Source organism: Mycobacterium alsense, assembly GCF_002086635.1.
GTDB lineage: Bacteria > Actinomycetota > Actinomycetes > Mycobacteriales > Mycobacteriaceae > Mycobacterium > Mycobacterium alsense.
Map to the genome: position 1 here is coordinate 1 of NZ_MVHD01000002.1, position 111,748 is coordinate 111,748.

Sequence of the window (111,748 nt, forward strand, 5' to 3'; positions counted from 1 at the left end):
GCATCCGATGCTGCGCCGCCGCTGCCGGGCACCGTCGAGGCGTTCATGCGCTTGGTCGAGACCGGATGGGACACCGAGGTGGCGCGCCGCCCGTACGGGCAGCACACCACCATGGTGATGCATCTCGACGTCAAGCGGCGGGTCGCGGCGCTGCATCTGGGCCCGCTGCTTTCCGACGCCGAACGCCGATACCTGACCTGTGATGCCACCTGTGAGGCGTGGTTCGAACGTGACGGCGAGCCCATCGGCGCCGGTCGGGTGACCCGGGTGATCAGCCGACGGCTTCGTCGCGCGCTCGAGCACCGCGACCGCACGTGCGCGGTCCCCGGCTGCGGGGCCACCCGGGGTCTCCACGCCCACCACATCCGGCACTGGGAAGACGGCGGTGCCACCGAGCTGGCCAACCTGGTGCTGGTGTGCCCCTATCACCACCGATCACACCACCGCGGCCTGATCACCATCACCGGACCCGCATCCGAGCTCACCGTCACCGACGAAACCGGCCGACCACTAAGCCCCGCATCGCTGGCCCGCCCACCGACGCAAGCCCCACCCACCGTCGCGCCCTGCCCCGGACCTCTCGGCGAACGCGCCGACTGGTGGTGGTACACACCCTTCCAACCCCAACCACCACCCAGCACCAACTAGACCGTTCGTCGAGTGCGCGACGCCCGTCAGCCGTGCAGCGCGCTCGACAGGGCGCGCCCCTGCAGGGCGAACAACGCCTGGGACACCGACCAATCCGGCAGCAGCGAATCGAACCCGTGACAGGTGCGCGGGAACACGTGCAATTCGGCGGAGACCCCGGCGCGCAACAGCGCCAGCGCGTAGTCGATCGCCTCGTCGCGAAACGGATCGACCTCGGCGCAGGTGATCAGCGCCGGTGCCACGCCGCGCAATTCGTCTCGCCGCGCCGGCACAGCCGATCCCGCTCCGGCGTTGTCGGGGCCCAGGTAATGCCGCCACATCTGCTCGGCCGCCTCGCCGTCGAACGCGGGACTGGTGCAGAACTCGGCCTTGGACGCGGTCTCCCGATCGTCCAGCACCGGCTGGTGCAGCAGCTGGAACGCGACCGCCGGCAGCGACCCGTCGGCGGCACCCTGCGCCAGGCACGCCGCCAGGGCGGCGCCGGCGCTGCTGCCCCCGACCGCCAGCCGCGCGGGGTCGACACCCAGCTCGGCGGCGTTGACCGCCACCCAGCGCAGCACGGCGACCGCGTCGTCGAGGGCGGCCGGATAGGGATGCTCAGGCGCCAGTCGGTAGTCGACCGAAACCACGGCGCAGCGGGCGCGCCGCGCGAGGTCCACGCACTGGCGGTGATCGGTGTCCAGGTTGCCCAGCGCGAAGCCGCCGGCGTGGCAGTAGACGACCGCAGGCGCCGGATTCTCCTGCGCCCCGCGGTAGATGCGCACCGCCACGCCGTCCGCGGTGTCGTCGTCGATCCGCACGCCCTGCGCGTCCGTGCGGTCGGCGGCCTCGCGGCGGCGCTGGTTGAACGGCTCGCGCATGAGGTGGATTGCGTCCTGCGAGAAGTCGGTGCGCGTCGTCGCCACCTCGCGCAGGGCGGGATCCAGGCGCTCCCAGCCGTCCAGCTCGGTCATCGGGCCGGTGCCTCGAAGCTGAAGTCGGCGGCCCGGAATCTGCGCGTCATCCCCCAGAAGCTACGCGGGCTGCGCGGCCACTGCGTCACCACGCGCCCGTTGGCGGTGCGGGAGTAGTTGCCGCACCGGGTGACCCACGCCGTGCCGACCATCCACTGGTCGACCTTGGCGACGAAGTCCGCAAATCCGGCGGTCCGCACCGCGACGTGCGTTTTGCCCTTGCGCCGCAGGTACTTCAGCGCGCGCACGACGTAGCGCGCCTGGGCCTCGAGCATGAAGATCACGCTGTTCGACCCGACGGTCCGCCGGGTGCCGCCGACGCCGTCCTCGCGGTCGAAGATGGCGAAGTCGCGAAACCCAGCCCGCGACAGCGGGATTCCCAGGGCCAGGGCGCCCCGTCCGGCACCGATGATGCCGACCGTGGGGGGCGTCATCGGATCTGCAGGCATTGCCCGCCGTCGACGACCAGCTCCGAGCCGGTGATGAAGGACGCCGCGTCGGAGACCAGAAACGCGACGGCGTCGGCGATCTCGGCCGGCTGCCCGATCCGCCCGAAGGCCGACGATGCGGCGAGCCTCAGCTGGGTGGCGTCGTCGAGCATCGGGGTCGCGACGGGTCCCGGGAACACCGCGTTGACCCGGATGCCGAGCGGGGCCAGTTCGGCGGCGGCGGTCTGGGTCAGGCCGCGCAGCGCCCACTTCGCCGAGCCGTAGGCGCCGTGGCTGGGGAAGGGCCGGATCGCCCCGGTGCTGCAGATGTTGACGATCGCGGGGCCGCGTGCCGCGCGCAGCTGCTCGAGCGTCGCCCGGATGCCGAGGAACGCCCCGAAACAGTTGACCCGCCAGGAGCTTTCGAATCCCTCGGCGGTCTCGTCGGCCAGCGACGCCCGGTGCAGCACGCCCGCGTTGTTGACCAGCGCGGTCAGCGCGCCGAATCGCTCCACCGTGGCTCCGACGGCCGCCTCCCATTGCTCCTCGGCGGTGACGTCCAGCGGGATTCCGATGACGGCCTCGTCGCCCAGCTCGTCGACCGCGGCGGTCAGCTCGTCGGCCCGCCGATCACAGGCGGCCACCGAAAGGCCCAGCGCGCGTAAGCGTTTCGCGATCTCCCAGCCTTGCCCCCCGGCGGCTCCGGTCACCAGCGCGACGCGTCCGGTCACGGCGACGCCACCTCCGGGCTGTCGCACAGGCCGCGGCTGGTGACGAACTGGCAGCGCCGCCGCCGGAAACGCCAATGCCCGTCCACCCGGGCCAGCTCGTCGTCGTAAATCGCGGGCCGCAGGTGCAGGTCCCCGGCCCTGACGAATAGCACCTGCGAGCGGGCCGTGGCCGTGTCGTCGCCGACCTCGATCCGCGAGACCCCGGTCAGATGCAGGCCGCGGGGCGCGTCCCGGAACATCTGGCCGATGCCCTCATGACCGGCGAAAGTCCGGCCGTAGACGACGAATTCCCCGTCGGCGGCGAACAACGCGAGGCACGCGTCGACGTCCGCGGTGTCCAGGGCGAGGGCGTAGTCGGCGATGAGCCCGCGGATCGAGGTTTCGTCTTCGGTCATCGCCCGGTCGCCTCCCGCAGGTGCTCGGTCGCCCCGCGGCGCAGCGCCTGGGATTCGGCGGCCAAGGTGATCATCCGGATTCCCAGCTTCGCCATGGCGCGGCCCGTCTTGCCGTCCCCGGCGTGAATGCCGGTGACCAGCCCCGCCTCAGTGGCCGCCCGATGGATGGTCACGACGGCGTCCAGCACCGCAGGATGCTTGGTCGCGCCAACCACGTCCACGCCCATCGACAGGGCCAGGTCGGCGGGCCCGACGTAGAGTCCGGCGAGCCCGTCGACGGCGCAGATCTCGGCCAGACCGGACAGCGCCGCGGCCGTCTCGATCATCGCGAACACGCTCACCCGCGATTCCAGCGCGGCGGGGTCGTGGCCCAGGTCGGCGCGCAGCGGGCCGAAGCTGCGGATGCCCGCCGGCTGGTGGCGGGTGGCGGCCACCGCGGCGGCGGCCTGTTCGGCCGACTCGATCATCGCGATGACGACGGCGTCGGCGCCGGCGTCCAGCACCCGCCCGATCGGCGCCGCGTCGGCGTTGGGCAGGCGTACCACGGTGCCGATGGGCAGGTGCTCGATGCGCCGCAGCGCCCGGGCGATCCCGGCGTCGTCGAGGTAGCCGTGCTGGGCGTCGAAACCCACGTAGTCGTAACCGGCCCTGGCGAATTCCTCGGGTCCGAGCAGCGTCGGCCCGGTGATCCAGCCACCCCAGATCGGGGTGGCCCGGCCCAGCGCCCGCTGCAGGTTGCTCGCCGAATTCTCCGCCATCGTCATTGTCCGATCGCGATCTTGATGCGTTCCGGGTCGGGCCGGGAGGCCAGCTCGAACGCCGCCTGGACGTCGTCAACCCCGAAGGTGTGGGTGAGGTAGGTGCCGAGCAGCTCGGGGTGCTCGGCGGCGAACTTGCCCGCGAGTTCCAGCATCCGCCGCCGCTCCAGCGTCACACCGGATTTCAGCGTCAGGTTGTTGCGCAGCATGTGGCGCATGCTGATCGGGTAGGCGTCGTCATCGGCGACGCCGAAGTAGAAGACGGTCCCGCCGGGCGCGGCGGCCTGAATGGCGTGCCCCAGGGTGGCCACCTGGTGCCCGACGGCCTCGATGACGACGTCGGCGCGGTCGCCGGGGGCCAGCTGGCTGACCCACCGGTCGCTGGTGGCGCGCACGGGGTCGTCGACCCCGAACGCCGTTGCGTGGCTTGCCCGGTCGACGGGGTCGACCCCGGTGACGCGCCGGGCGCCGGCCGCCTTGGCGACGTAGGAGAACAGCAGGCCGATCGAGCCCTGCCCGATGACGGCGACGTGGCGGCCCGACAGGTCCGGCAGTTGCTCGCAGGCGTAGAGGACGCAGGCCAGCGGCTGCAGGCCGATGGCCCGCGCCGGGGTCAGCGCGGGGTCGTAGGGAAGCAGCATGTTGCCATCGCTGACCACGCGTTCCATCAGCCCGTCGAAGCCGGACGCCCAGCCCACCACGCGGTCGCCGGGGCGGTGCTCGGGGTGGCGGCTCGCGATCACCTCCCCGGCGACCTCGTGGATCGGGAACCCGTCCTTCTCGGCGGCGCCGCTGCCGTCGTCCCCGGGCAGCCGGCCCCGGTTACCGCGAAAGGCCGGCAGGTCGCTGCCGCACACGCCCGCCGCCGAAAACCGCAGCAGGACTTGGCCATCGGTCAGCTGTTCGGGTGTGCGGTCGGGGATCGACGTCCGTTCGAACAGGTAGGGCGCGACGATCCGGTAGGACCACACGTCAGACCTCCACCGGGATCTTGTTCCATCCCCACTGGAAGCTGGACGGCAGCCGGGTGGCGGCGTCGCCGTTGATCGCGTAGTCGGGGACGCGGCGCAGCCATTCGCCCAGCAGCACATCGATTTCCAGCCGCGCCAGGTGGTAGCCGATGCAGAAGTGCTGGCCCCGGCCGAAGGCCAGCGAGCGGCGGATGGGACGGTTCCACACGAAATCGTCGGGGTCGGGGTACTCCCGCTCGTCGCGGGCGGCCGACGCCAAAAGGGTGATGATCCGCTGGCCGGGCCGGATCGTCTGGTCGTGAATCGCGAAGGGCTTCCGCGCCGTTCGGGCGAACCACTGCGCCGGCGCGCAGAACCGGATCATCTCCTCGCGCACGATCGGCACGTTGGTGTCGGGATCCGCGCACACGGCGGCCATCTGGTCGGGCCGCCGGCCGAGCTCCCATAGCCCGTGGGCGACGATCTTGGGGACCGTCTCGGTCCCGCCGATGAAGATGCACAGCATCTGGGTGGCGACCTCGACGTCGTCGAGCGCGCTGCCGTCGGGCAGGCGATATCCGAGCAGGCCGTCCACAATGGGGAGGCCCGGCAGCCCGTCTGATTCGGCGCGGCGGCGCCGCACCGAGGGCACCAGGTATTCGAAGTAGTTGGGCCGCGACTCGGCGGTATCCACGCCCACCCCCGGCTCCGCGAGGCTGCCGGCGTTCACGGCCGCCAGCACCCGCGGCGCGAGATCGGTTGGGATACCCAGCAATTCGCACACGACGGAGGCCACCACGATCCCGCCATAGTCCTGGGTGAGGTCGAACGACCCCCGCGGCAGCAGGAGGTCGAGGCGTTCGTTGGCCAGCGCGCGGATCCTGCCCTCGAGCGCGGCGACGGACCTGGGCCGCAGCGGCTGGGAGTGGGCCCGGCGGATCGCGCCGTACAGCTCGGCGCCGAACACGGCGTGAAACGGCAGCGGGTGCAGCGGCGGGTCGTCGACCGGCCCGGCGTTGTGCTTGGCCAACACCGACGCGGCGGGCAGCGTGCCCTCCGAGGCGACGAACGTCCCGTCGTTGACCTCCAGCACCCGCCAGATGTCGTCGAAGCGCGACAGCGCGTAGGTGTCCCACTGCGGCATGTAGTACACGGGGTGCTCGTCGCGCAGGGTTCGGTAGTACGGCAACGGGTTTGCCATGACGTCCGCGTCGAACGGGTCGTACCGGAAGTTCACTGCAGTGGCGAGGGCGGTAGGGCCTGCAGGATGGAGTCTTCCCAGCCGTCGCGCAGGGCGGGCGCCACGCTCATCCAGGTGACGATCTCGGCGGGCGGGCTCTCCTTCCAGGACGGGTAGTGATTGGCGAAGCACTCCCAGCCGCCGTCCAGCGCCCAGTAGTGGATGACTTCGTTGTAGCGGAAGGTGGTGGTGAACGAGCCCAGCCAGCGCTTGCCGGTGCGCTCGGACCAGGGGACGTAGAGCCGCTCCAGCTCGCGGATGTAGTCGTCCTGGCGGCCCGGCTTGGTCTGCATGATCTCCTGGATGACCAGCGGCGCAGTGAAATTGGACTCGCGCAGCTGGGCCAGCGTCTTGTTGCTGGGGCCGGGGTACATGATCCGGCCCTCCCCCGAGGCGCCGGTATCGGCCAAAAACGCCGACCACTTGGCCGCCGCGGCCTCGTGGCTGCCGCCGCGGGCCTGCGCGGCGCCGATCCTGGCGTAGTCGGCGAACCCGTCGACCTCCCAGATGATCGTCACCTGCGGCCAGTGGCCGTTGTAGGGGGTGGTCTCCCAGATCGCGAACAGCCGGGCGCCGAGCTCGTCCATCATCGGCTGGTAGGTGCCGGTGAACGCCTCGGTGAAGCCGTCGGCGCGCCCGGATCCCAGCGAGATCGTCTCGTGCAGGTAGAGCAGTGTGTGGCCGTAATACTTCTTCATGGACTAGTCGAGCGGGATCAGCCCGGAGTCGACCGGCAAACGCGAGACCTTGTCGCACAGCAGCGGCTCGGTGGGATCGACCGTGTCGCAGTCAATTTCGGCCGCCGCCAGCGCGTGGCCCTTGAATCGGCGCGCCGCCGCGCTGAGCACATGCTGGGCCCGTGTCATGGCGCGGTTGACCGCCAGCGGCCAGCCGTCACCCCACAGTGCGACCTCGGTCAGCCGGTCGTCGAGGCACTCGAGCACCTTGTCCCGCACCTGCGCGTCGGCGGCGAACGCCTCGGCGCTCACCGCCAGGCTGTGGGTCGTCGAGCCCGCCGAGGCCGCCTGCGGGTCCAACGCCCGCACCCCGAGGATGCGCAGCGGGCGGGTGTCGCAGCCGTGCGGCAGCAGCATGTTCACTTGCCAACCGGCCATCACCCGGTCATAGAGGAAGCCGCCGGCCGATCGCACGACGTCGGCGGGGCTGGACGCGACGACGTCCAGCCGATATCGCAGACCCTCCCCGTCCGCGCGGGCCGCTCGTGCGGCGGCAACCCGGCTGTTGTGGCTGATGTCGATCGTTGGAGTGGCCATCAATCCGTTCCTCACCGCCGCACGTCGGGCGCGTTGGCGGCACTGCAGGGTTTGACATGGGCGTGTTGTCACCCGACAGCGTGACACTTCGGGCCAAATTTGTAAAGGTGCCTAGCCTGCGGATTGCCCGCCTCGCCGGGCCTTGAGTTCGGCGAGAACCTCGTCGGTGTGCTGCCCCAGCTGCGGCGCCACCCAGCGGGGCGCCCACGGGGTGCCGTGGAAGTCCGCCGGCGTGGCCACCATCGCGACGCCGCCGTCGGCATCGGGGACCACGGGGACGTCGATGATCCCGCCGGCGGCGTGGAACTGCTCGTCGGCCACCACGTCCTCGAGCGCGTTGACCGGCGACCAGAACAACTCGGGTTCGCCCGCGAAGATCTGCGCCCACTCGTCGAGTGGGCGCGTCGCGAAGATCGCGTCCAACTCGGCGATGAGCTGCACCGCGTTGGCCGCGCGGGACCGGGCGTCGCCGAACCGGGGGTCGTCGTCGCCCCAGCCGGGGCGCCCCACCGCCCGGCACAGCGCGGGCCAGTGCCGCTCGGCCTCCAGCCCGACCAACCAGAACCGCCGCCCGTCCCCGGCGGTGTAGTTGTTCATGCACGGGTTGCCCATCGTTTCGCGCTGCCCGATCGCGATCGGCTGGCCGGTCAGCAGGTAGGTGTTGAGGTCGAAGCTGACGGTGTAGGCGCCCTGGCGGTACAGCGAGGTGGTCACCAGCTGGCCGGTGCCGGTGCGGTCGCGGGCCAGCAGCGCCGCGCACACGGCCGCGGCCAGGGTCATGCCCGCCGAGTGGTCGCCCATGCCGCCGCGCTGGAACGGTGGCGTGTCGCCAGGCCGGGTCAGCAGGTGGGCCACGCCCGCGCGCGACCAGAACGCGGCCACGTCGTAGGCGGCGCGGTCGGCGTCGGGGCCGGTCTCGCCGTACCCGGTGATCAGGCCGTAGACCAGACGCGGGTGGCGCACCGACACCGACTCGAAGTCGAGGCCTAGGCGTTGCAACGCGCCGGGGCGCACGTTGGTCAGGAAAACGTCTGCGTCCGAAAGCAATTCGAACGCGGTGGCGCGGCCCTCGTCGGTGGTCAGGTCCAACACGACGCTGCGCTTGGAGCGGTTGTCCATCTCGAACGGCGGGTTGACGCCCAGGTCGCAACCCAGCATCTTCCCGAACAGCCGCCCGGGGTCGCCGGTCGGCGGCTCGATCTTGATGACGTCGGCGCCCCAGTCGGCCAGGATCCCGCCGGCGGCCGGTCCGGCCACCCACACCCCGAGCTCGACGACCTTCAAGCCTTCCACCGGTCCCGCCATGGCTAACTTCCTACCCTGTGGTGCGGCCGAGTCTCCCAACCGGGGCACACGGTTGGCGTCCCCGTCCCGCGGCCGCCGGTCAAGCGGCCTCGACCAAGAGCACGCTCGCCGACGATTCGCCGGCCAATCGGCCGAACCGCGTAATTCCGCGGTGGCGGGGGCGTACCTACGCGTGCCGTCACCGCAACTATCGGCGATTTCGCCGATGTTTCGGCGGCATATGTCGCCGCATGCTGGCTAGCATGAGCGAAAGTAGCTGGAGCGACGTGAACATGAGCGAGCTTCCGACGGGAACCGTCACGTTGTTGCTGGCCGACGTCGAGGGGTCGACCCGGTTGTGGGAAACCCAGCCCGAGGCGATGACGGCCGCGCTGGCTCGCCTTGACCGGATGCTGTCCGACGCGGTCGCCGCTCGCGGCGGGGTGCGGCCCGTCGAGCAGGGGGAAGGCGACAGCTTCGTCATCGCGTTCGCGCGCGCTGCCGACGCGGTTGCCTGCGCGTTGGACTTGCAACGGGCGCCGCTGGCGCCCATCAAGCTACGCATCGGGGTCCACACCGGTGACGTGCAGCTGCGCGACCCAACCAGTACACAGGGCAACTACATCGGCCCGACGATCAACCGCACGGCCCGGCTTCGCGACCTCGCCCACGGCGGGCAGACGGTGCTGTCGGGCGCGACGGAACCGCTCGTCGTCGACCAGCTCCCGCCGGATGTCACGCTGACGGACCTCGGCTTTCACCCGTTGCGCGACATGCCCCGCCCCGAGCGGGTGGTGCAGCTGTGCCACCCGGACCTTCACAATGACTTCCCACCACTGCGCACCGCCAATGTCCTTGCGACCGAACGTCTTCCGATGCAATTGACGAGTTTCATCGGGCGCCGGACGGAAATGAGCGAGATTCGTCGCGCACTTGCCGAGCATCGGCTTGTCACGCTGACGGGCGCGGGTGGAGCGGGCAAGACGCGGCTGGCGGTGCAGATCGCCGCCGACATCGCCGGTGAGTTCGCCGACGGGGTTTGGTACGTCGACCTGGCGCCGATCACCGACCCCGAACTCGTACCCTTCGCCGCGACCCGCGCGCTGGGTATGCCCGACCAGCCCGGCCAATCGACGATGGAGGTGCTGCGGCGCTTCATTCGCGACCGCCAGATGCTGGTGTTGCTCGACAACTGTGAACACCTGCTCGATGCGAGCGCCGCCTTGATCACCGACCTGTTGCGTGTGTGCCCGGCGTTGACGCTGCTGACGACGAGCCGCGAACCGATCGGGGTGGGCGGTGAGGTGAGCTGGCGGGTGCCCTCGCTGTCGCTCACCGACGAAGCGGTTGAGCTGTTCGGCGACCGCGCCCGCCGAACCAAGCCCGAATTCCGAGTCACCCCCGAGATCAACGACACCGTCATCGAGATCTGTCGACGGCTCGACGGCCTGCCACTGGCCATCGAACTTGCCGCCGCCCGCGTCCGCGCTCTGTCTCCGACGGAGATCCTCGACAGCCTGCGCGACACATTCCGGCTGCTGACCGGCGGTGCCCGCACCGCGGTGCGTCGCCAACAAACCTTGCAGGCCTGTGTGGATTGGTCGCACGCGTTGCTGTCCGAACCAGAACAAGTGCTGTTCCGAAGGCTGGCGGTGTTTCTCGGCGGGTTCGATCTCGGCGCCGCCCAGGCCGTGGCCGGCGGGGGCGACCTGGGGCGATTCCAAATGCTCGACCAGCTGACGCTGCTGGTCGACAAGTCGCTGTTGGTCGCCGAGGTCGGCAAGCACGGAACCCGGTATCGCCTACTCGAGACCGTGCGCCAGTACGCGCAGCAAAGGCTCGGCGAATCCCGCGAAGGCGACGAGGTGCGTGCTCGCCACCGCGACCACTACATCGCGATGGCCCACCTCCTCGATGCTCCGGCGGGCTCCGGCCACGACCGCCGCATCGAACAGGTCGAGGCCGACATCGACAACCTGCGGGCGGCCTTCGCCTGGAGCAGGGAAGGCTCGAACCCCGGCCACGCGCTGACGCTCGCGGCGGCGTTGCTACCGCTTTGGGTGACACGGCGCCGCATGCAGGAGGGACTGGACTGGCTCGATGCGGCCCTTGCCGATGCGGACACCGAGGGTGCCGAGGAATCGGTGGCCCGCGTACGGGCGTCGGCCGCCAGGGCCGCCCTGCTGGGATTCACGGGAATGGCGGTCGATCTCGACACCGAGCGGATCCTGGCATCGGCGCGCGAGGTTGGCGATCCGGCGGTCGTGGCGCGGGCCCTGACCGCATGCGGTTGCTTCGCCAACGACAACCGAGAGGGAGGTGACGCGTACTTCGACGAGGCGGCCGACCTCGCCCGTGGCATCGGCGATTTCTGGTGGCTGGGACAAATCCTCTTCTTACAGGCGTCGTTCGCCGTCCTGTTCGGCGAACTGGACGTGGCGGAGGCAGCCGCCGAGGAAGGAAATCGGATCGCCGAAAACATGGCCGCCGGCGCCTTGTCACGCCAATTCCGGTACATCTTCGCCTGGACACGGATCCTGCGCGGTGACCTGACCACAGCGCTCGGTCAGCTGCACAAATTGGACGAGGAGCTGACCGCGGCGCGAGATGGATTGTTCTGGGTGCACGTGCCGGCGTGTGAAGCGATGGTGCTGGCCTACCAAGGACACACGGAGCTGGCCCGCAAAACCGTTGAAGGGGCCCTGCAACGCGCGTCCGACTCCTTTCACGCCCACCTCGCCACCGTGCACTCGGCCTTCGGCTATGTCCACCTGGCCGCGGGCGACGCCGCGGCAGCGTGGCAGGCGCTCGAAGCGGGGCGCGAGATCACCGGAATGTACGTCCAACTGGCCTCCCTGTACATCTGGGCGGCGCTGGCCCCGCTGGCGTGCGGCGATCTCGCCGCGGCCCGCCGCTGGGCGGACGACGTGGTGGCGGCGACCAGGACGTGGTGTCTGGCCGCAGCATTGACCTCCCGTGCGCGCGTAAGGATCGCGGAGGCCGAACTCGATGCGGCCGAGCGCGATTCCTTCGACGCGCTGGACGTGGCCGCCCGCCTCGGCGGCAACCTGATCGTTCCGTTCGCGCTCGACTGCCTCGCCGGCGTGGCGGGCGATTCGGGCGACCATACGCGCGCCGCGCGACTGTTCGGCGCCGCGGACGGGGCCCGTCGGCACATGGGCATGGCGCGCTTCAAGGTCCTGGAGATCGAGGATGCGAAACAGATGGCGGCGCTCCGTGAAGCCATGGGCCAGAACGATTTCGAGGCCGCGTGGGCCGAGGGCGCGGCATTGTCCATCGAGGACGCGATCGCCTACGCGCAACGCGGCCGCGGTCAACGCAAACGCGCAAGCACCGGCTGGGCATCGCTGACGCGCGCGGAGCTCGACGTCGTGAAACTCGTCAACGAGGGCCTGGGCAACAAGGACATTGCCGCACGCCTCTTCATTTCACCGCGCACGGCACAGGCCCACCTCACCCACATCTTTGCCAAGCTGGGACTGCGTTCCCGGCTGCAACTCGCGCAGGAGGCCGCTCGGCACGCATAACAGCCCCCGGCCCGCGCTAGGTTGAAATCGGGCAGGCTCGTAACGCATCGGGAAGGAACGCCATGTCCCTGGTAGCCGGGCGAGGGCCGCTGAGCGCCGATCCCGCCGGGCGGTTTTCCCCGCCGGTGCCCGACGGTGTCGTCTACGTCGAGCCGCACCCGCGGCGCGTGCAGGCCATCCGCGACGGGCGCGTGGTGCTCGACACCGAGCGGGCGCTGCTGGTGCACCGGCGGGGCCGCCCGCTGAGCTACGCGTTCCCCGTCGACGAGGTCGCCGGCCTGCCCACCGAGCCCGAGCCCGAGGCGCCGGGCTTCGTCCACGTCCCGTGGGACGCCGTCGACACCTGGCTGGAGGAGGGCCGCGAACTCGTCCACTACCCGCCCAACCCCTACCACCGCATCGACTGCCGGCCGACGAAGCGGCGCCTGCGCGTCTCGGTCGCCGGCGCGGTGTTGGTGGACACCGACGACACGGTGATCCTGTTCGAGACCGCGCTCGAGCCGCGGCTCTACGTCGACCCGGCGCATGTGCGCACCGACCTGCTGCGCGCGTCGGAGACCTCGAGCTACTGCAACTACAAGGGCTTCGCGACGTACTGGTCCGCCGTCGTCGGCGGGCAAGTAATCGACGACGTCGCGTGGAGCTACGCGGATCCGCCCCCGGAAAGCCTGCCCGTCAAAGGGTTTCTGAGTTTCGACGCCGCCCGCTGCGACGTCGCCGCCGAACTGCCGCGCACCTAGCCGTAGCTCGGTCGTCCCAGCTTGAGCTCGTGCTGGGCGATCATGTTGCGGAACACCTCCAGCGTCCCGCCGTAGATGCCCATCGGCAGCGCCAGCCGGAAGAGCTGCTCCGTCGCGCCCTCGTCGGCCGAACCCGCGGCGTCCGTCGGCAACGCCGACACCGCCCCCACGAGGTCCATCAGCTCCGGGGAGACGTCGCGCATCGTTTGGGCCAGCGCGACGCGACCGAACATGCCCGGGGTGGACAGCGCCGCCTCGATCCGGGCGACGCTGCGCCCCAGTCGATACTTCACCGCCTCGGAGGCGGTGCCGCCGACGATGCCCGCGACCTTGTCCACCGCCTCGCCCATCAGCCGGCCGTGCTCGCTCATCGCCGCGATGTTCTGCAGCCCATGGCTTTCCGCGTCCACCAGGCCGTGCTCGGAGTCCAGCGCCGAGCGCATCACCGTCCAACCACCGTTCACCTCGCCGATGCGGTAGAGGTCGTCGACGCGCACGTCGCTGTAGTACACGATGTTGGTGCGGTCGCCGTCGAGCGTGCGGATGGGCTGGATCTCGATGCCCGGCGTGTCGAGTGGCACCAGGAACATGGTGAGGTTCTTGTGTTTCGGCCCCTGCGGGTCGGTGTTGGTGAGCAGGAAGACGTACCTGGCGTTCTGCGCGTTCGAGGTGAACATCTTGGAGCCGTTGATGATCCAGGTCGGGCCGTCGCGGACCGCCCGGGTCTTGCACGTGGCGACGTCGGAGCCGCCCTCGGGTTCGGTGTAGCCCAGGCAGAGCCGGATCTCGCCGGACAGCACCCCGGGCAACACCCGCGCCGTGAGCTCCGGCGCCCCGAACTGGCGCACCAGCTTCGCCACCACGGAGGTGGTGCCCCAGTGGTACCACGGGGTGTGGGCACGACCGATCTCGAGCTCGAAGATGCGCCGGCGAACGGGGCTGAACCCGCCCTCGGACTCCAGCTTCCAGTCCGAGGCCAGGTACCCGGCCTCGCCCAACGCCAGATGCACTTGCTCGTCGAAGTTTTCGCCGAACTCCCGCTGCCGCTGCAGCACCTCCTCGGTGACGTGCTTGGCCAGGAACGCGCGGAGCTCGTCGAGGAAGACCTGGTCCTCGGCGCCGAGTTCGACCGGTGAGAAGTCCATCTACATCGCTTCGATCACGTCGGCGCGGAACCGGTCGAGGGTTTCCAGCGCGTGCGCTAGGCCGTCACCGGGCAGGTGGACGCTCACCCACGTCACCCCCAGGGCCGCAAGCTTTTCCAACCCCCCGAGGTACGCGTCGGCGTTGAACTCGTCGCCGGCGGGGCTACCGCCCTCGAAGTTGGTGAAGGTGACGTCGATCGTCGAGAAGTCCCGGCCCGCCGCGTCGCACCGACGCCGCAGATCGTCGATGCCCTCGGTGAGGCGCTGCACCGAGTCTATGACGGCCGTGCCCGCGGTCTGGGCCAGCTGCGGCGGGGCGGGAAACGGGCACCAGCCGTCGCCGTACTGCGCCACCCGCTGGCGAGCGGCCGCCGTGTTGCCGCCGATCCAGATCGGCGGGGGACTGGCCGGCCGCGGATGCGCGGTGATCCCGCGGGCGCTGAAATGCCTTCCCTCGAAGGAGATGTCGTCACCCGACCATATCGCGCGGATCACCTGCAGCGCTTCCTCGAACAGGTCGGCGCGCTCGTCGTAGCTCACCCCGAGCGCCGCGAATTCCCGCCTGAGGTAGCCCACCCCGACGGCCAGCGTGAAGCGCCCGCCCGAGAGCAGATCCAGCGTGGCACCGGACTTGGCCACCACGAACGGGTTTCGATAGGGCAGCACGACGATGTTGGGAATCAGGCGCAGGGTGGTGGTGCGGGCCGCGGCGAAACCCAAAGCGACGAAGGGATCCACCGCGTCGTGGCCCCCGGCGTCCAGCCAGCGCTGCGAGGGCGCCGGGTGATCGGTGAAGCCGAACCCGTGGATCCCCGCCGCCTCGGCCGCCGCCGCGACCGTCGCGATGCCCTCCCCCGCAACCAATTCCGGGTTGTACGGATGGGTGTGCATCGGGTGGGTGAAGGCGAAGCGCATGGCGTCAGAACCGGGCGCTGGAATCGATCGCCGTGTCGCTGGTGCGCAACGGCCGGATAAGGGCCTCCTGGGCGAAGGACGCCAGCAGCTCGCCCTCCTGCGCGTGCACGGTGCCGCGCACGTACGACATCCCCGCACCGACCTGGGTGCTCTCGTGGGTGTAGAGCAGCCACGCGTCCCAGCGCACCGGCTCGTGGAACGCGACCGAGATCGTCATCGGCGCGGTCGAGACGGTGAGGTGCGCCTGGGCGGTGCCGATGCCGGGATGCGCCCGCATGGTGGTGGAGATCCCGAGATGGCCGGTGAAGTAGGCGACCAGAGCCTTGGCCAGGTCGTCGCGGGTGGGGATCGTGTCGTAACGCAGCCACGCGTAGAGCTCCGGCGGCCCGACCTCGTCGGGGCTGTTGACGTCGACGACGTCGACCAGGCGCAGCTCCCGCCCGGCCATCGGCATCTCCGACAGGTGCGCGTCGGCCGGCGCGGCGACGTCGGGGCGCGGCAGGTGGTGGCGGATCACGTCCCCGGTCGGGACGTCGGCCAGCACGGTGATGCTCAGGCAGCGCCGCCCGTTCTGGTGCACGGCGACCACCGCCGTGGCGGTGGACCGGCCCTCGGCGACCACGTCGAGGACCAACTCGATCGGCGGGCCGACGGCCACGGCGCGGGAGAACACGGCGTGCGCGGAACGCACCGACTTGTCCGGAAATCGTTTGGCCACCGCGACAATCGCCTGGGCGAGCACCTGGGTGCCCTCCACCACCTGGCGGCCGTCCCCGACGTCGGCGCCGGTTTCGGCGGTGAACCGGTCCTGCCCGTCGGCGTGCACGTCGAACAGGTCCAGCAGGCGCGGCACGGTCCACTCGGTCGGCGTCGATTCCTCGGAAGTCTTGGTCAAATCCGTTCCACCTCTCGCGCTCGCGGCTCAGGGCTCAGCGTGACACTTTGTGCAAGATTTGTAAAGCTTGGCTAACGACATCCCCGCGGCCGGGCGCGCGGGATCGGCGCGATTGACACCGGCACACGTCGTGCATGACACTTTTGCGGTGTTTTGTAAAGCGGAGGGCCTGGTCGAGGGGGTGCGCGGATGATTCCCGAGCCCCTGGCCAAGGGATTCTGCTTCGGTGAGGGACCGCGCTGGTTCGAAGGGCTGCTCTGGTTCTCCGACATGCTGGGCGAAGCCGTGCACACCGCGGACATGCGCGGCTCGCTGACCACGCTGCCGCTGCCCGGGCAGTCGCCGTCGGGCCTGGGGTTTCGTCCCGACGGGTCGCTGCTGATCGCCTCGGCGGAGAACCGCCAGGTGCTGCTCTACGACGGCGAAACGGTGGTCACCGTCGCCGACCTCGCCGATCGGACCGAGGCCAACCTGGGCGACATGGTCGTCGACGACGCCGGGCGCGCCTACATCGGATGCCAGGCGTTCTCCGGCGGCGCGATCATCCGCCTCGACGCCGACGACAGCCCCAGCGCCACCGTCGTCGCCGAGGACCTCGATTTCCCCAACGGCATGGTGATCACCCCCGACCGCAAGACGCTGATCGTCGCCGAATCGACGGGCCGCCGGCTGACCGCGTTCAGCATCGGCGCGGACGGCGGGCTGGGCGGCCGGCGGGTTTTCGCCGACGGCCTGGACGGCCCGCCCGACGGCATCGCGCTGGACGCCGAGGGCGGGGTGTGGGCGGCGATGACGCTGGCCCACGAGTTCGAGCGGATCGTCGAGGGCGGGGCCGTGACCGACCGCATCGACATGGGTGAGCGGGTGCCCATCGCGTGCGCGCTCGGCGGCCCGGCGCGGCGCACGCTGTTCCTGCTGTCGAGCACCGACGCTTATCCCCGGCGGCTGGTGGGCACCCGGCTCTCGCGGCTGGACGCCGTGACCGTCGACATCCCGGGCGCGGGCCTGCCCTGACGAAAGGTGCACGATTGACCGACGCGTACTACGAGCTCATCGACCAGGCCGACGCGCTGGGCGAAAAGTTCCGGGCGACCGACCTGGCGCGCGGCACCTGGTCGGCGGCGATCCAGCACGGCGGGCCGGTGTCGGCGCTGCTGGTGCGGGCGCTGGAGCGCTGCGCCCAACGCGACGACACCCGCCTGGCGCGGGTCGTCATCGACCTGCTGGGCGGGGTGCCCGCGGAGGGCGACCTGTGGGTCAGATCGCAGGTGCAGCGCGGCGGCAAACAGATCGAGCTGGTCGGCGCCGAGCTGCTGGCCCCGGGCCCCGACGGCCAACCCCGGCCGGTGGCGCGCGCCACCGGCTGGCGGTTGCAGCGGCTGGACACGCGGGCGCTTTCCCACTCCGCCGCGCCGCCGCCCCGGCCGCGCGGCGCGGCCTACGACCGCAACCTCACGGCCAGGGACTGGGACCGCAACTACGTGCACAGCCTGGAGTGGCTGTGGCTGACCGAGCCGCTGAGCGAAGGCCCCGGGGAATCCTGGATCAGACCGACCGTGGACCTCGTCAACGGCGAGACCATGACCCCGCTGGAGCGCCTGTTCGCGGTGGCCGACTGCGCCAACGGCATCGGCAGCAAGCTCGACATCAGCAAGTGGACGTTCCTCAACACCGACCTGGCCGTGCACGTGTTCCGGGTTCCCGACGGCGACTGGATCGGCATCCGCGCGGAAACCAGCTACGGGCCCGACGGCGTCGGGACGACGGTCGGCACGCTGTTCGACGAGCGGGGCGCGGTGGGCGCCATCCAGCAGTGCGTGCTGGTGCGCGGGCGCCCGCCCAAGCCCGGGCGGGAAGCGAAAACACCGTGACACGCCCGCCCTACTTCGTAAAGATTCAGATATGAGCCGGCCGGCCCCAGCGGCAGAGTTCGACACCTCGACGCGTCAGCGCATCCTCGACGCCACCGCCGAGGTGCTCGGCCGCAACGGCAAGACCAAGCTCAGCCTGTCGGAGGTGGCCACCCAGGCGGGCGTCTCCCGGCCCACGCTCTACCGCTGGTTCGCGTCGAAAGAGGAGCTGCTGACGGCGTTCTCGCAATACGAGCGACAGACCTTCGAAAGCGGCTTGGTCAAGGCCACCTCGGGGCTGAAGGGCGCCGACAAGCTCGACGCCGTGCTGCGGTTCATCGTCGAGTACCAGGATTCGTACTCGGGCGTGCGCATGGTCGACGTGGAGCCCGAGCACACCATCGCGCAGTTCTCGCGCGTCATCCCGCAGATGCGCGCCGGCCTGCAGCGCCACCTTTCCGGACCCAACGCCGCGGTGAAGGCGGCGACCGTGATCCGGATCGCCATCTCGCACTACATCGTTCGCAGCGACGACGCCGACCAGTTCCTCGAGCAGCTGCGCCACGCCGTCGGCATCAAGGGCAGCACTTAATGCCCGCGAAACTGTAACTGGCGACGCGCTTCTCGAGTAACGGCGTCGGTAGTTACAGTTTCGCGGCGAGGGCGATCAGAACAACACCGCGGCGTTGAGGTAGCCGGTCGGGTCCAGCGCGGCCTTGACCGCCCGCATCGCGGCGATGTCCGCGGGCTCCCGCGACATGTGCAGGTACGGGCGTTTGCGGCTGCCCACGCCGTGCTCGGAGCTGACGTTGCCGCCGCACTCGGCGATGAGGTCCATCATCGGCGCGTAGAGCGCCTGCTCGCGCTCGACGGGGCAGCGCAGCACGTTGAGGTGCAGGTTGCCCTCGCCGACGTGGCCGAACAGCACCGGTATCGCCTCGGCAACCCGCGCGCGCACCAACGCGACCGCGTCGCGGGCGAACCCGCCGATTGCCGCCAAGGGCAGCGACACGTCGAACTTCAGCGGCGGCCCGTACACGCCGAGCACCTCGGCCAGCGATTCTCGAACGCGCCACAACCGTTGCTGCGCAACGGCATCCACGCCCACCGCGGGCTCACCACATAACCGCGCGCCGTCCAGCAGCGAGGCCAGCCGTTCGGTCTGGTCGTGGTCGGCGGCCAGCTCCACCAAGAGCAGCCAATCGCCCTCGACGGGCGCGCCCACGCCGAGATTTTCGGCGGTCAGCGCGGCGGCCCGGCGGTCGATCAACTCCAGCGCCGCGATCCCGTCCACGTCCCGAAACGTGCGGCCGGCCTCGATCAGCGCCTCGAGGTCGGCGAACCCGCAGACCGCGGTCACCCGGTGCGACGGGGTGGGGTGCAGCCGCAGGTCCAGCGCGGTGATGACGCCGAGCGTGCCCTCGGCGCCCACGAACAGCGCCGGCAGGTCGTAGCCGGTGTTGTCGCGGCGCACCAGGCTGCGGCGGCGGAGCAGCGAACCGTCGGGCAGCGCCACCTGCAGGCCGACGACCTGCTCGCCCATGTTGCCGTAGCGAACGGTGCGCAACCCGCCGGCGTTCGTGGAGGCCATGCCGCCGACGGTCGCGGTGTCGCGCGCGGCCAGGTCCACGCCGAACACCAAACCCGCTGCGGCGGCGGCGGTTTGCACGGCGGACAGGGTGGCCCCGGCGCCCGCCGAGAGGCGGCGCTCGACGGTGTCGACCTCGCCGAGGACGCAGAGGCGCTCGGTGGACACCAGCACGTCGTCGTGCTCGGGGACGGTGCCGGCCACCAGCGAGGTGCGGCCGCCCTGCACCGTCACGTTCGCGCCGGCATCGCGGCACGCCCGCAGCACCTCGGCGACCTGCTCGGGTGACCCCGGCCGCACCAGCGCGCTGGCCCGCCCGCGGTAGCGGCCGGTGTGGTCGACGCTGCGGCCGGCCAGCACGTCGGGGTCGGTCACGACGTGGTTGGAACCGACGATCTCTTCGAGGCCCGCCGGAGTGCGTGGCATGCTCGCGGTTATACCAACCGGCGGCGCCCGCGGTTCAGCCGACGCTGCGTTTCTGTCGCTCGGACAGGAAGGTCGACCAGGACACCACCTCGGGGTGGTGCTGCAGCAAGGCTCGCCGCTGCCGCTCCGTCATGCCGCCCCAGATACCGAATTCCACCCGGTTGTCCAGGGCCTCCGCCGCGCACTCCTGCATGACGGGGCAGTGGCGACACAGCGCCGCGGCCTTGCGCTGGGCGGCGCCGGTGACAAAGAGCCCGTCGGGATCGGCGTCCGCGCACAAGGCTTTCGACGCCCAACCGCCGACGGCTTCCGCCGCGGCCGGGCCGCGGGCCACTCCGCGTACCGCAAGGTGTGGCCTTCGATCGGCGGGCCATGATCCTTTCATGAGCTGTCCCCCTCTCACGACACGAGATCCCGCAGGCGGGTGCGTCCCAGCATGGTTCCCGCGCGCTACGCGGCCTAAACAACACGGGTTGAATAGCCCGGGGGCCGTGGGTCAGAACTGCTTGTGCGGCACGTCGGTGACCAGCCCGCCGTCCATCACGAACTCGCTGCCTGTCGTGTACGACGACTCGTCGCTGGCGAGGAAGAGCACGAACGTCGAGACCTCACGCGACTCGCCCGGGCGACCCAGCGGGACGGTGACCATGTCCTCGGGCAGCTTCTCGGTCATCGGGGTGCGGATGAACCCGGGATGGATCGAGTTGACCCGGATGTTCAACGGCGCCAGCTCCAGCGCCGCCGACTTGGCCAGCCCGCGCACCCCCCACTTCGACGCGACGTAGGGGTGCACGGCGGGCGCGCCGCGCAGCCCCTCGATCGACGACACGTTGATGATCGAGCCGCCCCCGGCCGCTGTCATGGGGTCGACGGCCACCCGCATGCCCAGGAACGTGCCCGTCAGGTTGACGTCAATCACCTTCTGCCACTTGCCCAGGTCGAAATTCCGCAGTTGCCCGAGGGCGACGATGCCGGCGTTGTTGACCAACACGTTGAGCTTGCCGAAGTCGGAGATCGCCGTGGCGACCGCGGCGTCCCACTGGTCGGGCTGGGTGACGTCGAGGTGGACGTAGCGCGCCGCGTCACCGATGTCGGCGGCCAGCGCCTTGCCCTCCTCGTCGAGGACGTCGCCGATCACCACCTTGGCGCCCTCCTCCACCAACAGCCGCGCGTGCGAGGCGCCCATGCCGCGAGCCCCACCACTGATCAGCGCGACCTTGTCGTCTACCCGTCCCACTCGCAACTCCCTTCGATTAGGTGGACACCAAATTGCTTGGCGCGTAAAGGCCCTTCCCGGTCACCAGCGGGAGGTCGAGTGTCGTCACGATGCCGGGCGGCGCCGCGATGACGTCCGGGATGGCGTTGACGATGCGCCCGGCCGCCCCGGCGATCGCGGCGTGGTTGTGGTCGCCCTTGCGACTGCCGGGCGCGATGTCCACGGCGTAGGACGGCTCGCCGGTGATCTCGATGCGGTACGAGCCGGCGCCCGAAGCCGGTTGCCGCCATTCGGGTTTCAGGTCGGGGCGCAACCGGGTGATGTGCTCGATGACGATGGCCGGGTGCCCGTTGACCATCCCGCGGATCTCGAACTGCAGCGCGGCGAGCGTGCCCTTGGCGACGTGGCCGACCGCGATGTCGAAGTCTTCGGGCGCCGGCTCGCGCTGGTATGACTCGGTGATCTCGTCGACCTCGATGCCCAGACCGGCGGCCAGCTGACGGATGGCCGTCCCCCACGCGATGCCGAGCACGCCCGGCTGCAGCAGCATCGGCACCTCGTCCAGGGGACGGGCGAACCCCATGTAGTTCATTACCTCCGAGCCGTCGTAGCTCGCGTAGTCGTGGATCTCCATGCAGCGCACCTGCTCGATGCGCTGGCAGGTTCCGGCGAGCGCGAACGGGATCAGATCGTTGACGAACCCCGGGTCGACACCGCTGATGAAGATGCTCGAATTGCCTTGCCGGGCAGCGTCTTGCACCCGGCCGATGTACTTGTCGGGCATGACGCCCCAGGGGTACTGCAAAAGCCCGGGCGACGATCCGACCACGTTGACGCCGGCGGCGAGGATGCGCATGACGTCGGCCATCGCGTCGGGGAGCCGGGTGTCGCCCATGGCGCAGTAGACGACGCACTCGGGCCGGGTGGCCAAAACGGTGTCGAGGTCCCCGACCGCGCTGACGCCGGTCGCGGTGGGCTCGTCCAGGCCGACGCCGCACAGTTCCCCGGCGTCCCTGCCCACCTTCGCCGGGCTGGACACGCACACGCCGGTCAGTTCGAACCGCGGGTTGGCGATCAGCTGGGCCAGGGCCAGGCCGCCGACATTTCCGGTGCCGACGTGCGCGACGCGGATGGCCATGAGAAATCTCCGTCCCTCGAACGCCCGAAACGTTTCTAGACAGTAGTCCACTATTTTCCTGACCCCCACCGGGGCCAACTTGGGCGAAACGCCGGACGCCGCCGCGGCGCCGTTTTAGTCTCGGTCAATACCTAATACCCACGGTCGCGGGTAACTGCCCGGGCAGGGGGCCTGTCGGGGAGGACGGGGAGATGACGGGTTTGATCACTGTCCCGGAGACGTTGGCGGCGACGGCCGCGGACGTGCAGGGGATCGGTTCGGCAATCAACACCGCCGGCGCCAGCGCCGCCGGGCAGACCACCGGCATGGTGGCGGCGGCGCAGGACGAGGTCTCGGCGGCGATCGCGGATCTGTTCGCCGCGTATGGCCGGGAGTACCAAGCGGTCCTGTCGCAGGCCGAGGCCTTTCACGCCGAATTCACCAGGGCCCTGACCGCGGCGGCGGGCACCTACGCGCAGGCCGAGGCCGCCAACACGGCCCTGGTCTCCGGGGTCTCGAACGAGATCACCGCGCCGATCCGGGCGCTGCTGGGGCAGTCGCCGGTCACCGGCGGCGCGTCCACCGGCGGCAGCTCGCTGATCTCGACGGTGCGATTGGCCGCGGCCGGGGACCCCGTGGTCGCGTTGATCATGGGCGGCACCAACAACCCCGAGCCCGACCCCATCTACGTGCAAAACGTCGTCAATGCCTACATCAAGAACGCTAGCGCCATCCAGCCCCTGTTCACGCCCGAGCAGTTCTGGCCGGTGACCCCCGGGCTCGGCAACCTGACGTTCGGCCAGTCCGTCGCCCAGGGCGTGGGCCTGCTGGATGCCAAACTCAACTCGCTTCTCGCCGGCATGGGCAACCCCAACCACGCCGTCGTTTTCGGCTATTCGCAGAGCGCAACGATCGCCACCAACGAGATCAACGCGCTGATGGCGGCGGGCTCGCCCCATTCGGACCAGCTGTCCTTTGTGCTGGTGGGCAACCCCAACAACCCTGTCGGCGGCATCCTGTCGCGCTTTCCCGGTTTCTACATCCCGTTCCTGGACGTGTACTTCAACGGCGCCACCCCGCCGAACTCGCCGTACCCGACATCGATCTACACGGCGCAATACGACGGCATCGCCGACCTGCCCCAGTACCCGCTCAATCTGGTGTCCGACCTCAACGCGTTCATGGGCTACTTCTTCGTGCACAACACCTATCCGCTGATGACCGCCACCCAGGTCAGCAGCGCCGTGCACTTGCCGACGTCGCCCGGCTACACCGGCACCAATTACTACATGTTCATGACGCAGAACCTGCCGCTGCTGGAGCCGATCCGCGCCATTCCCTATGCGGGTCCCCCGATCGCCGACATCTTCCAGCCCGACCTGCGGGTGCTCGTCGACCTGGGCTACGCCGACTACGGGCCCACCGGCAACTACGCGAACATCCCGACGCCGGCCGGCCTGTTCTCCATACCCAACCCGTTCACGGTCATCCCCTACCTCGCCCTGGGCGCCGTGCAGGGGCCCTACGGCGCGGCGGTCGAGATCGGGGTGGAGGCCGGGCTGGTGTCGCCGGACTTGTTCCCCGACACCTACCCGTGGGTCCCGTCGATCAACCCCGGCCTGAACATCTCGCTGGGACAGTCGAGCGTGACGCTGCTGTCGCTACTCAGCGGGTCCGCGGGAAGCGTGCTGCACCTCATCCCGGCGCCGGTCTTCCCCTGATTCGGGCCCCGTTTCCGGCCTATCGCCGCTCGGGCCCGAGGGGCGAGTTCTGCCGGATCGAGTCGTCGCGGATCAGCCCCCGCAGCAGCGCGGTGCTGAATTCGGCGGCGATCTCCTTGGCGGTGCGCCGCCCGCTCGGCCGCAGCCACCGGTAGCTGCCGAGCGTCATCCCGATGTAGCCGAGCGCCAGCACGTGCGAGTCGCACGGGTAGAACTCGCCGCTGGCGATTCCGCGGTCGATGAGCCCGTGCACGTGCTGGTAGACCTGGGTTTCCTTCTCGCGGACCTCGGCGACCTGCTCGGCGGTGAACCATTCGGTGATGTAGGGCGCCTCCTGGAAATACACCGCGGCCCGCTCGGGGTCGCTCGCGATCCCGGTGAGCAGGCGGACGGTGTACTGGTAGAGCGCTTCGCGGGCGGTCCAGGACGGGTCGTCGTGCACGGCGGCCAGCGTGCCCTCGGCGGCCTGGCGGTAGATGTCGAACAGGATCAGCGACTTGCTGGCGTAGTAGTGGTAGACGGTTGCCTTGTTCAGCCCGATCACGTCGGCGACGTCGTCCATCCGGGTGCCGTGATAGCCGCGCGCGGCGAACAGCTTGGTGGCAACGGCCAGCAACTCCTCGCGGCGGGTCACCCCGTTCTCGGATGGCATGTCGTGCGCCCTCTATCGTCTGCGTCGTCGCTGTCGGCCAATCAACTGGTTGGACAGTCTAAGGCCACCGCGGCCCTGTCGCCGCGGCACGTCTGCGACTAGGATGATGTGTCGAACTGGTCGCGAGTCGAGAGGTGGGGACATGGATCCGAGTCCGGACTATGACGTGAGCGACGAGATCGAGTTCTTCTTCCGGTACGTGCCGTGGGGTCTGCGCGGCGTGGTCGACGGCAACGGCTACCCGCCGCCGGCATATCCGCCGGTCTAAGCGGCGCTACAGGGCTTTCAACTCCTCGGCGACCTCGGTCACCGATTTCTTCGCGTCGCCGAACAGCATGGTGGTTCCGTCGGCGTAGAACAGCGGGTTGTCGATGCCCGCGAACCCCGAGTTCATCGACCGCTTGAGCACGATCACCGACTTCGCCTTGTCCACGTTCAAAATCGGCATGCCGTAGATGGGGCTGGACGCCTCGTTGCGCGCCGCCGGGTTGGTGACGTCGTTGGCGCCGATGACGATCGCGACGTCGGTGCGGGCGAACTCGTCGTTGATGTCGTCCATGTCCTTCATGGCGTCGTAGTCGACCTCGGCCTCGGCCAGCAGCACGTTCATGTGGCCGGGCATGCGGCCGGCCACCGGGTGAATCGCGTACTTGACCGCGACACCCTTTTCTTCCAGCAGCGACGCCATGTCCTTGACGGCGTGCTGGGCCTGCGCGACCGCCAGGCCGTAGCCCGGGACCACGATCACCTGGTTGGCGTAGGCCATCTGGATCGCGGCGTCGGCGGCCGAGGTGGCCTTGACGTGCTTGTCGCCGCCGCCATCGCCGCTGGGCGCCACCCCGCCGCCGCCGAAGCCGCCGGCGACGATCGCCGGGATGGAGCGGTTCATCGCCTTGGCCATCAGGTTGGTCAGGATCGAGCCGGACGCGCCGACGATCATGCCCGCGACGATCATGGCGGTGTTGTTGAGCGCCAGACCGGCCGCCGCGGCCGACAACCCGGTCATGGCGTTCAGCAGCGAGATCACCACCGGCATGTCGGCGCCGCCGATGGGCAGCACGACCATCAGCCCCAGCACCCCCGCCGCCGCGAGCAGGCCGATCATCCACCACAGTGACGCGCCCCCGCTGCCGGGCTGCGCGTGCAGGCCGATGACGACCGCGGCCGCCACGGCGCCCGCCAGCAGCAGCAGGTTGATCGGCTGCTGCGCCCTGCCGAAGCCGATCGGCGACCCGGAGATGATCTCCTGCAACTTGCCGAACGCGATGATCGAACCCCAGAAGGAGATGGATCCGATGATCGCGGCGAACAACGACGCCACCACGACGTGCACGGTCGGCGACTCGCCGTGCTGGAAGGCCGAAAAGCCGGTCGTCTCAATGAATTCCGACAGCGCGATGAGCGCGACGGTCCCGCCGCCGACTCCGTTGAAGAAGGCCACCAGCTGCGGCATGGCGGTCATCTTGGTGAATCGCGCCGGGGGGACACCGAGCACGACGCCGACGACCAGGCCGGCGACGATCAGCACCCATTGGTCGGTGTGGCGGATCTTGACCAGGGTCGCGGCCACGGCGATGGCCATGCCCACCGCGGCGATCAGGTTGCCGCGCACCGCGGTCTTCGGGCCGGTCAGGCCCATCAACCCGTAGATGAACATCGCGAACGCGACGATGTAGAGGCCGATCACCAAGTAGTTCATTTGGCCGCCGGCTCCTCCGACTTAGCCTGGGGCGCAGGCTTTTTGCCCTTGAACATGCCCAGCATCCGGTCGGTGACGATGAAGCCGCCGATGACGTTCAGCGTGCCGAACACCACCGCCACGAACAGGATGATCTGCACCGCCAGCGACGGGTGCTCGACCTCGCCGAACACCACCAGCGCGCCGAGCACCACGATGCCGTGGATGGCGTTGGTGCCCGACATCAGCGGCGTGTGCAGCGTGTTGGGCACCTTGGAGATCACCGCGAACCCGACGAACCCGGACAGCACCAGGATCGCGAGGTTGGCCAACAGTTCGTCGTACATCTATCAATCCTTTTCGCGGGTGACGCAGGATTCGGCGATGACTTCGTCGTCGAAGTCGGGGGCCAGCTTGCCGTCCTTGATCAGCAGGTCCAGCAGTGCGGTGATGTTCTTGCTGTAGAGCTCGCTGGCGTGCTCGGGCATCGTCGCCGGCAGGTTCAGCGGCGCGGCGATGGTGACGTCGTGGCGGACCACCGTCTGGCCCGGTTCGGTGAGTTCGCAGTTGCCGCCGGCCTCGCCGGCCAGGTCCACCACCACGCTGCCGGGTTTCATCGCCTCCACCGCGGCGGCGGTCACCAGCCGCGGGGCGGGCTTGCCCGGCACCAGCGCGGTGGTGATCACCACGTCGAACCCGCTGATGGCGTCCTCCAGCGCCTTCTGTTGCTGGGCGCGCTCCTCGTCGGTGAGCTCGCGGGCGTAGCCGCCCTCCCCCGCCGCGGCCACCTCCTTTTCGCCGAGCGACAACCACTGCGCCCCCACCGAACGGACCTGGTCGGCCACCTCCGGGCGCACGTCGTAGCCGGTGGTGCGCGCCCCCAGGCGCTTGGCGGTGGCCAGCGCCTGCAGCCCGGCCACCCCGACGCCGAGCACCAGCACGGTGGCCGGCTTCACCGTGCCGGCCGCGGTGGTGAGCATCGGGAAAAACCGGGTGGACTCCGAGGCCGCCAGCAGCACGGCCTTGTACCCGGCGACGTTGGCTTGCGACGACAACGCGTCCATGGCCTGCGCCCGCGAGATCCGCGGAATGGCCTCGAGCGCGAACGCCTGCACCCCGGCCCGCTTCAGGGCGTCGATCGAGTTGTCGGGGCTGCGGGGCGCCAGGAAGCCGATCAGCGTCTGGCCGTCGCGCAACCGGCCGACCTCCTCGGCCGCCGGCGGCGCGACCTTGACGACCACATCGGCGGCCCAGGCGTCGCCGATGTGGGCCCCGGCCTCGGTGTAGAGCTCGTCGGGGAGCAGGGCCCCTTCGCCCGCGCCGGCCTCGACGACGACCGCCACCCCGCCGCTGACCAGCGATGCGACCGCCTTGGGTACCAGCGCGACGCGCCGCTCGCCGCTCCCCGACTCGGCGACCACGCCCACCGAAACGAGCCCCGTCTGCGCATCTGTCATGGCGCGTACATCCACTTTCCTTATTTATGTGCGGCCGATTGCCGAAGCCACCCTATCCGGCGTCACCAGAGGGCAATGTCGTGCCCGTGCTCAGCAGCGGGCCGGGGCCCGAAGTAGCGGCGCTCCGACTCGTCGATCGGCACGTCGTTGATGCTCGCCTCGCGGCGCGCCATCAAGCCCGACGCGCTGAATTCCCACAGCTCGTTGCCGTAGCTGCGGTACCACTGGCCGGCGTGGTCGTGGCACTCGTACTGGAAGCGCACGGCGATCCGGTTGTCGTGGAAGTCCCACAGGGACTTGCGCAGCGCGTAGTCGAGCTCGCGCTCCCACTTGCGGGTCAAAAAGGCGACGATCGCGTCCCGGCCCACGAGGTATTCGTCGCGGTTTCGCCACTGCGAGTCGGGCGTGTAGGCCAGGCTGACGCGTTCGGGGTCGCGGGTGTTCCAGGCGTCCTCGGCCGCCTGGACCTTCTGCGTGGCGGTCTCGAGGGTGAACGGCGGCAAGGGCGGGCGGCTTTCGGTCATGCCGCCCTGTCTACCGCGAGCAGACACAGAATCGCACGATTCCGCGCCTCCGAGTGCGATTCTGTGTCTGTTCGCGGCGGAAGATATCGTGGCGGTCATGGACTTCGCGATGTCGGCCAAAGCCAGCGACTACCACAAGCGACTGTCCGACTTCATGATCGAGTACGTCTTCCCGGCCGAGGCCGAATACGACAAATACCGTCACGAGGCCGGCCCGGACGACCACACCGTTCCGCCGGTCATCGAGGACCTGAAGACCAGGGCCAAGCAGCAGGGCCTGTGGAACCTTTTCCTGCCGGCCGAGTCCGGGTTGACCAACCTGGATTACGCACCGCTGGCCGAGCTGACCGGGTGGAGCCTCGAGATCGCGCCCGAGGCGCTCAACTGCGCGGCGCCCGACACCGGCAACATGGAAACCCTGCACCTGTTCGCCACCGACGAGCAGCGCAAACGGTGGCTCGAGCCGTTGCTGGCCGGGGAGATCCGCAGCGCCTTCTCGATGACCGAGCCGGCGGTCGCCAGCAGCGACGCCCGCAACATCGAGACCTCCATCGTGCGCGACGGCGCCGACTACGTCATCAACGGCCGCAAGTGGTGGACCTCCGGCGCGGCCGACCCGCGCTGCAAGGTCCTCATCGTGATGGGCCGCACCAACCCCGAGGCCGCCAGCCACCAGCAGCAGTCGATGGTCCTGGTGCCCATCGACACGCCGGGTGTGACGGTGGTCCGCTCGACGACGGTCTTCGGATACCAGGACCAGCCCGGGCACTGCGAGATCGTCTACGACAACGTCCGCGTGCCGACCACCAACCTGCTCGGCGAGGAGGGCGGCGGCTTCGCGATCGCCCAGGCGCGGCTGGGGCCGGGCCGCATCCACCACTGCATGCGCGCCCTGGGCGGCGCCGAACGCGCGCTGGCCCTGATGGTCGACCGCGCGCGCAACCGCGTGGCGTTCGGCCGTCCGCTGGCCGATCAGGGCCTGGTGCAGCAGGCAATCGCGCAGTCCCGCAACGCGATAGACCAAGCCAGGCTGTTGTGCGAGAAGGCGGCGTGGACCATCGACCAGCACGGCAACAAGGCCGCCCATCTGCTGGTCTCGCAGATCAAGGCGGTGGCCCCGCAGGTCGCCTGCGATGTGATCGACCGGGCGATCCAGGTGCACGGCGCCGCCGGGGTCAGCGAGGACACGGCGCTGGCCCGGCTGTACGCCTGGCATCGCGCCATGCGGATCTTCGACGGGCCCGACGAGGTGCACATGCGGTCGATCGCGCGCGCCGAGATCGGCCGCGAACAATCGGCGCTCGCCGCGGCGGTCACCTCGCATGGCTGAGGCCGCCGTCCGGGAACTGCCGGGCGCGTGGAACTTCCGCGACGTCGCCGACGGCGCGACGGCGCTGCGCCCCGGCCGGCTGTTCCGTTCCAGCGAGCTGAGCCGCCTCGACGACGACGGCCGTGCCGTCCTGCGCCGGCTGGGCATCACCGACGTCGCCGACCTGCGCGCGGCACGGGAGGTCGCCCGGCGCGGTCCGGGGCTGGTGCCCGATGGCGTGGAGATCCACCTGCTGCCGGTCCCCGACTTGTCCGAAAAGGAGGCCGAGGCCGCGGCGCCACACGAAGAGGCGTTCCAGCGACTGCTGCGTGGTGAATCGGACGGCTCCGAAGAGTCGGTGCACGAGACCGCCGTCCGCTTCATGACCGACGAATACCGCCAATTCCCGACGCGCAACGGGGCGCAGCGGGCGCTGCGCCAGGTCGTAACGCTGTTGGCCGCCGGGCGGCCGGTGCTCACGCACTGCTTCGCCGGCAAGGACCGGACCGGATTCGTGGTGGCGACGGTGCTCGAGGCCGTCGGCATCGACCGCGACGCCATCGTCGCCGACTTCCTCCGCAGCAACGACGCCGTCCCCCAGCTCCGGTCGCACATCTACGAGATGATCCAGCAGCGCGGGGATACCGAGCTGACCCCGGAGGTGGTCACCTTCACCGAGGCCCGGCTGTCGGATGGCGTGCTTGGCGTGCGTCCCGAATATCTGGCCGCCGCGCGTCAGACGATCGACGACGAATTCGGTTCGCTCCGCGGCTATCTCGGTGACGCCGGGATCGGCGAGGCCGAACTCGACCGACTGCGCACCGAACTGCTCGGCTGACGGGCGAATCCGGCTGCGGCCAACCGCTTGACGCATTCGCCGGACAGGACGGCGCGGTCCTCTTACGCTGACGGACGCAGGACGCCTTCGGTCGGGAAAGGACGGGCCCGATGGCCTACGTGATCGCCGAGCCCCAGTTGATGGCCTCGGTCGCCGCGCAAATCGATGGGATCGGTTCGGCATTCAGTGCCGCCGCCGCGGCCGCGGCGGCCCCCACATCAAATCTGGCGGCGGCGGCCGGTGACGAGGTGTCGGCGGCCATCGCGGACGTGTTCGGCATGGTCGCCAAGGACTACCAGGCCGTCGTCGCGCAGTTCCAGGCTTTCCACAATGAGTTTCATCAGGCGCTGGCCTCCGCCGGATTGGCCTATGCCGAAACCGAGGCCGCCATCGCCACCACCCTGGGAGCGGGAGCGACGGGTGCGCCCACCCCGGCGGCGACGATTCCCCCGTTCACGGCGAATGCCCTGACGTACTTCATCGGCGGGACCGGGGTACCGATACCGTCGAATACGTTCGTCGCCAACGCGAACAGCCTGTACGTCCGCTCGGCCGGCGCCCTGGCGAAGCTGTTCACCCCCGAGCAGCTGTACCCGATCACCGGTGTCCGGAGCTTGACGCTGAACGCCTCGGTCGCCCAGGGCGTGACCATTCTCGACAACGCGCTATACGAAGCGATCCATGTGCAGGGCCAGACGGTAACGGTTTTCGGCATTTCCCAGAGCGCCATCATCTCGTCGCTGGAGATGCAGAACCTGGCCGCCGGCACGTCCCTCTTCGGCGCGAACCCGCCCGACGTCAACCAGCTCAACTTCGTGCTGACCGGCAACGAGGTAAACCCCAACGGCGGGCTGCTGGCGCGTTTCCCGAACCTCAACCTGACCGCGCTGGGGCTGGATTTCTACCCCGCGATGAACGCGAACACGCCCTACCACGTCGCCAACTACACGCTGGAATACGACGGCTTCGCCGACTTCCCCCGCTACCCAATCAACTTCATCTCGGACCTCAACGCGGTCGCCGGCATCGTCTTCGTGCACACCACGTACCTGGATCTCACGCCGAGCCAGGTCGACGCCGCCATCCAACTGCCGACGTCCCCGGGCTACACCGGCAACACCAGCTACTACGTGATCCCCACGCAGAATCTGCCCCTCCTGCAACCGCTTCGGGCAATACCGGTGATCGGAAACCCGCTGGCCGACCTGGTGCAGCCGGACCTGAGGGTCATCGTGAATCTCGGCTACGGCCCCGACCCGACGCTCGGGTACTCGACGAGCTACGCCGACGTGCCGACGCCGTTCGGGCTGTTCCCGGACGTCAACCCCGGCACCGTCTTCAACGCCCTGGCCGCCGGCACCCAGCAGGGTGTCCACGACTTCTCGTTCGACCTGCAGCAGATCGCGGCGCAGCCCGCCGCCGCCGTGCCGCAGTTCGCCGCGCCGGCCGCGCCGAACGTGGCGGCGACGCTGGCCAACCTGCCGTCGCCGCAAAAGGTCGTCAACGCCTTCAATTCGATCGTCTCGACCGATTACGGTGTGCTGCTGCCGACGGCCGACATCGGACTGTCCCTCGCCACCGACCTGCCCCTCTACGACGCGCAACTGTTCGTGAGCCAGCTCGCGCAGGGCAACCTCGTCAACGCGATCGGATATCCGATCGCGGCCGACGTGGGGTTGGCGACGGTGGCGGGCGGGGTCGAGGGCCTCGTACTCCTCTCGGCGTTGTCGTCAAACATCAAGGACATCCAGAGCCTCATTCCCTAACGCGCGCGGGTGATCTCGGGACACGCCAATACAACGACGCAAAACGCCACACTAACGGCTTAGCGCTCCTAAGCTAGCTGCTTATCGGCGGCGGCGCCGCCGGGACCGATGCGATTGCCCCTGTGTCCGGAAGGGATGAGTCGATGACGACCTTGGTTGCGCAGCCCGAGATCCTGGCGGCGGCCGCACAAAATGCTTCCTCGATCGGTTCGGTGATCGAGGAGGCCAGGGCGGCCGCGGCCGGTTCCACCACGAGTCTCGCGGTCGCGGCCGAAGACGAGGTGTCGGCCATCACCGCGCAGTTCTTCGGCGCGTTCGGCCAGCAATACCAGGCGATGCTCCAGCAGGCGACCGCGTTCCACAACGAGTTCACCGCGGCGCTGGCCGCCGCCGGGAACGCCTACGCGCAGGCCGAAACCCAGATCGCCGCCACGCTCGGGCTCACCGGCGGGGCCTCATCCGGCGTGCCGTTCACGGCGGTGCAGCAGGCGGTAGCCACGCCGGTCGACGCCATTTTGATCATGACGGGCAGCGGCACCGCCAACCCCTCACAGACCTACATCAACAACGTCTCCAGCCTCTACTTGCAGAATTTCACGAGCTCTGTCCGCGTCGGCGTGACTACGGCCGAGGGTCTGTACCCGTTCACCGGAGTCAAGGACCTGACGCTGGACATCTCCTTGGCCCGCGGCGTCACCGCTCTGAACAACATCATCAACCAGCACATCGCACCCGGCACCGGTCAGACCGCCGCCATCCTGGGCTACTCGCAGAGTTCGATCGTCGCCTCGCTGGCGATGCCGCAACTCGTCGCCCAGGGCTACACCCCGTCGCAGCTGGACTTCACCCTGCTCGGGAACCCGGCCAACCCCAACGGCGGGCTGCTGGCCCGCTTCCCCGGCCTGAGCCTGCCGAGCCTGGGCGTCACCTTCGGCACCTCGACGCCCAGCAACGACTTCCCGACCACCATTTGGACGCTCGAATACGACGGGTTCGCCGACTTCCCGCGCTACCCGATCAATTTCCTCGCCGACCTCAACGCGCTGGCGGGCATCGTCTTCATTCACGGCACCTACCCGCACCTGACCCAGGCGACGCTCGACACCGCCGTCACCCTCGGGGAATCGGGAGCACCGAACATGACGACATACAACATGATTCCCACCCAGAACCTGCCACTGCTGACGCCGCTGCGGGCGCTCCCGCTCATCGGCAACCCGCTCGCGGACCTCATCCAGCCGGACCTGAAGGCCCTCGTGAACTGGGGCTACGGCGACCCCAACTACGGCTGGTCGACCAGCCCGGCCGACATCCAAACGCCGTTCGGGTTCCTGCCGCCGCTCAGCGCGACCCAGGCCCTGGGTCCGCTGTTGGTGAGCGGCACCCAGCAGGGGATCAGCGACTTCGCCGCCGACATGTCGATGCTCGGCGCCTCGCTTCCGGGAGCCGCGTCGTCGGGCATGGCCCAGCTGGCGCTGCTGCCGTCGGCGGCGATTCCGGCCACGCCCAGCGGGATCATCCAGGCCATCCAGTCCGCGAACACGAACGTCGTCGGCACCTTCACGGCCGATGTCTCGACCGCGTACGCGACGCTGCTGCCGACCGCGGACATCGCGACCGCCATCGCGATCAGCCTCCCGTCCTACGACGTCAACCTGTTCCTCGACGGCATCAACGAAGCCATCAACGGGAACGTCGTGGGCGGGCTGATGGACGCGTTCGGGCGGCCCATCGCGGCCAACATCGGGCTGGTCACGCTCGCGGGAGGATTCGAGGTCATCACGCTGGTGAACGCCGGTGAGGCGATCTTCCTCGGGGTGCCGAGCCCCGGGCCCCAGTAATCGGCCTGGCACACGGACACGCGGGGTCCCGGTTCGCCGGCGCCGGCGGGGTCGTGCGGCGACCCGGAGTCCGGCGGATAGCGCCGCCGCGGAAGCGTTTTCATCGGCGCCTCCCGGAGCCCGCATTCGAAAACGCCGATATTCGCCAATGCCCGCGAGTTTTTAGGGCGAATTTCCCTCGGCCGGGACCGTAACGCCTTACTCTGACGGACGCCGGCTTTCGGGCGCCGGATCACCTGTCCAACAACGACTTTAGGTAGTTCTCGTCTCAAGGGACGAACGGTCGATGCATGTGATCACCCAGCCCGAGCTGATGGCCGCGGCGGCCACGGACGTCGCGGGAATAGGTTCGACGATCAGGGATGCCAATGCGGCCGCGTCGGGCCTCATCAGCGATGTGGCGGCGGCGGGCGCCGACGAGGTCTCGGCCGCCGCGGCCGCCCTCTTCGGCGCGTACGCCGAGGAGTTCCGGGCGCTCGTCAACCAGGCGGCGTCCTTCCATGACCGCTTCGCCCGGGCTCTGGCCGGCGCCGGGAACGCGTACGCGCAGGCCGAATCCGCCAACGCCGCCGCGCTGACCGCGATGACGACGCGCGCATCGGCGGCGGCCACCACCACCGCCGTGATCATGGGCGGCAGTGGCAGCCCGATACCGGATCCGGCCTACGTGAGCAACGTCCTCGCGAAATACATCGTGCCGAGGCTTTCGGACCCGACCGTGCAGGCGCTGTTCACGCCCGAGGGTCTGTACCCGTTGTTCGGTCCCAAGGACCTGACGCTGGACGTGTCGGTGGCGCGAGGGGTCGCGGCCCTGGACAACGCGATCCAGCAACAGCTGGCCGCCGGCAATCCCGTGACGGTCTTGGGTTTGTCGCAAAGCGCCGTGGTCGCGTCGCTGGAGATGGCAAGGCTCGACCCCGCGGGCGTGCCGAGTTCCCTGCCGATATCGTTTACGCTGCTTGGCGATCCGATGAATCCCAACGGCGGGCTGCTCTCGCGTTTCGCCGGCCTGACCCTGCCGAGTCTGGGTATCACGGCCTACGGCGCGACCCCGTCCAATTCCTTCCCCACCGACGTTTTCACCGTCGAGTACGACGGCTACGCCGACTTCCCGCGCTACCCGATCAACGTCCTGTCCGACCTCAACGCCCTGGCCGGCATCGTCTTTCTGCACGACACCTACCCCGATCTCACAGCGACGCAACTCGCGTCGGCGATCACCCTGCCGACGCAGGGGCCCACCCAGACCACCTATCACCTGATTCCCACCAAGAACCTGCCGATCCTGGAACCACTGCGGGCGCTGCCCCTCGTCGGCAACCCGATCGCCGACCTGATCCAACCGGACCTGAAGGTGCTGGTGAACCTGGGCTACGGCGACCCCGCCCACGGCTATTCGACGTCGCCGGCGAACGTGCCCACCCCATTCGGGCTGTTCCCGTCGGTCAGCCCGGGCACCGTGCTGAGCGACTTGATCGCCGGGATCCCACAGGGATTCGCCACCGCCGGGGCCGATCTCGCTGCCGGCGGCCTCCCGTCGCCGCCCAGCCTTTCACCGTTGGACATCTCGAACGCCTTGAGCGCGTTGGTCGCGCCCGGGCCCGGCGGCCCGCCGGGCATGCCCGGGTTCTCGGTCGAGGGGCTCATCGAGGGCCTGCAGACGGCCAATTCCTCCGTCGCCGGCACCATCGCGAACACCCTTTCCACGAGTTACTCGACGCTGCTTCCGACGGCCGACATCGCGAACGCCGTCCTGACCTCCATGCCGTCCTATGACCTCAACCTGTTCGCGGATGGCATTTCCCAAGCCGCCCAGGGCGATCCGATGGGGCTCGTCAACGCGGTCGGTTACCCGATCGCCGCCGACACGGCGCTGCTGTCGCTGGCGGGCGGGTGGGAACTGATCGTCCTCGTGAACGCGGTCGTGATGATGTTCGGCGGTCAGCTGGGCGGCTGACGACGGGCCCCACTCAGGGTTCGAGCACCACCTTGCCCAGCACACCGCCGTCCGCCAGGCTCTGCAGCGCCGCCTGCCCCTCGGAGAGCGGATAACGCTGCGGCGGCGGCGGTTTCAGCCCCAGGAACACCAACTGGCTCAGCCCCCAGGAGAACAGCGCGGCCGAGCCGGGGACCTTGTTCAGGTACTCGCCCCACGCGACGCCCACCACGCTGACGTTGCGCAGCAGCAACCTGTTGACCTTGACGGTGGGAATGCCGCCGGCGGCGAAGCCGATCACCAGCAGCTTGCCGTCGATGGCCAGGACGCGAATCGCGTCGTCGAAGGCCGGTCCGCCGATGGGATCGACGACGATGTCGACGCCGCGGCCCTGCGTGTAGTCACGCACCCGGTCGGCCCAGCCGTCGGCCAGCGGCACCACCAGGTCGGCGCCCAGCGACGCGACGTAGTCGGTGGCGGTTTCCCGATGCACCACGGCCAACACCTTTTTCGCGCCCATCGCCTGCGCGACCTGGATCGCCGCGGTGCCGACACCGCCGGCGGCGCCCAGCACCAGCACCGTGTCGCCCGGCCGCATCGCGGCGCGGCGCGCCAGCGCGAAATACATGGTGTTGTAGTTCACCAGCAGCGACACGGCTTCGGCGTCGTCGAGTTCGGCGGGGCTGCGCATCACGTTGGGCACCGGGACCGCCACCCGCTCGGCATAGGCACCCAGGATGCCGAAGGCCGAAACCCGCTCCCCCACACGGAAGCCCGAGCCCGGGGGCGCCGAACGCACCACGCCCGCGGCCTCCATGCCGGGGACGAACGGCGGGGGCAACTTCAGCTGGTACTCGCCCTTGGCCAGCAGCAAGTCCGGAAAGCACACCCCGGCGGCGCGGACGTCGACGACGACGTGGTCGCCCTCCTCGACGTCGTCGATATCGGTGTAGACCACCCCGGATGGACCCGAAAGCTCCTGTACCACACAGGCTTTCATGGGGTATCGATCACCGGATCGAGAAATTGGCCTGTTTAGCTGCGGACAGGTCGTCGATCTCGGTCCAGTGCGCGGCCACCTCGTCCACCGACGGCGGCTTCTTGAACGTGACGCCCTCGTTCTGGAACAGCGCGGCGCGCTGCACCTTGCCGCCGCCGACGATGAAGATCGAGCCGGTGTCGGGCACCTCCTCGGTGCACAGGTAGGCAACGACCGGCGCCACGAAATCCGGGGTCAGGTTCTGCAGCACCTCGGGCGGCAGGATGTCCTCGGTCATCCGGGTGGCCGCGATCGGCGCCAGCGCGTTGGTCTTGATGTTGTACTTGGCGCCCTCTTGGGCCAGCGTGTTGATCAACCCGACCAGGCCCAGCTTGGCCGCGCCGTAGTTGGCCTGCCCGAAGTTCCCGAACAACCCGCTGGTGGAGGTGGCGACGACGACCCGGCCGTAGCTCTGCTCGCGGAAATGCGGCCAGGCGGCGCGGATGACGTTGTACCCGCCGTAGAGGTGCACCTTGAGCACGGCGTCCCAGTTCTCGAAGGACATCTTGTGGAAGGTGCCGTCGCGCAGGATCCCGGCGTTGCTCACCACGCCGTGCACGGCGCCGAACTCGTCGAGCGCGGTCTTGATGATGTTGGCCGCGCCCTCCGGCTCGGCGACGCTGTCGTAGTTGGCGGCCGCGCGGCCGCCCGCGTCCTTGATCTCCTGGACCACCTGATCGGCCATGTTGTGGCCGGCTCCGGTGCCGTCACGCGCACCGCCGAGGTCGTTGACGACGACGCTGGCGCCCTCGCGGGCGAGGGTGAGGGCGTATTCGCGGCCCAGGCCTCCGCCGGCTCCGGTGACGACGACGACGCGATCCTGCACTCCGGGCATAGGGTTCCTCTCTGATGTGGAATCTCGTGTCTAGCAAGTGGTTTCGTGCAAATGCGATCGTTGGAGATCTCTAGAACATTCGGCGGGCCATTTTGAACGCCCGCTCGGTGTAGGGCGGGTAGATGAAGCTCGACAGGTCGGGCCGCGTCGGCTTGGTCAGCACCGCCTTGCGGTGACTGAACTCCTCGAACCCGAACTTGCCGTGGTAGGCCCCCATGCCCGACGGCCCGACCCCGCCGAACGGCAGCTTGGCGGTGGAGACCTGGAAGGCGATGTGGTTGACCAGCATGCCGCCCGCCGGCACCTCCCTGATCACCCGCTCGCGGGTTTCGCGCGATTTGGTGAACAGGTAGGCCGACAGCGGTTTGGGCCGCGAATTGACGAAACGTATTGCCTCGTCGAGGTTTTGGACGGTGATCACGGGCAGCACCGGCCCAAAGATCTCGTTGCGCATCAACGGCCCGTCCGGGTCGGGGTCGACGACGACGGCCGGCTGGATGCGCAGGCTCGAGGCGTCGCATTCGCCGCCGACGATGACCTTGCCGTCCCCGCCGGAAAGGTAACCGCTGATCCGGTCGAACTGGCGCTGGTTGATGATCTTCACCCCGCCCGGCTTGTCCGAGGTGAACTTTGTGATGGCGGCGCCGATCTTGCTCACCAGTTCGTCACGAATCTTGGCGTCGGCCAACACGTAATCCGGTGCGACGCAGGTCTGCCCGGCGTTGAGCAGCTTCATCCAGGCGATCCGCTTGGCCGCCACCTCCACGTCGGCGTCGGCGGCGACGATCACCGGGCTTTTGCCACCCAGCTCGAGCGTGCACGGGGTCAGGTGCGGCGCCGCGCCCTCGTAGACCTTGCGGCCGATCTCCGTGCCACCGGTGAACATCACGCGGTCCAGTCCCTGCGCGATCAGCTCCTGGCTCACCGACCCGTCGCCCTCGATCACCGCGATCGCGTCGTTGTCGAGGTAGCGCGGCACCAGCTCGGCCATCACCCGCGAGGACGCGGCCGCGATCTCCGAGGGCTTGAGGATGACGGTGTTCCCGGCGGCGATCGCCCCGACCGCCGGGCCCAGCGTCAGATAGAACGGATAGTTCCAGGCGCCGATGATCAGCACGGTGCCGTACGGCTCGTACTCGATCCAGCCGCGACCCGGAAGCTGCGGCAGCTCCAGCAGTCGGTATCTGCGGCGGGTCCACCGGCGCACCCGCTTGGCGGCGTATTTGGCCTCGCCGGCGGTGGTGGCCACATCGGCGATGAAGGCCTCGAACGGACTGCGGTCCAGGTCTTCGGCGAGCGCGGCGGCGATCGCCGCCTCGTTGTCCTCCATCAACTTCTGCAGTTGCAGCAGCTGCCGCTTGCGCCACTCGATGTCGCGGGTGCGACCCGTGGCGAAGGTCTTGCGGAGCCGGTCAACCGTGGCCGCGATATCGACGGGCTGAGCCGCCACCCCGTTTTTGGATCCCGATGTCTTCGGCGTAACCGATTCGGTGGTCATCATTGTCCTTCCCGAGCAGAGCCCCCCGCTGCGAGGCGAGTAACCGCTCATCGGTGATAACCGCGATCCTAGCCATCCGGTTGGTAGGGCAGAAAGGACGGATCCTGCTCCCGAACCCCCTCGAGTTCGGGAGTAGGCACCCTAGAGGCGTTCGGCGACGACGAAGTCGGAGAAGGCGTCCTTGTCGTCGGCCAGCGGAACGTTCTCGACCCAGCGGCCCAGCCGGCGCATTTCGTCCGTCGCGGGCTGCGCCTTCGCGCGCCAGCCGTGGTCGTTGAGCCAGGCCGTGACGTCCGCGCGGTGCTCGTCGCGATACATCAGCTCCCCGACGTCGACGGTCTCCTCGAGGCCGATCTCGTCGGCGACCTTCCTGAACCGCTCGCGCATCTGCTGGCGGCGCTCGTCGGCGTGCTCGGGGGCGGTTTCGGCCGCCACCCGGCTGCCGGGCGCGCTCAGCTCGCCGATCTGGGCGAACAATCGGTCCTGGCCCTCGGCGGGCAGGTACATCAGCAGGCCCTCGGCCAGCCACGCCGTCGGCGTCGCCGGGTCGAACCCCGCAGCGCGCAGCGCGGTCGGCCAGTCGTGACGGAGGTCGATGGCGACCTCACGCCGATCGGCCGACGGCGTCACGCCGTTTTCCGCCAGCGTCTCGGACTTGTAGGCCAGCACCTGGGGCTGGTCGATCTCGTACACCGTGGTGCCGGCCGGCCAGTCCAGGCGGTAGGCGCGCGAGTCCAGGCCCGACGCCAGGATCACCACCTGGCGGATTCCGGCCGCGGCGGCGTCGTTGAAGTAGGTGTCGAAGAAGTGCGTGCGGACCGCCTGGTAGCCGCGCATGTGCTGGATGTGCGCGGCGGATTCGGCGTCGAGGCTTTCCACCTTGGCCGCGATCTCCGGGTCGAGCAGGGCCTCCCACAAGACGCCGGCCCCGGCGGTGGTGACCAGCAGCTTGGCATAGGGGTCGCGGATCAGGGCGTCGGGCTGCTCGGTCTCGACGGCCCTGGCGGCGGCCACCATCACCGCGGTGGTGCCGACGCTGGTCTTGATGTCCCAGGTGTCGTCGTGGGTGCGCAGTGAGCTCATCGCGGTGCTCCTTCGGGGGCTTGATCGGGGTCGCCGAGACGCGCGCGCAGCAGCGTGCTGCGGACGGCCTCGTCGGACAGGTCGTCGGGGACCGGGCGGCCCAGTCGGGCCATCTCGTCGTGGTTGTTCACGGCCTGCACCCGCCAGCCGTGGTCGGTCAGCCACTCGACGGCATCGGTGCGGTCGGGCTCGTGATAGGTCAGCGCCGCGACGTTGACGTCCAGGCCCAGCCGGTCGCGCATCCGCAGCCAGCGCGCCGAGTTGCTGCGCGAATTCATGCCGAACAGCTCGACGGCGACCTGGCTTCCGGGCGCGCTGAGCGCGGTGAGCATCTCGAACAGCCGGTCCTGGGCGTCGCTCGGCAGGTAGGGCAGCAGGCCCTCGGCGAGCCACGCCGTGGGCCTGGTGCGGTCGAAGCCGGCGGCGGCCAAGGCGGCGGGCCAGTCGTCGCGCAGGTCGACCGGGACCGGACGCCGGGTGGCGGCCGGAACGGCGCCCTGCTCCCGCAGGATTGCGGCCTTGTACTCGAGCACCTTGGGCTGGTCGATCTCGTACACCGCGGTGCCCGACGGCCAATTCAGCCGGTAGGCGCGCGAGTCCAGGCCGGCGGCCAGGATGACGACTTGGCGGATCCCCGCGGATACCGCGTTGCCGAAGTATTCGTCGAAGTAGTGGGTGCGCACGGCCTGATAGTCGACGCCGAGCCGATGCGCGCGCTGGCCGCGCGGGTCGCCGTCGAGCCAGGCCAGCTCGACGTCGGTCAGCCGCTCCCAGGCCGGGCCGGCCGAGCACACCAGGACGCGGGCGAACTCGTCACGGACGAGGGGGTCCGGCCGGGCCGTCTCCACCGCGCGCGAGGCGGCGACGCCCAGCGCGGTGGCGCCCACCAGTTCGGTGATGGCCCAACTGTCGCCGGCGCTCCTTATCGAGGGCGGTAACGAGGCGTCCAGATCAGTCATGACCCGACCACTTTACCGAATAAGTTAGTTAGCCTATACGCTTTGTGCGCAACTTCACTGTCACGCGTCGGGTCGCCAGAGGGCGCCCTCGAGCAGCCGCCGCAGCACGTCGCTGATGGCCAGCAACTCCTCGTAGCTGCGGACGTACCCGGCGTAAAACCCGACTCCGCAGAGCACGACCAGCAGCACCTCGACCAATGCCGACGCGTCGATATCGGCCACGACCTCCCGGCGCTGGATCGCGTCATTGACCACCCGCATCAGAAATTCTCGGCTAATTCTCACCGAATCGTTTTCCGCCTCACTCAATTCCGGGTGGCGTTGCGATTCGAGGACGGCGCTGATCAAAAACGCCGACACGGACGGATTGTCGGAATTGGCACGCACCGCGGTGGAGATGAAGGCCGTCAGCCGCTCCTTCAGCGTCGTTTCGCGCTCGGCCTGCCGGATGCCGGCCCCGATCACGAGGGCATTTGCCTGGTCCAGGACTTCTTGGTAGAGCAGCCGCTTGGTGGAGAAGTAGTGATTGATCGCCGGCCTGGTCAAATCGGCGCGGGCGGCGACGGCCTGGAACGTGGCCCCGTCGTAGCCACGTTCGCTGAACACCTGGCGGGCCGCGTCGATGATCCGCTGACGCGTCTCGTCCGCCCTGGCGGCAGGGGGGCGTCCCGGTCGGCGGCTCGCCGGTCTCGACATTGCTAAAGTGTGCCACCGCCATCGTGGGGCATTAGCGAATTCGGCGGAATGCTTCCGAATTTTCCGGATTGGTAGTCCTGCAGCGCCTCGATCAATTCCGCGCGGGAGTTCATCACGAATGGCCCGTAGTGGAATACCGGCTCGCGAATCGGCTGCCCGCCCAGGAGCAGCACGTCGATCGCCCGGGCCTGGTGTGCGCCGACGGTGATCCGGTCGCCGGGACCGAGCACGACCAATTGCCCCGGTCGGACCGGGTGGGCTACCGGGCCGACGTATCCGCTACCGGACAGCACGTAGACCAGCGCGTTGAAGTCCCGGCGCCAGGGGATGTTGAGCCGGGCGCCGTTCGCAATCGTCGCGTGCGCCAATGTGATCGGCGTGTGGGTGATTCCCGGTCCGCGGTGGCCGTCGATCTCACCTGCGATGATGCGCACCAGCGCCCCGCCGTCGTGCGACGCGAGCAAAGCCGCGTCCGCACCTTCGATCGCCTGGTACCGCGGCGGCGCGAATTTGTCCTTCCTCGGCAGATTCACCCACAGCTGGATGCCGTGGAATACGCCGCCGCTTTCGACCAGCTCGGCCGGCGGGGTCTCGATGTGCAGGATGCCGGAGCCGGCCGTCATCCATTGCGTCGCGCCGTCGGCGATCAGGCCGCCGCCGCCGTGCGAATCCTGGTGCGCGAATTTGCCGTCGATCATGTAGGTGACAGTTTCGAAGCCGCGGTGCGGGTGCCAATCGGTGCCCCTGGCCTCGCCCGGCTGGTATTCCACCTCGCCCATCTGGTCCATGTGGACAAAGGGATCCAGCGCGGCGGTGCTGACCCCGGCGAACGCGCGGACCACCGGGAATCCCTCGCCCTCATAGCCTCGCGGGCCGCTGGTGATGGACCGGACCGGCCGCTCGGTGTCGGCGGGCCCGGCGGGCCCGACGCGCGCCAAGGTCAGCGTGTCTGCGGTGATGGCGGGCAACTCTTACCTCCTTCAACAAGGGTTGCCCATATAACCGGACTGCGGTCCAGTTATTCCCCGGGTGCGCTAGGAGGCGCTGCGCGCGCTGCTCGCGGCGTCCCGTTCGGTCGAGGAGCCCTCGTGCGTGAGCCTGCCGCCCGCGCTTTCCAGGTGAGCGCGCACGAACCACTGGAACTTCTCCAGGTGGGCCGCCTGGCCGATCAGCAGGTCCTGGGTGACCTTGTCGAGTTCCTCGGTCTCCTCGATGTATCCGCGGATGTCCTCGATGACGCCGTTGTAGACGAGGTCCAGCGCGGCCAGGTGCGCCTGGACACAGTCGCGGCCGACGGAGTAGTCGTCCCAGGTGCGGTCCTTGAGGATCGCCCCCGGCGTGCCCTGCGGGGACGCGCCCAGCGCCGCGATGCGCTCGGCAACGTCGTCGGCGAACCCGCGGACCGCCTCGACCTGCGGGTCGATCATCTCGTGCACGCCGATGAAGTTGGGGCCCACCACGTTCCAGTGGATGTGCTTGAGCGTGAGGTGGAGGTCGTTGTATGTGCTCAGCTGCTTTTGCAGCAACTCGGTGAGCCGCGCCGCCTGCTTGTCGGTCAGTCCCGGAATGGTGAACTGTGTCATCGATTTCTCCCCTGTTTCGCACACGGTCACTTCCCGGCATGGGTACCCGATGGTGGTTGCTGGAAACGCGGACCCCGCGCGCCCGCCGAGCACCCGGCCGGGGTCGGCCGCGCCTACAGCGCGCTGATGTGCTGCACCGGCAGCCGCGCGCCGCGCCGCGGCTCGTAGGCCAGTCCGCTGGCTTCGAGCAAACGGACAACCCGGTGGCGGTGCGGTCGCATGGGCTCGAGCAGTTCGAGCATGCCGGCGTCGTCGACCGGACGGCCCAACAGCGTCCAGCCGACCATCTTCGGGATGTGGTAGTCGCCCACCGACACGGCGTCGGCGTCACCGAAGGCCCGCTGCGCGGTTTCGGCGGCGCTCCACTCGCCCACCCCCGGCAACGACGTCAACGCCCGGCGGGCCTCCTCCGCCGGGCGCGAGACCAGCCGTTCCAGCGAGGCCGCCCGGCGGGCGCAACTCACCACCGCTTGCGCCCGCCTCGGATCGACGTTGGCGCGGTGAAATTCCCACGACGGGATGTGCCGCCACACCTCGGCCGGCGGCGGCACCCGCATCCCCTCCGGCGCCGGCCCGGGCGCGGGCGTCCCGTACCTGGACACCAGCAGGCGCCACGACCGAAACGCGTCGGCGCCGGGCACCCGCTGCTCGATGATCGCCGGTATCAGGGCCTCCAGCACCAGGGCGGTGCGGCCCAGCCGCAGGTGGGGGACGCGCCGGTGCGCGGCCGCGACCGTCGGGTCGCGCGGCACGAAACCCGAGGCGTCGTCCTCGGCGCCGAGCACCGCGGGCAACATCTCGACGAACTCCGGCGCGCCACCGCCCCAGGCCACGCATCGGGCGGCGTTGGGCGCCGCGCGGCTGATCCGCGCCGTGACGGGCCCGCTGGGCAGCAGGCTGGTGCGCCAAATGGTGCCGTCACCGGGCAGCCGGAAGCACGGGTCCCGGGGGCCGCGGCGCAGCGGCGCCAGGGTGTTCCCGAAGCTGGCGGCCCCGGGGAACGTGACCGTGCGCTCGCTTTTCACCCTCAACCACTCCCGGTCGTGTTGTTTGACCGTCAACTCTTTCCCGAGACACTATTGCGACTGTGATGACGCCCTTCGATGGCCCACATTCCGAGCTCGCTTGGATGTTCCTGCAGAGCCTCAGTGAGGGCGGCGAGGTTGACGAAGGCTTCGCATTGCTCAGCGACGACTTCACGTACTGGAGCCTCTACACCCGTCTGTGCCTGGACAAGCAGAACTTTCGGCGCGTGGTCGACGAGCGCAAGCGCGCCGTCGAGATCACCATCGACCTGCTGCGCTGCATCAACGAAGGCGACACGGTGGTCGTGGAGGGGGAGGCCGCGGGCACGGCGGCCGACGGCGAGCACTACGACAGCCCGTTCGTCTGCATTTTCGAGACCCGCGACGGGTTGATCGTCTCGTTGCGCGAATACAGCGACACCGCGTCGGGGGCGAAACTGTTCCCCAACTGGCGGCCCCCGCCGGCTACCGAGGCGAGACGCTGATTTCGGCTTTGTCGGGGTAGAACGCGACGTGCCCCGCGATGGCTGCGACGGCGGGGTAGGGCTGCTCGTAGGTCCAGATGGCGTCCTCGACGGTGTCGCCGGCCGAGGTGGTCACGCTGTAGTAGCTGGCGTCGCCCTTGAACGGGCAATAGGTGCCGGTCTCCGTGCGCGACAGCCGGTCAAAGACCACGTCGCCGATCGGAATGTATTGCACCGCAGGCAAAGTCGCCTCGCGCAACTCCAGCGCCGCGGTGCTGTCCGCCACGAGTTCGCCGTTGACGCGGACCTGCACCCGGCCCTTGGTCGGCTCGATGGTGATGGGGTGTCCAGCGCTGGGCTCTTTGATTTCCGGGTGGCTCATGGTCTCCTACCTCTCAGCCGCGGATCGGGCGCGGATACGGGTTGCAACATCGCCGGGCGCCCGACGCTTCCCGTCAGGGCGGCCCGAACGCGTAGCGGTGATATTGCGCCATGTTGCGCAGGGTCGGCACCGCCGCCATCGCCCTGCCCAGCCAGCGGACCGCCGCCGAGACCTGGTCGAAGGTGTCGCTGTCGAACACCGATTCCCACGCCAGCAGGCGCGCGCCCGGGACGGCGTCGAGGATGTCGCGCGGCCCGTCGATGCCCCAGTGCAGCGTGGATCCCGAGCGCCGGACCACCGCGTTGCTCCACTGGGTGCGGATGGCGAAGTTGTTGAACGCGTCGAACTGCAGTTCCCCCGAACCGAACCGGTCGACCACGCGGCGCAGCAGGGCCAGCCCGTCGCCCTTGGTCAGGTACATCGTCAGCCCCTCGGCGACGAACAGTGTGCGGGGCGCCGCCGGTATGTCGGCCAGCCAGGCCGGATCGGTCACCGACGCCGACACCATGCGGCAGTCGGCCCGGCCCGGGTACACCCGCTCGCGCAGGGCGATGACGTCGGGATAGTCGACGTCGTACCACCGCACCCCGGGCGGGGGATCCAGCCGATACACGCGCGCGTCCAAACCGCACCCGACGTGCAGCACGGCGACCTCCTCGCCGGCGCCGTGGTGGGCGTCCAGAAATTGGCGCACCCAGTTGTCGAAGTGGGCGGTGCGCACGGCCACGGACGGCGCGCGCCGCGGCGTGATCGTCGTCCTGTCCCAGTCGTAGTCGATGCGGTCCACGGCGGTTTTCGCGTACCGATCGCCCAGGATCGGCCGCCGGGCGTCGGCGTCGAGCGCCTTGGCGTACAGCGTCGCCAGCATCGTCTGCGGCGGCCCGTCCAGCTCGACGCTTATCCGGTCCACGAAGGCCGAGCCTATTCGGATTGGGCGACCGCGCCGTCCTTGCGGGCGGTGCGCCCGCTCTTCATCGCGGCCCAAAAGCGCGCGGCCTCGCGTATCGACTCCTCGACCGGGCGCGGCTGCCAGCCCAATTCGCGCCTCGCCTTGCCGGCGTCGACGTCGGCCTCGGCGCGCATCATGCGCACCGACTTGAGGCTGAGCTCGGCGTCCTTGCCCGTCAGTCGCGCCCGCAGGCTGCCCAGCGCGCCGAGGGCATAGAGGGCCGGCACCGAGATCGACCGTCGCGGCGGCGGCACACCGGCCTCGTCGGCGGCGATGCGCACGACGTCCTTCAACGGCATCATCTTTTCGGAGACGAGGTAGCGCTCGCCGATGCGCCCGCGTTCGGCGGCCAGGATCATGGCCCGGGCGGCGTCGTCGACGCCGACGACCTCCAGCTGAATGCCGTTCATCAGGAAGGGCAGCTTGCCGAAGACCGCGCCGGCGATGAACGCGCCGTGCGGGGTGCGGCCCCAGTCGCCGCTGCCGTAGGTCGTCGAAACACACATCGCGACCGCGGGCAATCCCGCCTCGGCCACGTACCGCATCACCAGGTTCTCGGCCGCGACCCGGGATTGGACGTAGGGGGTCAGCCCGCGCGGGTCGATGACGTCGTCCTCGGTCGCCACGCGCCCGCGCCGCCGGCCCACCGTGGCGTAGGTGCTGGTGAAGACGAACCTGCGCAGGCCGGGTTGGTTGACGGCGACGTCGAGCACGTTGCGCAGGCCCTCGACGTTGGTGCGGAACAGCGGAGCCGAGTCGCGCAGCCACGCGCGGGTGTCGACGACGCAGTAGTAGACGTCGTCGACGCCGTCCATCGCCGCGCGCAGCGTGGCGGTGTCGAACACATCGCCGTGAAACCGGGTGACGTCCAGGTCGTCGATGGCGCGGGTGTTGGCGGTCGGGCGCACCATCGCCCGCACCTCATAGCCCGCCGCAGCCCCTTGGGCGACGAGCTGGCGGGTGACGTGCGAACCCAGGAACCCGTTGGCGCCTACAACGAGCTTGGGGCCGAGCTTGGGGCCTTGCTCGGGTTCGGTGCTCACTTGGATCCTCCGTACTGCTGCATCCAGCGCGCCGCTTCGTCGTCGAGCGTGCCGAGCGCCCGCGCCTTCTCACACCATTTCATCGACGCGCTCAGGAACCGCAGCGGGTTGTAGATGTCTTCCTGACGGGACCACAGGCCGTCACCGGCGTAGGTGATGATCGAGATGTTGGTGGCGCTGATGACGCTCCCGTCGCCCGGGTCGCGCATCGGGTTGTCCAGTTCGATGATGATGCGCCCGGTGGGCTCGTCGATGACCGACCACAGCGACGGGAAGGCCACCATGTGGCTGCCGGGAAAGGTCGTCATCGTGCGCGTGATCCATTCGCGCACCTCGTCGCGGCCGCGCATGGTGCCCGCCGCGTGCTCGATGTAGAGGACGTCCGGCGTGTACTGGTCGACCCAGGCGTCCCAGTCCCGGGTTTCGGCGGCTCGGGCGACGGTCGCCTCGAACCGCTCGAAGGCGTCGGCCAGTTCGCTGCGGGAGAACTTGCGGGAGAACGACGTCATCGCCGGAGTGTAGCCTGGGCTGAGTCGTCTGGGCCGCCGGTTCCCGAGGAGTTCCCAAGGAGGACAAGGAATGACGAACACCCAAAAAGCTATCCTGGCCGGTGGCTGCTTCTGGGGAATGCAGGACCTGATCCGCAGGCAGCCCGGCGTCATCTCCACCCGAGTCGGCTACAGCGGCGGTGACACCCCCAACGCGACCTACCGCAATCACGGCACCCACGCCGAGGCCGTCGAGATCGTCTATGACCCCGCGGTCACCGATTTCCGGGCGCTGCTGGAGTTCTTCTTCCAAATCCACGACCCGACAACCAAAGACCGGCAGGGCAACGACCGGGGACCGAGCTACCGCTCGGCCATCTTCTACCTCGACGACGAGCAGAAGCGGGTCGCGCTGGACACCATCGCCGACGTCGAGGCGTCGGGCCTGTGGCCGGGCAAGGTCGTCACCGAGGTCAGCCCCGCCGGCGACTTCTGGGAGGCCGAGCCCGAGCACCAGGATTACCTGCAGCGCTACCCCAACGGGTACACCTGCCACTTCGTGCGGCCCGGCTGGAAGCTGCCGCGGCGCGCGGCCGCCGGCCAGTAGGGCCGGGCTTACCGAGCGGTCTCAGCGTCGGCGCACCACCACGCGCCCGCCGTCCTTGGGCGTGAACGCGACGCCGCGGTTGTGCCAGCGTTCTCCCGGCTCCGCGGTGGTCTCAATGGTGAAGTGGCGCAAGACCGTCCGCAACACCACGTCCATCTCCATGTTGGCGAACGCGGCGCCGACGCAGCGGCGGGTCCCGCCGCCGAACGGGATCCAGGCGAACGACGACGGCTTGCCGTCGATGTAGCGCCGCGGATCGAAGCGCTCGGGGTCGGGAAAGACGCCGGCGTCGTTGTGGATCTGCGCGATGCTGATGATGATCGAATCCCCTTGGGGGATGGCCCACTCGCCGAGTTGGTAGACCGGTGAGTAGACGCGGCGGGCGGCGAAATCGATGACCGTCCTGGCCCGCTGGACCTCCAGGATCGCCGCCTGGCGCAGTTCGGCAGCGCCGCCGGTGTCGGCCTCCTCGACCAGGGCGGCGAGCACGTCCGGGTGCCGGGACAGCCGCTCGAAGGCCCACCCCAGCGTGGACGCGGTGGTCTCGTGCCCGGCGGCCAGCAAGGTGAGCAGCTCGTCGCCAATGTCCTTGCGGGACATGGCCGTGCCGTCCTCGTAGGTGCTGCGCAGCATCAACGCGAGCACGTCGGTGCGCTCGGCGAAATCGGGGTCGGCGCGTTCGGCGTCGATGAGCTTGTCGAGGACCCTGTCGTACTGGCGCCGCCACTCGGCCAGCCGGCCCCAGGGGCTGAACCGGCCGTAGGTGCGTTTGGGGTTGGGCAGCGCCGCCAGGCGTGACCCCAGGGTGACCCAGGGCGGGATCAGGCGGCGCAGCTCGTCGAGCTCGGCGCCCTCGGCCCCGAACACCGCGCGCAGGATGGCGTTGAGCGTGATGTGCATCATCGACGGCAGCGTCGGGAACGGCGTGCCCTCGGGCCAGCCGGCCGTCTCCCGAAGGGTTTCCTCCTCGATGATGGCCTCGTAGTTCTTCATGCTCCTGCCGTGGAACGGCGGCGCCAACAGCCGTCGCCGCCGGCGGTGATCGTCGCCGTCGAGCGCGAACACCGATCCCGAGCCGAACAGGCGGCTCAGGTTGGGCTGGATGTTGCCGAGTTCCTCCGGGCTGGTGGTGAAGACCTGCTTCGCCAGCCGCCAGTCGCCGACCACCACCACCCGCCCGTAGATCGGGATGTCGACGGTGAACACGTTGCCGTGGCGTCGCGCCAGCCGCTGGATCATCCGCCGCCGCGAGATCGCGAAGAGCAGGCCCTGCAGCAGCCTCGGCATCCGGGCGGCGGGCGGCAGCTTGACGGCCGGTGGGGCGGTGACGACTTCGCTCATGGCGCTGATGCTCCCCATTTCTCCCCGGTCAGGGGTTGGTACCGCGGTGTACCAGAACCTTTCCCGATACGGTACTCTGTGGTACCAAGCCTGACAAGGTGCTCGAGGAAAGGGTCGAACGGTGACATCAGCGGTGACGGCGGCTTCCGGCCGCGCGGTTCCCGGCGGCCCACCGGCCGAACCGGATTCCTTCCGCCTGCGCCTGCTCGACGGGCTGGCCACCTCGATCGGCGAGCGCGGCTACCGCGCCAGCACGGTCGCCGACATCGTCCGCCACGCCCGCACGTCCAAGCGCACGTTCTACGACCAGTTCGCCAGCAAGGAGGACTGCTTTTTGGAGCTGCTGCGCGCCGACATCGAGAGGCTCGGCGAAAACATCGCCGCGGCAGTCGATCCGGAAGCCGACTGGCATCGGCAGATCCGTCAGGCCGTCGAGGCCTACGTGGGACACATCGAGGCCCGCCCCGCCATCACCCTGAGCTGGATTCGTGAGCTCCCGTCGCTGGGGGCCGTCGCCCGCCCCGTCCAGCGCAGCGGGCTGCAGTTGTTGTCGAGGTTGCTGGTCGACCTCAGCGCCAGCCCGGGGTTCCGCCGCGCGGACCTGCCCCCGCTGACCGCGCCGCTGGCCGTGATCCTGTTGGGCGGCCTGCGCGAGCTGACCGCGCTGGCCGTCGAGGACGGCAGGCCCGTGCGCGAGATCGTCGAGCCGGCCGTGGACGCATCCGTGGCACTGCTCGGCCCGCGACACTAGGCTCGCGCTAACCCCTAACCACCTGGAGGCTTGCGATGCGGCTGTCGACCCGGAACCAGCTCAAGGGCACCATCACCGAGGTCGATCTCGGCAGCGTGATGGCCATCGTGAAGGTCAAGCTCGACGGCGGCGATCAGGTCGTCACGTCGTCGGTCACCAGGGACGCCGCCACCGAACTCGGGCTGGCGGTCGGCCAGCCCGCGACGGTGTTCATCAAGTCCACCGAGGTCACCATCGGCGTCGAGTAGCGCGCGTCGAAAGGTGTTGCCTCAGCTCACGATTCGGTGCGAAGGAAGGCGCGCAGCCGGTCGAGCACCAGGTCGGGGCGCTGCTCGACGATCCAGTGGCCGACGCCCTCGACCACCTCGACGTCGAAATCGCTCATGCGGTCGGCATATCCGTCCAGCAGGTCCACCGTGAGCACCGGGTCCTTGGTGCCGCTGAGCCAGCGGACCGGGACGTCGACGCGGCTGTCGTTGTATTCACCGCGCAGCCAGCGGAACAGCTCCGTGCTCAAAAAGGTGCGATACCACCGCGAACCGGCCAGCGCGTGCCCGGGTTCGCGCATGCACTCGACGTAGAACCGGACGTCGTCCTCGGGCACCACAAAGCCGCCGCCCACCCACGACGCCAGCATCCGGTAGAAGCGGGCCTTGGGATCGCCGACGACGCGCGGGCCGATCACCGGCAGCGCTATCGGGACCTGGTACCAGAAGCGCCACACGTTGCGCATCAGCCTGATATCGGGCTTGGTCCACGGCGCGGAGGTGTTCATGCCGAAGAAGCCGGTGACCTTTTCCGGGTGGCGCAGCATCATCGTGAACGCCACGGGCCCGCCCCAGTCGTGGGCGGCGAGCTTGACGGTCGCGACACCCAGGCGGTCCAGGACCGCGGCCAGGTCGTCGGCCATGTCGTTCTTGAGGTATCGGGAGCGCGGCGCGGAACTCCAGCCCGCGCCGCGCAGGTCGGGGCACAGGACCCGGTAGCCGTCGGCGGCCAGTGGGGGTATCAATTCGTGCCATTCCCACCAGTTTTGGGGAAACCCGTGGACCAACATCACCGCCGGGCCGTTGGCCGGGCCCGCGTCGGCGACGTGGATCATCACACCGTCCCCGAGCTCGATGTACCTGTGTTCGACGCCGTCCAGCGCGGGCATAGCGACCATGACGTGAAACGTAGCGGACCGCGCGGTCAGGCGAGGAACCGGTCGACGTAGGGCGCGAACCGCGCCCGCAGGGCGTCCTCGTGCAGCCCGAACATCTCCGGCGACGTTTCGACGTTGCCCAGCCGGCCGCGCCGGTGGCCGGCCAGGTAGCCGGCGACCCCGGCGCGGGCGTCGTCGGTGAACGGCTCGCCGGCCAGCGCGTAGACCCGCTCGGCGACGCCGAGTTCGTCGGCCATGAACTCGTCGAAGCGGATGTCGACCGAGCGTTCCGGACCGAGGGTGTCGCGATCGCGGACGAGGGCGGCCAGCATCTCCTCGAGGCGGTCGACCCAGTACTGCGCGATCTGCCGGACCGGCACGGGCGAGCGGTGCATGCGCGCGGAGTAGGTGATCATCGCGATCATCGACAGTGCCACCGGCACCGGATCGCGGTGGGTGAACACCACGATGCCGCCCGGGAACACCCGATCCAGCACCGGCACCTGCTCGAGATGCTGAGGCGACTTGAGCAGCCAGCGCCGGCCCCCGCGCAGAAACTGCATGGCCTTGAGCTGCCTGGCGAGGTACTCGTAGTGGGGCGTCTGGTCGTGGGCCTGGTAGTAGTCGCGCCAGCGGGGCACGTCGGCAAGCGTCTCGAAGAGCATCGTCGAGAAGTCGTTGGCGAGCAGTTGGATCTCTTCGTGCACGTGGTCGGTGGTCATCTCGTGCATCAGCGGAAAATGGGGCATCACGGTGTTGATCACCCCGACCCCGACGTCCATCCGGGCCCGCCGCGGGTCCGGCTCGACGCCCGCCTCCGCCGGCAGCGGGAACGGTTCGACGCTTTCCCAGTACGGCATGGTGCGGAAGGTGGGCGCGGCCGCGAGCAGGTTGTGCAGGTGGGTGGTGCCGGTGCGCGGCAGGCCCGCGATGACGACCGGCGGTCGCAGGGCGATGTCGTCGATCTCGGGATGCCGGTTCAGCAGGTCGGTGAGCAGGAGCCGGTTCTTGAGCAACTGCAGCAACTGGCCGTAGAAGTTGACCACGCCGGCCGCGTGCAGGCCGTCGATGTCGCGCAGCGCGGCGAGGTAGACGTCGAGGCGTTCGCGGTAGTCGTCGGGACCGAAGTCGTCCAGGCCGGTGTCGGCGCTGGCCCGGGCGTGCAGGGCGGCGGAATCCAGCGGGCAGTCCGGGGCCAGCGCGGCCATCATGTCGAGGATCTGCTGGGCGTCGGCGCCGAAGCGGGGCTGGGCCAGGTCTGTCAGACGAACGACGGCGGTGTCGGTCACCCGACTTATGTTACTCTCAGTTTCGTAATGGTTGTCGATTTTGGCCGCCCCCGCGATCCGCGTATCGACGGCGCGGTCCTGCGCGCGACGGTCGAACTCCTCGCCGAGACGGGCTATTCGGGGCTTTCGGTCGCCGCCATCGCCGCGCGGGCCGGCACCAGCAAGCCGGCGATCTACCGGCGCTGGCCGGGCAAGGCCCATCTCGTGCACGAGGCGGTCTTCCCGATCGGCGCGGCGACCGAGATCCCCGACACCGGCTCGTTGCCCGAGGACCTGCGCGAGATGGTGCGGCGCACGATGGCCGTGCTGACGACGCCGGCGGCCAGGGCGGCGCTGCCGGGACTGGTCGGCGAGATGGCCGCGGACCCGTCCTTGCATTCGGCGCTGTTGGAGCGGTTCGCCCACATCATCACCGGCGGCCTGGCCGGGCGGCTCGACCGCGCGGCGGCCCGGGGCGAGGTGCGCGCGGGCGTGACCGCCGCGGATCTCGCCGAAGCCGTCGCCGGGCTCACCCTGGTCGCCCTGCTCACCCGGGGCGCCGAACTGGACGATGCCTGGGTCGACCGCACGACGACGTTGCTCCTGAAGGGAATCAGCCCATGACGCACGAATCGACCGCCGCGTGGCGTGAACTGCTCGACACCCTCGGCGGGCTCGACCGCTCCTTCCTCGAGGGTGACCGCGCCGTCACCGACGACCGTCACATTGCCGACGGCTACCGCACCCTGGCCACGACGCTCGGAGTGGCTCTGGATGCCTACCTGTTCCCGGAGCCCGGGCGCCCGCAGTTCGTCGCGGTGAACACGCCGTTTCGCCGGGACCGCAGGTGGGGTGGCGACAACACCGACGCGTACTACTTGCTGTGCCCGGTCGACCCGAAGCGGCGCTACCGAATCAGCGGCAATCGCGGTGACAGCGTGTACTTTTCGGTGACCGCCTACAACGAGCCATCGCCCGGTGCGTGGTCGGACCGGGTGGTTTCGCTAGTGCGCGACACCGACCTCGACATCGATGCCGATGGCAACTTCAGCTTCGAATTCCCGCCGACACCCGACGCGGCGGTGCTGATGACCCGCGACTACCAGGCCGATCCGCTGAGCGGCCGGCCGGTCTTCTGGCACATCGAGGCGCTCGACGCGCCCGACCCGATCCGCCACGGCGACGCCGAGACCGCGGCGAGCCTGCGGGCGGCCGCCGCCTGGCTGCGCACGATGTTTGCCATCGTACCGTTGGCGGTCGGAACCCGCGTCGACGACCAACACGCGCTGGGCCACGAGACCGCTCATGCGGCAAACCAATTCGCCGATCCCTATCAGGTACCCGATGCCAACTTCGGCTGGTCGGCGCGCGACGCGTGCTACTCCTACGGCAGCTTCGTGCTCGACGACGACGAGGCGCTGGTCATCACCCACCGCCCGCCGCCGTGCCGGTTCTGGAACATGGTGGTGTGGAACCAGTTCATGGCCACCCACGGTGCGGCCGAGGGCCCGGACGCGCGGTGCTCGGTCAACGGCCATAGCGCCGTGCCCAACGGCGACGGCTCGGTGACCGTCGTCTTGTCGAATCGGCCGACTGCCCACCCGAATTCGTTAACCACGCTGGGCTACCCGCGGGGCAATCTGGCCTTCCGCTGGTTCCTCCCCGACGGGGTCCCGGCGCGGCCCGAGGTGAAGCTCGTGAAGGTCTCCGAAGCACCCCGGTTGCTGTGATCGACCGTGAACTAGGGACTTCGCTGTGTGCTCAGGCGGTCAGCCGAGGACCATCGCGCCATACCAATGGCAAAGCAGCAACGCGACTTCGATATCGAGCCGGTCGTCACCGATCGCGCGGCCACGGCGCTCGACCGCGCGGTGTACCCGATACTTCACCGAGTTCACGTGCAGGTGCAGCTCTTCCGCGGCCGCTTTGTAACTGGAGCCGGAGCGCAGGAACACGCGCAGGGTGTCCCGGAGCCGCTCGTCGCCGTCGGTCGGAGCCGCGAGCGGGCCGAGCACCGCACCCACCCATGAGCGCGCCGCATCCAGGTTGTGGCCCAACAGCGCGGCCGTGGAGACACCGGGATCGCTTGCCGCCGTGACTCGTTGGGCTTTGGCGCCCAATGCGACCGCGACGGTGCGGGCGTCATGGGCCTGCCGGTGCGAACGCCGGAAGCCCTCTACGCCGGACAGCGGATTGCCCAAGGTGATCCAGGGGCCGTCGGCTCGCGCGCCCGCGAACGCGCGAGCCCGCGCGACCGCGTCCGGCGCGGCCTCCACCGCCAGCGGGATCCACGCCCATCCGGTCAGGCGATCCACCGAGATGAACAACGAACTCTCCTGGGCGCCAACCGATTGAGCCAGCTGTTGGATGAACCGCTCCATCAGCAGCAGTTCGTCGCCGCCCTCGGGCTGTCGATACCAGACAATGGCCGCCAGGTGAATCCGGTTGAGTGGGTACGCGATTGCGGTGGTCATCGCGTCGACGTCGATGTCGGCATCGTCCAAGAGCTCGTGAACTTTCAGCGTGCGAACGCTATTTTGATTCGACAGCCAGCGGTCGTGTTCGGTCTGGTGGGTGCTGATCACCTGCTGGGTGATCCAGTCGACGTAGGTAAACAATGCCACGGTGATGTGCTCGTAGACATCCAGGCTCAATTGCGGATCCAATTTTGCGATGCGGGTTTCGCCGAGGGCGCGGTCCAGCACGATCTGGTGGCCGAGTCGATAGGCCCGCACCAACGCATTCGCGGACACTCCGCGCTGGGCCAGTCGCCGCGCGTACTCCAGCGCCGTCGTCGGCGGCTCGACGTGCTCGATGGGGATGCTGTGGCGGATCGTCGAGAAGGCGGTGTCGATGTTCTGCTCGATGTTGTCGCGCAGCAACTCCTGCAACTGGGCGTCACCCTCGAGCTCGGGGATCTCGGTGACCAACGTGTGCTGCACCGAGTCGGTCAACTCGTCGAGCCGCTCGCCGAGACGATTCACGATCGACGTCGCGGCTTGGGCGACACCCGCCTCGGTGCCGCGGCGCGTTTCCACCATTCCCAGACAATAATCCGCGCGGTTGTCCGCCAAAGACAACGATCTGGGCAGACTTGGTCCGGCGGCGACGTGGCCGCGCGGTGGCGCGCTGGGTACGTTGCGTGTGCATGTCGATCGTCGATGCAGACAGCCACGTGTCGGGAACCGCCGCACGCCAAGCGCTGCCAGATCCCGGCGCGGCGGTGCCCGCGGTGGCGCTACCCACGCTCGCGATCTTCGCCGGCGCGCTGGCGGCGTTCGTGCTGTCCACGATCGGCTATGCATCGGGGGGGTTTCCCGCCTGGGCCACGATTGCCGTCAACGCCGCCGTCACCTTCGTGATGTTCACCGTCGTGCACGACGCGGTGCACCACTCGATCAGCACCGCGCGATGGCTGAACGGCCTGATCGGGCGACTGGCGTGGGTGTTCGTCGTTCCGGTCATTTCGTTCCCGGCGTTCAAATTCATCCACGTCGAGCACCACCGGCACGCCAACGACGACGACAACGATCCGGACACCTTCGCGTCGCACACGCCCGCCTGGCAGGCGCCGGTTCGCTGGGCGTTGGCCGAAGGGTTCTACGGGAACTACCTGATCCGTCGGCTTCGCGGTCGGCCGGCGGGCGAAAACGTCGAGACCCTGGTGATGCTCGGTCTGAGCGTGGCGGGGCTGACCCTGGCGATCGCCACCGGCAAGTTGTGGACGCTCGCGGTCGTTTTTCTCATCCCGCAGCGCATCGGGATCTTCGTCCTGGCATGGTGGTTCGACTGGTTGCCCCACCACGGGCTGGCGGCCACCCAGCGCACCGACCGCTATCGCGCGACCCGGGTCCGCGTCGGGATGGAGTGGCTGTTCACGCCGATGATGTTGTCGCAGAACTACCACCTCGTGCACCACCTGCACCCGTCGGTGCCGTTCTACCGCTATGTGCAGACGTGGCGACGCAACGAGGCGGCTTACCTGGAGCGGCAGGTCGCGATCGCCACCGTCTTCGGCCGCCAGTTGCACCCGACCGAGTTCCGGGAGTGGAAGGCGCTCAACCGCAAACTCGCGCGACTGGTGCCGGCTCGGATGCCGGGGAGGTCGATCCCCACCCACGCGGTGTCGCATCGAATCCCGGTCGCGTCGGTCGATCCGCTCACCGACGACAGCACCCTGGTCACGTTCGCGGTGCCCGACGAGTTGCGCGACCAGTTCCGCTTCCAGGCGGGTCAGCACGTCACGGTGTGCAACGGTGTCGCCGGCGGCAAGGCGCGGCGCAACTACTCGATCTGCACACCGGCGACGCAGGCACAGCTGCAGATCGCGGTCAAACACATTGCCGGTGGGGTCTTTTCGACGTTTGTGGCCGAAGATCTCAAGGCCGGCGACGTGCTGGAGCTGATGACTCCCACCGGTCATTTCGGCACGCCACTGCACCCCTTACACCGGAAACACTACGTGGGCCTGGTAGCGGGCAGCGGGATCGCACCGGTGCTGTCGATCCTTGCGACCGCTCTGGAGATCGAGACCGAAAGCCGGTTCACGCTGGTCTACGGCAACCGCACCAAACGGTCGACGATGTTTCGCGGCGAACTCGACCGGCTGCGGTCACGCTTTGTGGATCGCCTGACGATCGTGGACGTGTTGTCCGGCGACCCACTGCACATGGCCGAGTTGTGCGGTCGCATCGACGCCGAGAAGCTGCACCGGTGGCTGACGACCAGCCTGCGGCCAACCGGCGTGGACGAGTGGTTCTTGTGCGGCCCACCCGCAATGAGCACCGAGGCGCGTGACACGCTGATCGCCCACGGCGTCGACCCGGAACGGGTGCACCTGGAGCTGTTCACCGGCTTCGAGAAGGATCCCGGGGCGGCCCGGCGTGTCTACCCCCCGGCTACCGTGACTTTCACGTTGTCCGGACGGGACGCGAAGTTCGACCTCGATAGCGGCGACACCATCCTCGAGGGCGCCTTGCGGGTTCGTGACGACACCCCGTACGCGTGCATGGGCGGCGCCTGCGGCACCTGCCGGGCCAAAGTGCTCGAGGGCACGGTGCGCATGGAGCAAAACCTCGCGCTCGGCAGCGCCGAAATGGCCGCCGGATACGTCCTTACCTGCCAAGCCCATCCGACCAGCCCCACGGTGTGGGTCGACTACGACGGCTGACGCGTATCGCGGCGAGTAGCCGCCAGCGGCTCGAGACAGCGTCCGGTGCTACTCCACGCGGCGAAACCGCGATCTGCACGCAGACTCGGCGCAGCCTTAGGCGGCGGCCAATTCGGGTGCCCGGGTGTCGCTGGGCTTCTTCGGCGGCACGGCCAGCCTGACGATCTTGCGGACCACCGTGCCGAACTGCCGCAGCAGCGGGCCCCGGTTGTAGGGGATGCCGTGGCGGCGGCAGATCTCGCGCACCTCGGGCGCGATCTCGGCGTAACGGCGGGCCGGCATGTCCGGGAACAGGTGGTGCTCGATCTGGTGCGACAGGTTTCCGGACAACAGGTGAAACAGCTTGCCCCCGGTCAGGTTTGCCGACCCGAGGACCTGGCGGAAATACCACATGCCGCGGGACTCGTCCTTGGTCTCCTCGACGGTGAATTCCTGAGTGCCGTCGGGGAAGTGGCCGCAGAAGATGATCATGTACGACCACACGTTGCGCATCAGGTTCGCCGAGAGGTTGCCCGCGAAGACGAACGGGGCGAACGGCCCGGCCAGCAGCGGGAAGGCGACGTAGTCCTTGAGCGTCTGCCGGCGCGTCTTCTTCCAGATCTCCCGCAGCACCTCCCGCTTGTCGGCCAGCCGGATCTCCCCGGAGCGAATCCGCTCGGTTTCCAGCTCGTGCAGCGCGACGCCGTACTGGAACAGCACCATCAGCAGGAAGGCGTAGAGCGGGTTGCCGATGAAGTAGGGCGTCCAGCGCTGGTCCTCGCTCATCCGCAGGATGCCGTAGCCGATGTCGCGGTCCATCCCGACGATGTTGGTGTGAGTGTGGTGCATGTAGTTGTGCGAGTGCCGCCATTGGTCGGCGGGGCAGGCCGTGTCCCACTCGAACGCGCGACCGGAGATCGCCGGGTCACGCATCCAGTCGTACTGGCCGTGCATGACGTTGTGGCCGATCTCCATGTTGTCCAGGATTTTCGACAGGCCCAGCAACACGGTGCCGACCGGCCACGCCGGCGGCAGGAACAGCAGGGCGCGCCCGCCGACCTCCAGCGCCCGCTGGGCCTTGATGACGCGGCGGATGTACTCGGCGTCCACCTCGCCGAGGTCGGCCATCACGCGTTCCCTGATAGCGTCGAGTTCGCGGCCGAATTCCTCGGCTTGTTCGGGGATGAGGGTGATCTTGTTGTCTGTCATGGCTTTTCCTCCTGAGTTCCGTGACGGCCTAGAGGGACAGGTCGACGTCGCCGACCGGGACGGACACGCAGATCTGCACGTCCTCGTCCGGGGCGGTCGAAACGGCGCCGGTGACCAGGTTGCGGACCGTGCCGCAGGCCTTGCGGCGGGTGCAGGTGTGGCAGATGCCCATCCGGCACCCGTTCTGCGGCGTCAACCCGGCCGATTCGGCCTGCTCCAGCAGGGAGCGGCCGTCATCGACGACGTCGATCCCGCTGTCGGCAAAGGTGATTCGCCCGCCCGACGGATTTACCGGCACCTCGAGCGCCCGTGGCACGAAGCTCTCGGTGTACACGTTGTCGCAGTGTTCGCGCACGGCGTCGACCAAAGCGGTAGGCCCGCAGGCGAACACCGCGTCGGGCGCGGGCATCGCCGCGGCCAGGTGCTCCGGCCCGAAGCGGCCGGTGAGGTCACCCGCACCCGAACGGGTGAACCCGTGCAGCACCCGCACCCCGGACATCGCGGCCAGCTCGTCGCGGTAGCACGCCTCGGCCGGGGTCCGGGCGTAGTGCACGAAGGCGACCTCGCCCCGGTGGCGCTCGGCGATCAGCGTGCGCAGCATCGCCATCACGGGCGTGATCCCGCTGCCGCCCGAGACGAACAGGATCCGCCGGGGTCGCGCCGCGGGCAACACGAAGTCGCCGCCGGCGCCGGCCAGCCCGACCACCATGCCGCGGCGGGCCCGCTCATAGAGGTGGCTCGACACCAGCCCGCCGTCGTGGTGGCCGATCGTCAGCTCGAGGTGGGTGCCGCCTTCGGCGTTGGCCGGGGAATAGCAGCGGGTGTGGCGCCGGCCGTCGATGTCGACGGTGAGGTTGACATGCTGGCCGGCCCTGACGCTGTGGCGGGAGCGGAAGGCGTCGTTGGGGACGAGCGTCAGGGTGACGCTGCGCGGGGTGGTGCGCCGCACGTCGACGACCTTCGCCCGGCCGTCGCCCGCGGTCCAGGTGGGGGCGACGAGCTCGGTGTAGCGATCGACGCCGTGGGGTCCGGTGAGCAGGTCGACCAGGGGGGAACCCAGGACCCGCTTGCTCAAAGTCTGAGTCAAAGCTTGAGTGAACATATGTACACCGTGCGACCTGAGGCCGCAGGTAGTCAAGGGCTTACTGCCAGTTTGTGGTAGGGTTCACACAGTGAACAGCCGTGCTCCTAGCTCACGGCCGCATCGGTCCGGCCGCGAGCGCTCGCGCGAGAGCATGTCGCGCGAGCAGCGCAAGGAGGCGACGCGGCGGGCGATCATCGCCGCCGCGCTCAAGCTGCTGCAGGACCGCAGCTTCGGTGGCCTGAGCCTGCGCGAGGTGACCCGGGAAGTCGGGATCGTGCCCGCGGCGTTTTACCGCCACTTCGAGTCGATGGAGGCCCTCGGTCTGGTCCTGATCGACGAGTCGTTCCGCAGCCTGCGTGACACTCTGCGCGAGGCCCGGGCCGGCAAGCTCGACCCGAATCGGGTGATCGAGTCGTCCGTCGAGATCCTGGTCGCCAGCGTCGCCGACCGGCGCGAGCACTGGCGGCTCATCGCCCGGGAGCGCAACAGCGGCGTCAGCGTGCTGCGCTACGCCATCCGCACCGAGATCCGGTTGATCACCTCCGAGCTGGCCACCGACCTGGCGCGCTTCCCGGGTCTCAGCGCCTGGAGCACCGAGGACCTCAACGTCCTGGCGACGCTGTTCGTCAACGCGATGATCGTCATCGCCGAGGCGATCGAGGACGCCCAGAGCGCCGAGGCGATCGAGGACATCCGGCGGATCGCCGTCAAGCAGCTGCGGATGATCGCCATCGGCATCGCCGGCTGGCGCAGCGGCCCGTAGTCACGTCGACCAAAGTGAACAGCCGAACACTGACTATTCGGCTTGCTCGTCGACGACGTCGTACAGGGAGTCGCCGTCTTCGGGGGTGCCGTCGACCTGGCCCCGATGGGCGCGGCCGGGCTCGACGTCGTCGGTCCCGCCGATCGGCGCGTCGGTCACGTCGGGCTCCTCCTCGGCCAGTCGGGCGTCGAGCGACTCACCTTCACGGGCTTCGCGTGCCGTTATCCCGAACCGGTTGGCCTCGCTCCAGTCCTCGGGCGGGTCGACGACGACGTCGCCGTCGTCGTTGCGCACCTCGTCGGAGTCGGTGCCTTCGCTCGCGTTCAACGTGTCGCCGGGACCGTTTTCGATAGACATACGCAACGGTTGCCCCGGGTCCCGGCGATTAAACGCCTCGCGCCGCTATCGCGGTGTCCGCCACATCGCCCACAGCATCGGGCCCCCGTCGGGCAGAGGGATCTCGCGGGTCACCGTGAAGCCGAAACGCTCGTAGTACGGGACGTTTTCGGGTTTGGACGACTCGAGGTACGCCGGGCAGTATTCGGCATCGCAACGGTCCAGCCGGGAGCGCATCAGCGCCTGGCCGAAGCCCTTGCCCCGCACGCTGGGATCGCTGCCGATCACCGCCAGATACCAGTGCGGTTCTTCGGGGTGCGCGCGCTTCATCAGCTCCTGCACGGCGCGTCCCCGCATCGACCGGACGCCGAAGACCCGGAGGAACGTCGGCGTCATCGCGAGCTGCCCGCGGCGCGTTTCCCGCCACTGGCCCGGCGGGTCCCAGAGCGCCGCCGCGCCGATGGCGGGCCCGTCGGTATCCGTGGCGCCGGCGGGCCCGTCGCAGGCCACCTCCACACCGCCGCGGGCCAGATGGTGGTGGCGGGTCATGGTGGCGAACAACCGGGCCAGGTGCGCGGTCCGCGACTTGTCGTCGGGCAGCAGCCAGCGCATCACCGGGTCGTCGTAGAACGCCCGGGCCAGGGTGCGAGACAGGTCGCGGACATCGGCTTTGCGCGACGGGCGCGACTGCGGGGCCATGTACGGAAGGCTAGCGGGGACCGCCATTCGATCCAGCGGGGACCGCAACCGCGGCGTAGCCGCGCGCCGCGGGTCGCCGCCATTCGATCCAGCGGGGAGCGGCACGTTCCGCTCGCGGTGATCCAGTGGGTGTTCACGACCGGCGTGGCGGGTATGCCGATGCGGTGACCGGCATGTCGCGGCGCGCGTTCGGACGGATGGCCGGCGCGGGTGCCCTCGGCGCCGCCGGCATTTCAGGCTGCCGGGGACCGACGGCCAACCGCGGCCAATCCACCGATGCGCCCGTGCCGGCGGGCAAGAGCGTGGGAATTGTCCTCTCGCACGAGCAATTCCGCACCGACCAGCTGGTTGCGCAGGCCCAGGCCGCCGAGCGAAGCGGGTTTCAGTACGCGTGGGCCAGCGACCACATCCAGCCGTGGCAGGACGACGAGGGTCACGCGATGTTTCCGTGGCTGACGCTGGCCCTGGTCGGCAACCGCACCAGCAGGATCTCGTTCGGCACCGGCGTGACCTGTCCGATCTACCGCTATCACCCCGCCGTGGTGGCCCAGGCGTTCGCGTCCCTGGCGCTGCTCAGCCCGGGACGGGTGTTCCTGGGGGTGGGCACCGGTGAGCGCCTCAACGAGCAGGCCACCACCAACGCCAACGGCAGCTACACCGAGCGCCATGACCGGTTGATCGAGGCGATCAAGCTGATCCGCCAATTGTGGAGCGGTTCGCGAATTTCCTTCACCGGCCGCTACTTTCACACCAACTCCCTGAGGCTGTACGACACGCCGGCCATGCCCCCGCCGATCTTCGTCGCCGCCGGCGGTCCGAAAAGCGCCAAGCTGGCCGGCCAATACGGCGACGGCTGGATCACCCAGGCCCGCGACGTCACGAACCCGAAGCTGCTGGCCGCATTCAGCGCGGGAGCGCAGGCCACCGGGCGCGACGCCGCCAACATGGGCAAGCGCGCCGAACTGTTCGCCGTCGTCGGCGACCGCAACCAGGCGACGCGCGCGGCCACGCTGTGGCGGTTCACCGCCGGGGCCGTCGACCAGCCCAACCCCGTCGAGATTCAGCGCGCCGCCCAAGGCAACCCGATCGACAAGGTGCTCGCCGACTGGACGGTGGGGACCGACGCGACCCCCCACGTCGAATCCGTGCAAAAGATCCTGGACGCCGGAGCGGTTCCCTTTCTGCACTTTCCCCAGGACGATCCCGTCGCCGCGATCGACTTCTACGGCGCCAACGTGCTGCCCAAGCTGCGCTGAGGCGGCGGTGCGGCCGGTTTCGATGCCTCGGCCCCGGGTACCCGCACGCCACCCCGAGTGACAGCCCAACTGGAAGGCAAGGCATGGACGCAATCACTTTTCTCCGTCAGGACCACAAGAGCGTGCTCGGTCTTTTCGAGACGCTCGACGGGGCGCCGTCGGGCCCGGGCGCGGAGGCCAGCGGCCTGGAAACCGTGGTGAACAACCTCATCATCTCCGAGTCGCAGCACGAGGCCATCGAGGAGCAGTTCTTCTGGCCGGCGGTGCGCAAGGCGATCGGTGACGGGCTCGTCGACAAGGCGATCGAGCAGGAGCAGGCCGGCAAGCAGCTGCTGCAGCGGCTCGAGGACGGCACGCCCGGCGAGCCGGACTACCACGCGGCACTGCAGGAGTTCATCAAGGCCGGGCGGGAACACATCGCCTACGAGCAGGACGTGGTGTGGCCGCAGGTCGAGCTGGCCATCAGCCGCGACGAGCTGGAGAAGATCGGCGAAAAGCTAGAGCAGGCAAAGAAGATCGCTCCGACGCGCCCCCATCCCGACACCCCGCCCAACCCGGCCGTGCTCAAGACGATGGGCATGGCCGCGGCGGTCGTCGACCATGTCCGCGACGCCTTCACCGGGCGCGCCGAGGACAACCCGCCCGATCCCCAGGTCAAGTAGGAACCAAAAAGGCCGGCCGTCGATCGCGGCGCCCGGCCTTCTTGCATCCAATCAGCTTGTCGGTGTGCGTTGTTCGTGCGTGAACGGCTTCTCGCTGACCACGGCCGGCGATCCGCCGGGGGCCCGCTCGGCGCCCTTGTTCTTGCGCGTCTCGCCGCCCAGCCACTGCTGCTCGGGCTTCTCGACGTAGTCCCACTCCATGCCTTCGGGCCACGGGCCCTGGCCTTCGTTCCACGGACCACGGATCGATTCGCCGCCGCCGTTGGACATGTTGAACGCCACGTTTTGGAAGCGGTCGTCCCCGGGCAGCTGCCCGGGTGGGAAGTTCACCGGCAGCTCGTTCAGCGCCGCGGTGAACTGCTGGAAGTGCGCCACCTCGCGCGTCATCAAGAACGTCAACGTGTCCTGCACGCCCGGATCGTCGGTGAACTGCTTGAGATACTCGTAGACGATCTTCGCCCGCGATTCCGCGGCGATGTTGCTCCGCAGGTCGACCGTCGGGTCACCGTTGGCGTCGACGAAGGCACCCGTCCAGTTGTTCCCTCCGGAGTCCTTGACATCCGGGCCTCCGCCGCCGAGCACCAGAAACAGCGGGCTGACCGACACCGAGTGCATCAGCCGATCGCGGCCATCGCCGTTGGACACCAGCGGCATCCAGTCACACTGCTGGTTGGCGATGTGCAGGTTGTCATTGAGCCCGTCGAGCAGCATGGTGATCATCGACCCGACCATTTCGAGGTGGCTGAGTTCCTCGGTCGCGATGTCCATGAACAGGTCGTACATCTTCGGGTTCTTCTGGCGCAGCACGAAGGCCTGCGTGAAGTACTGCAATGCGGCGGTGAGTTCGCCGTTTTCACCGCCGAACTGGTCCATCAGCAGCGTCGCGAACCTCGGATCCGGTCGATCGACGCGGACCTCGAATTGAAGGTCTTTGTTGTGCACGAACATTGGACGCCTTTCTCAAAGAACGATTTAGTGTTGGTCGTCGGCGGGTACCCCGGCGGCATACGACCAAACGACACAAGGCGTGCAGCACCCAAACCCATGGACTTCTCAAACCCAGATACCGGACACGAACTCGCTCTGCGAATGGCCGAGCTTGCCCGCGAGATCGCCGCGCCACGCAGCCTGGAGCGGCTTCTCGCCGAAGTGACCATCGCCGCCGTGGACCTGGTAGCGGGCGCGGACCTCGCTGGAGTGCTGCTGGTCAAGAAGGGCGGCGACTTCGAATCCCTCGCGGACACCGACGGCCTCGTCGCGAGACTCGACAAGCTGCAGCACGACTTCGGCGAAGGGCCCTGCCGCGACGCCGCTCTGAAGGAGACGGTCGTGCGCTCCGACGACATGCGCGACGAGCAGCGCTGGCCCCGGTATTCGCCGGCGGCCGTGCAGCACGGCGTACTCGGCAGCCTCTCGTTCAGGCTGTACACGGCCGAGCAGACGGCCGGCGCGCTGAACCTGTTCAGTTTCCGGGCCGGCGCGTGGGACACCGACGCCGAAACCGTCGGAGCGGTCTTCGCCGCGCACGCGGCCGCGGCGATCATGGCCGGGCGCCACGGCGAACAGATGCAGTCGGCGCTGACGTCGCGCGACCGCATCGGTCAGGCCAAGGGCATCATCATGGAACGCTACGGCGTCGACGACGTGCGCGCGTTCGAGTTGCTGCGGCGGCTGTCGCAGGAGAGCCAGAGCAAGCTGGTCGACATCGCCCAGCGGGTGATCGACACCCGCGCCGACGGCTGACCGCCGTTACGAGATGTAGCGGACGATGCTCTCGGCCACACACGCCGGCTTGGCGGCACCCTCGATCTCGACGGTGGTCGACATGGTTGCCTGCACGGCGCCGTCGCCCAGGTCGTCGACGCTGACCAGGGAGCTCCGCGCGCGCACGCGCGAGCCCACCGGCACCGGGGCCGGGAAGCGAACCTTGTTGAGCCCGTAGTTGATTGCCAGCTTGATGCCCTTGACCGTGTAGATCTCGTGCTGCAGCCGCGGCAGCAGCGCCAGGGTCATGAACCCGTGGGCGATGGTGGTGCCGAACGGTCCGGCGGCCGCGCGTTCCGGATCGACGTGGATCCATTGGTGATCGCCGGTCGCGTCGGCGAACAGGTTGACGTCTTCCTGGGTGATGGTCACCCAACTGCTCTCCCCGATGGTCTCACCCGCGGCGGCGGCGAGGTCGGCTACTGATTCGAAGGTGCGCATGCGGTTTCTCCTTGAGTCCGGCTGATAACGATAGCGCGGGTTTGCGCTGGGGTTTCCTGGCGCGGTGGGTCCGGTCGTGTTTCGCAACCACGACCGCGGGAACCCTCATCGGAACGTTGCACGAGGCACGGAAGGAAAGCATGCCTGAACGCAAGGGCCACAAGGGCGAATCGGACGTCGAACCCGAGGTGCACGAGACACGGTCGCGCGCCTCGGCGGGCGAGGACGACGGCACCTATGTCGGCGCGACGGGGCCCGACGACGCCATCGACGCCGGCGAAACGGGCGCCGAGGCGCGCAGCGAACGAGGCTAGAACCGGGCCTGGTAGCGCAAGATGGCCGCGTGAGGCTACTGCTGATCGCCGACACCCACATCCCCCGGCGCGCCCGCGACCTACCCGAGCGGGTGTGGGAAGAGGTCGCCGGGGCGGACGTCGTCGTGCACGCGGGCGACTGGGTGGACCCGGCCCTGCTCGACGCGCTGCGGTCAAGGGCCGCCCGGTTGGTGGCCTGCTGGGGCAACAACGACGGGCCGGAGCTGCGGGCGCGGCTGCCCGAACGGGCCGACGCGGTACTGCAGGGGCTGCGCCTGACCGTGGTCCACGAGACCGGCCCGAGCGCCGGCCGGGAGGCGCGCATGTCGCGGCTCTATCCCGACAGCGACGTGCTGGTGTTCGGCCACAGCCACATCCCGTGGGACACCACCACGGAAAGCGGGCTGCGCCTGCTCAATCCGGGGTCGCCGACCGATCGCCGCCGGCAACCGTTCTGCAGCTACATGACCGCTCGCGTCGAGGACGGGTCGCTGACCGACGTGGTCCTGCACACCCTCGAGAATTAGCCGGCATCCAGGCCGCACACAGCTCGCACACATATTTAGCTCGTAAACAGAGCTATTGTGGATGCGGTGAAGTCCCGTACAGATTTGGTCGCCGCGGTGTTCGGCGTCGTCGGCAGGTTCCGCCGGCAGCTTCGCAGGTCGGGCGGTCGCGGGTGGGAGTCCACGCAGCTCACCGAGTCGCAGTCGGAGCTGTTGTGGCTCGTCGGCCGCCACCCCGGGATCTCGGTCGGCGTCGCCGCCGCGGAGCTCGGTTTGGTGCCCAACACCGCCTCGACCCTGGTCTCCAAGCTGGTGGCGCGCGGCCTGCTCGTCCGGGCGGTGGACCAGACCGACCGGCGCGCCTGCCAGTTGCGGCTCGCCGAACCCACCCAGCAGGTCGTCGACGCTTCCCGCGCCGCCCGGCGGGCGCGACTGGCCGAGGTGATCGACGAGCTCGACAACGACCAAATCGAGTCCCTGGCAAAGGGATTGGAGGTGCTTGACACGATGACCCGACGATTGCAGGAGCGGCGAGCATGAGTGAACGACTACCGCTGGCCGTCGACTGCCAGCACCTGACCTATCGGTACGGCCAGTTCACCGCGGTCGACGACGTGACGCTACACGTGCGGCCCGGCGAGACCATGGGCCTGCTGGGACCCAACGGCGCCGGCAAGACGACCCTGGTCCGGATGCTGACCACCCTGGCGCCGGTGCAGCAGGGCGAACTGCGCGTTTTCGGCATGGACGCCCGCGCGCAGACCGTGGACATCCGAAGCAACATTGGCTATGTCCCCCAACAACTTTCGATCGAGCCCGCGCTGACCGGCCGGCAAAACGTGCAGTGGTTCGCCCGGCTCTACGGTGTGCCGCGCGGCTGCCGGGCCGAGCGGGTGGAGCAGGCGTTGGAGGCCATGGAGCTGCTCGACGTGGCCGACCGGCGCGCGGGGGCATATTCCGGCGGCATGGTGCGCCGCCTCGAGGTGGCACAGGCGCTGGTCAACCGTCCGTCGCTGCTGGTGCTCGACGAACCGACCGTCGGGCTGGACCCGATCGCCCGGGACGGCGTGTGGCACCAGGTGCGCAGCATGCAGGCCCAGTTCGGCATGACCGTGCTGCTCACCACGCACTACATGGAGGAGGCCGACGCCCTGTGCGATCGGGTCGCGCTGATGCACCGCGGCCGGCTGCGGGCCGTGGGCTCGCCCGCCGAGCTGAAGGAGACCGTGGCGCCGAACGCCACGCTCGAAGACGTGTTCCGCCACTACGCGGCATCCGACCTGTCCGACCACACGGAATCTGCCGGCTCCTTCCGCGAAATCCGTTCCAGCAGAAAGGTTGCCAGCCGTGTCAGTTGACAGGACCACCACCGTCCCGGCGGCCACCCTGCTGCGGGCTCCGCACGGATGGCAACGCGCCGGCGCGACGCTGGCCCGCGTTGGGGCGTTCGCGATCGTCGAACTGCAGAAGCTGCGATCTGACCGGACCGAGTTCGTCACCCGGATGGTGCAGCCGGCGCTGTGGCTGCTGATCTTCGGCACGACGTTCAGCAAGCTGCACGTCATCGACACCGGTTCGGTGTCCTATCTGGCATTCCTGGCGCCGGGGATCATCGCCCAGTCGGCGCTGTTCATCTCGATCTTCTATGGGATACAGATCATTTGGGATCGAGACGCCGGTGTGCTGGCCAAGCTCATGGTGACGCCGGCACCGGCGTCGGCGCTGATCACCGGCAAGGCCTTCGCGGCCGGTGTGCGATCGGTCGCCCAGGTCGTCGGCGTCATGGCGCTGGCGTACCTGATGAACGTCGGCCTGACCATGAATCCGCTGCGGATCCTGGCGGCGATGGCCACGGTCATGCTGGGCGCGGCGTTTTTCGCCTGCCTGTCGATGACGCTGGCCGGGCTGGTTCTTTCGCGCGACCGGCTGATGGGCATCGGCCAGGCCATCACGATGCCGTTGTTCTTCGCCTCCAACGCGCTGTACCCGGTCGACGTGATGCCCGCCTGGCTGCGCGCGCTGAGCAAGGTCAACCCGCTCAGCTACGAGGTGGACGCGCTGCGGGCGCTGCTGATCGGCACCCCGTTCAACGCGGTCGACGTCATCGTCTTGATGGTCGCAGCGGTGGTCGGGATCGCCACGGCCTCAACGCTGTTACGCCGCCTGGTCGCATAGCGAGGCGATCGTTACCCGAATGTGACGATTCCGCACCGTCTCTGAATCGTTAGCCAACCGCGATCTCGGTTCGCGGCCGCGACGAACGCGTCGCACCCTCCCCCTGTGTTTCACTGCGCTGGCGAACAATTCGACCGCGTCACGCGGCAGATGGGATGGGTAGAAGGCTATGTCGTTCTTCGAAGAGGTGCGGAAGTTGCGTGGTGCAGCAGCGAGTGCGCCGCGCCGGCTGGCGATCGCGGCCGTGGGGGCGGCCCTGCTGTCCGGTCTGATCACCACCGTCGGCGGCTCGGCTACCGCGGGGGCGTTCTCGAAGCCGGGTCTTCCGGTGGAGTACCTGCAGGTGCCGTCGCCGTCGATGGGCCGCAACATCAAGGTCCAGTTCCAGGGGGGCGGTCCGCACGCGGTCTACCTGCTCGACGGGCTGCGGGCCCAGGACGACTACAACGGTTGGGACATCAACACCCCGGCCTTCGAGGAGTACTACCAGTCCGGCCTGTCGGTGGTCATGCCCGTCGGTGGGCAGTCCAGTTTCTACAGCAACTGGTACCAGCCGTCGTCGGGCAACGGGCAGAACTACACCTACAAGTGGGAGACGTTCCTCACCCAGGAGATGCCCGCGTGGCTGCAGGCCAACAAGCAGCTCTCACCGTACGGCAACGCCGCGGTGGGCCTGTCGATGTCGGGTGGTTCGGCGATGATCCTCGCCGCCTACTACCCGCAGCAATTCCCCTACGCCGCATCGCTTTCCGGTTTCCTCAACCCGTCCGAGGGCTGGTGGCCGACCCTGATCGGCCTGGCGATGAACGACTCCGGCGGCTACAACGCCAACAGCATGTGGGGTCCGTCGAGCGACCCGGCGTGGAAGCGCAACGACCCGATGGTCCAGATCCCGCGGCTGGTGGCCAACAACACCCGGGTGTGGGTCTACTGCGGCAACGGCACGCCCACCGACCTCGGCGGTGACAATATGCCCGCGAAGTTCCTGGAGGGCCTCACGCTGCGCACCAACCAGACCTTCCAGAACAACTACGTGGCCGCGGGCGGGCGCAACGGGACGTTCAACTTCCCGGCCAACGGGACACACTCGTGGCCCTACTGGAATCAGCAGCTGGTGGCCATGAAGCCCGACATCATTCAGACGATCAACGCCGTCAGCGCTCCCGCCCCCGCTGCCGCTCCGGCTCCGGCCGACGGGGCCAACGGGGCGTAGGGGCCACACCGAAGCCGGCATCGGCAGCAGCGCACCGGTCAGCGCTGCTGCCGATGCTTCTTTGGCGCGCGGGACATCAGGCGGCGACCAGCCGCGCGATCGAGCGCAGCGGGATCGGCAGCCAGCCGGGCCGGTGCCGCGCCTCGTAGCCGGCCTCGTAGACCGCCTTGTCGAGTTCGTAGGCGGCCAGCAGCTGCGCCGAATCCCGCGGGTCGATCCCCGACACCGCCGCGTAGCCGTCGCAGAACGCGGTGCAGTTGCGCTGGACCCATTCCCGGGCGCGCGCGGCCAGCTGTTTGTCCTGGTTCTTAGACGCCTGGTCGACCAGGGGCCCGTAGGCGGCGTACTCGAACGAGCGCAAGACACCGGCCACGTCGCGCAACACCGAATCCGGCGCGCGCCGCTCGTCGAGCGGCTGGCCCGGTTCGCCCTCGAAGTCGATCAGCAGCCAGCTCTCCGGGGTCCGCAGCACCTGCCCCAGGTGCAGGTCGCCGTGCACCCGCTGCACCGTGACCGTCTCGCCGGCGAGCTTCTGGAAGCGCTCCTCGATGGTCGCCGCGTACTCCTCGAGCTCCGGAACCTTGGCGACGGTCGCCGCGAGGCGCGCGAGCACGCTGTCCACCGGGAAGGGGGCCTCCGCCGTGCCGAGGTGCTCGGCCAGCGTGGCGTGTACGGAGGCCACCGCCTCGCCCAGCCGGTTGGACTCCGCGGCGAAGTCGCCGCCGACCTCGTGGGCATACAGGTCGCCCTCGGCGAACAGGTCCCGGATGCTCGCGGTGGCCATGGCCCAGCCTTCGGCGGCATTCGATGCGAACTCGGTCACCATGCCCAGGGGCCACACCGCATCGGCGGAACCGTCGGGCCGGGTCATCTCGTAGGTGCCGAGCAGCCGGGCCACGTGCGGGTTGCCCGCGCGGGCGAGCACCCGGTTCAGCTCGATGTCGGGGTTGATGCCGCTGCTGACCCGGCGGAACACCTTGAAGATGGCGTTCCGGTCAAAGATCACGCTGGTATTGCTCTGCTCGGCGTCGGAGACGTACGGCATCGCCTCGAGCGGCAGCTCGACGCCGGGTTCCTTGGCGAACGCCACCTCGGCCCCGGACGAGCCGCGCGCGGCCGAGGAGTCGAGCAGCGACAGCAGGTAGCGCGGGGCCTCGACGTCGAACAGGGCGTCGAAGCCGGTCCGGTCGTCCGCCGAGCCGATCGTGGCCACCGCGCTGTACTCCGAGACCGGCGCGGTGTCCCACCCGACGATCACCTGGTAGCACTCCGACGACCCGTCGGCATAGTCGACGTCGACCAGCACCAGGTCGAGGTCCTCGCGCAGCGGGACGACGACGCCGGCCGCCGCGCTCGTCAGCTCCCGGTTGCGTCCGGCGTACCACCGTTGCTGTGGCAGCCACTCGGACCAAGGCAACTTGGCCGGCGACCCAGCTGGGACAGTCATGCGTTCTCCTCAGGCCCGGGGGACAACTGGAACCAGTAGAACCCGTGTCCCGGCAGTGTCAGCAGATAGGGCAGGTGACCCACGCGGGGGAACTGCACCTGTCCGGTCAGCTCCACCGGCGTGTGGCCACTCCAGTGCTGCAGGTTCAGCTCGATCGGCTGGGGGAAGCGCGACAGGTTGTTGACGCACAGCACGGTGTCCGCGTCGTCAGGGGTTTGGCGCACGAACGCCAGCACCGAAGGGTTCGACCCGCCGAGTTCCTCGAACGATCCGACCGCAAACGCCTTGTGCCGCCCCCGCACCGCCAGCATCGTGCGGGTGAAGTTGAGCAGCGACGTCGAGGTGTCGCGCTGGGCCTCCACGTTGACGGCCTGGTAGCCGTAGACCGGGTCCTGGCTGGGCGGCAGGTACAGCCGGCCGGGGTTGGCCTTCGAGAATCCGGCGTTGCGGTCCGGCGTCCACTGCATCGGCGTGCGCACGCCGTCGCGGTCACCCAGCCAGATCACGTCGCCCATGCCGATCTCGTCGCCGTAGTAGAGGACCGGCGAGCCGGGCAACGACAGCAGCAGCGCGGTGAACAGCTCGATCTGGTTGCGGTCGTTGTCCAGCAGCGGCGCCAGGCGGCGGCGGATCCCGACGTTGGCCTTCATCCGCGGGTCCTTGGCGTACTCGGCGTACATGTAGTCGCGTTCCTCGTCGGTGACCATCTCCAGGGTCAACTCGTCGTGGTTGCGCAGGAAGATCCCCCACTGGGCCATGTCCGGGATCTCGGGCGTCTGGGCGAGGATCTCCGAAATGGGGATCCGCGACTCGCGGCGGACGGCCATGAAGATGCGCGGCATCAGCGGGAAGTGGAACGCCATGTGGCATTCGTCGCCGCCGGTGCTGGCGTCCCCGAAGTACTCGACCACGTCGGCCGGCCACTGGTTCGCCTCGGCCAGCAGCACGCGGCCGGGGAACTCGTCGTCGACCACCTTGCGGACGCGCCTGAGGAACGCGTGCGTCTCGGGCAGGTTCTCGCAGTTGGTGCCCTCGCGTTCGAACAGGTAGGGCACCGCGTCCAGGCGGAACCCGTCGATCCCCAGCCCGAGCCAGAAGCGGATGACGTCGATCATCGCCTCCTGAACGGCCGGGTTGTCGTAGTTCAGGTCCGGCTGATGCGAGAAGAACCGGTGCCAGTAGAACTGGCGGCGCACGGGGTCGAAGGTCCAGTTCGATTCCTCGGTGTCGACGAAGATGATCCGGGCGTCGGTGTAGCGCTCGCTGGTGTCGCTCCACACGTAGTAGTCGCCGTACGGGCCGTCGGGGTCGTGCCGCGACTCCTGAAACCACGGGTGCGACTCCGAGGTGTGGTTCATCACCAGGTCGGTGATCACCCGGATCCCCCGCTTGTGCGCCGCGTCGAGCAGGTCGACGAAGTCCTCGACGGTGCCGAACTCGGGCAACACCTTGTAGAAGTCCCTGATGTCGTAGCCGCCGTCGCGCAGCGGCGAGTCGTAGAACGGCGGCAGCCAGATGCAGTCGATCCCCAGCCACTGCAGGTAGTCCAGGCGGTCGATCAGGCCACGCAGGTCGCCCTGGCCGTCGGCGTTGGCGTCGCTGAACGCCCGGACCAGCACCTCGTAGAACACGGCGTGCTTGAACCACGTTGGGTCGGCGGGCAGCGCGGCGGCGTTCTCGAAATCCTCGGCGTCCGGGTGCTCGACCACCCCGTCTTCGACGTGACTTCCCGCGGCTGGATCGTGCTCGACAGCGTCTTTTGCGTCGTTCATCAATTCCACGATGCCACGGGTACCCGAGGCGCGATACTCGGAATCACGCGCCTCGCCGGGGCTCCAACCACGCTGGGCCACAACCTAATCGGGCGGGAGCCGGACATGGTTCGGCGAAGGTCAGGCCGGGGGCCCGTCCGCCAGGGTCACGGTCGCGGTGCGGTCACCACCGGCCTTGGCGCGATAGTGCAGGGTGATGGTGTCCCCGGGGTGGTGCGGGACGAGCACGTCGGTCAGCGCGGTGGCCCCGTTGATGGGCACGTTGTCGACGCCGGTGATGACGTCGCCCGCGGAGATTCCGGCCGCGGCGGCCGGCCCGCTGCCGACCACGCGTTCGACCCGCGCGCCATTGCCGTTGGTGTCGGAAACACCCAAGCCGAGGAAGGCCGTCGGGCCGATGTGCACCGTGTTGGACGCGGCCCCGGACCGGATCTGGTTGGCGACCGCCATCGCGTTGCCGATCGGGATGGCGAAGCCCTGCCCGCCGGACAGCTTGTAGTTGTCGGACGCGGCCGTGTTCACGCCGACCACCTGCCCGGCGCCGTTGACCAGCGGCCCGCCCGAGTCGCCGGGCCTGATCGCGGTGTCGGCCTGGATCAGGCCGCCCAGCGTCTCCTCGGCGCCGGTCAGGGTGTCCGTGGCCGAGACTGTCTGGTTGAGGGCGACGACCTTGCCGGCCACCGCGCTGGGCGTTCCGCCCTGACCGCCGGCGTTCCCCAGCGCGACGACGGGCTCGCCGACCCCCACGCCGCCGCCGATGTTGGCCGCGGGCAGCCCGGAGGCGCCGCGAAGCTGCAGGACCGCGACGTCCGCGGTGCGGTCATAACCGACGACGTCGACGCCGTACGTCTGGCCGTTGCCGACGGCGAAGGCACTGATGTCGGTGGCACCGGAGATCACGTGGTTGTTGGTCAGCACGACGCCGGCCGGATCGATCACGATGCCGGTACCGGCTCCGACGGCGTTGTTGTAACCGAATTTCGTGTTGATGTTGACCACCTGCGGCCCGACCTGACCCACGATCGCCGAGGGGTCCAGCGGCAGCGAAGGCCGCGCGGATGCCGGGGCTGGGGAGAAGCCCAGGCCCAGGCCCAGGCCGACCACGGCCAGCACGCTGACCAACCATGACCACCAGACTGAGCGGTGGTGCCATTTGCCCATCCCGTCACCTCCTGCATCCCGATAAGAATCAGAATTCGCCCAGCCTCCGGGTCTGGGCGACACGACTTAGTCTGTATAACCGTAATGCAGGTTGCTATTCATAGGCTGACAGCGTGGGCGGATTCGACCCGAAAGTCAGGTTTTCGCGGTCCCCGGTAGCCCGGCTTGCCACGAGCACGCCCGACGGCGCGCCGCACCTGGTGCCGGTGGTGTTCGCGGTCGGCCGCGGCCCGGACGGGGAGCATGACGTGATCTACACCGCCGTCGACGCGAAGCCCAAGACGACGCGGCGGCTGCGCCGCCTGGCCAACATCGAGAGCAACCCGCAGGTCAGCCTCCTCGTCGACGACTACGACGACGACTGGGCCCGGTTGTGGTGGGTCCGGGCCGACGGCCTCGCGGCGATCCATGCCGACCCCGAGGCGATGGAGGCCGGTTTGGCGTTGCTGCGCGCCAAATATCCCCAGTACCAATCGGTTTCGTTGAACGGTCCGCTCATCGCGGTCACCGTGCACCGCTGGTCCGCCTGGCACGCCTGACGGCGTCGCCCCGCCGCGGGCAATTGGCCGACCGGTGGCCTTGTGTTGGGCGTCGGTTGGGGGAAAAGTTGCCTACGGGGTCGTGTGGTACAGAACACACCGCGCCGCGAAGCGACGTGCAGAACTGGAGGAAAGTCATGGCGGACAAGGCGAACACTTCCCAGGGCGCGGGGGCCGCCCCCACCGTGAAATCCCCGGGCGATGTTCGCAATGTGGCGCTGGTGGGGCCTTCGAGCGGCGGCAAGACAACCCTGGTCGAGGCCTTGCTGGTCGCCGCCGGCGTGCTGACCCGCCCCGGCTCGGTCACCGAGGGCACCACGGTGTGCGACTACGACGACGCGGAGATCCGGCAGCAGCGCTCCGTCGGGCTCGCCGTGGCGTCGCTGGCGCACGACGGCATCAAGGTCAACCTGGTGGACACGCCCGGGTACGCCGACTTCGTGGGCGAGTTGCGGGCCGGGCTGCGCGCCGCGGACTGCGCGCTGTTCGTGATCGCGGCGAACGAGGGAGTCGACGAGCCGACCAAGTCGCTGTGGCAGGAGTGCAGCCAGGTCGGCATGCCCCGCGCCGTGGTGATCACCAAGCTCGACCACGCCCGCGCGAACTACCAGGAGGCCCTGGCCGCCGCCCAGGACGCCTTCGGCGACAAGGTGCTTCCGCTTTACCTGCCGACCTCCCAGAACAACTGCGCCGGCCTGATCGGGTTGCTGTCGCAGAAACGCTACGAGTACAGCGACGGCAAGCGGACCGTGAGCGAGCCGGACCCCGCCGATGCCGACCGCATCGAGGAGGCGCGCGGCGCCCTGATCGAGGGAATCATCGAGGAGTCCGAGGACGAGTCGCTCATGGACCGCTACCTCGGCGGGGAGTCCATCGACGAGTCGGCGCTCATCGAGGACCTGGAGCGCGCCGTCGCCCGGGCGTCGTTCTTCCCGGTTATCCCGGTGTGCAGCGGCACCGGCGTCGGCACCCTGGAATTGCTCGAGGTCGCCACCCGCGGATTCCCGTCGCCGATGGAACACCCGCTGCCGGAAGTGTTCACGCCGACGGGGGCCACGCACGCGAAGCTGCCCTGCGACGCCGACGGCCCATTGCTCGCGGAGGTGGTGAAGACGACGTCGGACCCCTACGTCGGCAGGGTCAGCCTGGTCCGCGTGTTCTCCGGGACCATCAGGCCCGACACGACGGTTCACGTGTCGGGCCATTTTGCGTCGTTTTTCGGCGCAAGCTCGAATGGCAGCGGGCATTCGCACCCCGACCACGACGAGGACGAACGCGTCGGCGTCCTGTCCTTCCCGCTCGGCAAGCAGCAGCGCCCCGCCGCGGCCGTGGTGGCGGGCGACATCTGCGCGATCGGCAAGCTCAGCCGCGCCGAGACCGGCGACACGCTGTCGGACAAGTCCGAGCCGCTGGTGCTCAAGCCCTGGACGATGCCCGAACCGCTGCTGCCGGTGGCCATCCAGGCGCACGCCAAGACCGACGAGGACAAGCTGTCGGCCGGGCTGGCGCGGCTGGCCGCCGAGGATCCGACGCTGCGCATCGAGCAGAACCAGGAGACGCACCAGATCGTGCTGTGGTGCATGGGTGAGGCGCACGCCGGCGTCGTGCTCGACTCGCTGGCCAACCGCTACGGCGTCACCGTGGACACGGTCGAACTGCGGGTCCCGCTGCGAGAAACCTTCGGCGGCAAGGCGAAAGGGCACGGCCGCCACATCAAGCAGTCCGGTGGGCACGGGCAGTACGGGGTCTGCGACATCGAGGTGGAGCCGCTGCCGGAGGGCTCGGGTTTCGAGTTCGTCGACAAGGTGGTCGGCGGGGCGGTGCCGCGCCAGTTCATCCCGAGCGTGGAGAAGGGCGTCCGCGCGCAGATGGAAAAGGGCGTCCACGCCGGCTATCCCGTCGTCGACATCCGCGTCACCCTGCTCGACGGCAAGGCCCACAGCGTGGACTCGTCGGACTTCGCGTTCCAGGCCGCGGGCGCGCTGGCGTTGCGGGAGGCGGCGGCGGCGACCAAGGTGTGCCTGCTCGAGCCGATCGACGAGATCTCGGTGCTGGTGCCCGACGACTACGTCGGCGCGGTGATGGGCGACCTGTCGGGGCGGCGCGGCCGCGTGCTCGGCACCGACACCGTCGGCAACGACCGCACGGTGGTCAAGGCCGAGGTGCCGCAGGTCGAGCTGACGCGCTACGCGATCGACCTGCGCTCGCTCTCTCATGGGGCCGCCTCGTTCACGCGTTCGTTCGTGCGCTACGAGCCCATGCCGGAGTCCGCGGCCGCCCGGGTGAAAACCACGGCGTGACAGCGTATTTGCGGATGTCGACGTTCCACGGGCTGCCCGCGCACATCCTGCTCAACCATTTCGTCGTGGCCCTGGCGCCGCTCACGGCGGTGCTGGCGATCCTGTGCGCGCTGTGGCCCGCGGCGCGACGACGGCTGATCTGGCTGGTACTGCTGCTGGCCGTGGGGACCCTGGTCCTGGTCCCCTTGACCACCAGCTCGGGTGCGTGGCTGGCGGATCGCGTCGGCCCGGCACCGCCGGTCCTGGCGGAGCACGAGCGACTCGGCGCGACCCTCGTCTACATGGTGGCGGCCCTGGTGGCGACGGTGACGCTGCTGGCCGCCGTGCACCTGCGCCAGGCGGCGGGGCGGACCGTGAAATTCGCCGCGCACGCGGTGGTCGGCGTGCTGGTGATCGGCGCCGCGGTGGCCACCCTGGTGCAGACCTACCGCATCGGCGATTCGGGCGCGCGGGCGGCGTGGGGCAACGTCACCGCGTCGGCCGCTCAGCCCTGACGGCCGAACCGCTCGGCAACGGCGCGCCGGTCGAGCGAGCCCTTCGCGGTGTGCGGCAGCTCGCCGGCCTCGACGACGGTGGCCGGCACCTCGAAGGGGGCCAGGCGCTCGCGGCAGAACTCCGCGAGCTCGGCCGGCGTCGGCGCCGGTGACTCGCGCGGCACGATCGCCGCCGCCACCGCCTCCCCGTACATCTCGTCCGGCCGGCCGAACACGGCCGCCTCCGCGACGTTGGGGTGGCCGGCCAGCACGCCCTCGACACGCTCCGGCGAAATCTTCTCGCCGCCGCGGTTGATCAGTTCCTTGATCCGGCCGCGGATGCTCAGCTCCCCGGCCGGCGACACCGATCCCAGGTCGCCGGTGCGCAGCCACCCGTCGGAGAAGTTGGCGGCGGTGATGGCCGGGTCGCCGAGGTAGCCGCGCACGACGGTCGGGCCGCGCAACCAGACCTCCCCGACGCTTTCCGCGGGCAGGGGTTGCCCGTCGGTACCGGCGATCCGGATTTCCGGCCCGGTCGAGCGGCCCACGAGACCCGTTGCGACGGCGGTGTTTTCGGCCGCCACGACCCCCGTCGTGGCCACCTGGTGGGTCGCCTCCGTCATCCCGAAGGCGCACACCACCGGCGCCGCAAACGTTTCGTGCAGCGCCTGGGCCGCCTCCGGGGTGAGCGGTGCGCTGCAGCTGCGGATGAAGCGCAGCGCGGCCTTCGTCCGCGGGCGCTCGGTCCGGGTGCGTTCCAGCAGGATCTGGTGAATCGTCGGGACCGCCGTGTACCAGGTGGCGCCGACGGCGTCGACGTCGTCCCAGAACGTGTGCGCGGAGAACCGGCCCCGCGCCGGCAGCAGCACCGTCCCCCCGGACGCCAGCGTCGACAGCAGCGAAGCGACCAGGCCGTGGCCGTGGTAGAGCGGCATCACGGCGACCGTCGCGTCCGCGGGTCCCAGCCCGTAGCCGGCGACGATCGCCCGTACCGAGGTGGCGATGTTGCCGTGGGTCCAGGGCACCATCTTCGGCATGCCGGTGGTGCCGCCGGTGAACATGATCATGGCGTCGTCGTCGCGCAGCCCCTCGGGCACCGACACGTCGCCCTGCGGGGGCGTGGCCGCGTCGAGGCGCACCCCGATCGCGGCCGGCTCGGCGCCGACCGTCACCGCGACCGGCCAGCAGGCCGGCTCGGGCGTGTCGTCGGGGCCGGCGGCGTCGACCAGCACCGCCCGCGCCCCCGCGGTCGCGCTTCGCGTGCGCCGCTCGCCGGCCGGCAGCGCCGGGTCCAGCGGGACCACGACCAACCCGGCCCGCGAGGCCCCCAACAGGGCGACGACGAATTCGGCGTTGCTGGCCGCGCGCAGCGCGACCCGGTCCCCGGGTCGCAGGCCCGCCCGCTCCAGCTGCCCGGCCAGGTCGTCGACGAGGCGGACCAGGTCGCGGTAGCTGAGCCCGATGCGGTCGGAGGTGACGACCAAGGCCGGCGCGTCCGGCCGGTCCTTCGCCGCCGCCACGAGCAGGTCCGCGATGCGCGGGGTTTCTTCGGCCGTGCCGGTCGCCATCGCCATGCCCTTCCCGTCGGGTGTACTCGTCCGCCACCGAGCCTGCCGTACGCGGCGCCGTACCGCTAAGTCGTGTTGACTGGCACTACTACACGAGGAGTCGCCACATGACCAAACGTCTGACCGACGGCTTCCACCTCGTCGTGGATGCCCTCAAGGCCAACGACGTCGCCACCATCTACGGCATCGTGGGCATCCCGATCACCGATCTCGCGCGCACCGCGCAGGCGTCGGGGATCCGCTTCATCGGCTTTCGGCAGGAGGCCTCGGCCGGCAACGCGGCGGCCGCCGCCGGGTTCCTGACGCGGCGCCCGGGTGTGTGCCTGACGACGTCCGGGCCCGGCTTTCTCAACGGGCTGCCCGCGCTGGCCAACGCCACGACGAACTGCTTCCCGATGATCCAGATCTCGGGTTCGAGCGACCGGGCGATGGTGGACCTGCGGCGCGGCGACTATCAGGATCTCGACCAGCTCGCCGCCGCAACGCCTTTCGCGAAGGCCGCGTATCGGATCGGCCGGGCCGAGGACATCGGGCTCGGAGTGGCGCGGGCGATCCGCACCGCGGTCTCCGGCCGCCCGGGCGGCGTCTACCTCGACATCCCCGGCGACGTGCTGGGCCAGACCCTGGACGCGTCGGCCTCGGACGACACCATTTGGCGCGTGGTCGAGCCGGCCCCGCGGCAGCTGCCGTCCCCGGACGCGATCGACCGCGCGCTGGACCTGCTGGGGCGGGCGCGGCGCCCGCTGGTCGTGCTGGGCAAGGGCGCCGCATATGCTCGGGCAGACGACGCGATCCGGAAGTTCGTGGAGGACACCGGGATTCCGTTCCTGCCGATGTCGATGGCCAAGGGTCTGCTGCCGGACTCCCATCCGCAGTCGGTCGCGGCCGCCCGCTCGCTGGCCATTGCGCGCACCGACGCGGTCCTGCTGATCGGGGCGCGGCTGAATTGGCTGCTCGGCCACGGGGAATCGCCCCAGTGGTCGGCCGACGCCAAGTTCGTGCAGGTCGACATCGAGGCGTCCGAATTCGACAGCAACCGTCCCATCGCCGCGCCGCTGGCCGGCGACATCGGGTCGGTGATGTCGGCGCTGAGTGACGCGCTGGCCGCCCACCCGATCGCCGTGCCCGCGGAGTGGACGAGGGAGCTGGCCGATCGGCGGGCCCGCAACGACGCCAAGATGCGCGCGCGCCTGGCCGAAGACCCCCGGCCCATGCGGTTCTACAACGCGCTGGGCGCCATTCGGTCTGTGCTGCAAGACAACCCGGGGACCTATGTGGTCAACGAGGGGGCCAACGCGCTGGACCTGACCCGCAACGTCCTGGACATGGAGCTTCCGCGACACCGGCTCGACACGGGAACCTGGGGCGTGATGGGCATCGGCATGGGATACGCCATCGGCGCCGCGGTGGAGACCGGCGATCCCGTCGTCGCCATCGAGGGCGACAGCGCGTTCGGCTTTTCGGGCATGGAGGTCGAGACGCTCTGCCGCTACCGGCTGCCGGTGACCGTCGTCATCCTCAACAACGGCGGCGTGTACCGCGGCGACGAGAAGGCCGCCGGTGACGATCCCGCGCCGACGGCGCTGAGTGGGCACGCGCGTCACGAGCTGATCGCGGAGGCGTTCGGCGGCAAGGGATACCGCGTCACCACGCCGTCGGAGCTGCGCAGGGCGCTGGCCGAGGCGATCGCGTCCAACGGGCCGTCCGTCATCGACTGCGAACTGGACCCGTCGGCCGGCGTGGAAAGCGGTCATCTGGCCAGTCGCAACCCGGCCGGCGCGGCCGCGCCGTAGCGGCCGTCGATGTCGGTCCAGCGAACACGCAAATGTTTGCTGGAAAACGCGGTGGACGGGCAGCCAGTAGAATATCGTTGTGTCCGTTGAACCATCCCGAAGGATGAACGCCATGCGCCGTGCGGTTCGTTATCTGTTCGTTATGGTAGCGATCGCGGGCATGGCCGCGTTGGGGAGCGGTGCGCGCGGCGTGGCGGCGGTGCCGCTGCCCGAGCCGGTCCCCGGAGTTGCCTCGGTTTCGCCCGCTAACGGCGCGGTGGTGGGCGTGGCACACCCGGTCATGGTCACGTTCACCGCGCCGGTCACCGACCGCGCCGCCGCCGAGCGGTCCATCCGCGTGACGTCGCCGGCCCGGATGCCGGGCCACTTCGAGTGGCTGAACAACGACGTGGTGCAGTGGGTTCCGAACCACTATTGGCCCGCCCACACGCACGTCTCGGTCGGCGTGCAGGCGCTGACGACCGGCTTCGACACCGGCGACGAATTCCTCGGTGTCGCCAGCCTGTCCGGCCACACCTTCACCGTCAGCCGAAACGGCGAGATCCTGCGCACGATGCCGGCGTCGATGGGCAAGCCGAGCCGCCCGACGCCGATCGGCAACTTCACCGCGCTGGACAAGGAGCGCACCGTGGTGATGGACTCGCGAACCATTGGAATCCCGCTGAGCTCGCCCGAGGGCTACAAGATCACCGCGCAGTACGCGGTGCGGGTCACCTGGAGCGGCGTTTACGTCCACTCGGCCCCGTGGTCGGTCGACTCGCAGGGCCACGCCAACGTCAGCCACGGCTGCATCAACCTGAGCCCGGACAACGCCGCGTGGTACTTCAACCAGGTCAACGTCGGCGACCCCATCCAGGTCGTGGCCTGATCTGAGGCTAGCCCGGCAACCCGGCCTTGATCGCCGCGTCCTGCTTGCGGCCGACGTCGATCGCCACGTTCGGATCGATGGGATCGTTTGGGGCACTGTCGAATTCCAGGTTAGCGATCGCCTTGCCCTCGCTGAACAGCAGCACCGTCACCGAATTGTCCCGGGAATTACCCGAAATCATGAAACCGTTGGCACCCACGTCGACCGGTTGCCACGTGCCGCTGACCTTGCCCGCGTAATTGTTCTTGGTGTTCTCGATGCCCGCCGGGACCACCGAGGGGTCGGCGACGATCAAGATGGTGACCCCGATGCGCCGGGTGTTGTCGGGGCTGGTGTACAGCTGGGCGACGCCCGCGGCGTTGTTTGGATTCTGCACGGGCGGTTGGGGAGTGGTGAAATCCCCGCCGATGTCGCCGGCCTTGATCAGCAACGAGCTGTAGTCGGTGGGCTGGCCCGGTGACGGGTTGGTGACCGAACCGCTCGATGCGGCGGCGGCGCTGGAGAATGTCGACGAAGACGAGGCCGGCGAGGACGTGTGGTCGCCGCCGCACCCGGTGACCGCGGCGCCCACGACGGCGAGGGTCGCGACCAGCCATCCGGCGGCGGCAATCCGAGCGAGCTGCATGGCGTTCCTTCCGCGTCGATCCACAGTTCGGCCGCGGCGCCTGACGCTACTGCGAAACGCCGGAAGGAACAAGGACGGGTTCGCGCCTATGCTGGCGTGGGCACGGGCCGTTCGGGGTGGAGGGGCACAAGATGACGGCTGGGAAGGCTCGCGCCGTACGGTTCGACCGCTACGGGGACCGGGGCGTGTTGTACGTCGCGGACGTCGACATGCCCTCACCCGGGCCGGGCGAGGTGGTGGTCGAGGTGCGCGCCGCCGGGATCAATCCCGGCGAGGTCGCCATCCGGACCGGCGCGATGCACGAAATCTTCCCCGCCGCTTTTCCCTCCGGCGAGGGCAGCGACCTTGCGGGCGTGGTGACCGCCGTCGGGCCCGGAGTCGCCGAGTTCTCCGTCGGCGACGAGGTCCTGGGGTTCAGCCTGCGCCGATCCAGCCACGCCACCCACACCGCCGTTCCGGTCCACCAACTGATTCGCAAACCCCCCCAATTGAGTTGGGAGGTGGCGGGTTCGCTGTACGTGGCCGGCGCGACGGCTTACGCCGCGGTCCGCGCGGTCGCACCGCAACCGGGCGAGACGGTCGCCGTGTCGGCCGCCGCCGGGGGGGTCGGAAGCCTCGCCGTGCAGCTGCTGGTCCGGCGGGAGGCGGTGGTGCTTGGCATCGCCGGTCCGGGCAACGCCGACTGGCTGCGCGCCCACGGGGTCATCCCGATCGCCTACGGGGACGGTTTGGCCGACCGGCTGCGCGCGGCGGCGCCCGACGGGATCGACGCGTTCATCGACCTGCTCGGCCCCGACTACGTCCAGCTCGCCGTGGATCTCGGCGTCGCACCCGAACGAATCGACACCATCATCTCGTTCGAGAAGGCGGTAGAGGTCGGCGCCAGGACCGAGGGCAGCGCGGACGCGTCGACGACCGAAGTGCTCGAGGAAATGGCCGGCCTGGTCGCGTCCGGCGCCATCGATTTCGAGGTCGCCGGGACGTATCCGCTGGACCGGGTGGCCGACGCCTTCGAGGAACTCGAGAAGCGGCACACCCGGGGCAAGATCGTTCTGCGGCCGCAGGTTTGAGTCAGAATGAAATCGCCGGCCCGACGACGCCGGTCTGCACGATCTTGATGATCACGAACGCGACGGCCACCACCAGGTAGCCGCGCAGGGTCAACAGCCCCATCCGGTGGATCGGCGACAGGGTGGGCCGGTCGAGCGAGGCGAGGTCGGGGGTCTGCCAGTTCGCCCGGTCCTGTCGGCGGACCGCGCGGCGTTCGGCCCGCGTCAGGAGCGGGGCGTCGTCGAGCTCCTCGACCTGTTCGGGATCCAGTCCGCCGCCGAGTGTCCCCACGATGGCCTCCGCGTCGCGCAGGTCGCGATACCGCCGGCCGGCCACGATCGCGACCGCACCGCCGGCGATGCCGACCGCCGCGCCGGCGGCGAGCCCGGTCTCGATGGTGGCCGTGGACAGGTCCGGGAAGAAGGTGGTCGCCGTCAGCGCGAGCGACAACAACACCAGGCACCACACGATGGTCCACGCGAAGATGTTCTGCCGCACGGTGTTTACCCACGGGCCGAGCACGGCGCGGTCGTTGCAGAGCAGGACCAGGAAGACGGTAGCCGACGGCAGCAGCACTCCGGCGAGCGCCTGCACGCCCTGGGTCACCAGGCCCAGTATGTGATCTGGGCTGAACGCGACCGCGGCCGAGACCGCGAGCAACAGCGCGTAGCCGCCGTAAAACAGTGGCGCCTCGGCGATCTTCCAGTGCAGCGAGTGCCGCCTGCCCATCGCATCGCCGATCGCGTAGGTGGTGGCCAGCCCGATGGCGTTCGCGCCGATCAGCGACGCGTCCAGCAGGATGACCGCGAACAGCACCCCGACGGCGCCACCGAGATGCGTGGACAGGGCCGAAGCGACCGCGCCGGCGTCGGTGAATCCACCGGCGTCGGCGGTGCCGGCCAGCCCGAACGCGGTCACCGCCATCAGGGCCGTCGCCCCGACGATGACCACGACGATGCCGATGACCAAATCGGCTCGCGCGTAAGGGATCCACCGCGCCGTGATGCGCTTGTCCACGACGTTGGACTGCTGAAAGAACAGCTGCCACGGCGCCACCGTGGTGCCCACGATCGCGACCACCAACAGCAGCACGGTGGAGTTGAGCCCACCCGGGAACTGGGGCGCCAACCCCCCGGCGGCGCCTTTCAGGGAGGGATGCGCCAGCAGCACCATCGGGATGATCAGCACGTTCACCGCGATCAGCACGAACATCAACGCTTCCCAGCGGCGGAACGAACCCCCGGCCACCACGGCGAACAACAACACGGCGGCGGCGGGGATCGCGACGATCCTGGGACAGCCCAAAAACCCCAGGGCCAGTGACACGCCGATGAATTCGGTGACGATCGTCAGGGCGTTGAGGATCAGCAGATCACCGACGCTGAAGGCACCCCAGAACTTGCCGAACCGCTCGAAGATCAGCCGCGCGTGGCCCACCCGGGTGACCGCGCCCAGCCGCACCACCATCTCCTGGTTCACGTACAGCACCGGGATCATCAACACCAGCGCCCACAGCAGGCCCATGCCGTAGTTCTGCCCGGACTGCGCGTAGGTCGCGACGCCGCCGGCGTCGTTGTCGCCCACCATCGCGATCAGGCCGGGCCCGGTGATGACCAGCAGCGTCCGCAGGCGCCGCCAGCGGCCACCGAAAATACCGCCGGCGCCGCCGGTGGCGTCTCGGTGGATGCGGCCGAACGCACCGACGATGTCGCCGGTGTGCGCGGGATCCGGCACGGCCTGGCCGGACACCCCGCGGGGGTTGGCCGGTACCGGGGCCGTGCCGCCGCCGGGCGCGGAGCTGCGCAGGCCGCCGCGCAGCCGCGTGGGGCTGGAGGGCATCGGATTCTCCGTCAGCTCAACGAGTTCGGACACCGAATTACCGGTGGTTGCCCGCGGGGTCGTATGGATGTCCGCCGAGCGAGGCCGTGACGACCGCGATCGGCATCCGGGAGACGTAGAGGTTGGCCCGCTCCTGCGGAGTCAGGGCGCTCCGCGCGTGCAGCTTGTCGGCCAGCAGCCGGCCCACCCGAAGCATCGGCCGGCTCGGCCCCCTCTTGAGGCCGGTAAAGCGGTGTGCAACAACAAAAGCCATGATCTTCTCCTGTCGGAGTGCCCGACCGGCTCGTGTCGTTCGGAACGCCCGCACAGCTCCCGCCTCAACGACCCCCGCGCTCAGCGCGGGTTCGCAGGGCATCCAGGGAGGCGTCAGGCGGACAGACGGCCGGAACCGGATCGGGACAAGACGGATTTCGGATAGGAACTGTCGCCGGGACTCATCTCGCCCTCACCTCCTCGCGGCCGGGACACACGCGGGTGTCGTCTCGTTACACCTGAACGGGAGAGGCACGAATGACCGGGGGCAGGCCTCCGGTCGCACCCCTCTCGTCGGAGCTTCGGCACTGCACGGCGTATCCGGAGCTTCGTCCGGAAGCCACTTGGGCTCAACCCTTGGGTCCGGGAAGAGCTGTCCTGACCCGGGGCGTCTCTCGACGTTCGGGGTCAGTGGCCTGTATCCATGCAGACGCCTCACCTACCGAGGTGCTTGCACGTCCATATTGCCCTGCGGCCCTGTGCCCGTCAAACGGTGCCACCCGCGAGTCCTACCCTCGACGTATGGCCAACACGTTGCAGGAGCCGCGCGTCGCGAAGGTGCTCGACCGGATGTACGCGGAAACGAATAGCCAGATGCCGAAGCTGCGCGAGCGGCTCGGTGACTTCGAGCGCCCGATGAGCGCGCAGCAGCGCGCCGAGGCGATGAGCGAGTTCTACATCCCGGTGACCCCGGAGGCCGGGCGCCTGCTCTACGCGCTGGTGCGCGCCGCTCGCCCGGCGACGGTGGTCGAGTTCGGGATGTCCTTCGGAATCTCCGCCCTCCACCTCGCGTCGGCGGTCCGCGACAACGGCGCAGGCCGCGTGGTGACCACCGAGCTCAGCGGCGCCAAGATCGCGGCGGCCAGGCGGACGTTCGCCGAGACCGGCTTGGACGACGTGATCACCATCCTCGAGGGAGACGCCCTGACCACCCTGGCCGACCTGGACGGCCCGGTCGACTTCGTGCTGCTCGACGGCTGGAAGGACCTGTATCTGCCGGTGATCGAGCTGCTCGAGCCACGCCTGGCGACCGGCGCGCTGGTCGTGGCCGACAACGCCAACGCAGCGGACACGCGGCCCTACCTCGACCGCGTGCGCGACCCGGCCAACGGGTACGTCAGCTCCAATTTCCTCGTCCGAGAAAGCGACAGCATGGAGATCAGCTGCCGCACGGGCGGTTAGCGTTATCGCAGCGATTCCTCGAGCCATGGTGTCAACCATTTCACCCCTTCGGGGGTGAGGTGGACGCCGTCGCTGCGGACCTTGATGCCGTCGACCTTGGCGGTGTAAACGCCGTCGGGACACAGTTTCTTGTTCAGATCGACGATCGCGACATTCGGGTGGTGGGCAACCGTCTTGCGCAGCATGGTGTTCCAGAGGTTGACCCGGTCGGGTTGGTCCTCCGGATACAGGCGTCCGTCGGCTTTTTCGCCGCCCCGGCTGTAGGGCACCGTGGCCACCACGACGCGAACACCGGTGGAGCCCAAGATGTTCAGCGCCCGCTCCAGCTCGCCGTTGAGATAGGCGTCGAAGGTCGGGTCGCCGATGTGGGTCCATTGACCCTCGTTGACCCGATCGACCGTCTCCCAGCGGCCGATGATCAACAGCGCAACGTCCGGCTGGTCCCGGCCGATCTGCGCCGACCACCTGATCGGCCAGCCGTCGCACTCCGGCCTCTGCTCGAGGGTTTGCCCGATGTACCGGTACGGCGTGCCGCGCACCAGGCTGCAGCCGATGACGGTGTGGTCGAGGAACGCGAAGCCCGGCGTCGGCGGCAGGTAGTGCATCCACGTCCACCCGATCGAATCGCCGAACACCGAAACGGTGAACGGCCGGTGGGGATCGCGCGGCGCCGGGTGGGCGCCGCCGGGCGGCGAGGGAGACACCGCGGCCACGGCCGAGACGTCGGGCGGCAGGCCGGCCTCGCGCAGACCGGTCCCGGTTCCCACCGGAATCACCAGCAGTGTCACCGCGGCGGCGCTGGCCACGGTGGCCGCCGCCAGCGGCAGCAGGGGCACCCGCACCGGCCGCCAGCGGCGGACCGGTTGTTCGATCAGCCACCACGACGCGGCGGCGATCATCACGGTGGCCGCGCACCTGGCGACGAACAGCGGCGGCCCCGACCATCCGGTCCGTTCGCCGTTGACGGCCAGGAAGATTGGCCAGTGCCAGAGGTAGACGCCGTAGGAGATGGTGCCCAGCCACACCAGCGGACGCAGGGCCAGGATGCGCGCGACGACTCCGCGCTGCTCCAGCGCGATGGGCGCGATCACGAGCACGGAAGCGAGGGCGACCCCGATCAGCAGGCCGCGGCGAAACTCGCCGGCCGCGCCCGTCGCGCAGTGCGTCGCCGCCGCCAGCCCGGCCAGGCCGAGCAGCGGCAGCAACCGGGCGACGCGCCGCCCCCACCGGGACCCGATCAGGCACCAGCCGCGGTTCATCGACGGCCAATCCCGCACCAGCAGGGCCGCCGCCGCGGAGCCGACCAACAGGGCCTGCGCGCGGGTGTCGGTGCCGAAATAGATCCGGTCCCGCGTGGTGTCGGAGGCAAGGACGGCGGCGGCCACCGCGGACGCCAGCGCGCCCACCGTGGCGATGACAAACGTGGCGAACCGCACCCCGCCCACGGTGGCCCTTCGGAAGTAGCGCCTGGCCCGCGCGGCCAACAGCAGGGTCACCGCGACCAGCAGCACCGGCCAGATGAAGTAGTACTGCTCCTCCACGCCGAGCGACCAGGTGTGCTGCAGCGGCGACGGCGGGGCGCCCCGGGTGAAATAGTCCGTCTTCTGGGCCACGAACCGCCAGTTCGCCACCCACAGGAACGCCGCGATCGCGTCGTCGCGCAACCCGGTCAGCGATTGGGTGGGCAGCAACGCGCGGGCCGCTCCCACGGTGAGCACCATCAACAGCAGAGCCGGCAGCAGCCGTCGCGCCCGCCGGATCCAAAAGCCGGTCAGCTCAATGCGACCGGTGCGACGGAGCTCGTCGAGCAGGAGCGACGTGATCAGGAAGCCGCTGAGGACGAAGAACACGTCGACGCCGATGAAGCCGCCCGCCACCCCCGGGATGCCGCCGTGCCCGATGAGCACCAGGGCGACCGCGATCGCGCGCAGCCCGTCCAGCGCGGGGATGCCGCTGCGCCGTTCCGCTTGGTCCCAGATTGCGAGCCGGCCGGCGCGGCGAACCGGAGCGACCCATCGCGGCCGCCGAGCAGGACGTGCCCGGGCGGGGTGCCTCCCGCCCGGCTCAGAGTCCGCCGTTAGCGCGCCCTGACCACCTCGTCCGGCGCCGAAGTTGCTGCCGATACGTCGCTGCCCCTCCTCTTGATCGCAGCAAGCCTAATTCGGTAGCCCGCCGGATCGAGAACACGACACGCGAGGACCGCGAAGACGCGCAACGGTTTTGCCGTCACGCAGACTCGAAGTGGCGCCGGATGCCCGCCAGCATCTCGTGGTGCGCCTTGAGCGCCTCGCGCGTCGTCGTCGGCGCCAACGGCCGGGGCGCACGGATGCGGATCCGTTCGGTAAGGCGGGTGCCTCCCTCGGTCGGCGTGAAGCTCACCGTTCCGCGCAGGCGCACCCCGGGTGACTGATCGGCCTCGGTCGTCACCTCGCCGTCCGTGCGGACGTGCAGGCGCGCACGGTAGGTGATACGTAGCGTCAACGGCCCCAACGGGATCCGGTCCACCACCCGGTAGCTCTGCAGATAGCCTTCCGGCGTTTCGGTGCGCGACGTGGCCCGCACCGACACGATCAAGGGATGGACGAGCCCGATGTTGTCCAGGTCGACATAGAAATCGCGGACGTCGCCCGGTGGCGCGGGCACTTCCTCGGACAGCGTGTGCTCGGACTCCGCGACCCACCAGCTCATGAAAACCTCCGTCAGCCCGGGTGATGCCCTCCGGCCCCGGCGAGGATATCGTTTGTGCGCCAGTAGATCAGCGCGGTGAACGCGAACACGACGACGATCGTCACCGCGGCCTGCACCGCGTTCCGCCGTTTGGCGGGCGGGTACACGTAGGCCGCGGCCACCGCGGCGCCGGTGACGAGCCCGCCGACGTGCGCCTGCCAGCTGATCTGTCGCGCGGCGAACGTGAACATTAGGTTGACCACGATGACCGCGCCGACCCATCGGACGTCCAGGGTGAGCCGCCTGACCACCACGAACGTCGCGCCGAAGAGGCCGAATATCGCACCCGACGCCCCCGCCGTCGCGGTGCCCAGCGGCGATAGCAGATAGACCAGGACCGAGCCGCCCAGCCCGCTCAATGCGTACAGCGCGCCGAACCGCAGTCGGCCCAGCCACATCTCGAGCGGCGGTCCCACGACGTAGAGCGCCCACATGTTCAACAGCAAATGCATTGGGCCGTAGTGCAGGAACGCCGCCGTCGCCAGTCGATACAGCTGGCCGTCGGCGACGGCCGGCGGCCACAGCGTCAGTCGCTTTTCCAGATCGCGCGACGCCAGCTGCGCCACGAAAACCGCGACGTTGGCGGCGATCAGCGCATAGGTGACCGCCGGCGGGCCCGACCGCTGCCGCCCGCCGAACCGGGTGCGCGGTGACCGAATCGTCCGGGCGCCGGCCTGGACGCACTCCACACACTGGTGGCCGACCGCGGCGCTGCGCATGCAGTCGGGGCAGATGTACCGCTCACAGCGGTTGCAGCGGAGGTGAGTCGGGCGACCGGGGTGCCGGTAGCACGTCGGCGCCCCAGCCGGCTGGTGCGGTGCGCTCATCGCATCATTGTCGCCGTGTCGCCGGGTTTTCACCGGTATTCCGCGAGCCGCCGCGTGGCCTTACTGTGTCTTCGTGAGCTCTTTGTCGTGGCCCCTTGTTGAGGTCTTATTCGTCAGGTCACCGCGTGGCTGACGCTGGCGCCGGCGTGGTGGAGCGCTATCTGGAGTGCCTGGCCGCGCACGACTGGGACGGCCTGGCCACGACCATCGCCGACGATGGCTTGACCCGCGAGGGCCCGTTTTGCGACGCCGTCGAGGGCAAGCGGCACTACGTCGCCTACCTGCGCAAGGTGATCAACAACCTGGAGGGCCACCGGCTGGAGGTCACCCGCGTCTCGCACGTCGACGACCGCCTGTCCTACGTCGAGTTGAGCGAGTCGTTCGACATCGACGGCGCCGCCGCCACGTGGCCCGAATGCATTCTGTTCGAGCGGGGCGACGACGGTCTGATCTCTCGTGTGAGCGTGTTCTTCAAGCAGCCGGGGGGCGGCCGCGCGTAGCCGCGCCGGCGCGAGAACTATTCCCTCACCCGCGGAATTGACCTAACGTGTGGTGCGTGGAGTCACACGGAAACCCCGAATTGGTGCCCGTCGAAAAATTGCATTCAGGCGACCCCATCACCGATGGCGGTCAGCGGTACATCGTTCTCGAATCGAAAACCGTCAGCGACAGCTGCGTGGTTCTCGAACTCGAGTCGCGAGTCGACCACCAGCTGCAGGTCATCGAGAAGTCCTTCCCGGCCGGCTACCACGTCGGCAGGGCGAACCACCGAATCTTATAGCCGGATTTCACCGAACCCACATGTTGCGCGCGTAGCCGGTCGACGGCTACCGCGCATTGGTGTTTCGGGGTCGCCACCATATCCCGCCGCGCCCGAAATGCCGTACCCGCCAACGCGTTCGGGCATTGCGAAGCGCGAGCGCGGGTATGCCGGCCGCGACCGGCCCCCGCGCCCGCGCCGGCTTCCTCCCGCCATCCCCGTCGGGCAGGTTTGGCCCGCCGCCCAAGCCGGTAACCTGTGTCCCAGGAAGCGATTGCACCCCCAGGAAAGCGAGTCTCGACGCGCCGCACTCGTAGGTGTCATCGCGCGGCCGGCCAACACGGCAGGATCGCAGGCGCGCAAGTCGAAGGGTGACTGAGTGAGGGTTCCGGGCGTGGCCGGTGTCGTCGCCGGCGTGACCGGCGGAGCCGCGCAGCTGGTGCGAGCCGGCCTGTCCACCGCGGCCGGCGCCGCGGAGGCCGTGCAGGCGTTCACCAACCCGGTAGCCGAATTGGCCGGCCCGGTGGTTCAGTCGATCGCTCACACGACGGGCCGGTCCGTCGGCGTGGGCGCTCCGCCCAACGCCGCCCGCAACGGCGTCACCCCGCCGGTGCGCTGGCAGAGCGGGCGCCGGGTGCATCTCGACCTGGATCCGCTGCTCCCGTTCCCCGACTGGCATGAGCATGCGGCGGTGGTCGAGGAGCCGGTCCGCAGGATCGCGGGCGTCGCCTCGGCCCACGTCGAGGGCGCGCTCGGCCGGCTCGTGGTGGAACTCGACGGCGACGCCGACGCCGGGCGTGTCCTGGACGACGTGCGGGAAACCGTGTGCAACGTGGCCGCCGACCTGGATGCGACCGGAGTCAGGCCGGCGGTCAGGACCGCGCCGTTCGCCGACCCGGGTGACCCGTTGGCGATCGTGGTGCCGTTCACCGCCGCGGCGATGGACGTTGCGGCCATCGGCGCCGCGGTGACCGGTTGGCTGGGGCGGCTGCCGGTCGCCCCGCGCAGCGCGCGCGCCGCCGCGGCGCTCCTCAACCATCAACCGCGGGTGGTGACCGTCCTGGAGTCGCGGCTGGGCCGCGTCGGCACCGACATCGCGCTCAGCGCCTCGACGGCCCTGGCGAACGGGCTCACCCACGCCATCGGCACGCCGCTGCTGGACCTCGCGCAGCGGAGCCTGCAGATTTCCGAAGCGTCGGCCCACCGGCAGCGCTGGCGGGAGCGGGAGCCGGAACTGGCCACCCCCGGGCGCCCGCAGGCCCCTGTGGTGCCGGTCATCTCGTCGGCCAACGCGGAAACCCCGCGGCACAACTGGGCCGCCGCGGCCGCGGGCGAGGTCTCCCACGTCATGGTCGGTGGCGCGATCGACGCCGCCATCGACACCGCGAAGGGTTCGATGGCCGGGCCGGTCGAGGAGTACACCGACCAGGCCGCCAACGCGTCGTTGGTCGCCGCGGCGGGCGCGCTGCTGGCCGGCGGCGGCACCGACGACGCGGCCGGCGCGCTGCTGGCGGGCGTACCGAGGGCCGCGCACGTGGGCCGCCAGTCGTTCGCCGCGGTCCTGGGGCGCGGGCTGGCCAACGACGGACAACTGATCCTGGATCCGGGCGCCCTGCGCCGGCTGGATCGGGTGAAGGTCGTCGTCATCGACGGCGCCGCGCTGCGCGGCGACGCCCGCGCCGTCCTGAAGGCGCACGGCGACGTCCCCGGCTGGGACGAGGACCGGGTCTACGAGGTCGCCGACGCGTTGCTGCACGGTGAAAAGGCGCCCGAGCCCGACCCCGACGAGTTGCCGGCCACCGGCGCGTGGCTGCGATGGGTTCGGGCGCAGGGGCCCTCGGCCGCGCCCGCCCAGGGGCTCGAACGGGCCGACCTCGTGGTCGACGGCGAACGGGTCGGCGCCGTCGACGTCGGCTGGGAGGTCGACCCGTTCGCGATCCCGCTGCTGCAGACCGCACACCGGACCGGGGCGCGCGTGGTGTTGCGCCACGTCGCCGGCACCCAGGACCTCACCGCCAGCGTCGCCGTGAGCCATCCGGCGGGCACGCCGCTGCTGCAGTTGGTCCGCGACCTGCGGACGGATCGCGGGCCGGTGCTGCTGATCACCGCCCTGCACCGGGATTTCGCGTCGACCGACACGCTGGCGGCGCTCGCCATCGCCGACGTCGGCGTGGCCCTCGACGATCCGCAGGCCGCGACGCCCTGGACCGCCGACATCATCACCGGCACCGACCTGGCCGCCGCGGTGCGCATCCTGTCGGCGCTGCCCGTGGCCCGGGAGGCCACCGAGTCGTCGGTGCGCCTGGCCAAGGGCGGCAGCACGCTGGCCGGGCTGTTGCTGGTCACCGGCGGCGATCCCCGGTCGGTCAACCCGCTGGCGATCCAGCGCTGGCTCAACCCGGTGAACGCGGCCGCAGCGGCGGCCCTGGTGGCGGGCGCCTACTCGGCCGGCAGGGTGCTGCGGCTGTCCGACCCCACCCCCCAGCCGCTGACCGCGTGGCATGCCCTGGACCCCGAGATCGTCTACGCCCGACTGACCAGCCGCACGCGGCCCCTGGCCGTCGAGCCCGGTGTCGCGCCCTGGCGGCAGCTCCTCGACGACCTGTCCTACCACCCGCTCGTCTCGCCGCTGCGCGGCCCGGCGGCGCGGGTGGGGCGGCTGCTGGTGGCGACGCGCGCCGAGCTCGCCGACCCGCTCACGCCGATCCTGGCGGTGGGGGCGGCGGCATCGGCGATCGTCGGGAGCAACATCGACGCGCTGCTGGTCGCCGGCGTGATGACCGCGAACGCGATCGCCGGTGGGGTGCAGCGGCTGCGGGCCGAGGCCGCGGTCGCCGAATTGTTCGCCGAACAAGACCAGCACGCGCGCCGCGTCGTGCTGCCCACCGTGGCGACGGCACACCGCAGGCTGGAGGCGGCCCGCTCCACCGAACGAACGGTCACCGTGAGCGCGAAATCGCTGCGCCCGGGCGACATCATCGACCTGGCGGCGCCGGAAGTGGTTCCGGCCGACGCGCGCCTGCTGGTGGCCGACGACCTGGAAGTCGACGAGTCCTTCCTCACCGGCGAGTCGCTGCCGGTGGACAAGCAGGTCGATCCCGTCGCCGTCGCGGACGCCGACCGGGCCAGCATGCTGTTCGAGGGCAGCACCATCGTCGCCGGGCGGGCGCGCGCGATCGTCGTGGCCACCGGGGCGGGCACCGCTGCGCAGCGGGCGATTTCGGCGATCGCCGACGTCGAGTCGGCCGCCGGGGTGCAGGCGCGGCTGCGGGAGTTGACGAGCAAGGTGCTGCCGCTGACGCTGGCCGGCGGCGCCGCGGTGGCCGGATTGGCCCTGGCCCACCGGAGCTCGCTGCGCCAGGCCGTCGCCGACGGCGTCGCGATCGCCGTCGCGGCCGTCCCGGAGGGCCTGCCGCTGGTGGCGACCCTGGCCCAGCTCGCCGCCGCCCAGCGCCTGTCGCGGCAGGGGGCGTTGGTCCGCACGCCGCGCGCCGTCGAAGCGCTGGGTCGCGTCCAGACGGTGTGTTTCGACAAGACCGGCACGCTGACCGAAAACCGGCTGCGGCTGGTGCGCAGCGTGCCGCACACGACGAATGCCGACGCTCCGCTCCTCGATGCGGGCGACCCGCGCGCCGCCGGGGTGGTGCGGGCCGCCGCCCGCGCCTGCACCCAGCCCCACAACGGGCAGGGACACGCGCACGCCACCGACGAAGCCATCCTCACGGCCGCGAATTCCCTGAACGGGCAAGGCGATTCGGACTGGACGGTGCTCGCGGAGGTGCCGTTCGAGTCCAGCCGCGGCTACTCGGCCTCGATCGGCACCGCAGCGGCCGGCGCGAAGGCTGACGCGGCCGGGCCGATGCTGGTGGTCAAGGGCGCTCCCGAGGAGATCCTGCCGCGCTGCCGGTTCGCCGATTCGGGCGGCGACCGAGAACGCGCCGAGTCCTTGGTGTTGCGCCTCGCCGAGCAGGGCCTGCGCGTGCTGGCGGTGGCCCAGCGCCCTTGGGAGCGCGGGACCACCGAGGAAGACACCGACGCCGACGAGGTCGACGCCGCCGCGCGCGACCTCGAGTTGATCGGCTACGTCGGGCTGGCCGACACCGCGCGGGCGTCGGCGCGGCCGCTGATCGAGGCGCTGGTCGAGTCCGGTCGTCGGGTGGTGCTGATCACCGGCGACCACCCGGTGACCGCGCGGGCGATCGCGCGTCAACTGGGGCTGCCCTCGGACGCGCGCGAGGTGAGCGGCGCCGAGCTGGCGGCCCTCGACGAGGACGACCGGGCCAGGCTCGCCGCCGACGCCGAGGTCTTCGCCCGCGTGAGCCCGGAGCAGAAGGTCCAGATCGTCGCGGCGCTGCAGCGCTGCGGTCAGGTGACGGCGATGGTCGGCGACGGGGCCAACGACGCCGCCGCGATCCGGATGGCCGACGTCGGGATCGGCGTGAGCGGTCGCGGCTCCTCGGCCGCGCGCGGGGCCGCCGACATCGTGTTGACCGACGACGACCTCGGCGTGCTGCTCGACGCCCTCGTCGAGGGCCGCGGCATGTGGGGCGGCGTGCGGGACGCGGTGAGCATTCTGGTGGGCGGCAACGTCGGCGAGGTGCTCTTCACCATCATCGGGACCGCGTTGGGCACCGGCCGGGCGCCGGTGGGCACCCGGCAGCTGCTGTTGGTGAACCTGCTCACCGACATGTTCCCGGCGCTCGCCGTCGCAGTCACCCCTCAGTACCCGCAGCCCGAAGACGACCAGGACGAGGGCGGAACGGCCGACCGCGACGCCGAGGAGCTGCAACGCGCGTTCCAGCTCGCGGCGCTGTCCGAACCCGCGCCGTCGCTGGACGCGCCGCTCATGCGCCAGATCGTCACCCGCGGCGCCGTCACGGCGGCCGGCGCGACGGCGGCCTGGGCGATCGGGCGCTGGACCCCCGGCACCGAACGCCGCACGGCGACAATGGGTCTCACCGCGCTGGTGGCGACGCAGCTCGCGCAGACCCTGCTCACCCGCCGCCACAGCCCGCTCGTCATCGGGACGGCGCTGGGCAGCGCCGGGGTGCTGGTCGCCATCGTCCAAACACCCGGCGTCAGCCAGTTTTTCGGGTGCACACCCCTGGGGCCGGTCGCGTGGGCCGGCGTGGTCGGGTCGACGGCCGGGGCCACCGCCGTGTCGGTGCTGGCGCCCAATTGGCTGGCCAACAGGGTGGCGGCCCTAGAACCCAAAGCGGACGAAAGCCCGGGCGCCCCGTAGCTTCAGCGAAGCCTCAGCGTCGGGCCCTCACGGCGCCAGCCTGACGAAGCCCGGCGGCATGGCCGGCTCCGGCGCGGGCTGCGCCGGGCCGGCGCCGCCACCGCCGCTTCCGCCGCCGCTGCCCCCGTCCCCGCCGCCGGCCGAGCCGCCGCCACCGCCGGCGCCGCTCCCCGGCTGGGGAGCAGCGGGGGCCGGCGGCGACTGCTGTGGTGGCGGCGGCAGCTGCGGTGGCGGCGGCGGTCGCTGCGGCGGAGGGGGCGCCGCTACCGGGCGCGGTGGGGTCAGGTCCTTCGCCGTCGGCGGCGGTGGCGCCGGTATCTGCGGCGGGTCGGGCGCGGTGATGCCCGCCGGGGCAACCGCTCCGGTCGGCGCGCCACGCGTGTACGAGGCGCGGTGCATCGGCGAATTCGGGCCCGGCACGGGGTTGGCCATTACGGAAGCGATCTTGCTCCGATCGCCCGGGCAGTAGGCCTCCACCGCCGCGATGACGAACCGGGTCTCGGTGCGCGCCAGCCGGTCGTGTGGGTAGAGCCGCTCGGGCGGGTCGACGGCGTAGGCGTCGTTGACCATCATGTTCACGACGTCGCCGACCGGCATGCCGCCGTCGAGCTTGCGACAAACCTTGTGGGCCGTGGCGATCAGGCTCGGCACGTTCTTGACGGCGGGAATGTCTTCTTGTTCGAGTATTGCCAGAAACTGGTCGTCCTGGCTCGGGTCGGCCGCCGCTGCGGCGGCGCGCAAAATTGGGGCGGCGCTCAGCGCCGCGACGGCGGTGACCAGGGCGGCCACGTGGGTGGTGATTCCGGTGAGCATGGCTGTTTCCATTCTGAGAGGGGCCCGTCACCTGGCGGGTTTTCGATTGCGATGTGCGCCGCACGCGCGGCTATTCGGTCGGCTTCCCCGGTGTCGGGCACTGGAACCAGCGCTGATTCGTGAGCGCTCGTAGCGGTCATCCGGCCCCGCTGATTAGCGGCGCTCGAGGAGTTACCGGGCAGAATTCGAAGAATCATCGTGAAGAAACCTCTACCGAACCGCACTTCCACCATAGGCCGGAAGCGCCCGAAAGTTCGACCCCCGGCCCGGATTTGCCCTTCCCGCGGTTGCCGCTAGGTCGGCAACTCCGTGCGCACCACCTTGCCCGCGGGATTGCGCGGGATGCTGCCGACGATCTTGATGTCGCGGGGCTGTTCGAAGCGGGACACCTTGCCCTTCAGGTAATCCCGTAGCGCCGGCGGGTCGATGGCGCTGCCCGCCTGCCGGACCACGAACGCGGCCAGCCGTTGACCGAATTGCTCATCCGGAACGCCGATGACCGCGTTGTCGGCGATGTCGGGGTGTTCGGCGAGCGCGTTCTCGACCGCACGCGGGTAGACGTTCTCGCCGCCCGAGACGATCATGTCGTCCTCGCGCCCGACGATGAAGAGCCGTCCCGCGTTGTCGAGGTAGCCCATGTCCCCGGTGCTCGTCATGCCGTCGATCGTCTTCTTGGCCTCCGCGGCCGAGCCGTCGGTGTAACCCTCGCCGGGCAGCTCGCCGCCGACGAAGATGCGCCCGGTGACGCGCGGCCCGACGGGCCGGTCGTGCTTGTCGAAGATGCGCACCGGGCAGCCGGCGACGGGTTTTCCGACGGTCTCGGGAGCCTCCCGCAGGTCGGCCGGTGTCGCCAGCGCGCCGATGCCGACTTCGGTTGAGCCGTAGCCGTTGTAGAGCACCTCGCCGTAGGAGTCCATGAACCGTTGCCCGAGCGAGGGGTCGAGCCGGTCGCCGCTGGACAACGCCACCCGCAGGTAGGGCAGCGGGTTTCGCGCCCGCACCCGTCGCGGGAGGTCGAGGATGCGCGCGAGCACGACCGGCACCGCGGTGAACGCGTCGGCGCGATGCAGCGACGCCTGCGCGAGGGCGGCTTCGGCGTCGAAGTGGCGGTGCGTCAGCACCGTGCCGCCCAGGGCCACCGTCAGCATCAGCATGCCCAGCCCCAGCCCGTGAAACATGGGCATTGCCACCGAGATTCGCGACCCGGCGCGCAACCCGGTGCGATCCAGGATCGTCACCCAGACGCCCAGCGCCGAACGCAGTTGCGGCGTGCGTGGCACACCCTTGGGCTTGCCGGTGGTGCCCGATGTCAGCAGCACGATCCGCCCGGGCGCGGCCACCGCCGGCCGCGCGGGGCGTCGCACCCCGTGTCGCGCATCGACCGTCGCCGGGTCGACGAGGATCACCGAATCGTCGGCGAGGCGCACCCTTTCCGCGAACTCCGCGTCGGCGACCATGGCTGTGATTCCGTGCGAGCCGAGCGCGGCGGCCAGCGCGTCGGTGCGGAATTCGGTGTTGACGAGCACGACGTCGGCGCCGGTCAGCGCGACGGCGAAGAACGCCTTGACGAAGCCCCGCCCGTTGCGGCACATCACCCCCACCGCGGCGCCTCGTCCGGCGCCGGCGCCGCGCAATTCGCGGGCCAACGATTCGATTTCGGACCGTAGTTCGCGGTAGGACAGGGCGCCGTCGTCGTCGACGATCGCGGTCCGGTCTGGCCACCGGGCCGCCGTGACCGCCAACAAGGTGTAGGGATTGGTGCCGCCGCGGCGCGCCTCGCGAGCCAGCCGCGCCGCCGCGAGCGGCGACGGCGGGCTGAGCAGCCGGGAACGCAGCAGTGCCCGGATCGTGGTGGCGCCCACGCCCTCGCCGAGAGCCAGGGCGGTCATCGCCGCGCCTCGTCCGCGCCGGCACGGGCTTGCGAGTGGGAGAAGAAACGCCGGTACCACAGCCGGGCGGCGCGGTCGGCGGGCCCGGCCAGCAGCACCGAGGCCAGCTCGGCTGGCCACACCCACGGCGGCTCGCTCGTGCGGGGCCGCTCGATGACCGCCTTGGCGATCGCGTCGGCCGCTTCGTCCGCGGACAAGCCCGGCAGCCGGCCCAAGATCGGTGTGGGCGCGATCATCCGGGTCCGCACCAGTGCGAAGTAGACCGACGTGACGTCCACCCCGTCGGCGTGCAGTTCCGGTGCCACGCTGCGCAGCCAGCGATCGAAGGCGCCCTTGGACGCTTGGTAGGCGCCCCATTGCGGGCCGGGCACCACGCGCACCCCGACGCTCGACACGTTCACGATGTGCCCGCCGCCGCGTTCGCGCATGGCCGGGAGCAGCCCCAGCAGCAGCCAGATCGGACCCAGGTAATTGATGTCGATGGTGCGCTGGAAGTCGTGCGGGCGGTCGTACTGGTGATGCAACGAGCGGCGCAACGACTTTCCTGCGTTGCTCACGACGACGTCGAGCGCGCCGTGGTTTTCGTTGATCTGCTTCGTCAGCCCGCTGACGGCCGACTCGTCGCTGAGGTCGGTCGGGTAGGCGACGGCCCGCCCCCCGCCGGCGTTGATCGCGGCCGCGACGTCCTCGAGCCGTTCCGCCGACCGGGCGACCACCAGCACGGTCGCTCCCGCGGCGGCCATCGTGCGGGCGGTCGCCTCGCCGATTCCGTAGGACGCGCCGGTCACCAACACCGTCTTGCCGGCGACGGCGCTCCGCAGCCGATCGGGATCCGAGATCCGCGCGGGGTTGGCCAGACGGTCGGCGGCCGCTCGAACGGCGCTCGCAAAGGGCTGGGCTATCACGTTCACGTTCACTGCCGCAATCATTCGTCAATCGCACGCCGAGGGACGCGGCTCCTGGCTTGACCGTGCGCCTCGACTCGGGCACAGCTAGCAGACCACATGGCCGTTCGGCTGCGCGCTCCGGCCCGTCCTTCGGCCCGTTCGAGGCGGCCCACGGCAGGCCCTAGCGCCCAAGCGATCTCGTCCCGAACGCGGCGGCGCGCACACGTCCGCGAAAGCTTCAAAAAATTGCCAGAGAATTCTCTGTTTATGCAACGGTTTACATGGGCACAATGGCGGCATGATCGCACGTCACCTCGCCCGTTACCTTGGTCCCGCAGTCGTCGCGGCATCGGGGGTCGGCGCCTCGGTCCTGGCGCCCGCCATCCCCACCGCCTTCGCCCAGTGTCCCGACGCCCAAGTGGTATTCGCGCGCGGCACCGGCGAGGAGCCCGGTCCCGGCCCGACGGGCCAGGCATTCATCGACAACCTGCGCTCGCGCATCGGCGGAAAGTCGCTCGATGTGTACGCGGTCAACTACCCCGCCAGCAACGACTGGGACACCGGCCTCGACGGCATTCGCGACGCCGGCGCGCACGTCGTGTCGATGGCGCACGACTGCCCCAACACCAAGATGGTGCTCGGCGGGTACTCGCAGGGCGCCGCGGTGATGGGCTTTGTCACCTCGGCCGCCGTGCCGGACGGCATCGACCCCGCGACGGTGCCGAAACCGATGTCCCCCGACGTGGCCGACCACGTCTCCTCGGTCGTGCTCTTCGGCATGCCCAACGTCCGGGCGATGAACTTCCTCAACGAGCCCCCGGTCGCCATCGGCCCGCTGTACCAGTCGAAGACGATCAAGGTGTGCGCTCCCGAGGACCCGGTCTGCTCCGACGGGATGAACTTCGCCGCCCACGACACCTACGCCGCCGACGGGGAAATGATCGAAAAGGGAGCGGCCTTCGCGGCCGCCCGCCTCAGCGGCAACCCCGCCGCCGCGCCCGTCGGCACCCCCGGTGGCTTCGGCAGCTGAACCGATCAGCCGGCGGCCGCCCGGCCCGCGCCCGCGGTGATCGCCTCGTTGAAGACGGTATAGATGTCGTCGAACGCGCCGTCGCGCTCGGCGAACCGGAACCCCTTGACGCGCTCGACGAGGATCTCCTCGGCGTCCGGCCGGCGCTCCAGGAGGGTCATCGTCTCGGCGACGTACTCGTCGAGCGGCATCCCGTCGGGGTGGAAGCCCCGCTCCCCCTGCAGCGTGGTCTGCACGTGCGGCGGGACGATTTCGATGACTTGGACCGCCGTCCGGCGCAGCTGGAAACGCAGCGACTGGGTGTAGGAATGCAGCGCCGCCTTGGTGGCGCAATACGTCGGGGTGAGCGCGCTGGGCATGAACGCCAGCCCCGACGTCACATTGAGGATCGCCGCCCGCGGCTTCTTGAGCAGCGAGGGCAGCAGCGCCGCGGTGAGCCGGATCGGGCCCAGCAGGTTGATGGCCACCGTCTGCTCCGCGGGGCCGGGGCCGCTCGTGGTGAGGTCTTCGACGCGTTGGATCCCCGCGTTGTTGACGACGACGTTGAGGTCCGGAAAGTGATCGGTGAGCTCGGTGGCGAAGCGACGGATGTCGGCCGGGTCGCCCTGATCCAGCGACAGCGTCTGGATGCCCGGATTCGCCTCCGCGACGGCCCGCAGCGGTTCGCGGCGCCGCCCCGCGATCACGACGGTGTTGCCCAGGCGGTGCCACGACTCGGCCAGGCCGCGCCCGATTCCGGTTCCGCCCCCGGTGACCAGCACCGTGTTGCCCGTCATCTGCATGGCCGCTCTCCTTCGGATTCCACTGCGGTGAGGCCCTCGGCCGACGTAGCGGATGCCCCGATGCGCGGCCGGCTAACCCACCCAATCTTCGCGCGCCGACGGCCCGTACCGGTAGGCGCGATCAGGTCGCGCGGTTGTGCAGCCGGCGCGGGTCGACGCCCGCGCGGCGCCACGCCCGGGCCGCCCACGGCATGTAGATGAACCCGAGGGGCAGCCGGTTGATGAGCGGATTGAGCGCGCGCATGACCGCGGCGAACCGCTGGAATCGCTTCTCCTTCTTGGCTTCCCACGGAAGCTGGCACACCTCGCGCATCTGGGGCGGCAGGGTCCCGACGAGGACGACGCGGGTATAGGCGTTGAGCGGAGCGGACAGGACCTTCCAGATCGGCCGGGGAATCCGGCGCGGGCCCGGGATCCCCTTGCGGATGTAGCCCGTGCCGTACAGGACCGTCTTGTGCGGCACGAAACGCTCGAGCATCTCGTCCCAGTAGGCGACGAACTCGTCGTACGTCTGGGGCTGCGCGCGGTCGCTGACGCCGTAGAGGCCGTACCAGACCTTGCCCTCGTCGAAGATCCGCTCCTTTTCCGCGCGGGACAACCGGCGGATGAACGTGTCGGTCGTGTAGATGACCTGGTCGACGAAAGTCGCGTGCGCCCAGTAGAACAACTCGGGATTGAGCGCGTGATACCTCGAGCCGTCGCTGATCGTGCCCTTGATCGGCCTGTGGAAGTCGCGGACCCTGCGGCCCCACTCGTGCGGGTCGTCGGAGTAGACGGTCTTCATCAGAGGCGGGGCGGTCCGCCGCGCCCGTCCCAACGTGTCGCTGAAGACCACCGAGTGGTCGAGCACGCCCTGGGCGAGTTGCTCGATGCAGTTCTCGACCCCGGCGGTGCGCTGGAACCCGAAGAACTGGGTCCGGTGGTCGCCGTAGAACTTCCATATCAGCGAGTCCGGCCCCAGGCGGGGCGAGGCGTCGGCGGTTTGGTCGTCGACGGGCATGGGCTCCGCCTCGCGCACGCCGGCGTCGAAGCCGCGCGCGGCCCATTGCGTCGTCAACCCGGCCTCCCGCATGAACCAGTGACACAGATTTGTCTCTTTGTGTCAAACTAGCATTCGTGGCGCCGAGATTGCCATGGAGGCCGTGACCCATGCCGAACCACAGCCGTGACGGCGACGTCGGCGAAAAGCGCGATCTCGAGCGCACCATCCTGGACACCGCGCGGGAAGTCTTCGAAACCTACGGCGTGCGCCGCGCGAACATCGAGGACGTGGCCGCCCGCGCCGGGGTCAGCCGCAGCACCGTCTACCGGCGTTTTCCGACCAAGGATGCGCTGTTCGAACACGTCGTGCGGCGCGAGTCCGAACACTTCTTCAAAACGCTGGACCGGGCGACCGCACGCTGCGACCCGCAGGAGGCGGTGATCGAGGCGTTCGCGCTCGGGGTGCGCCTCATCCGGGACTCGCCGCTGTATTCGCGGATCGCCGAGAGCGAGCCCGAGCTGTTCGGGATGTTCTCGCGGTCGCGGGCCTTCCCGATCCGCCGGTTCGCCGACGGCATCGCCCGCACCCTGCGGCGCTGCGGGGCCGACATCCCCGACCCGGACCTGGCCAACATCGCCGACATCCTGCTGCGGGTCGCGCTGGGCATCATCGTGTTTCCGACCGACCGGCTCGACACGTCGGATCCCGCGGCGGTCCGGGCCTACGCCGCCCGCTACCTGGTGCCGATCATTGGCCGCTGACGACTTCGACTTGTCGGCCCCCTGAATTAGCCTGGTAGCCGTGCCTGGGTTTTCTGGGACACCACGAACCCGATACGCCAGTTGCGGCGACACGGACATCGCCTACCAGGTGTTCGGTGATGGGCCGATCGACCTCGTGCTGCTGCCCGGGCCGTCCATCCCGATCGACTCGGTCGACGCCGAGCCGTCGATGTATCGCTTCCACCGGCGGCTCGCCTCGTTCGCCCGGGTGATCCGGCTCGACCAGCGTGGAATCGGGCTGTCGTCCCGCGTTCCCTCGATTGACGTGATCGGGCCGCAGTTCTGGGCGAAAGACGTCGTCTCGGTCATGAACGCCGTCGGGTGCGAGCGGGCGACGGTCGTCGCGCCCGGCTTCACCGCGATGACCGGGCTCGTGCTGGCGGCCGATTACCCCGAGCGGGTCAGCAGCCTGGTGATCATCAACGGCGCGGCGCGCAGTTTGTACGCTCCCGACTACCCGATGGGCGCCAAGATCGAGGCCCTCGACCCGTATACGACCGTCTTGACCGACCCGGATGCCGTCGCCCAGGGCTTCGACATGCTCGGCATCGTCGCGCCGAGCGTCGCCCGCGACGACGCCTTCCGCGCCTGGTGGGACGCGGCCGGCAACCGCGCCGCCTCGCCCAGCATGGCCCGCGCGATGATCCTGACCATCCGGCACGCCGACGTGCGCGACACGCTGCCACGTATCACCGCGCCGACGCTGATCCTGCACCGGGCCGACTCGGATTTCACCCCGGTCGCGCACGGTCGCTATCTCGCCGAGCGCATCGCGGACTCGCGCTTGGTCGAGCTGCCGGGCGAGGACAGCCTGTACTGGGTCGGCGACACCGGGCCGTTGCTCGACGAGATCGAGGAGTTCATCACCGGCATGCGCGGCGGCTCGGACGCCGAGCGCCTGCTCACCACGATCGTGTTCACCGACATCGTCGGCTCCACCGAGCGCGCGGCGATGCTGGGCGATGACCGGTGGCGCGACCTGCTGGACAATCACGACACCATCATTCGCCACGAACTGCAGCGCTACGGCGGACGCGAAGTCAACACGGCCGGAGACGGATTCGTCGCCACGTTCTCCAGCCCCAGCGCCGCGCTCGCCTGCGCCGACGACATCGTCGATGCGGTGCGCGTGCTGGGCATCGAGGTACGGGTGGGCATCCACGCGGGCGAGGTGGAGGTGCGCGGCGCCCTGAAATCCGACGTCGCCGGGATGGCCGTCCACATCGGCGCGCGGGTGGCGGCGCTGGCCGGGCCCAGCGAGGTGTTGGTGTCGTCGACCGTGCGCGACATCGTCACCGGCTCGCGGCACAGGTTCGCCGACCGCGGCGCGAGCGCACTCAAGGGGGTGCCGGGCGAATGGCAGCTGTGCGCGCTGGTCCGCGAGCGCGCGGTGGCCAGACGGTAAGGAATCGACTTTCGCTGCGTGTGCCGTCATCGTGCCTTCGTCGGCGGTCGGGAACTACGGCTCGTTTCGGTGGGTGCGCGGCACCAACGCCTGACTCTCGCGCGCGCTACCCGTCGCCGCCCCGGGCCAGCGCGGCCAGCCGGTCCATCGACGCGCGCAGCATCTCGGCCGTCGTGGAACGCGCCCTGGCCAAGCGGGTGCTGTCGGTCAACTCGGTCCAGTCATAGGTGTGCGTCACCGTGGTCAGGTCCGCGTTGATCGGGCTGAGCTCCCAGCGCCACAGGTGACCGGGCGGCAGCTTCTTGGGTTCGGCCGGGCGCCAGGCGATTCGGCTGCCCTCGATGAATTCGACGACGTGGTTCTCCCGCGCCGCGCCGTTGGTCAGCTTCGTCGTGAACACGTCGCCGACCTGGCGGACGCGCTGCCCCGGGGCGGCCGACGCGAGGTTGTCGTTGCCGTCCCACTCCGGCTGGCGGGCCGGGTCGGCGATCAGTTCGAAGATCCGATCGGCGCTGGCCGCGATCACGCGGGTGGCGCTCACGATGCGTTCCGGCGGTTCCATGCCGCCAATCCAAACACGTCGGCGTGGGCGCCATCGCGCCTCATCCGGCGCGGAGCGCCTCGACCGGCCCGGACAGCGCGGCTTTCGTGTAGCGCGTGTCCTCGTCGGCGAGCACCTCGACGTCACCGCGCTCGATGCCGTCGACGATCTGCCGCGCCACCTCCCTCGGGTCGTTCTTGGGCACGTCGAAGCCGGAGGTCATGTCGGTCTCGGTGTAGCTCAGGTGCGCGCCGGTGACCAGGGTCCCCTGCTTCTCGAGCTCGATGCGCAGCGAATTCGTCGCCGACCACAGTGCCGCCTTGGAGTCGCCGTACCCGCCGAAGCCGGCCACCCAGGACAGGATGGAAGCGACGTCGACCAGCGCTCCACCCCCGTTGTCGGCCAGGATCGGCGCGAACGCCTTGGCGACGCGAAGCGCACCGAAGTAGTTCGTCTCGAACACCGCGCGCACTTCCTCGATGTCGCTGTCGAGCAGCTTCGGGGCGCCGATCATGCCGGCATTGTTGATGACGATGTTGGCGTCGGGCGCCGTAACCGCCAGGGCGGCAACCGAATCCGGCTTGGTCACGTCCAACTCGACGCTCACCACCCGGGGATCCTCGCTGGGCTTGGGCGCCCTGGCCGTGGCGTACACCTTGGCCGCGCCCCGCCGCAGGAACTCGTCCACGAGGGCCTTGCCGAGCCCGCGCTGCCCGCCGGTGACCACGACCGTCGACCTCTTGATGTTGACCATGGCAGTTCTCCTTGACGTAGGTGAATCTTGTTTGCCTATGTCACCATAGTTGCGGGATACGACATAATCAAGTATGTTTTGACTATGTCTCTGATATGGCCTGCGTCACAGCGCTACGGGCTCGCGCCCGCCCCGGGCGCCCTGGGATTGGTCCAGGACTTCCTCAACACGGTGGGCATCGAGGGGTACGGTCCGGACCTACTGGCCGACACCGCGCTCGCGCGTGAATGGGTGGCGGGCGCGGTGCGGTCGTGGTCCTCCGCGCGCGCCCTTGATGCCCCGCCGCCTGCGCTCGGAGATGCGGACTTGTCGAAGCTTCGCGCCTTGCGCGAGGCGATCGCCCGCCTGGTCGCCGGAACACCGCCGGGCGGGCGCGCGCCCGTCGGCGCATGTTCTGCGTCGTTGAGACTGTCGGAGAGCGGTGAGGTGCGCCTCGAACCGGCCGGTGCGGGCTGGCGCTGGCTGGCGTCGGCGCTCTGGGGAGAGGTCATGCTCAGCCAGCAGAACGGCACCTGGGGGCGCATCAAGCGCTGCCATAACCCCCGGTGCGCGTCCACGTTCTACGACCGCTCGAGGAACAACAGCGGGGTGTGGCACGACGTGAAGACGTGCGGCAACGCCGCCAATTTGCGGGCGTCCCGCGCCCGCCGACGCGAACGCGAGCGCGCACGGCCGAGCGTGGGCTAGCGCGGCCCCGTGTCAGCAGCGCTCGAGCCCCCGGCGCATGATCCGTGGGCCGCGATCCGGTTGGCCCGGCTCGCTTCTCACCAGGGACTGGAGGGCGCTGCGTGCGCGGGCGGCGAGGTCGAGGCGGCCCAGGCCCAACGCGTTCTGCAGTGTTGGCACGATTCGATCCTTTTCGGTCCTCGCGACGATCGGGCGGCTCGCCGGCTCGTGTGAATTGCACCGCGGCGCATTCAAGGTTGCGCCGCGCCGCGGCGATCGTCACGAAGCCCGCTTGTGGTGTCCCGCACATCCGGCTCGTCACAGCTCGGGCTCGTTCGGGAAAAGCGGCAGCCTGAACGGCCGCCCAGGCATCGAGTGTGAAGTGACGGCCTCGAGTGTGAGCCCACGGCTTCACAATCGAAGCCGGCGCGTCTCACGCCGGGCGGGTCGGATCACCGGAGTTGCGGAACCGGCGCAGATAGCCGACCAGCCTGCGTGCGGGCAGCGCCTTGGGCCAGTCGTCGGCGCGGAAGTAAGCGTCGGTGCCGCCGTCGACGAAAACGATGCTGCCACAAAGGAAGTCGGCCGAATCCGACAGCATGAAGCACGCCCAGTCGGCCATATGGCCGGCATCACCGAAGCCGCCGACCGGAACGGGGAACGACCGGACCGCCTTGGCCTGCCTGGGATCGGCCAGCTGTTCTTCCAGCAACGGCGTCATGATCGCGCCGGGAGCAAGGCCGTTCAGCCGCACGCCCGAGCCCGCCCACTCCGGCAGCACCGCATGCCGGCGCACCCATCGGCTGACCGCGATCTTCGACGCCGCATACATCATGGTCGGCGCGCCGGGGCCGAACAGCCGCACCGATCGCACCGCCTTGTCCGCGTCGTGGGACAGCAACGCCCGCACCGTGCGCGCGGGGACCGCGGGCACCGTCGTCGTCGAGTTGCTGGCGATGACGACGGCCTTGGCGCGCTCGGCGGCGGCCAGCGCCGGTCGCAGCGCGACGAGCAACTCGACGACCCCGAGGTAGTTGACCTGAGCGATCTGGCGGGGACGGTCCCGCCCCGGCCTCGGGCCCAGGCCGGCGGCCAGCACGGCGCCGTCGAGCCGGCCCCCGCACGCCGCGAGCACGCCGTCGGCGGCCTCCGCGCGGCCGCGCGGCGTCGACAAGTCCGCGACGATGTGGGCGTCCTTGACGTCGACACCGATCACGGTGTGGCCGTCGGAGCGCAGCCTGAGCGCGGTCTCGCGGCCCATGCCGGAGGCCGATCCGCTGATTGCATAGGTGCCCATTCGGGTCTCCCTTCGTCGTGGCGCAGTATGCCCGGTGGCCGCCGACGGGGCACTGTTAGGTTGTCTATGTGCCTGACCACGAGCTCTGCGTCGACCACAGCCGACTCGAATCGGTGTACGGGCCGCTGGCCGGATCCATTCGCCGGCTGATCGACGTCAGCATCCGCAGCGAGGCCGACCCCGCGACGGTGGCGGCCGCGAAGTCGCAAATCGACCGCGCCGCGGACGAATTGAGCGGGGCGCTGCGGCCCGGATCCTTCGGCGTGCGCCGCACGCCCGATGGCCAGAACATCGCGTGGGGCAACGTCGTGGTCGGGCTGCGCAACCCGGTGGCTCCGCCCCTGGTGATCCACCACGAGCCCGATGGACTCGTGTGGTCCGAGTTCGTTCTCGGCGCGGCGTACGAGGGTCCGGCCGAGCACGTCCACGGCGGCGTGTGCGCGCTGATCCTCGACCACGTGCTGGGCGCCACCGCCCACCGGCCCGGCCGGCCCGCATACACGGGCACGCTGACCTTGCGTTACCGCCGCCGCACCCCGCTCGGACGGCCGCTGCGCGCGCAGGCCCACGTCGAGCGCACCGAGGGCGCCAAGACGTTCGCCGTGGGCAGCCTCGGTGACGAGCACGGCGTGACCGTCGAGGCCGAGGGCATCTTCATCCACCCCAAACAGCCTCTTGAGTGACCGCGCGCGTCAGGCCGAGGCGGCCGCCCGCTCGACGTCGAGGAGCTGCTCGCCGCGGCGCTCCTCGTCGTAGGCCTCGCGCCCACCCCGCAGGCCGAACAACCGCTTGGACACCAGCAGATAGATCACGGCGGCCACGTTGATCGTGAAGGTGACCAGGCGGGTCATCGTGATGCCCTTGGCCAGGTCGTGGATCTCGAGCGGCAGGAAGACCGAGGTCGCCACCACCGCGAAGTATTCACCCCAACGCTTCAGCAGCCAGAGTCCGACGCCCTCGATGACCTCGATCAGCGCGTAGACGGCCAACATCAGGGTCAGCAGGGCCAAGGTGGACGGCTTGGTGGCCAGCGCCTTTTCCAGCTCGTGCACGATCGTCATCTGGTCGACCTTGAACCCCGCGGCGCGAAAGATCGGCAGGTCGCGGTCCAAGGTGGCCTGGATGGCACCGCGCGCCCCGCGGAATTTCCACACCGCGTACGCCGCCAGCGCGATCACCACCGCGCGAAACAGCCGTTCGACCCCGAGCGCCCTGATGATGGTCGCCTGGCGTAATGCCTTGCCGCGCATGATCATCGGCGCGTCGTGGGCATCGCCCCGACCGTGCGGCGCCCCGACGACGAATTCGCCGCAGCGCAGGCAGCGCCACACCTCGCCCAGGCCTGTGGTGCCGCTGAGCCGCTCGGCCAGCGCCTCGTCGTCCGGCGCGTACGTGGCGTGCCCCGCGAGCGCGCAGGTGACCAACTCCCACCGGTTGCTGCCGCGTTCTTTGCGCATGGCCGATCATTCAACGCCGGTGGCAAGCCACGCAAGGCCGCGCGGGCCGGCATGTCAGAACCGGAGGTTCGCGCTGGGGCCTGGGCCGTCGGGCTCACCGCGCCTCGCCGCGTCCACAACGTAGTTCTGCTGGTTGTGCGCCATCGCGGTGGGCTATCCCGCCAGCATCCGGTATTGCGCGGCCATTTGCTGGTGCGCCCTGTCGAGTTGCCGCGCAACGGTTTTGATCGCGTACCGGTCGACCGCGGCCAGGCACCAATACCGGGGCACCAGGCCGTTGGATCCCGCGACGCGCGTGCACCGGCTCTGGGGCAGGCCTGGCACCGGCGAAGCGGCCTGGGCCGCGGGGGTTTTCGCGACGACGTCGCTGTAGGCCCCGGCAAGGGCCTGTGCGGCGGCGGGGTCTTTGGCCCGGTACACGATGGCCTGGTTGGAGGACACGTAGTCCACACCGGCGGCGCCCAGCGCGGGGCCGACCTCGACGGGGTTGTCTTCCAGGTGCAGCGCCCCCGCCGCCTCGTAGGCGGCACCGGACGTCTCGGTGGTTTGGTCGGCCGGCAGCGGCAGGGTGCGGGCGACGAGGCCGGTGGGGTCCAACGGAAGCGTCGCGAACTGGTTGGCCTCGGTGGGACGGAACGTATCGATCAGCGGCAGTTGCAGATCCAGCGTGTGGGCGGCCAGCGGCGCTTCGCAGTCGGGCCCGGCGGCGCAGCGCGCGACCTGAACGAGTACGTAGGGGCCGTGCGCGGTGAAGACCGACAGCTCCCGCACCGTCTGGGTGCCGTCTTGGAAGGTCAACAGCGCCCCGGGCGCGTCGGGATGGCCCGGAACGGGGATGGCCCGCTCCGGCTCGGTCACGATCGGGGTCATGCTGGGGACGCGGGGCATGCTCATCGCCCTGTCGTGCATGCCCTGGGCGGCCGACGCCGCCGCGGCGGCGTTGGCGAAGCGCAGGACCGCGTTGCGCAGCGACATCTGCGGGTTGGGGCCCGGGGCCTGCCGCTCGGACATGAATCCGACCACGAACGGAAGGGAGTAGGCGCCACCGACGATCGGGGCCCACACGACATGGGAAAGCTGGTCGACGTCCTTGATCACGGTCGCCGCGTTGTTCGAGCCCGGGGTGGCCAGCGACGCGTCGGCCTGCCAGGGCCCGACGACGTGGGCGGCCATCCGGCGGCCCTCGACGAGCCGCCCGGCCTCCTCGGAACCGGCGGTGCCCAGTGGCGGCAGCGGTGCGGTGGAGTAGGTGCCCGGGTCGAGCTGGGAAACGTTGACCGGCGACGAGGCGGCGGACGATTGGGCCGCGGGCCGCGCGGTGCCGCCGACGGTCGTGTGCTGGCAGCCCACCAGGACGGCGAGCAGCGCGACCGGCACGAGCCATCTCGCCCGCGGTGCAGAGCTTTTCACTTCATTCGCCTATGGTTTGCAGATCTTCCAACCGTCTTCGAGTTTGAGCGGCAGGCTCACCGAGCGGAAGCCCAAGGCC

General features: G+C 69.7%; 111 protein-coding genes, 1 pseudogene and 1 riboswitch (1 of these 113 cut by a window edge). Of the genes and pseudogenes, 45 read left to right on the forward strand and 67 right to left on the reverse strand.

Annotation, left to right across the window (positions count from 1 at the left end; translation table 11 throughout):
• Positions 1–648 (forward strand): HNH endonuclease signature motif containing protein (locus BST11_RS01400; protein WP_142276157.1); only part of this gene is annotated, 648 nt, incomplete at its 5' end.
• 26 nt (positions 649–674) lie between these two features.
• Here the strand turns inward: BST11_RS01400 and BST11_RS01405 are convergent.
• The 10 genes and pseudogenes from BST11_RS01405 to BST11_RS01450 all read right to left on the reverse strand — a co-directional run bounded on the left by BST11_RS01405 (position 675) and on the right by BST11_RS01450 (position 8,682).
• Complete coding sequence (locus tag BST11_RS01405) at positions 675–1,601, reverse strand: alpha/beta hydrolase (RefSeq protein WP_083136244.1); 927 nt, start codon at positions 1,599–1,601, stop codon at positions 675–677.
• Positions 1,598–1,915, reverse strand: a pseudogene (locus tag BST11_RS01410) (NAD(P)/FAD-dependent oxidoreductase); the annotation flags it as partial. The pseudogene BST11_RS01410 and the gene BST11_RS01405, both read right to left, overlap by 4 nt.
• A 116-nt stretch (positions 1,916–2,031) precedes the next feature.
• The gene (locus BST11_RS01415) at positions 2,032–2,760 is read right to left on the reverse strand and encodes an SDR family NAD(P)-dependent oxidoreductase (RefSeq protein WP_083136245.1); all 729 of its coding nucleotides are present in this window, start codon (positions 2,758–2,760) and stop codon (positions 2,032–2,034) included.
• Positions 2,757–3,155, reverse strand: a complete 399-nt coding sequence (locus tag BST11_RS01420; RefSeq protein ID WP_083136246.1) for a nuclear transport factor 2 family protein — start codon at positions 3,153–3,155, stop codon at positions 2,757–2,759. The genes BST11_RS01415 and BST11_RS01420 overlap by 4 nt, the downstream gene beginning before the upstream one ends.
• Positions 3,152–3,913, reverse strand: a complete 762-nt coding sequence (locus BST11_RS01425; RefSeq protein WP_083136459.1) for an HpcH/HpaI aldolase family protein — start codon at positions 3,911–3,913, stop codon at positions 3,152–3,154. Before BST11_RS01425 ends, BST11_RS01420 begins: the two co-directional genes overlap by 4 nt.
• Before the next feature lie 2 nt (positions 3,914–3,915).
• Positions 3,916–4,884: a zinc-binding dehydrogenase gene (locus BST11_RS01430; RefSeq protein WP_083136247.1), complete on the reverse strand. Its 969-nt coding sequence runs from the start codon at positions 4,882–4,884 to the stop codon at positions 3,916–3,918.
• 1 nt (position 4,885) lies between these two features.
• Positions 4,886–6,100 carry a cytochrome P450 gene (locus BST11_RS01435; RefSeq protein ID WP_083136248.1) on the reverse strand — a complete coding sequence of 405 codons (1,215 nt, stop codon included), beginning with the start codon at positions 6,098–6,100 and terminating at the stop codon, positions 4,886–4,888.
• Complete coding sequence (locus BST11_RS01440) at positions 6,097–6,801, reverse strand: NIPSNAP family protein (protein WP_083136249.1); 705 nt, start codon at positions 6,799–6,801, stop codon at positions 6,097–6,099. Before BST11_RS01440 ends, BST11_RS01435 begins: the two co-directional genes overlap by 4 nt.
• Before the next feature lie 3 nt (positions 6,802–6,804).
• Positions 6,805–7,377, reverse strand: coding sequence for a hypothetical protein (locus BST11_RS01445; RefSeq protein ID WP_083136250.1), 573 nt, complete (start codon positions 7,375–7,377; stop codon positions 6,805–6,807).
• A gap of 111 nt (positions 7,378–7,488) precedes the next feature.
• Entirely contained in the window at positions 7,489–8,682 is a 1,194-nt protein-coding gene (locus tag BST11_RS01450; RefSeq protein WP_083136251.1) for a CaiB/BaiF CoA transferase family protein, read from the reverse strand.
• A gap of 242 nt (positions 8,683–8,924) precedes the next feature.
• Between BST11_RS01450 and BST11_RS01455 the strand changes: the two genes are divergently transcribed.
• The gene (locus BST11_RS01455; RefSeq protein WP_169834862.1) at positions 8,925–12,209 is read left to right on the forward strand and encodes a helix-turn-helix transcriptional regulator; all 3,285 of its coding nucleotides are present in this window, start codon (positions 8,925–8,927) and stop codon (positions 12,207–12,209) included.
• A 62-nt stretch (positions 12,210–12,271) separates the two neighbouring features.
• The gene (locus BST11_RS01460) at positions 12,272–12,949 is read left to right on the forward strand and encodes a DUF427 domain-containing protein (protein WP_083136253.1); all 678 of its coding nucleotides are present in this window, start codon (positions 12,272–12,274) and stop codon (positions 12,947–12,949) included.
• Here the strand turns inward: BST11_RS01460 and BST11_RS01465 are convergent.
• Genes BST11_RS01465 through BST11_RS01475 form a run of 3 tightly spaced genes read right to left on the reverse strand, consistent with a single transcriptional unit; the run spans position 12,946 to position 15,904 of the window.
• Complete coding sequence (locus BST11_RS01465; protein WP_083136254.1) at positions 12,946–14,094, reverse strand: acyl-CoA dehydrogenase family protein; 1,149 nt, start codon at positions 14,092–14,094, stop codon at positions 12,946–12,948. The two genes, BST11_RS01460 and BST11_RS01465, sit on opposite strands and share 4 nt — an antisense overlap.
• Positions 14,095–15,009, reverse strand: coding sequence for an LLM class F420-dependent oxidoreductase (locus BST11_RS01470; protein WP_083136255.1), 915 nt, complete (start codon positions 15,007–15,009; stop codon positions 14,095–14,097).
• Positions 15,010–15,013: 4 nt separating this feature from the next.
• Complete coding sequence (locus tag BST11_RS01475; protein ID WP_083136256.1) at positions 15,014–15,904, reverse strand: acyl-CoA thioesterase; 891 nt, start codon at positions 15,902–15,904, stop codon at positions 15,014–15,016.
• A 189-nt stretch (positions 15,905–16,093) separates the two neighbouring features.
• Here BST11_RS01475 and BST11_RS01480 point away from each other — a divergent pair, with 189 nt between their 5' ends.
• The 3 genes from BST11_RS01480 to BST11_RS01490 are packed head-to-tail and all read left to right on the forward strand — an operon-like array spanning position 16,094 to position 18,346.
• Entirely contained in the window at positions 16,094–16,918 is an 825-nt protein-coding gene (locus BST11_RS01480) for an SMP-30/gluconolactonase/LRE family protein (protein ID WP_083136257.1), read from the forward strand.
• Positions 16,919–16,932: 14 nt separating this feature from the next.
• Positions 16,933–17,775 carry a thioesterase family protein gene (locus tag BST11_RS01485; protein WP_083136258.1) on the forward strand — a complete coding sequence of 281 codons (843 nt, stop codon included), beginning with the start codon at positions 16,933–16,935 and terminating at the stop codon, positions 17,773–17,775.
• A 31-nt stretch (positions 17,776–17,806) separates the two neighbouring features.
• On the forward strand, positions 17,807–18,346 hold the full coding sequence (locus tag BST11_RS01490) for a TetR/AcrR family transcriptional regulator (protein WP_083136259.1): 540 nt from the start codon (positions 17,807–17,809) through the stop codon (positions 18,344–18,346).
• Positions 18,347–18,421: 75 nt separating this feature from the next.
• Here the strand turns inward: BST11_RS01490 and BST11_RS01495 are convergent, their stop codons facing one another.
• From BST11_RS01495 to BST11_RS01510, 4 genes are all read right to left on the reverse strand, one after another.
• On the reverse strand, positions 18,422–19,768 hold the full coding sequence (locus BST11_RS01495; protein ID WP_083136260.1) for an FAD-binding oxidoreductase: 1,347 nt from the start codon (positions 19,766–19,768) through the stop codon (positions 18,422–18,424).
• 34 nt (positions 19,769–19,802) lie between these two features.
• Positions 19,803–20,153, reverse strand: a complete 351-nt coding sequence (locus BST11_RS01500; RefSeq protein ID WP_083136261.1) for a WhiB family transcriptional regulator — start codon at positions 20,151–20,153, stop codon at positions 19,803–19,805.
• 111 nt (positions 20,154–20,264) lie between these two features.
• The gene (locus BST11_RS01505) at positions 20,265–21,005 is read right to left on the reverse strand and encodes a glucose 1-dehydrogenase (protein WP_067326780.1); all 741 of its coding nucleotides are present in this window, start codon (positions 21,003–21,005) and stop codon (positions 20,265–20,267) included.
• A 16-nt stretch (positions 21,006–21,021) separates the two neighbouring features.
• On the reverse strand, positions 21,022–22,122 hold the full coding sequence (locus BST11_RS01510; protein ID WP_083136262.1) for an NAD(P)H-dependent amine dehydrogenase family protein: 1,101 nt from the start codon (positions 22,120–22,122) through the stop codon (positions 21,022–21,024).
• A 191-nt stretch (positions 22,123–22,313) separates the two neighbouring features.
• Between BST11_RS01510 and BST11_RS01515 the strand changes: the two genes are divergently transcribed.
• Positions 22,314–23,822 carry a PE family protein gene (locus BST11_RS01515; RefSeq protein ID WP_083136263.1) on the forward strand — a complete coding sequence of 503 codons (1,509 nt, stop codon included), beginning with the start codon at positions 22,314–22,316 and terminating at the stop codon, positions 23,820–23,822.
• Positions 23,823–23,841: 19 nt separating this feature from the next.
• On the opposite strand, the gene BST11_RS01520 is transcribed toward BST11_RS01515, so the two are convergent.
• Positions 23,842–24,474 carry a TetR/AcrR family transcriptional regulator gene (locus tag BST11_RS01520; protein ID WP_083136264.1) on the reverse strand — a complete coding sequence of 211 codons (633 nt, stop codon included), beginning with the start codon at positions 24,472–24,474 and terminating at the stop codon, positions 23,842–23,844.
• Positions 24,475–24,616: 142 nt separating this feature from the next.
• On the opposite strand from BST11_RS01520, the gene BST11_RS26970 reads away from it, so the two are divergent.
• A complete protein-coding gene (locus BST11_RS26970) occupies positions 24,617–24,742 on the forward strand; it encodes a hypothetical protein (protein ID WP_120313732.1) in 126 nt (41 codons plus the stop codon).
• Positions 24,743–24,748: 6 nt separating this feature from the next.
• On the opposite strand, the gene BST11_RS01525 is transcribed toward BST11_RS26970, so the two are convergent.
• From BST11_RS01525 to BST11_RS01540, 4 genes are all read right to left on the reverse strand, one after another.
• Positions 24,749–26,173, reverse strand: a complete 1,425-nt coding sequence (locus BST11_RS01525; protein ID WP_083136265.1) for an NAD(P)(+) transhydrogenase (Re/Si-specific) subunit beta — start codon at positions 26,171–26,173, stop codon at positions 24,749–24,751.
• The gene (locus tag BST11_RS01530) at positions 26,170–26,499 is read right to left on the reverse strand and encodes an NAD(P) transhydrogenase subunit alpha part 2 (RefSeq protein WP_067326796.1); all 330 of its coding nucleotides are present in this window, start codon (positions 26,497–26,499) and stop codon (positions 26,170–26,172) included. Before BST11_RS01530 ends, BST11_RS01525 begins: the two co-directional genes overlap by 4 nt.
• Positions 26,500–26,502: 3 nt before the next feature.
• Positions 26,503–27,609, reverse strand: coding sequence for a Re/Si-specific NAD(P)(+) transhydrogenase subunit alpha (locus BST11_RS01535; RefSeq protein WP_083136266.1), 1,107 nt, complete (start codon positions 27,607–27,609; stop codon positions 26,503–26,505).
• Positions 27,610–27,671: 62 nt separating this feature from the next.
• A complete protein-coding gene (locus BST11_RS01540) occupies positions 27,672–28,133 on the reverse strand; it encodes a nuclear transport factor 2 family protein (protein ID WP_083136267.1) in 462 nt (153 codons plus the stop codon).
• A 109-nt stretch (positions 28,134–28,242) separates the two neighbouring features.
• Between BST11_RS01540 and BST11_RS01545 the strand changes: the two genes are divergently transcribed.
• The 5 genes from BST11_RS01545 (at position 28,243) to BST11_RS01565 (ending at position 35,844) form a co-directional block, all read left to right on the forward strand.
• Complete coding sequence (locus BST11_RS01545) at positions 28,243–29,463, forward strand: acyl-CoA dehydrogenase family protein (protein ID WP_169834866.1); 1,221 nt, start codon at positions 28,243–28,245, stop codon at positions 29,461–29,463.
• The gene (locus BST11_RS01550; RefSeq protein ID WP_083136269.1) at positions 29,456–30,280 is read left to right on the forward strand and encodes a tyrosine-protein phosphatase; all 825 of its coding nucleotides are present in this window, start codon (positions 29,456–29,458) and stop codon (positions 30,278–30,280) included. Before BST11_RS01545 ends, BST11_RS01550 begins: the two co-directional genes overlap by 8 nt.
• A gap of 110 nt (positions 30,281–30,390) precedes the next feature.
• Complete coding sequence (locus tag BST11_RS01555) at positions 30,391–32,046, forward strand: PE family protein (protein WP_083136270.1); 1,656 nt, start codon at positions 30,391–30,393, stop codon at positions 32,044–32,046.
• Positions 32,047–32,189: 143 nt separating this feature from the next.
• On the forward strand, positions 32,190–33,887 hold the full coding sequence (locus BST11_RS01560; protein WP_083136271.1) for a PE family protein: 1,698 nt from the start codon (positions 32,190–32,192) through the stop codon (positions 33,885–33,887).
• A 286-nt stretch (positions 33,888–34,173) separates the two neighbouring features.
• Positions 34,174–35,844 carry a PE family protein gene (locus BST11_RS01565; RefSeq protein ID WP_083136272.1) on the forward strand — a complete coding sequence of 557 codons (1,671 nt, stop codon included), beginning with the start codon at positions 34,174–34,176 and terminating at the stop codon, positions 35,842–35,844.
• Between the two features lie 13 nt (positions 35,845–35,857).
• Here the strand turns inward: BST11_RS01565 and BST11_RS01570 are convergent, their stop codons facing one another.
• The 9 genes from BST11_RS01570 to BST11_RS01610 form a co-directional block, all read right to left on the reverse strand.
• Positions 35,858–36,823: an NADPH:quinone oxidoreductase family protein gene (locus BST11_RS01570; RefSeq protein WP_083136273.1), complete on the reverse strand. Its 966-nt coding sequence runs from the start codon at positions 36,821–36,823 to the stop codon at positions 35,858–35,860.
• A gap of 10 nt (positions 36,824–36,833) precedes the next feature.
• Complete coding sequence (locus BST11_RS01575) at positions 36,834–37,697, reverse strand: SDR family oxidoreductase (RefSeq protein ID WP_067326824.1); 864 nt, start codon at positions 37,695–37,697, stop codon at positions 36,834–36,836.
• A 70-nt stretch (positions 37,698–37,767) separates the two neighbouring features.
• Positions 37,768–39,198: an aldehyde dehydrogenase family protein gene (locus tag BST11_RS01580; RefSeq protein WP_083136274.1), complete on the reverse strand. Its 1,431-nt coding sequence runs from the start codon at positions 39,196–39,198 to the stop codon at positions 37,768–37,770.
• 138 nt (positions 39,199–39,336) lie between these two features.
• Positions 39,337–40,278, reverse strand: coding sequence for a class I SAM-dependent methyltransferase (locus tag BST11_RS01585; RefSeq protein WP_083136275.1), 942 nt, complete (start codon positions 40,276–40,278; stop codon positions 39,337–39,339).
• Entirely contained in the window at positions 40,275–41,237 is a 963-nt protein-coding gene (locus BST11_RS01590; RefSeq protein WP_083136276.1) for a class I SAM-dependent methyltransferase, read from the reverse strand. The genes BST11_RS01585 and BST11_RS01590 overlap by 4 nt, the downstream gene beginning before the upstream one ends.
• A 60-nt stretch (positions 41,238–41,297) precedes the next feature.
• A complete protein-coding gene (locus tag BST11_RS01595; protein ID WP_083136277.1) occupies positions 41,298–41,933 on the reverse strand; it encodes a TetR/AcrR family transcriptional regulator in 636 nt (211 codons plus the stop codon).
• 2 nt (positions 41,934–41,935) lie between these two features.
• Positions 41,936–42,901 (reverse strand): pirin family protein, encoded by a 966-nt coding sequence (locus tag BST11_RS01600; protein ID WP_083136278.1) that lies wholly within the window; start codon positions 42,899–42,901, stop codon positions 41,936–41,938.
• A 66-nt stretch (positions 42,902–42,967) separates the two neighbouring features.
• Positions 42,968–43,516, reverse strand: coding sequence for a Dps family protein (locus BST11_RS01605; protein WP_083136279.1), 549 nt, complete (start codon positions 43,514–43,516; stop codon positions 42,968–42,970).
• Between the two features lie 113 nt (positions 43,517–43,629).
• A complete protein-coding gene (locus BST11_RS01610) occupies positions 43,630–44,541 on the reverse strand; it encodes a DNA-3-methyladenine glycosylase family protein (protein ID WP_083136280.1) in 912 nt (303 codons plus the stop codon).
• A 65-nt stretch (positions 44,542–44,606) separates the two neighbouring features.
• On the opposite strand from BST11_RS01610, the gene BST11_RS01615 reads away from it, so the two are divergent.
• Positions 44,607–45,026, forward strand: coding sequence for a nuclear transport factor 2 family protein (locus BST11_RS01615; protein WP_083136460.1), 420 nt, complete (start codon positions 44,607–44,609; stop codon positions 45,024–45,026).
• On the opposite strand, the gene BST11_RS01620 is transcribed toward BST11_RS01615, so the two are convergent.
• The 4 genes from BST11_RS01620 to BST11_RS01635 form a co-directional block, all read right to left on the reverse strand.
• Complete coding sequence (locus BST11_RS01620; RefSeq protein ID WP_083136281.1) at positions 45,007–45,387, reverse strand: DUF427 domain-containing protein; 381 nt, start codon at positions 45,385–45,387, stop codon at positions 45,007–45,009. The genes BST11_RS01615 and BST11_RS01620 overlap by 20 nt on opposite strands.
• A 73-nt stretch (positions 45,388–45,460) precedes the next feature.
• Complete coding sequence (locus BST11_RS01625) at positions 45,461–46,288, reverse strand: class I SAM-dependent methyltransferase (protein ID WP_083136461.1); 828 nt, start codon at positions 46,286–46,288, stop codon at positions 45,461–45,463.
• A 20-nt stretch (positions 46,289–46,308) separates the two neighbouring features.
• A complete protein-coding gene (locus tag BST11_RS01630) occupies positions 46,309–47,379 on the reverse strand; it encodes an NAD-dependent epimerase/dehydratase family protein (RefSeq protein WP_083136282.1) in 1,071 nt (356 codons plus the stop codon).
• On the reverse strand, positions 47,376–47,888 hold the full coding sequence (locus BST11_RS01635) for a nuclear transport factor 2 family protein (RefSeq protein ID WP_083136283.1): 513 nt from the start codon (positions 47,886–47,888) through the stop codon (positions 47,376–47,378). Before BST11_RS01635 ends, BST11_RS01630 begins: the two co-directional genes overlap by 4 nt.
• Positions 47,889–47,958: 70 nt before the next feature.
• On the opposite strand from BST11_RS01635, the gene msrA reads away from it, so the two are divergent.
• Positions 47,959–48,474 (forward strand): peptide-methionine (S)-S-oxide reductase MsrA, encoded by a 516-nt coding sequence (msrA, locus tag BST11_RS01640; RefSeq protein ID WP_067326862.1) that lies wholly within the window; start codon positions 47,959–47,961, stop codon positions 48,472–48,474.
• A 21-nt stretch (positions 48,475–48,495) separates the two neighbouring features.
• On the opposite strand, the gene BST11_RS01645 is transcribed toward msrA, so the two are convergent.
• Positions 48,496–49,815 carry a cytochrome P450 gene (locus BST11_RS01645; protein WP_083136462.1) on the reverse strand — a complete coding sequence of 440 codons (1,320 nt, stop codon included), beginning with the start codon at positions 49,813–49,815 and terminating at the stop codon, positions 48,496–48,498.
• Positions 49,816–49,948: 133 nt separating this feature from the next.
• On the opposite strand from BST11_RS01645, the gene BST11_RS01650 reads away from it, so the two are divergent.
• Positions 49,949–50,566, forward strand: coding sequence for a TetR/AcrR family transcriptional regulator (locus tag BST11_RS01650; RefSeq protein WP_083136284.1), 618 nt, complete (start codon positions 49,949–49,951; stop codon positions 50,564–50,566).
• A 35-nt stretch (positions 50,567–50,601) separates the two neighbouring features.
• The gene (locus BST11_RS01655; protein WP_067326868.1) at positions 50,602–50,814 is read left to right on the forward strand and encodes a TOBE domain-containing protein; all 213 of its coding nucleotides are present in this window, start codon (positions 50,602–50,604) and stop codon (positions 50,812–50,814) included.
• 26 nt (positions 50,815–50,840) lie between these two features.
• Here the strand turns inward: BST11_RS01655 and BST11_RS01660 are convergent, their stop codons facing one another.
• Entirely contained in the window at positions 50,841–51,731 is an 891-nt protein-coding gene (locus BST11_RS01660) for an alpha/beta fold hydrolase (RefSeq protein ID WP_083136285.1), read from the reverse strand.
• A 26-nt stretch (positions 51,732–51,757) separates the two neighbouring features.
• Positions 51,758–52,921 carry a sulfotransferase family protein gene (locus BST11_RS01665; RefSeq protein WP_142276167.1) on the reverse strand — a complete coding sequence of 388 codons (1,164 nt, stop codon included), beginning with the start codon at positions 52,919–52,921 and terminating at the stop codon, positions 51,758–51,760.
• Between the two features lie 105 nt (positions 52,922–53,026).
• On the opposite strand from BST11_RS01665, the gene BST11_RS01670 reads away from it, so the two are divergent.
• On the forward strand, positions 53,027–53,602 hold the full coding sequence (locus tag BST11_RS01670; protein ID WP_083136287.1) for a TetR/AcrR family transcriptional regulator: 576 nt from the start codon (positions 53,027–53,029) through the stop codon (positions 53,600–53,602).
• Complete coding sequence (locus BST11_RS01675) at positions 53,599–54,708, forward strand: DUF1214 domain-containing protein (RefSeq protein ID WP_083136288.1); 1,110 nt, start codon at positions 53,599–53,601, stop codon at positions 54,706–54,708. The genes BST11_RS01670 and BST11_RS01675 overlap by 4 nt, the downstream gene beginning before the upstream one ends.
• Before the next feature lie 39 nt (positions 54,709–54,747).
• Here BST11_RS01675 and BST11_RS01680 read toward each other — a convergent pair whose 3' ends face one another.
• Positions 54,748–56,019: a PucR family transcriptional regulator gene (locus BST11_RS01680; RefSeq protein WP_083136289.1), complete on the reverse strand. Its 1,272-nt coding sequence runs from the start codon at positions 56,017–56,019 to the stop codon at positions 54,748–54,750.
• 107 nt (positions 56,020–56,126) lie between these two features.
• Here BST11_RS01680 and BST11_RS01685 point away from each other — a divergent pair, with 107 nt between their 5' ends.
• Entirely contained in the window at positions 56,127–58,148 is a 2,022-nt protein-coding gene (locus BST11_RS01685; RefSeq protein ID WP_083136290.1) for a fatty acid desaturase, read from the forward strand.
• Positions 58,149–58,244: 96 nt separating this feature from the next.
• Here the strand turns inward: BST11_RS01685 and BST11_RS01690 are convergent, their stop codons facing one another.
• Both BST11_RS01690 and BST11_RS01695 read right to left on the reverse strand, forming a co-directional pair.
• Positions 58,245–59,336 carry a fatty acid desaturase family protein gene (locus BST11_RS01690; RefSeq protein ID WP_083136291.1) on the reverse strand — a complete coding sequence of 364 codons (1,092 nt, stop codon included), beginning with the start codon at positions 59,334–59,336 and terminating at the stop codon, positions 58,245–58,247.
• 28 nt (positions 59,337–59,364) lie between these two features.
• On the reverse strand, positions 59,365–60,438 hold the full coding sequence (locus tag BST11_RS01695) for a ferredoxin reductase (protein ID WP_083136292.1): 1,074 nt from the start codon (positions 60,436–60,438) through the stop codon (positions 59,365–59,367).
• 70 nt (positions 60,439–60,508) lie between these two features.
• On the opposite strand from BST11_RS01695, the gene BST11_RS01700 reads away from it, so the two are divergent.
• Entirely contained in the window at positions 60,509–61,183 is a 675-nt protein-coding gene (locus tag BST11_RS01700; protein WP_083136293.1) for a TetR family transcriptional regulator, read from the forward strand.
• Positions 61,184–61,216: 33 nt separating this feature from the next.
• Here BST11_RS01700 and BST11_RS01705 read toward each other — a convergent pair whose 3' ends face one another.
• Together BST11_RS01705 and BST11_RS01710 are read right to left on the reverse strand one after the other, a co-directional pair.
• Positions 61,217–61,540, reverse strand: coding sequence for a hypothetical protein (locus BST11_RS01705; protein ID WP_083136294.1), 324 nt, complete (start codon positions 61,538–61,540; stop codon positions 61,217–61,219).
• 45 nt (positions 61,541–61,585) lie between these two features.
• Positions 61,586–62,218, reverse strand: a complete 633-nt coding sequence (locus BST11_RS01710; protein ID WP_083136295.1) for a GNAT family N-acetyltransferase — start codon at positions 62,216–62,218, stop codon at positions 61,586–61,588.
• 164 nt (positions 62,219–62,382) lie between these two features.
• Here BST11_RS01710 and BST11_RS01715 point away from each other — a divergent pair, with 164 nt between their 5' ends.
• Both BST11_RS01715 and BST11_RS01720 read left to right on the forward strand, forming a co-directional pair.
• Complete coding sequence (locus tag BST11_RS01715) at positions 62,383–63,474, forward strand: F420-dependent hydroxymycolic acid dehydrogenase (RefSeq protein WP_211284601.1); 1,092 nt, start codon at positions 62,383–62,385, stop codon at positions 63,472–63,474.
• Between the two features lie 83 nt (positions 63,475–63,557).
• Positions 63,558–64,136, forward strand: a complete 579-nt coding sequence (locus BST11_RS01720; RefSeq protein WP_083136296.1) for a hemerythrin domain-containing protein — start codon at positions 63,558–63,560, stop codon at positions 64,134–64,136.
• A 51-nt stretch (positions 64,137–64,187) separates the two neighbouring features.
• Here the strand turns inward: BST11_RS01720 and BST11_RS01725 are convergent, their stop codons facing one another.
• On the reverse strand, positions 64,188–65,084 hold the full coding sequence (locus tag BST11_RS01725; RefSeq protein ID WP_083136297.1) for a manganese catalase family protein: 897 nt from the start codon (positions 65,082–65,084) through the stop codon (positions 64,188–64,190).
• A 96-nt stretch (positions 65,085–65,180) separates the two neighbouring features.
• On the opposite strand from BST11_RS01725, the gene BST11_RS01730 reads away from it, so the two are divergent.
• The gene (locus BST11_RS01730; RefSeq protein WP_083136298.1) at positions 65,181–65,879 is read left to right on the forward strand and encodes an ANTAR domain-containing protein; all 699 of its coding nucleotides are present in this window, start codon (positions 65,181–65,183) and stop codon (positions 65,877–65,879) included.
• Positions 65,880–65,885: 6 nt separating this feature from the next.
• Here BST11_RS01730 and BST11_RS01735 read toward each other — a convergent pair whose 3' ends face one another.
• Entirely contained in the window at positions 65,886–66,341 is a 456-nt protein-coding gene (locus tag BST11_RS01735) for a MaoC family dehydratase (protein ID WP_083136299.1), read from the reverse strand.
• Positions 66,342–66,481: 140 nt separating this feature from the next.
• Between BST11_RS01735 and BST11_RS27870 the strand changes: the two genes are divergently transcribed.
• From BST11_RS27870 to ag85C, 6 genes are all read left to right on the forward strand, one after another.
• Positions 66,482–66,655 (forward strand): hypothetical protein, encoded by a 174-nt coding sequence (locus BST11_RS27870; protein ID WP_169834863.1) that lies wholly within the window; start codon positions 66,482–66,484, stop codon positions 66,653–66,655.
• 29 nt (positions 66,656–66,684) lie between these two features.
• Complete coding sequence (locus BST11_RS01745) at positions 66,685–67,182, forward strand: metallophosphoesterase family protein (protein WP_083136301.1); 498 nt, start codon at positions 66,685–66,687, stop codon at positions 67,180–67,182.
• A 57-nt stretch (positions 67,183–67,239) separates the two neighbouring features.
• Positions 67,240–67,701, forward strand: a complete 462-nt coding sequence (locus BST11_RS01750) for a MarR family winged helix-turn-helix transcriptional regulator (protein ID WP_142276158.1) — start codon at positions 67,240–67,242, stop codon at positions 67,699–67,701.
• Complete coding sequence (locus BST11_RS01755; RefSeq protein WP_083136303.1) at positions 67,698–68,519, forward strand: ATP-binding cassette domain-containing protein; 822 nt, start codon at positions 67,698–67,700, stop codon at positions 68,517–68,519. The genes BST11_RS01750 and BST11_RS01755 overlap by 4 nt, the downstream gene beginning before the upstream one ends.
• Positions 68,509–69,336 (forward strand): ABC transporter permease, encoded by an 828-nt coding sequence (locus tag BST11_RS01760; protein WP_083136304.1) that lies wholly within the window; start codon positions 68,509–68,511, stop codon positions 69,334–69,336. The genes BST11_RS01755 and BST11_RS01760 overlap by 11 nt, the downstream gene beginning before the upstream one ends.
• 169 nt (positions 69,337–69,505) lie before the next feature.
• Entirely contained in the window at positions 69,506–70,549 is a 1,044-nt protein-coding gene (ag85C, locus tag BST11_RS01765; RefSeq protein WP_083136305.1) for a diacylglycerol acyltransferase/mycolyltransferase Ag85C, read from the forward strand.
• A 76-nt stretch (positions 70,550–70,625) separates the two neighbouring features.
• Here ag85C and BST11_RS01770 read toward each other — a convergent pair whose 3' ends face one another.
• The 3 genes from BST11_RS01770 to BST11_RS01780 form a co-directional block, all read right to left on the reverse strand.
• The gene (locus BST11_RS01770) at positions 70,626–71,996 is read right to left on the reverse strand and encodes a maltokinase N-terminal cap-like domain-containing protein (protein ID WP_083136306.1); all 1,371 of its coding nucleotides are present in this window, start codon (positions 71,994–71,996) and stop codon (positions 70,626–70,628) included.
• Positions 71,993–73,768 carry a maltose alpha-D-glucosyltransferase gene (treS, locus tag BST11_RS01775; protein WP_067327026.1) on the reverse strand — a complete coding sequence of 592 codons (1,776 nt, stop codon included), beginning with the start codon at positions 73,766–73,768 and terminating at the stop codon, positions 71,993–71,995. Before treS ends, BST11_RS01770 begins: the two co-directional genes overlap by 4 nt.
• A 120-nt stretch (positions 73,769–73,888) precedes the next feature.
• Positions 73,889–74,929, reverse strand: coding sequence for a S1C family serine protease (locus BST11_RS01780; protein ID WP_083136307.1), 1,041 nt, complete (start codon positions 74,927–74,929; stop codon positions 73,889–73,891).
• A 113-nt stretch (positions 74,930–75,042) separates the two neighbouring features.
• On the opposite strand from BST11_RS01780, the gene BST11_RS01785 reads away from it, so the two are divergent.
• The 3 genes from BST11_RS01785 to BST11_RS01795 all read left to right on the forward strand — a co-directional run bounded on the left by BST11_RS01785 (position 75,043) and on the right by BST11_RS01795 (position 78,262).
• Positions 75,043–75,468, forward strand: a complete 426-nt coding sequence (locus BST11_RS01785) for a TIGR03668 family PPOX class F420-dependent oxidoreductase (protein WP_083136308.1) — start codon at positions 75,043–75,045, stop codon at positions 75,466–75,468.
• 137 nt (positions 75,469–75,605) lie between these two features.
• The gene (locus BST11_RS01790; protein ID WP_083136309.1) at positions 75,606–77,768 is read left to right on the forward strand and encodes an elongation factor G-like protein EF-G2; all 2,163 of its coding nucleotides are present in this window, start codon (positions 75,606–75,608) and stop codon (positions 77,766–77,768) included.
• 14 nt (positions 77,769–77,782) lie between these two features.
• Positions 77,783–78,262, forward strand: coding sequence for a DUF2231 domain-containing protein (locus tag BST11_RS01795; protein WP_068206284.1), 480 nt, complete (start codon positions 77,783–77,785; stop codon positions 78,260–78,262).
• Here the strand turns inward: BST11_RS01795 and BST11_RS01800 are convergent.
• Complete coding sequence (locus BST11_RS01800; RefSeq protein WP_372509609.1) at positions 78,253–79,809, reverse strand: FadD7 family fatty acid--CoA ligase; 1,557 nt, start codon at positions 79,807–79,809, stop codon at positions 78,253–78,255. The genes BST11_RS01795 and BST11_RS01800 overlap by 10 nt on opposite strands.
• 107 nt (positions 79,810–79,916) lie before the next feature.
• Here BST11_RS01800 and oxc point away from each other — a divergent pair, with 107 nt between their 5' ends.
• Positions 79,917–81,602, forward strand: a complete 1,686-nt coding sequence (gene oxc, locus BST11_RS01805; protein ID WP_083136311.1) for an oxalyl-CoA decarboxylase — start codon at positions 79,917–79,919, stop codon at positions 81,600–81,602.
• A 112-nt stretch (positions 81,603–81,714) separates the two neighbouring features.
• On the forward strand, positions 81,715–82,470 hold the full coding sequence (locus BST11_RS01810) for a L,D-transpeptidase (RefSeq protein ID WP_083136464.1): 756 nt from the start codon (positions 81,715–81,717) through the stop codon (positions 82,468–82,470).
• Positions 82,471–82,477: 7 nt separating this feature from the next.
• Here the strand turns inward: BST11_RS01810 and BST11_RS01815 are convergent, their stop codons facing one another.
• Positions 82,478–83,095 carry a hypothetical protein gene (locus BST11_RS01815; RefSeq protein ID WP_083136312.1) on the reverse strand — a complete coding sequence of 206 codons (618 nt, stop codon included), beginning with the start codon at positions 83,093–83,095 and terminating at the stop codon, positions 82,478–82,480.
• A gap of 131 nt (positions 83,096–83,226) precedes the next feature.
• Between BST11_RS01815 and BST11_RS01820 the strand changes: the two genes are divergently transcribed.
• Positions 83,227–84,165 (forward strand): NADP-dependent oxidoreductase, encoded by a 939-nt coding sequence (locus BST11_RS01820; RefSeq protein ID WP_083136465.1) that lies wholly within the window; start codon positions 83,227–83,229, stop codon positions 84,163–84,165.
• 1 nt (position 84,166) lies between these two features.
• Here the strand turns inward: BST11_RS01820 and BST11_RS01825 are convergent, their stop codons facing one another.
• Both BST11_RS01825 and BST11_RS26975 read right to left on the reverse strand, forming a co-directional pair.
• Positions 84,167–85,984 (reverse strand): NRAMP family divalent metal transporter, encoded by a 1,818-nt coding sequence (locus tag BST11_RS01825; RefSeq protein ID WP_083136466.1) that lies wholly within the window; start codon positions 85,982–85,984, stop codon positions 84,167–84,169.
• Positions 85,985–86,021: 37 nt separating this feature from the next.
• On the reverse strand, positions 86,022–86,237 hold the full coding sequence (locus tag BST11_RS26975) for a hypothetical protein (protein ID WP_131805930.1): 216 nt from the start codon (positions 86,235–86,237) through the stop codon (positions 86,022–86,024).
• Positions 86,238–86,515: 278 nt separating this feature from the next.
• Positions 86,516–86,690: riboswitch (M-box (ykoK) riboswitch) on the reverse strand.
• A gap of 68 nt (positions 86,691–86,758) precedes the next feature.
• Here BST11_RS26975 and BST11_RS01830 point away from each other — a divergent pair.
• Complete coding sequence (locus tag BST11_RS01830) at positions 86,759–87,418, forward strand: O-methyltransferase (RefSeq protein WP_083136313.1); 660 nt, start codon at positions 86,759–86,761, stop codon at positions 87,416–87,418.
• 2 nt (positions 87,419–87,420) lie between these two features.
• Here BST11_RS01830 and BST11_RS01835 read toward each other — a convergent pair whose 3' ends face one another.
• From BST11_RS01835 to BST11_RS01845, 3 genes are all read right to left on the reverse strand, one after another.
• The gene (locus BST11_RS01835) at positions 87,421–89,397 is read right to left on the reverse strand and encodes an acyltransferase family protein (RefSeq protein ID WP_244897458.1); all 1,977 of its coding nucleotides are present in this window, start codon (positions 89,395–89,397) and stop codon (positions 87,421–87,423) included.
• Between the two features lie 247 nt (positions 89,398–89,644).
• A complete protein-coding gene (locus tag BST11_RS01840) occupies positions 89,645–90,106 on the reverse strand; it encodes an SRPBCC family protein (protein WP_083136315.1) in 462 nt (153 codons plus the stop codon).
• Between the two features lie 11 nt (positions 90,107–90,117).
• Positions 90,118–90,972: a rhomboid family intramembrane serine protease gene (locus BST11_RS01845; protein ID WP_083136316.1), complete on the reverse strand. Its 855-nt coding sequence runs from the start codon at positions 90,970–90,972 to the stop codon at positions 90,118–90,120.
• Positions 90,973–91,097: 125 nt separating this feature from the next.
• On the opposite strand from BST11_RS01845, the gene BST11_RS01850 reads away from it, so the two are divergent.
• The 3 genes from BST11_RS01850 to BST11_RS01860 all read left to right on the forward strand — a co-directional run bounded on the left by BST11_RS01850 (position 91,098) and on the right by BST11_RS01860 (position 96,974).
• Positions 91,098–91,472, forward strand: a complete 375-nt coding sequence (locus BST11_RS01850; RefSeq protein WP_067326985.1) for a nuclear transport factor 2 family protein — start codon at positions 91,098–91,100, stop codon at positions 91,470–91,472.
• 56 nt (positions 91,473–91,528) lie between these two features.
• Positions 91,529–91,753 carry a hypothetical protein gene (locus BST11_RS01855; RefSeq protein ID WP_083136317.1) on the forward strand — a complete coding sequence of 75 codons (225 nt, stop codon included), beginning with the start codon at positions 91,529–91,531 and terminating at the stop codon, positions 91,751–91,753.
• Positions 91,754–92,111: 358 nt separating this feature from the next.
• Positions 92,112–96,974, forward strand: coding sequence for a cation-translocating P-type ATPase (locus BST11_RS01860; protein ID WP_083136318.1), 4,863 nt, complete (start codon positions 92,112–92,114; stop codon positions 96,972–96,974).
• A 27-nt stretch (positions 96,975–97,001) separates the two neighbouring features.
• Here BST11_RS01860 and BST11_RS01865 read toward each other — a convergent pair whose 3' ends face one another.
• From BST11_RS01865 to BST11_RS01875, 3 genes are all read right to left on the reverse strand, one after another.
• The gene (locus BST11_RS01865) at positions 97,002–97,787 is read right to left on the reverse strand and encodes a DUF732 domain-containing protein (protein ID WP_083136467.1); all 786 of its coding nucleotides are present in this window, start codon (positions 97,785–97,787) and stop codon (positions 97,002–97,004) included.
• A 293-nt stretch (positions 97,788–98,080) separates the two neighbouring features.
• Entirely contained in the window at positions 98,081–99,676 is a 1,596-nt protein-coding gene (locus BST11_RS01870) for an AMP-binding protein (protein ID WP_083136319.1), read from the reverse strand.
• Entirely contained in the window at positions 99,673–100,605 is a 933-nt protein-coding gene (locus tag BST11_RS01875) for an SDR family NAD(P)-dependent oxidoreductase (protein WP_083136320.1), read from the reverse strand. Before BST11_RS01875 ends, BST11_RS01870 begins: the two co-directional genes overlap by 4 nt.
• 256 nt (positions 100,606–100,861) lie before the next feature.
• Between BST11_RS01875 and BST11_RS01880 the strand changes: the two genes are divergently transcribed.
• On the forward strand, positions 100,862–101,593 hold the full coding sequence (locus tag BST11_RS01880; RefSeq protein WP_083136321.1) for a cutinase family protein: 732 nt from the start codon (positions 100,862–100,864) through the stop codon (positions 101,591–101,593).
• Positions 101,594–101,598: 5 nt separating this feature from the next.
• Here BST11_RS01880 and BST11_RS01885 read toward each other — a convergent pair whose 3' ends face one another.
• Both BST11_RS01885 and BST11_RS01890 read right to left on the reverse strand, forming a co-directional pair.
• A complete protein-coding gene (locus BST11_RS01885; protein ID WP_083136322.1) occupies positions 101,599–102,375 on the reverse strand; it encodes an SDR family oxidoreductase in 777 nt (258 codons plus the stop codon).
• Positions 102,376–102,496: 121 nt separating this feature from the next.
• Positions 102,497–103,375 (reverse strand): oxygenase MpaB family protein, encoded by an 879-nt coding sequence (locus BST11_RS01890; protein ID WP_244897460.1) that lies wholly within the window; start codon positions 103,373–103,375, stop codon positions 102,497–102,499.
• A gap of 149 nt (positions 103,376–103,524) precedes the next feature.
• Here BST11_RS01890 and BST11_RS01895 point away from each other — a divergent pair, with 149 nt between their 5' ends.
• Both BST11_RS01895 and BST11_RS01900 read left to right on the forward strand, forming a co-directional pair.
• Positions 103,525–104,118 (forward strand): TetR/AcrR family transcriptional regulator, encoded by a 594-nt coding sequence (locus BST11_RS01895; RefSeq protein ID WP_083136324.1) that lies wholly within the window; start codon positions 103,525–103,527, stop codon positions 104,116–104,118.
• 40 nt (positions 104,119–104,158) lie between these two features.
• A complete protein-coding gene (locus BST11_RS01900; protein ID WP_083136325.1) occupies positions 104,159–105,544 on the forward strand; it encodes an adenylate/guanylate cyclase domain-containing protein in 1,386 nt (461 codons plus the stop codon).
• A 106-nt stretch (positions 105,545–105,650) separates the two neighbouring features.
• On the opposite strand, the gene BST11_RS01905 is transcribed toward BST11_RS01900, so the two are convergent.
• Together BST11_RS01905 and BST11_RS01910 are read right to left on the reverse strand one after the other, a co-directional pair.
• Positions 105,651–106,106, reverse strand: a complete 456-nt coding sequence (locus tag BST11_RS01905) for an SRPBCC family protein (protein ID WP_083136326.1) — start codon at positions 106,104–106,106, stop codon at positions 105,651–105,653.
• A gap of 40 nt (positions 106,107–106,146) precedes the next feature.
• Positions 106,147–106,839, reverse strand: coding sequence for an SDR family oxidoreductase (locus tag BST11_RS01910; protein ID WP_083136327.1), 693 nt, complete (start codon positions 106,837–106,839; stop codon positions 106,147–106,149).
• A gap of 84 nt (positions 106,840–106,923) precedes the next feature.
• On the opposite strand from BST11_RS01910, the gene BST11_RS01915 reads away from it, so the two are divergent.
• A complete protein-coding gene (locus BST11_RS01915; protein ID WP_244897444.1) occupies positions 106,924–107,526 on the forward strand; it encodes a CGNR zinc finger domain-containing protein in 603 nt (200 codons plus the stop codon).
• 12 nt (positions 107,527–107,538) lie between these two features.
• On the opposite strand, the gene BST11_RS27545 is transcribed toward BST11_RS01915, so the two are convergent.
• Together BST11_RS27545 and BST11_RS01920 are read right to left on the reverse strand one after the other, a co-directional pair.
• The gene (locus BST11_RS27545; RefSeq protein ID WP_158086760.1) at positions 107,539–107,685 is read right to left on the reverse strand and encodes a hypothetical protein; all 147 of its coding nucleotides are present in this window, start codon (positions 107,683–107,685) and stop codon (positions 107,539–107,541) included.
• A gap of 253 nt (positions 107,686–107,938) precedes the next feature.
• Complete coding sequence (locus BST11_RS01920; protein ID WP_083136328.1) at positions 107,939–108,802, reverse strand: SDR family oxidoreductase; 864 nt, start codon at positions 108,800–108,802, stop codon at positions 107,939–107,941.
• Between the two features lie 68 nt (positions 108,803–108,870).
• Between BST11_RS01920 and BST11_RS01925 the strand changes: the two genes are divergently transcribed.
• Entirely contained in the window at positions 108,871–109,485 is a 615-nt protein-coding gene (locus BST11_RS01925) for a PaaI family thioesterase (protein ID WP_083136329.1), read from the forward strand.
• 9 nt (positions 109,486–109,494) lie between these two features.
• Here BST11_RS01925 and BST11_RS01930 read toward each other — a convergent pair whose 3' ends face one another.
• The 3 genes from BST11_RS01930 to BST11_RS01940 all read right to left on the reverse strand — a co-directional run.
• The gene (locus tag BST11_RS01930; RefSeq protein WP_083136330.1) at positions 109,495–110,259 is read right to left on the reverse strand and encodes a DUF2127 domain-containing protein; all 765 of its coding nucleotides are present in this window, start codon (positions 110,257–110,259) and stop codon (positions 109,495–109,497) included.
• 153 nt (positions 110,260–110,412) lie between these two features.
• Positions 110,413–111,669: a DUF7373 family lipoprotein gene (locus tag BST11_RS01935; RefSeq protein ID WP_142276159.1), complete on the reverse strand. Its 1,257-nt coding sequence runs from the start codon at positions 111,667–111,669 to the stop codon at positions 110,413–110,415.
• A gap of 9 nt (positions 111,670–111,678) precedes the next feature.
• Positions 111,679–111,748, reverse strand: the 3' end of a protein-coding gene (locus BST11_RS01940; protein WP_083136332.1) for an Rv0361 family membrane protein. Its footprint extends 416 nt past the window's final position; the window shows 70 of its 486 coding nt (coding positions 417–486); its start codon lies off the right edge, out of view; the stop codon is at positions 111,679–111,681.

What these genes read in the sequence shown, in the direction of transcription:
- BST11_RS01405 (WP_083136244.1), bottom strand. Translation starts at nt 1,601, where the DNA reads ATGACCGAGCTGGACGGCTGGGAGCGCCTGGATCCCGCCCTGCGCGAG.
- BST11_RS01420 (WP_083136246.1), bottom strand. Translation starts at nt 3,155, where the DNA reads ATGACCGAAGACGAAACCTCGATCCGCGGGCTCATCGCCGACTACGCC.
- BST11_RS01425 (WP_083136459.1), bottom strand. Translation starts at nt 3,913, where the DNA reads ATGGCGGAGAATTCGGCGAGCAACCTGCAGCGGGCGCTGGGCCGGGCC.
- BST11_RS01440 (WP_083136249.1), bottom strand. Translation starts at nt 6,801, where the DNA reads ATGAAGAAGTATTACGGCCACACACTGCTCTACCTGCACGAGACGATC.
- BST11_RS01445 (WP_083136250.1), bottom strand. Translation starts at nt 7,377, where the DNA reads ATGGCCACTCCAACGATCGACATCAGCCACAACAGCCGGGTTGCCGCC.
- BST11_RS01450 (WP_083136251.1), bottom strand. Translation starts at nt 8,682, where the DNA reads ATGGCGGGACCGGTGGAAGGCTTGAAGGTCGTCGAGCTCGGGGTGTGG.
- BST11_RS01455 (WP_169834862.1), top strand. Translation starts at nt 8,925, where the DNA reads ATGAGCGAAAGTAGCTGGAGCGACGTGAACATGAGCGAGCTTCCGACG.
- BST11_RS01460 (WP_083136253.1), top strand. Translation starts at nt 12,272, where the DNA reads ATGTCCCTGGTAGCCGGGCGAGGGCCGCTGAGCGCCGATCCCGCCGGG.
- BST11_RS01465 (WP_083136254.1), bottom strand. Translation starts at nt 14,094, where the DNA reads ATGGACTTCTCACCGGTCGAACTCGGCGCCGAGGACCAGGTCTTCCTC.
- BST11_RS01470 (WP_083136255.1), bottom strand. Translation starts at nt 15,009, where the DNA reads ATGCGCTTCGCCTTCACCCACCCGATGCACACCCATCCGTACAACCCG.
- BST11_RS01480 (WP_083136257.1), top strand. Translation starts at nt 16,094, where the DNA reads ATGATTCCCGAGCCCCTGGCCAAGGGATTCTGCTTCGGTGAGGGACCG.
- BST11_RS01490 (WP_083136259.1), top strand. Translation starts at nt 17,807, where the DNA reads ATGAGCCGGCCGGCCCCAGCGGCAGAGTTCGACACCTCGACGCGTCAG.
- BST11_RS01495 (WP_083136260.1), bottom strand. Translation starts at nt 19,768, where the DNA reads ATGCCACGCACTCCGGCGGGCCTCGAAGAGATCGTCGGTTCCAACCAC.
- BST11_RS01500 (WP_083136261.1), bottom strand. Translation starts at nt 20,153, where the DNA reads ATGAAAGGATCATGGCCCGCCGATCGAAGGCCACACCTTGCGGTACGC.
- BST11_RS01510 (WP_083136262.1), bottom strand. Translation starts at nt 22,122, where the DNA reads ATGGCCATCCGCGTCGCGCACGTCGGCACCGGAAATGTCGGCGGCCTG.
- BST11_RS01515 (WP_083136263.1), top strand. Translation starts at nt 22,314, where the DNA reads ATGACGGGTTTGATCACTGTCCCGGAGACGTTGGCGGCGACGGCCGCG.
- BST11_RS01520 (WP_083136264.1), bottom strand. Translation starts at nt 24,474, where the DNA reads ATGCCATCCGAGAACGGGGTGACCCGCCGCGAGGAGTTGCTGGCCGTT.
- BST11_RS26970 (WP_120313732.1), top strand. Translation starts at nt 24,617, where the DNA reads ATGGATCCGAGTCCGGACTATGACGTGAGCGACGAGATCGAGTTCTTC.
- BST11_RS01525 (WP_083136265.1), bottom strand. Translation starts at nt 26,173, where the DNA reads ATGAACTACTTGGTGATCGGCCTCTACATCGTCGCGTTCGCGATGTTC.
- BST11_RS01530 (WP_067326796.1), bottom strand. Translation starts at nt 26,499, where the DNA reads ATGTACGACGAACTGTTGGCCAACCTCGCGATCCTGGTGCTGTCCGGG.
- BST11_RS01535 (WP_083136266.1), bottom strand. Translation starts at nt 27,609, where the DNA reads ATGACAGATGCGCAGACGGGGCTCGTTTCGGTGGGCGTGGTCGCCGAG.
- BST11_RS01540 (WP_083136267.1), bottom strand. Translation starts at nt 28,133, where the DNA reads ATGACCGAAAGCCGCCCGCCCTTGCCGCCGTTCACCCTCGAGACCGCC.
- BST11_RS01545 (WP_169834866.1), top strand. Translation starts at nt 28,243, where the DNA reads ATGTCGGCCAAAGCCAGCGACTACCACAAGCGACTGTCCGACTTCATG.
- BST11_RS01550 (WP_083136269.1), top strand. Translation starts at nt 29,456, where the DNA reads ATGGCTGAGGCCGCCGTCCGGGAACTGCCGGGCGCGTGGAACTTCCGC.
- BST11_RS01555 (WP_083136270.1), top strand. Translation starts at nt 30,391, where the DNA reads ATGGCCTACGTGATCGCCGAGCCCCAGTTGATGGCCTCGGTCGCCGCG.
- BST11_RS01560 (WP_083136271.1), top strand. Translation starts at nt 32,190, where the DNA reads ATGACGACCTTGGTTGCGCAGCCCGAGATCCTGGCGGCGGCCGCACAA.
- BST11_RS01565 (WP_083136272.1), top strand. Translation starts at nt 34,174, where the DNA reads ATGCATGTGATCACCCAGCCCGAGCTGATGGCCGCGGCGGCCACGGAC.
- BST11_RS01570 (WP_083136273.1), bottom strand. Translation starts at nt 36,823, where the DNA reads ATGAAAGCCTGTGTGGTACAGGAGCTTTCGGGTCCATCCGGGGTGGTC.
- BST11_RS01575 (WP_067326824.1), bottom strand. Translation starts at nt 37,697, where the DNA reads ATGCCCGGAGTGCAGGATCGCGTCGTCGTCGTCACCGGAGCCGGCGGA.
- BST11_RS01580 (WP_083136274.1), bottom strand. Translation starts at nt 39,198, where the DNA reads ATGATGACCACCGAATCGGTTACGCCGAAGACATCGGGATCCAAAAAC.
- BST11_RS01585 (WP_083136275.1), bottom strand. Translation starts at nt 40,278, where the DNA reads ATGAGCTCACTGCGCACCCACGACGACACCTGGGACATCAAGACCAGC.
- BST11_RS01590 (WP_083136276.1), bottom strand. Translation starts at nt 41,237, where the DNA reads ATGACTGATCTGGACGCCTCGTTACCGCCCTCGATAAGGAGCGCCGGC.
- BST11_RS01595 (WP_083136277.1), bottom strand. Translation starts at nt 41,933, where the DNA reads ATGTCGAGACCGGCGAGCCGCCGACCGGGACGCCCCCCTGCCGCCAGG.
- BST11_RS01605 (WP_083136279.1), bottom strand. Translation starts at nt 43,516, where the DNA reads ATGACACAGTTCACCATTCCGGGACTGACCGACAAGCAGGCGGCGCGG.
- BST11_RS01615 (WP_083136460.1), top strand. Translation starts at nt 44,607, where the DNA reads ATGACGCCCTTCGATGGCCCACATTCCGAGCTCGCTTGGATGTTCCTG.
- BST11_RS01620 (WP_083136281.1), bottom strand. Translation starts at nt 45,387, where the DNA reads ATGAGCCACCCGGAAATCAAAGAGCCCAGCGCTGGACACCCCATCACC.
- BST11_RS01635 (WP_083136283.1), bottom strand. Translation starts at nt 47,888, where the DNA reads ATGACGTCGTTCTCCCGCAAGTTCTCCCGCAGCGAACTGGCCGACGCC.
- msrA (WP_067326862.1), top strand. Translation starts at nt 47,959, where the DNA reads ATGACGAACACCCAAAAAGCTATCCTGGCCGGTGGCTGCTTCTGGGGA.
- BST11_RS01645 (WP_083136462.1), bottom strand. Translation starts at nt 49,815, where the DNA reads ATGAGCGAAGTCGTCACCGCCCCACCGGCCGTCAAGCTGCCGCCCGCC.
- BST11_RS01655 (WP_067326868.1), top strand. Translation starts at nt 50,602, where the DNA reads ATGCGGCTGTCGACCCGGAACCAGCTCAAGGGCACCATCACCGAGGTC.
- BST11_RS01660 (WP_083136285.1), bottom strand. Translation starts at nt 51,731, where the DNA reads ATGGTCGCTATGCCCGCGCTGGACGGCGTCGAACACAGGTACATCGAG.
- BST11_RS01665 (WP_142276167.1), bottom strand. Translation starts at nt 52,921, where the DNA reads ATGATGGCCGCGCTGGCCCCGGACTGCCCGCTGGATTCCGCCGCCCTG.
- BST11_RS01670 (WP_083136287.1), top strand. Translation starts at nt 53,027, where the DNA reads ATGGTTGTCGATTTTGGCCGCCCCCGCGATCCGCGTATCGACGGCGCG.
- BST11_RS01675 (WP_083136288.1), top strand. Translation starts at nt 53,599, where the DNA reads ATGACGCACGAATCGACCGCCGCGTGGCGTGAACTGCTCGACACCCTC.
- BST11_RS01680 (WP_083136289.1), bottom strand. Translation starts at nt 56,019, where the DNA reads ATGGTGGAAACGCGCCGCGGCACCGAGGCGGGTGTCGCCCAAGCCGCG.
- BST11_RS01685 (WP_083136290.1), top strand. Translation starts at nt 56,127, where the DNA reads ATGTCGATCGTCGATGCAGACAGCCACGTGTCGGGAACCGCCGCACGC.
- BST11_RS01690 (WP_083136291.1), bottom strand. Translation starts at nt 59,336, where the DNA reads ATGACAGACAACAAGATCACCCTCATCCCCGAACAAGCCGAGGAATTC.
- BST11_RS01695 (WP_083136292.1), bottom strand. Translation starts at nt 60,438, where the DNA reads ATGTTCACTCAAGCTTTGACTCAGACTTTGAGCAAGCGGGTCCTGGGT.
- BST11_RS01705 (WP_083136294.1), bottom strand. Translation starts at nt 61,540, where the DNA reads ATGTCTATCGAAAACGGTCCCGGCGACACGTTGAACGCGAGCGAAGGC.
- BST11_RS01710 (WP_083136295.1), bottom strand. Translation starts at nt 62,218, where the DNA reads ATGGCCCCGCAGTCGCGCCCGTCGCGCAAAGCCGATGTCCGCGACCTG.
- BST11_RS01720 (WP_083136296.1), top strand. Translation starts at nt 63,558, where the DNA reads ATGGACGCAATCACTTTTCTCCGTCAGGACCACAAGAGCGTGCTCGGT.
- BST11_RS01725 (WP_083136297.1), bottom strand. Translation starts at nt 65,084, where the DNA reads ATGTTCGTGCACAACAAAGACCTTCAATTCGAGGTCCGCGTCGATCGA.
- BST11_RS01730 (WP_083136298.1), top strand. Translation starts at nt 65,181, where the DNA reads ATGGACTTCTCAAACCCAGATACCGGACACGAACTCGCTCTGCGAATG.
- BST11_RS01735 (WP_083136299.1), bottom strand. Translation starts at nt 66,341, where the DNA reads ATGCGCACCTTCGAATCAGTAGCCGACCTCGCCGCCGCCGCGGGTGAG.
- BST11_RS27870 (WP_169834863.1), top strand. Translation starts at nt 66,482, where the DNA reads ATGCCTGAACGCAAGGGCCACAAGGGCGAATCGGACGTCGAACCCGAG.
- BST11_RS01755 (WP_083136303.1), top strand. Translation starts at nt 67,698, where the DNA reads ATGAGTGAACGACTACCGCTGGCCGTCGACTGCCAGCACCTGACCTAT.
- ag85C (WP_083136305.1), top strand. Translation starts at nt 69,506, where the DNA reads ATGTCGTTCTTCGAAGAGGTGCGGAAGTTGCGTGGTGCAGCAGCGAGT.
- BST11_RS01770 (WP_083136306.1), bottom strand. Translation starts at nt 71,996, where the DNA reads ATGACTGTCCCAGCTGGGTCGCCGGCCAAGTTGCCTTGGTCCGAGTGG.
- treS (WP_067327026.1), bottom strand. Translation starts at nt 73,768, where the DNA reads ATGAACGACGCAAAAGACGCTGTCGAGCACGATCCAGCCGCGGGAAGT.
- BST11_RS01780 (WP_083136307.1), bottom strand. Translation starts at nt 74,929, where the DNA reads ATGGGCAAATGGCACCACCGCTCAGTCTGGTGGTCATGGTTGGTCAGC.
- BST11_RS01790 (WP_083136309.1), top strand. Translation starts at nt 75,606, where the DNA reads ATGGCGGACAAGGCGAACACTTCCCAGGGCGCGGGGGCCGCCCCCACC.
- BST11_RS01795 (WP_068206284.1), top strand. Translation starts at nt 77,783, where the DNA reads ATGTCGACGTTCCACGGGCTGCCCGCGCACATCCTGCTCAACCATTTC.
- BST11_RS01800 (WP_372509609.1), bottom strand. Translation starts at nt 79,809, where the DNA reads ATGGCGACCGGCACGGCCGAAGAAACCCCGCGCATCGCGGACCTGCTC.
- oxc (WP_083136311.1), top strand. Translation starts at nt 79,917, where the DNA reads ATGACCAAACGTCTGACCGACGGCTTCCACCTCGTCGTGGATGCCCTC.
- BST11_RS01810 (WP_083136464.1), top strand. Translation starts at nt 81,715, where the DNA reads ATGCGCCGTGCGGTTCGTTATCTGTTCGTTATGGTAGCGATCGCGGGC.
- BST11_RS01815 (WP_083136312.1), bottom strand. Translation starts at nt 83,095, where the DNA reads ATGCAGCTCGCTCGGATTGCCGCCGCCGGATGGCTGGTCGCGACCCTC.
- BST11_RS01820 (WP_083136465.1), top strand. Translation starts at nt 83,227, where the DNA reads ATGACGGCTGGGAAGGCTCGCGCCGTACGGTTCGACCGCTACGGGGAC.
- BST11_RS01825 (WP_083136466.1), bottom strand. Translation starts at nt 85,984, where the DNA reads ATGCCCTCCAGCCCCACGCGGCTGCGCGGCGGCCTGCGCAGCTCCGCG.
- BST11_RS26975 (WP_131805930.1), bottom strand. Translation starts at nt 86,237, where the DNA reads ATGGCTTTTGTTGTTGCACACCGCTTTACCGGCCTCAAGAGGGGGCCG.
- BST11_RS01830 (WP_083136313.1), top strand. Translation starts at nt 86,759, where the DNA reads ATGGCCAACACGTTGCAGGAGCCGCGCGTCGCGAAGGTGCTCGACCGG.
- BST11_RS01840 (WP_083136315.1), bottom strand. Translation starts at nt 90,106, where the DNA reads ATGAGCTGGTGGGTCGCGGAGTCCGAGCACACGCTGTCCGAGGAAGTG.
- BST11_RS01845 (WP_083136316.1), bottom strand. Translation starts at nt 90,972, where the DNA reads ATGAGCGCACCGCACCAGCCGGCTGGGGCGCCGACGTGCTACCGGCAC.
- BST11_RS01865 (WP_083136467.1), bottom strand. Translation starts at nt 97,787, where the DNA reads ATGCTCACCGGAATCACCACCCACGTGGCCGCCCTGGTCACCGCCGTC.
- BST11_RS01870 (WP_083136319.1), bottom strand. Translation starts at nt 99,676, where the DNA reads ATGACCGCCCTGGCTCTCGGCGAGGGCGTGGGCGCCACCACGATCCGG.
- BST11_RS01875 (WP_083136320.1), bottom strand. Translation starts at nt 100,605, where the DNA reads ATGATTGCGGCAGTGAACGTGAACGTGATAGCCCAGCCCTTTGCGAGC.
- BST11_RS01880 (WP_083136321.1), top strand. Translation starts at nt 100,862, where the DNA reads ATGATCGCACGTCACCTCGCCCGTTACCTTGGTCCCGCAGTCGTCGCG.
- BST11_RS01885 (WP_083136322.1), bottom strand. Translation starts at nt 102,375, where the DNA reads ATGCAGATGACGGGCAACACGGTGCTGGTCACCGGGGGCGGAACCGGA.
- BST11_RS01890 (WP_244897460.1), bottom strand. Translation starts at nt 103,375, where the DNA reads ATGCCCGTCGACGACCAAACCGCCGACGCCTCGCCCCGCCTGGGGCCG.
- BST11_RS01895 (WP_083136324.1), top strand. Translation starts at nt 103,525, where the DNA reads ATGCCGAACCACAGCCGTGACGGCGACGTCGGCGAAAAGCGCGATCTC.
- BST11_RS01905 (WP_083136326.1), bottom strand. Translation starts at nt 106,106, where the DNA reads ATGGAACCGCCGGAACGCATCGTGAGCGCCACCCGCGTGATCGCGGCC.
- BST11_RS01910 (WP_083136327.1), bottom strand. Translation starts at nt 106,839, where the DNA reads ATGGTCAACATCAAGAGGTCGACGGTCGTGGTCACCGGCGGGCAGCGC.
- BST11_RS01915 (WP_244897444.1), top strand. Translation starts at nt 106,924, where the DNA reads ATGTCTCTGATATGGCCTGCGTCACAGCGCTACGGGCTCGCGCCCGCC.
- BST11_RS01920 (WP_083136328.1), bottom strand. Translation starts at nt 108,802, where the DNA reads ATGGGCACCTATGCAATCAGCGGATCGGCCTCCGGCATGGGCCGCGAG.
- BST11_RS01930 (WP_083136330.1), bottom strand. Translation starts at nt 110,259, where the DNA reads ATGCGCAAAGAACGCGGCAGCAACCGGTGGGAGTTGGTCACCTGCGCG.